This is a genomic window from Dyella humi (genome assembly GCF_044904605.1).
GTDB lineage: Bacteria > Pseudomonadota > Gammaproteobacteria > Xanthomonadales > Rhodanobacteraceae > Dyella_B > Dyella_B humi.
The window spans coordinates 1,596,981-1,712,323 of record NZ_JADIKI010000023.1 but is presented as its reverse complement, the minus strand read 5'-3'; the positions used below and the strand labels follow the sequence as shown (position 1 = coordinate 1,712,323).

The 115,343-nt window shown below is 60.3% G+C and carries 78 protein-coding genes and 1 riboswitch (2 of these 79 cut by a window edge); of the genes, 39 read left to right on the top strand and 39 right to left on the bottom strand.

Annotated features, from left to right (window positions below; all coding sequences use genetic code 11):
• The 4 genes from ISP18_RS18750 to ISP18_RS18735 form a co-directional block, all read left to right on the top strand.
• On the top strand, positions 1-680 hold the end of the coding sequence (locus ISP18_RS18750) for a hypothetical protein (protein WP_380015720.1). The gene continues 1,306 nt to the left of window position 1, outside the view; the window shows 680 of its 1,986 coding nt (coding positions 1,307-1,986); its start codon lies off the left edge, out of view; its stop codon occupies positions 678-680.
• A gap of 304 nt (positions 681-984) precedes the next feature.
• Complete coding sequence (locus ISP18_RS18745; protein WP_380015718.1) at positions 985-2,721, top strand: S53 family peptidase; 1,737 nt, start codon at positions 985-987, stop codon at positions 2,719-2,721.
• Positions 2,722-3,099: 378 nt separating this feature from the next.
• The gene (locus ISP18_RS18740) at positions 3,100-4,815 is read left to right on the top strand and encodes a S53 family peptidase (protein WP_380015716.1); all 1,716 of its coding nucleotides are present in this window, start codon (positions 3,100-3,102) and stop codon (positions 4,813-4,815) included.
• A 169-nt stretch (positions 4,816-4,984) separates the two neighbouring features.
• The gene (locus tag ISP18_RS18735) at positions 4,985-7,762 is read left to right on the top strand and encodes a TIM-barrel domain-containing protein (RefSeq protein ID WP_380015714.1); all 2,778 of its coding nucleotides are present in this window, start codon (positions 4,985-4,987) and stop codon (positions 7,760-7,762) included.
• Positions 7,763-7,974: 212 nt separating this feature from the next.
• Here ISP18_RS18735 and ISP18_RS18730 read toward each other — a convergent pair whose 3' ends face one another.
• From ISP18_RS18730 to ISP18_RS18710, 5 genes are all read right to left on the bottom strand, one after another.
• Complete coding sequence (locus ISP18_RS18730) at positions 7,975-9,246, bottom strand: MFS transporter (protein ID WP_380015712.1); 1,272 nt, start codon at positions 9,244-9,246, stop codon at positions 7,975-7,977.
• A gap of 5 nt (positions 9,247-9,251) precedes the next feature.
• Complete coding sequence (locus ISP18_RS18725) at positions 9,252-9,569, bottom strand: hypothetical protein (RefSeq protein ID WP_380015710.1); 318 nt, start codon at positions 9,567-9,569, stop codon at positions 9,252-9,254.
• 74 nt (positions 9,570-9,643) lie between these two features.
• The gene (locus ISP18_RS18720) at positions 9,644-10,090 is read right to left on the bottom strand and encodes a MarR family winged helix-turn-helix transcriptional regulator (protein WP_380015708.1); all 447 of its coding nucleotides are present in this window, start codon (positions 10,088-10,090) and stop codon (positions 9,644-9,646) included.
• Between the two features lie 79 nt (positions 10,091-10,169).
• Entirely contained in the window at positions 10,170-11,480 is a 1,311-nt protein-coding gene (locus tag ISP18_RS18715; protein ID WP_380015706.1) for a sensor domain-containing diguanylate cyclase, read from the bottom strand.
• Positions 11,481-11,781: 301 nt separating this feature from the next.
• A complete protein-coding gene (locus tag ISP18_RS18710) occupies positions 11,782-12,447 on the bottom strand; it encodes a response regulator (protein ID WP_380015704.1) in 666 nt (221 codons plus the stop codon).
• Positions 12,448-12,613: 166 nt separating this feature from the next.
• On the opposite strand from ISP18_RS18710, the gene ISP18_RS18705 reads away from it, so the two are divergent.
• The 5 genes from ISP18_RS18705 to ISP18_RS18685 all read left to right on the top strand — a co-directional run bounded on the left by ISP18_RS18705 (position 12,614) and on the right by ISP18_RS18685 (position 22,613).
• Entirely contained in the window at positions 12,614-15,502 is a 2,889-nt protein-coding gene (locus tag ISP18_RS18705) for a hybrid sensor histidine kinase/response regulator (RefSeq protein ID WP_380015702.1), read from the top strand.
• A 272-nt stretch (positions 15,503-15,774) separates the two neighbouring features.
• Positions 15,775-17,427 carry a FecR domain-containing protein gene (locus ISP18_RS18700; RefSeq protein WP_380015700.1) on the top strand — a complete coding sequence of 551 codons (1,653 nt, stop codon included), beginning with the start codon at positions 15,775-15,777 and terminating at the stop codon, positions 17,425-17,427.
• Positions 17,428-17,694: 267 nt separating this feature from the next.
• On the top strand, positions 17,695-18,834 hold the full coding sequence (locus ISP18_RS18695; RefSeq protein WP_380015698.1) for a CHASE2 domain-containing protein: 1,140 nt from the start codon (positions 17,695-17,697) through the stop codon (positions 18,832-18,834).
• 149 nt (positions 18,835-18,983) lie between these two features.
• A complete protein-coding gene (locus ISP18_RS18690) occupies positions 18,984-19,610 on the top strand; it encodes a DUF4142 domain-containing protein (protein ID WP_380015696.1) in 627 nt (208 codons plus the stop codon).
• A 648-nt stretch (positions 19,611-20,258) separates the two neighbouring features.
• Positions 20,259-22,613, top strand: a complete 2,355-nt coding sequence (locus tag ISP18_RS18685) for an alpha-amylase family glycosyl hydrolase (RefSeq protein WP_380015694.1) — start codon at positions 20,259-20,261, stop codon at positions 22,611-22,613.
• A gap of 500 nt (positions 22,614-23,113) precedes the next feature.
• On the opposite strand, the gene ISP18_RS18680 is transcribed toward ISP18_RS18685, so the two are convergent.
• From ISP18_RS18680 to ISP18_RS18610, 15 genes are all read right to left on the bottom strand, one after another.
• Entirely contained in the window at positions 23,114-24,121 is a 1,008-nt protein-coding gene (locus ISP18_RS18680; RefSeq protein ID WP_380015691.1) for a beta-propeller fold lactonase family protein, read from the bottom strand.
• A gap of 610 nt (positions 24,122-24,731) precedes the next feature.
• Positions 24,732-25,742: a beta-propeller fold lactonase family protein gene (locus tag ISP18_RS18675; protein WP_380015688.1), complete on the bottom strand. Its 1,011-nt coding sequence runs from the start codon at positions 25,740-25,742 to the stop codon at positions 24,732-24,734.
• A gap of 547 nt (positions 25,743-26,289) precedes the next feature.
• A complete protein-coding gene (locus ISP18_RS18670; RefSeq protein WP_380015685.1) occupies positions 26,290-27,696 on the bottom strand; it encodes a substrate-binding domain-containing protein in 1,407 nt (468 codons plus the stop codon).
• 1,123 nt (positions 27,697-28,819) lie between these two features.
• Entirely contained in the window at positions 28,820-30,247 is a 1,428-nt protein-coding gene (locus tag ISP18_RS18665) for a substrate-binding domain-containing protein (RefSeq protein ID WP_380015683.1), read from the bottom strand.
• A 296-nt stretch (positions 30,248-30,543) separates the two neighbouring features.
• Complete coding sequence (locus ISP18_RS18660) at positions 30,544-32,049, bottom strand: substrate-binding domain-containing protein (protein WP_380015680.1); 1,506 nt, start codon at positions 32,047-32,049, stop codon at positions 30,544-30,546.
• An 845-nt stretch (positions 32,050-32,894) separates the two neighbouring features.
• Positions 32,895-33,386: a hypothetical protein gene (locus tag ISP18_RS18655; protein ID WP_380015677.1), complete on the bottom strand. Its 492-nt coding sequence runs from the start codon at positions 33,384-33,386 to the stop codon at positions 32,895-32,897.
• A gap of 77 nt (positions 33,387-33,463) precedes the next feature.
• Positions 33,464-46,006, bottom strand: coding sequence for a filamentous haemagglutinin family protein (locus ISP18_RS18650; protein ID WP_380015674.1), 12,543 nt, complete (start codon positions 46,004-46,006; stop codon positions 33,464-33,466).
• 317 nt (positions 46,007-46,323) lie between these two features.
• Positions 46,324-46,692: a hypothetical protein gene (locus tag ISP18_RS18645; protein WP_380015671.1), complete on the bottom strand. Its 369-nt coding sequence runs from the start codon at positions 46,690-46,692 to the stop codon at positions 46,324-46,326.
• A 15-nt stretch (positions 46,693-46,707) separates the two neighbouring features.
• Positions 46,708-47,328, bottom strand: coding sequence for an OmpH family outer membrane protein (locus ISP18_RS18640; protein WP_380015668.1), 621 nt, complete (start codon positions 47,326-47,328; stop codon positions 46,708-46,710).
• A 228-nt stretch (positions 47,329-47,556) separates the two neighbouring features.
• Positions 47,557-48,177: a hypothetical protein gene (locus ISP18_RS18635; protein ID WP_380015665.1), complete on the bottom strand. Its 621-nt coding sequence runs from the start codon at positions 48,175-48,177 to the stop codon at positions 47,557-47,559.
• Positions 48,178-48,187: 10 nt separating this feature from the next.
• A complete protein-coding gene (locus tag ISP18_RS18630; protein ID WP_380015662.1) occupies positions 48,188-49,909 on the bottom strand; it encodes a putative porin in 1,722 nt (573 codons plus the stop codon).
• A gap of 98 nt (positions 49,910-50,007) precedes the next feature.
• Complete coding sequence (locus tag ISP18_RS18625) at positions 50,008-50,682, bottom strand: energy transducer TonB family protein (RefSeq protein ID WP_380015659.1); 675 nt, start codon at positions 50,680-50,682, stop codon at positions 50,008-50,010.
• Between the two features lie 10 nt (positions 50,683-50,692).
• Positions 50,693-51,097 (bottom strand): ExbD/TolR family protein, encoded by a 405-nt coding sequence (locus ISP18_RS18620; RefSeq protein WP_380015656.1) that lies wholly within the window; start codon positions 51,095-51,097, stop codon positions 50,693-50,695.
• 10 nt (positions 51,098-51,107) lie between these two features.
• Positions 51,108-52,883, bottom strand: coding sequence for a DUF2341 domain-containing protein (locus ISP18_RS18615; RefSeq protein WP_380015653.1), 1,776 nt, complete (start codon positions 52,881-52,883; stop codon positions 51,108-51,110).
• Between the two features lie 92 nt (positions 52,884-52,975).
• Positions 52,976-54,601 (bottom strand): ShlB/FhaC/HecB family hemolysin secretion/activation protein, encoded by a 1,626-nt coding sequence (locus tag ISP18_RS18610; RefSeq protein ID WP_380015650.1) that lies wholly within the window; start codon positions 54,599-54,601, stop codon positions 52,976-52,978.
• Positions 54,602-55,434: 833 nt separating this feature from the next.
• On the opposite strand from ISP18_RS18610, the gene ISP18_RS18605 reads away from it, so the two are divergent.
• The 3 genes from ISP18_RS18605 to ISP18_RS18595 are packed head-to-tail and all read left to right on the top strand — an operon-like array spanning position 55,435 to position 57,628.
• On the top strand, positions 55,435-56,076 hold the full coding sequence (locus ISP18_RS18605; RefSeq protein ID WP_380015647.1) for an STN domain-containing protein: 642 nt from the start codon (positions 55,435-55,437) through the stop codon (positions 56,074-56,076).
• An 11-nt stretch (positions 56,077-56,087) separates the two neighbouring features.
• Entirely contained in the window at positions 56,088-56,633 is a 546-nt protein-coding gene (locus ISP18_RS18600) for an RNA polymerase sigma factor (protein ID WP_380015644.1), read from the top strand.
• A 5-nt stretch (positions 56,634-56,638) separates the two neighbouring features.
• Positions 56,639-57,628 (top strand): FecR family protein, encoded by a 990-nt coding sequence (locus tag ISP18_RS18595; RefSeq protein ID WP_380015641.1) that lies wholly within the window; start codon positions 56,639-56,641, stop codon positions 57,626-57,628.
• 7 nt (positions 57,629-57,635) lie between these two features.
• Here the strand turns inward: ISP18_RS18595 and ISP18_RS18590 are convergent, their stop codons facing one another.
• Positions 57,636-57,869, bottom strand: coding sequence for a hypothetical protein (locus tag ISP18_RS18590; protein ID WP_380015638.1), 234 nt, complete (start codon positions 57,867-57,869; stop codon positions 57,636-57,638).
• Between the two features lie 180 nt (positions 57,870-58,049).
• Between ISP18_RS18590 and ISP18_RS18585 the strand changes: the two genes are divergently transcribed.
• The 5 genes from ISP18_RS18585 (at position 58,050) to ISP18_RS18565 (ending at position 66,884) form a co-directional block, all read left to right on the top strand.
• On the top strand, positions 58,050-58,631 hold the full coding sequence (locus ISP18_RS18585) for an RNA polymerase sigma factor (RefSeq protein WP_380015635.1): 582 nt from the start codon (positions 58,050-58,052) through the stop codon (positions 58,629-58,631).
• Between the two features lie 5 nt (positions 58,632-58,636).
• A complete protein-coding gene (locus ISP18_RS18580; RefSeq protein ID WP_380015632.1) occupies positions 58,637-59,632 on the top strand; it encodes a FecR family protein in 996 nt (331 codons plus the stop codon).
• 376 nt (positions 59,633-60,008) lie between these two features.
• Complete coding sequence (locus ISP18_RS18575; RefSeq protein ID WP_380015629.1) at positions 60,009-62,486, top strand: protease pro-enzyme activation domain-containing protein; 2,478 nt, start codon at positions 60,009-60,011, stop codon at positions 62,484-62,486.
• 235 nt (positions 62,487-62,721) lie between these two features.
• Complete coding sequence (locus ISP18_RS18570) at positions 62,722-65,796, top strand: TonB-dependent receptor domain-containing protein (protein ID WP_380015626.1); 3,075 nt, start codon at positions 62,722-62,724, stop codon at positions 65,794-65,796.
• Between the two features lie 317 nt (positions 65,797-66,113).
• On the top strand, positions 66,114-66,884 hold the full coding sequence (locus ISP18_RS18565; protein WP_380015623.1) for a polysaccharide deacetylase family protein: 771 nt from the start codon (positions 66,114-66,116) through the stop codon (positions 66,882-66,884).
• A 101-nt stretch (positions 66,885-66,985) separates the two neighbouring features.
• On the opposite strand, the gene ISP18_RS18560 is transcribed toward ISP18_RS18565, so the two are convergent.
• From ISP18_RS18560 to ISP18_RS18545, 4 genes are all read right to left on the bottom strand, one after another.
• Positions 66,986-67,168, bottom strand: coding sequence for a hypothetical protein (locus ISP18_RS18560; RefSeq protein WP_380015620.1), 183 nt, complete (start codon positions 67,166-67,168; stop codon positions 66,986-66,988).
• Positions 67,169-67,209: 41 nt separating this feature from the next.
• Positions 67,210-68,637, bottom strand: a complete 1,428-nt coding sequence (locus tag ISP18_RS18555) for an efflux transporter outer membrane subunit (protein WP_380015617.1) — start codon at positions 68,635-68,637, stop codon at positions 67,210-67,212.
• On the bottom strand, positions 68,624-69,814 hold the full coding sequence (locus ISP18_RS18550; RefSeq protein WP_380015614.1) for an efflux RND transporter periplasmic adaptor subunit: 1,191 nt from the start codon (positions 69,812-69,814) through the stop codon (positions 68,624-68,626). The genes ISP18_RS18555 and ISP18_RS18550 overlap by 14 nt, the downstream gene beginning before the upstream one ends.
• A 273-nt stretch (positions 69,815-70,087) precedes the next feature.
• Positions 70,088-73,270, bottom strand: coding sequence for an efflux RND transporter permease subunit (locus ISP18_RS18545; protein WP_380015611.1), 3,183 nt, complete (start codon positions 73,268-73,270; stop codon positions 70,088-70,090).
• Between the two features lie 236 nt (positions 73,271-73,506).
• Here ISP18_RS18545 and ISP18_RS18540 point away from each other — a divergent pair, with 236 nt between their 5' ends.
• The gene (locus ISP18_RS18540; protein WP_380015608.1) at positions 73,507-74,433 is read left to right on the top strand and encodes a LysR substrate-binding domain-containing protein; all 927 of its coding nucleotides are present in this window, start codon (positions 73,507-73,509) and stop codon (positions 74,431-74,433) included.
• 213 nt (positions 74,434-74,646) lie between these two features.
• Positions 74,647-75,183, top strand: a complete 537-nt coding sequence (locus ISP18_RS18535) for an acyloxyacyl hydrolase (protein WP_380015605.1) — start codon at positions 74,647-74,649, stop codon at positions 75,181-75,183.
• 212 nt (positions 75,184-75,395) lie between these two features.
• On the opposite strand, the gene ISP18_RS18530 is transcribed toward ISP18_RS18535, so the two are convergent.
• The 5 genes from ISP18_RS18530 to ISP18_RS18510 form a co-directional block, all read right to left on the bottom strand.
• Positions 75,396-76,919: a DHA2 family efflux MFS transporter permease subunit gene (locus ISP18_RS18530; protein ID WP_380015602.1), complete on the bottom strand. Its 1,524-nt coding sequence runs from the start codon at positions 76,917-76,919 to the stop codon at positions 75,396-75,398.
• A gap of 153 nt (positions 76,920-77,072) precedes the next feature.
• Entirely contained in the window at positions 77,073-78,260 is a 1,188-nt protein-coding gene (locus ISP18_RS18525) for an efflux RND transporter periplasmic adaptor subunit (protein ID WP_380015599.1), read from the bottom strand.
• Positions 78,261-78,287: 27 nt separating this feature from the next.
• The gene (locus ISP18_RS18520; RefSeq protein WP_380015596.1) at positions 78,288-79,727 is read right to left on the bottom strand and encodes an efflux transporter outer membrane subunit; all 1,440 of its coding nucleotides are present in this window, start codon (positions 79,725-79,727) and stop codon (positions 78,288-78,290) included.
• A 152-nt stretch (positions 79,728-79,879) separates the two neighbouring features.
• Positions 79,880-80,344, bottom strand: coding sequence for a MarR family winged helix-turn-helix transcriptional regulator (locus tag ISP18_RS18515; protein ID WP_380015593.1), 465 nt, complete (start codon positions 80,342-80,344; stop codon positions 79,880-79,882).
• An 87-nt stretch (positions 80,345-80,431) separates the two neighbouring features.
• The gene (locus ISP18_RS18510) at positions 80,432-80,689 is read right to left on the bottom strand and encodes a hypothetical protein (RefSeq protein WP_380015590.1); all 258 of its coding nucleotides are present in this window, start codon (positions 80,687-80,689) and stop codon (positions 80,432-80,434) included.
• A gap of 244 nt (positions 80,690-80,933) precedes the next feature.
• Between ISP18_RS18510 and ISP18_RS18505 the strand changes: the two genes are divergently transcribed.
• From ISP18_RS18505 to ISP18_RS18445, 13 genes are all read left to right on the top strand, one after another.
• Entirely contained in the window at positions 80,934-81,746 is an 813-nt protein-coding gene (locus tag ISP18_RS18505; RefSeq protein ID WP_380015587.1) for an AraC family transcriptional regulator, read from the top strand.
• A gap of 148 nt (positions 81,747-81,894) precedes the next feature.
• The gene (locus tag ISP18_RS18500; RefSeq protein ID WP_380015584.1) at positions 81,895-86,457 is read left to right on the top strand and encodes a DEAD/DEAH box helicase; all 4,563 of its coding nucleotides are present in this window, start codon (positions 81,895-81,897) and stop codon (positions 86,455-86,457) included.
• Between the two features lie 74 nt (positions 86,458-86,531).
• Positions 86,532-86,912, top strand: coding sequence for a VOC family protein (locus tag ISP18_RS18495; protein WP_380015581.1), 381 nt, complete (start codon positions 86,532-86,534; stop codon positions 86,910-86,912).
• 225 nt (positions 86,913-87,137) lie between these two features.
• Positions 87,138-87,623, top strand: a complete 486-nt coding sequence (locus tag ISP18_RS18490) for a hypothetical protein (RefSeq protein WP_380015578.1) — start codon at positions 87,138-87,140, stop codon at positions 87,621-87,623.
• A 432-nt stretch (positions 87,624-88,055) separates the two neighbouring features.
• A complete protein-coding gene (locus ISP18_RS18485; RefSeq protein ID WP_380015575.1) occupies positions 88,056-88,370 on the top strand; it encodes an antibiotic biosynthesis monooxygenase family protein in 315 nt (104 codons plus the stop codon).
• 78 nt (positions 88,371-88,448) lie between these two features.
• Positions 88,449-88,676, top strand: coding sequence for a hypothetical protein (locus tag ISP18_RS18480; protein ID WP_380015572.1), 228 nt, complete (start codon positions 88,449-88,451; stop codon positions 88,674-88,676).
• A gap of 157 nt (positions 88,677-88,833) precedes the next feature.
• Positions 88,834-89,229, top strand: a complete 396-nt coding sequence (locus ISP18_RS18475; RefSeq protein ID WP_380015569.1) for a cupin domain-containing protein — start codon at positions 88,834-88,836, stop codon at positions 89,227-89,229.
• A 58-nt stretch (positions 89,230-89,287) separates the two neighbouring features.
• A complete protein-coding gene (locus tag ISP18_RS18470; RefSeq protein WP_380015566.1) occupies positions 89,288-89,863 on the top strand; it encodes a hypothetical protein in 576 nt (191 codons plus the stop codon).
• Positions 89,864-89,949: 86 nt separating this feature from the next.
• Entirely contained in the window at positions 89,950-90,345 is a 396-nt protein-coding gene (locus ISP18_RS18465; RefSeq protein ID WP_380015563.1) for a hypothetical protein, read from the top strand.
• Positions 90,346-90,529: 184 nt separating this feature from the next.
• A complete protein-coding gene (locus ISP18_RS18460; protein WP_380015897.1) occupies positions 90,530-90,853 on the top strand; it encodes a DHCW motif cupin fold protein in 324 nt (107 codons plus the stop codon).
• Between the two features lie 105 nt (positions 90,854-90,958).
• Positions 90,959-91,297 (top strand): hypothetical protein, encoded by a 339-nt coding sequence (locus tag ISP18_RS18455; RefSeq protein ID WP_380015560.1) that lies wholly within the window; start codon positions 90,959-90,961, stop codon positions 91,295-91,297.
• Between the two features lie 67 nt (positions 91,298-91,364).
• Positions 91,365-91,697 carry a low molecular weight protein tyrosine phosphatase family protein gene (locus tag ISP18_RS18450; RefSeq protein WP_380015557.1) on the top strand — a complete coding sequence of 111 codons (333 nt, stop codon included), beginning with the start codon at positions 91,365-91,367 and terminating at the stop codon, positions 91,695-91,697.
• An 812-nt stretch (positions 91,698-92,509) separates the two neighbouring features.
• Positions 92,510-92,971, top strand: coding sequence for an RDD family protein (locus tag ISP18_RS18445; protein ID WP_380015554.1), 462 nt, complete (start codon positions 92,510-92,512; stop codon positions 92,969-92,971).
• 44 nt (positions 92,972-93,015) lie between these two features.
• Here ISP18_RS18445 and ISP18_RS18440 read toward each other — a convergent pair whose 3' ends face one another.
• On the bottom strand, positions 93,016-93,387 hold the full coding sequence (locus ISP18_RS18440; protein WP_380015551.1) for a nuclear transport factor 2 family protein: 372 nt from the start codon (positions 93,385-93,387) through the stop codon (positions 93,016-93,018).
• Positions 93,388-93,502: 115 nt separating this feature from the next.
• Here ISP18_RS18440 and ISP18_RS18435 point away from each other — a divergent pair, with 115 nt between their 5' ends.
• Complete coding sequence (locus tag ISP18_RS18435; RefSeq protein WP_380015548.1) at positions 93,503-94,024, top strand: dihydrofolate reductase family protein; 522 nt, start codon at positions 93,503-93,505, stop codon at positions 94,022-94,024.
• A 323-nt stretch (positions 94,025-94,347) separates the two neighbouring features.
• Here ISP18_RS18435 and ISP18_RS18430 read toward each other — a convergent pair whose 3' ends face one another.
• Positions 94,348-95,931, bottom strand: coding sequence for a S10 family peptidase (locus ISP18_RS18430; protein WP_380015545.1), 1,584 nt, complete (start codon positions 95,929-95,931; stop codon positions 94,348-94,350).
• Positions 95,932-96,003: 72 nt separating this feature from the next.
• Complete coding sequence (gene ftrA / locus ISP18_RS18425; RefSeq protein WP_380015542.1) at positions 96,004-97,014, bottom strand: transcriptional regulator FtrA; 1,011 nt, start codon at positions 97,012-97,014, stop codon at positions 96,004-96,006.
• Positions 97,015-97,093: 79 nt separating this feature from the next.
• On the opposite strand from ftrA, the gene ISP18_RS18420 reads away from it, so the two are divergent.
• On the top strand, positions 97,094-97,489 hold the full coding sequence (locus ISP18_RS18420) for a rhodanese-like domain-containing protein (RefSeq protein WP_380015539.1): 396 nt from the start codon (positions 97,094-97,096) through the stop codon (positions 97,487-97,489).
• 110 nt (positions 97,490-97,599) lie between these two features.
• Here the strand turns inward: ISP18_RS18420 and eda are convergent, their stop codons facing one another.
• The 4 genes from eda to zwf all read right to left on the bottom strand — a co-directional run bounded on the left by eda (position 97,600) and on the right by zwf (position 102,445).
• Positions 97,600-98,250, bottom strand: a complete 651-nt coding sequence (eda, locus tag ISP18_RS18415) for a bifunctional 4-hydroxy-2-oxoglutarate aldolase/2-dehydro-3-deoxy-phosphogluconate aldolase (protein WP_380015536.1) — start codon at positions 98,248-98,250, stop codon at positions 97,600-97,602.
• A gap of 69 nt (positions 98,251-98,319) precedes the next feature.
• On the bottom strand, positions 98,320-100,131 hold the full coding sequence (edd, locus tag ISP18_RS18410; protein WP_380015533.1) for a phosphogluconate dehydratase: 1,812 nt from the start codon (positions 100,129-100,131) through the stop codon (positions 98,320-98,322).
• A gap of 131 nt (positions 100,132-100,262) precedes the next feature.
• Positions 100,263-100,958, bottom strand: coding sequence for a 6-phosphogluconolactonase (pgl, locus tag ISP18_RS18405; RefSeq protein WP_380015530.1), 696 nt, complete (start codon positions 100,956-100,958; stop codon positions 100,263-100,265).
• Positions 100,955-102,445 (bottom strand): glucose-6-phosphate dehydrogenase, encoded by a 1,491-nt coding sequence (gene zwf / locus ISP18_RS18400; RefSeq protein WP_380015527.1) that lies wholly within the window; start codon positions 102,443-102,445, stop codon positions 100,955-100,957. The genes pgl and zwf overlap by 4 nt, the downstream gene beginning before the upstream one ends.
• A gap of 285 nt (positions 102,446-102,730) precedes the next feature.
• Between zwf and ISP18_RS18395 the strand changes: the two genes are divergently transcribed.
• The 5 genes from ISP18_RS18395 (at position 102,731) to ISP18_RS18375 (ending at position 114,405) form a co-directional block, all read left to right on the top strand.
• A complete protein-coding gene (locus ISP18_RS18395; protein WP_380015524.1) occupies positions 102,731-103,483 on the top strand; it encodes a GntR family transcriptional regulator in 753 nt (250 codons plus the stop codon).
• An 82-nt stretch (positions 103,484-103,565) separates the two neighbouring features.
• Positions 103,566-104,996: a hypothetical protein gene (locus ISP18_RS18390; RefSeq protein WP_380015521.1), complete on the top strand. Its 1,431-nt coding sequence runs from the start codon at positions 103,566-103,568 to the stop codon at positions 104,994-104,996.
• Positions 104,997-105,102: 106 nt separating this feature from the next.
• A riboswitch (cobalamin riboswitch) is annotated at positions 105,103-105,330 on the top strand.
• Between the two features lie 131 nt (positions 105,331-105,461).
• Positions 105,462-107,363, top strand: coding sequence for a TonB-dependent receptor domain-containing protein (locus tag ISP18_RS18385; RefSeq protein ID WP_380015518.1), 1,902 nt, complete (start codon positions 105,462-105,464; stop codon positions 107,361-107,363).
• Between the two features lie 415 nt (positions 107,364-107,778).
• Entirely contained in the window at positions 107,779-110,961 is a 3,183-nt protein-coding gene (locus tag ISP18_RS18380) for an efflux RND transporter permease subunit (protein ID WP_380015515.1), read from the top strand.
• A 252-nt stretch (positions 110,962-111,213) separates the two neighbouring features.
• On the top strand, positions 111,214-114,405 hold the full coding sequence (locus tag ISP18_RS18375; RefSeq protein ID WP_380015512.1) for an efflux RND transporter permease subunit: 3,192 nt from the start codon (positions 111,214-111,216) through the stop codon (positions 114,403-114,405).
• 14 nt (positions 114,406-114,419) lie between these two features.
• On the opposite strand, the gene ISP18_RS18370 is transcribed toward ISP18_RS18375, so the two are convergent.
• Positions 114,420-115,250 (bottom strand): sulfotransferase family protein, encoded by an 831-nt coding sequence (locus tag ISP18_RS18370; protein ID WP_380015509.1) that lies wholly within the window; start codon positions 115,248-115,250, stop codon positions 114,420-114,422.
• A gap of 1 nt (position 115,251) precedes the next feature.
• Positions 115,252-115,343, bottom strand: the 3' portion of a protein-coding gene (locus tag ISP18_RS18365) for a ShlB/FhaC/HecB family hemolysin secretion/activation protein (RefSeq protein WP_380015506.1). The gene runs 1,585 nt beyond the window's last position; only the last 92 of its 1,677 coding nucleotides appear in the window; the start codon falls outside the window, past its right edge — the gene reads right to left on this strand; the stop codon is at positions 115,252-115,254.

Here is a 115,343-nt window from a genome sequence, read left to right as displayed (position 1 = left end):
GTAGCAAGGATAACCGCACGTTCTACTTGTACGGCTACGCGTTCTCGATCGACAGTACCAAGACTGTCAAGAGCGTGCTGCTGCCGAGCAATCGCAACGTGGCGGTGCTGTCTTATGCGTTGAGCAACCCGACCACGAGTGCCACGCAGGTCAGTCTTGCGTCGTCCTTCAACAAGAGCGCCATCAGCAATGATGGAACCACCTTCGCCGCCGCCGGCGGCGTGGATGGCAAGGGCGATGCATATCCGGCGCAGTTACTGGGATCGTCGCTGGAATTCAATGATGTGCTGTATCGCTTCGGCAAGGCCAATGCCGCCAATGCTGTACGCACATCAGGACAGACGATCGCCCTGCCATCAGGCCAGTTCTCCGGCCTGCAGTTGCTGGCAGCCGCCGTGAATGGCCACCAGACCTCGCAAACCTTCACGGTTACCTACACCGATGGCACCAAGTCGACCTTTACACAAAGCCTCAGCGACTGGCTCAGTCCGCAGAGCTATGCCGGTGAATTGCAGGCCGCCAAGCTGCCGTATCGGGATACCCACTCTGGTGGCCGCAGCGGCAGCACGTCCTATCTCTACAACTACAAATTCAATTTGAACCATATCAAGACGGTTAAGAACATCCAGCTGCCGAACAATGCCAATGTGCAGATCATGGCCATGACGCTGGTGCAGTAGTCCAACGGCCATACGCGGGAGGCGTCCGCCTCGATCCAAACATTGATTTCCCGCGTATTGCCGTTTAGATCGTGATGAAAATTCCCGGTAATCACCCATTGGTGAGCCAGCGAAGATCCCTTCGCTGGTTTTTTTTATGCGGTCGGCGAGAACTCAACGTCAAGCGTCACGGCGCCTAATCGTTTCACCCGAAAACCACGGACGCCGTCCTACGCTCCCCCGGCCATTCGGCACTGGGGAGGGGAACATTCATCTTGTTCCTCGATTCGCCACCGTCACTGACTACTTACGGGAGTAGCTTCCGATGACCAGAACAGATTCGACGGGAACACAGCGCTCAAACGCACCTTCCGCCCTGACGCGCAGGGCATGCGGCCTTTCCGTGGCTATCGCGATGGTGCTTGGCGCGAGCACGGCAGCACATGCCGCGCAGGTTTATACCCATCACGTGCGTGACGTCGTGCACAGCAATGTCGCACAGCAAATAAGCAGCCTTCCTGCCACGCAGTTGATGCAATTGGATGTGGTGCTGCCTTTGCGCGATCAAGCGGGTCTGGATACGTTCGTAGCGCAAGTCGCCGATCCTTCCAGCCTGAACTACCAGCATTACCTCACGCCGCAGGAGTTCACTGCGCGGTTCGGGCCCACGCAGAACGACTACGACACGGTGGTGCAGTACCTGAAGAGCTATGGTTTCACAGTAATGGGCGGCAGCCGCGACGGCATGGACATCCAGATCGTGGGGCCGGTCTCCGCAGTGGAGGCAGCGTTCAACGTGAAGATGCGCATGTACAAGCATCCCACCGAGAACCGCATGTTCTATAGCCCCGATCGCGAACCGACCACGGCGATGGCGATTCCGCTGTGGCACGTCTCGGGTCTGGACAACTATTCGATTCCGAAGCCGCTGTATGTGAAGAAGAGCGATTATGCAGCTGCACACGGCATCAGCCCGGAAGCGGTCGTGTCGCACGCAACCACCGGCTCGGGTCCCTCGGCATCTTTCCTTGGTAGCGACATGCGCGCTGCTTATTACGGCGGCACCGCGCTGACCGGCAAAGGCCAGAATCTCGGCCTGCTCGAATACTACGGTACCGATCTCGCCGATTTGACCAAGTACTACAAGAACGCGGGCCAGACCAACAAGGTTCCGGTCACGTTGTATTCGACGGATGGCACCAGTACTTCTTGCCTTGCTTCGCAAGGCTGCGACGACACCGAGCAGACGCTGGACATGACGCAGGCCCTCGGCATGGCGCCCGGCCTGTCGAGTCTGGTGATGTATGTGGGTTCCACCGATACCGCGATGATCAGCAAGATGACCACACACAGTCCGCTACCGACGACGATCGGCTGCTCGTGGGGTTGGACGCCAGCGGATCCGTCCACGCTCGATCCGTATTTCAAGAAGATGGCCGCGCAAGGCCAGACTTTCTTCGCCGCGTCAGGCGACAGTTCAACCTGGTCGGCGAGCAACGAAGCCTGGCCGGCAGACGATGCCTATGTGATCTCCGTCGGCGGCACTGATCTGACGACCACCAAAGCCGCGGGGCCGTGGAAGTCGGAAACCGCGTGGGTGGATAGTGGTGGCGGTGTTTCGCCCGATGGCGTTGCCATTCCTTCGTGGCAAAAGATTGCCGGCGTGATCAACTCGAGCAACAAAGGCTCGACGACGCATCGCAACGGCCCTGATGTATCGGCCAATGCGAACTTCACCTTCTACGTATGCGCCGACCAAACTACCTGCACGGCGAACTCATACGGCGGTACCAGCTTTGCCGCGCCGATGTGGGCGGGCTTCGTGGCGTTGATCAATCAGCAGCGCGTGGCCGATGGCAAGAAACGCATCGGCAGCTTCAACGCGACGGTCTATCCGGAGAACGAGTCCGGCGGCAAACTGACCAGCACCTACACCACGGACTTCCATGACATCACCAGCGGTAAGTCCGGAAGTTATTCTGCCGTGACCGGCTATGACTTGGTGACCGGCTGGGGCAGTCCGAAAGCTGGATTGATCACTACGTTGACGAACTCGCCGTAAGGTAACGCTCGACGATAACGAAGGTGGAGGCACTCTCGCCTCCACCTTCGTTTATTTGCTTGCAGAAGGGAATCAGGGGTAGGCCCGCATGGGAGATGCATTGACACCTGACGCTCTCAATGCGTCGGGACGGGTTTGTATGTGCCCATTCCATCTCGACCCTATGTGATGGCCGACACAGAATAATCATGCTTAACGTTTCGCAACGATTTTCATCGTGTAAACGTCATTCCCTTCACTTGGAAAGCACAACTTCAACCCTACGCTCCGCCGGCCATTGGCGCCCCTGGGGAGGGGAGTACAGGGAAAAGTACGTCTTCTAGTTTCCTCGATTCTTTTCTTTCGCAGTCACTGACTACTTAACTGAGGAGTAGCTTCATGACCAGACAAGATTCGATTGGAACGCGTAAGACAAAGGGAATTCTTTCGACGCGCAAGGTTTGCGCACTTTCACTGGCTGTTGCGATGGCATTCGGCGCAAGTGCAGCGGCGAATGCCGGACAGGTGTATACGCATCACGTGCGTGATGCGGTGACCAGCAATATTGCGCAACAAGTGGGCAGCCTTCCTGCCAGCCAGCTCATGAGTATTGATGTGGTGCTTCCGCTCCGCGATCAGTCGGGCCTGGATACGTTTGTGGCGCAAATTGCCAACCCGAATAGCTTGAACTATCACAACTACATTACGCCGAAGGAATTCACCGCGCGCTTCGGCCCGACGCAAAACGATTACGACACCGTCGTTCAGTACCTCAAACAGCACGGACTGGTGGTAGCGGGCGGTAGCCGCGATCGCATGGACATCCAGGTGATCGGTCCGGTTTCTGCAATCGAAGCGGCATTCAACGTGAAGATGCGCACATACAAGCATCCTACCGAGAACCGCACGTTCTACAGCCCGGATCGCGAACCCACCACGTCGCTGGCGATTCCGTTGTGGCATGTTTCGGGCCTGGATAATTACTCGCTTCCGCATCCGCTGTACGTCAAGAAGAGCGAATACGCGGCGGCCCATGGCATCAGCCCGGACGCCGTTGTGAGCCACGCAACCACGGGTTCGGGGCCCAGTGCTTCGTTCCTGGGCAGCGATATGCGCGCGGCCTATTATCACGGTGCCACGCTGACCGGCGCTGGGGAGAGTGTGGGTCTGTGGGAATTTTATGGCATCAATACTTCGGACGTAGCGCTTTACTACTCGACAGCAAAGCAGACCAATCCCAACAACCTGCGTTTGATTTCCACGGACGGTACTTCGACTGGCTGCAGCGGTAGCTGCTCCGACATCGAGCAGACGCTCGATACGACGCAAGCCCAAGGCATGGCGCCGGGTCTGAGCAACGTGCTGATGTATGTCGGTTCCACCGATACCGCCATCATCAGTGCGATGACCGTGACGACGGACGGCTATGCGCCTCCTGCAACCATCGGTTGTTCGTGGGGCTGGACGCCAGCCGATCCGTCGACGCTCAATCCCTATTGGCAGAAGATGGCCGCTCAGGGCCAGAGCTTCTTCGCCGCATCGGGTGATAGCTCGACCTGGTCGTCACGCAATGAAGCATGGCCGGCTGATGCTGCGTATGTGATTGGTGTCGGCGGAACCGACCTGACCACCAGTGGTGCAGCAGGCCCCTGGGCAACCGAAACGGCGTGGGTGGACAGCGGAGGCGGCATCTCGCCTGACAAGATCGCTATTCCTTCCTGGCAGACGGGTGCGATCAATACCAGCAACAAGGGTTCGAAGACATACCGCAACGGACCGGACGTGTCGGCCAATGCCAACTTCACCTTCATGGCGTGCGGCAACGGCAGCTGTACTTATAACCAGTACGGCGGCACCAGCTTCGCAGCGCCGATGTGGGCTGCCTACGTTGCTTTGGTCGACCAGTCACTGGCCAGCCACAGCGCTTCGGCAATGGGCTTCTTCCTGCCCACCATCTATAGCAACAACATAAACAGTCCCACCATCTATGCTGCTACGTTCCATGACATCACCAGCGGCAAGTCCGGCAGCTATTCGGCTGTGAAGGGCTATGACCTGGTGACGGGCTGGGGCAGCATGATCGGTTCGGGCTTCATGGCGCAATACGGCCAATAAGCACTTAGCAGATCGTAAGCAGCTCATGGAACGGAGGTCATACGTGACCTCCGTTCTTTTTTGCAAAAACATGCATGGGTCTTGGTCAATAGAGGCCAGGCAAAGAGAACTCCAAGCGCCGCTGCAAGGCGAGTATAAAGGCCGGGGTATTACCTCAAGAGACCCTCGCATGAACGTGTTCCGCAACATGCTCGTCATAGCACTGGTCGGATTCGTATCGACCCCGCTCGTTTCTTATGCACGGACGCAGAACACCTCGATCATCGTCGCCGGCAACGCGCGCTTCGAATTTCTCACGCCCTCACTGGTGCGCATGGAATATGCGCCAAACGGCCACTTCGTGGACGCACCCACGGCCGTGGTGCTGAAGCGGGACTGGCCGGACGTGGATGCCCAATCCTCCAAAGAAAACGGCTGGTTGGTGGTGCATACCCGCAGCGTGACGTTGCGCTATCAGCTGGATTCCGGTCCCTTCACCGCGAACAACCTGCAGGTGACGTGGAACCATCCCGATAGCGCGCCACATTCGTGGCATCCCGGCCAGATCGATACGCAAAATCTTGGCGGTCTCACCTACTCGCTCGATCATGTCAGCGAGGCGAATCTGCCCAAGGGCAAGCAGGATCTGGACAGCCCGATCGACGACATCATTCCCGGCATCGAGATTCCGTTGGAGCCCGCCAAGCCAGGCCTGCTCAGCCGCAGCGGCTATGCGCTCATCGACGACAGCCAGACGCCGCTGTGGGATGAAAAGATGCAGTGGATCACGCCACGCACAAAACCCTACGGCCAGGACTGGTACCTGTTCACTTACAACCACGACTACCCGTATGTGCTGCAGGAATACGCACAGCTGTGCGGCGGCATTCCGATGATTCCACGCTACGTGCTGGGCAACTGGGTGACCGATTTCAATTTCGAATACTTTCCCAACACGGCGGATGCGCACGATCCTCAATTCGAGCGCTACAACCAACAGTATCTGGAAGACGAACTGTCTCGTCTGCGCGAGAACCACATTCCCTTCGACACACTGGTGCTGGATTTCGCATGGCATAACTTTGGCTGGCAGGGCGGATACGACTGGAGCCCACTGATTCCGCAGTCCACGCAATTCCTGCAGTGGTTGCGCGATCGCGGCATCAAGCTTAGCCTCAATGATCATCCGGGTTATGCGGGTACCCAGGAGGAAATTCTTTCCTACGACGACAGCCATGCGCCGGAAGTGTTGAAGGCATTGGGACAGCCGCTGCCGCCGAAGCCTTCATTCGATCTGGATATCTCAGGCGATTGGAGATTCGCACCTGATCCGAAAGACCAGGGCCTGAACCAGCGCTGGTTCGCCGGCGATTACGACGACCATGCGTGGAAGCCGATCCGCACCGATCAATCATGGCAGAAGCAGGGTTATCCAGATGATCAGGGCATAGGCTGGTATCGCACGTCGGTATCGTTGCCGGCCAAACTGCCAGATGCGCTCTACCTCTACATCGGCGAAGCGGCTCAATCGTATCGCCTGTTCGTCAACGGCAAGGAGGTGGAGCACACGCACGTGCCCTGGCCGCAACGTCTTACCTATGCCGATATCAAGTCTTATGTTCAGCCCGGGCAGCCCAATGCGATCGCCCTGCGTATCGTGCCCGGCGAACATGGCGGCGGGTTTTTTCGCGGGCCGGTGGCGATCCGTAATGTGCAACCACCCGAGCGTATCTACTTCAATCTAGCCGACAAGCGGCAGGCCGACGTCTTCATGCGCGATCTGCATGCGCCGCTGATGCAAGCTGGCGTGTCTTCGTGGTGGGTGGACGGTGGCGGTGGCGCGGCCGATATGCCGGGGCTCAACCCGCAGTTCTGGACTAACAAGGTCTTCTACGATTCCACGCAGCAGCTCACCGGCCAGCGCGGCTTCATCCTTGGCCGTTACGGCGACTGGGGCAGCGAACGTTATCCGGGTTTCTTCACCGGCGACACGTATTCGGAATGGCCGGTGCTGGCCTATGAAGTGGCGTTTACCGCGCGTGGCGGCAACGTGCTGGTGCCGTACATCAGCCACGACATCGGTGGCTTCCATGGCGCGAAGATTGATTTCGATCTGTACGCGCGCTGGATCGAGTTCGGCGCCTTCAGCCCTATCCTTCGCATGCACAGCGCGCACGCCAACCCGAAGGAAGGCAACGTGCGCATGCCATGGGTGTATGGCGACAAAGGCATCGCGCTGATGCGCAAGTACTTCACCTTGCGCACGCAGCTTATTCCCTACATCTATACGTATACCTGGCAGGCGCACACGCTGTCGTTGCCGCTGCTACGACCGTTGTATTTGCAGTATCCGGATCTGGAAGAGGCCTACCAGCACTCTCACGAATACTTCTTCGGTGACGAAATGCTGGTCGCGCCCGTGCTCGATGCCAGTGGTAACCGTACGGTCTACTTGCCGCCGGGTTCGTGGATCGATTTCTTTACTGGCAAGCATTATGGGGGCGGCCACTCTTTCACCGCGCATTACGATGTCGACGAAATGCCCGTGTTCGTGCGCGAGGGATCGATCATTCCGGAGCAGGAGCGCAGCGACTACTCCGATGCCAAGCCACTCGATGCGCTGATCCTCAATGTCTATGGCGATGGCAAAGGGCATTTCGAGCTGTACGAGGACGATGGTCTTTCGCTGGACTATGCCAAAGGCAGTCATGCCGTGACATCGATGAGTTATGTCACTAAGCCAGATGGTTCGCATGAGCTGACTGTGGCACCGGCCAAGGGCACGTATAAGGCGCAGCCATCATTGCGCTCGTATGTTGTGCGCATCCATGCGCAAGGCAAGCCGCAATCGGTCAGCGTCAACGGTAAAGCGACGACGCAGTGGAGTTGGGATGACAAGGAGGCAGCGGCAGTCGTTATGGTGCCGCAGCAGAGTATTCGTGATGGTTTGAGTGTGATCTGGCGCTAAGAGGCAACTTGTCCTGTTTTGCTCCCTCCCCTGCTTGCAGGGGAACATACCTTCTTCTCTCCTCCTGCAAGCAGGAGAAGGCGGGGTGGGGTGGACACTTGCCTCAGACTTTCCCGCAAGACTTCACCCCCTCCTAACCTCCCCCTGCAAGCAGGGGGAGGAACCATTTAGGAAGCTGCACGCGAGTCATCATAACGATGACGGCTTTTTTCCTAACCTTCACCCTGCAACGGAGAGGAAACATGCCGCTCCATGCTGAACCGCAAACGCCCCGCATCGAAGCGCACCTGCAAAGCGTGATACCTGACGAGATAGCGCACGCCAACCAGCACAGCGGCAAGCCCTGCCGCCGCGCCAACACCCAGCGACCAGCGCGCACCGAACGTATCGGCCACCCAACCGACCACCGGCGCGCCGAGCGGCGTACCGCCCAAGGCGATCGCAAGCAGGATCGCCACCACGCGGCCCCGCATGGCCGGCTCTGTGGAGAGCTGCACCAGACTGTTGGTCGAGGTGGTGAAGGTCTGCGCGGAAACACCGATGAGCAACAGCATCGCGGCAAACAACCAGGCATTGGGCGATATCGCCGCCAACGTCAGGCCGATGCCAAACCAGGCCGCGGCGATGATCAGCAATGGAATGCTCGGCGTTGCCCGTCGCGCCGCAAGCAGCGCGCCTGCCACCGTGCCTACCGCCAGACTGGAACTCAGCAGGCCGTAGCGCCCCGCGTCGGCGTGGAACACGCTCACCGCCATGGTGGAAATGAAAATCGCAAAATTGAGCCCGAACGTGCCGAACAGGAACAGCATCAGCAACACCGCGCGCAGATCCGGCCTGCGCCAGACGTAGCGGAACCCTTCGGTAAGGCTGCTGCGTGTGTGTCGCGCCCAATGTTTGTCATGCAGCTCCTCGCGCCGCAGCAGGCCCAGCGAACCAAACACCGCGCCAAAGGAAACGGCATTGAACACGAACACCCAGCCGGTGCCGATGACGGCAATCAGCAAACCTGCCACGGCTGGGCCGATCATCCGCCCGGCATTGAACGAGGTGGAATTCAACGCCACAGCGTTCGAAAGGTCCTCCTCGGTGACCAGCTCCGATATGAAGGTCTGCCGCGCCGGCGAATCGAACGCCGTGACACAGCCCAACGCCAGCGCGAAGGCATACACCTCCCACAGCTTCACCAACCCGGTCACTGTGAGCACGCCGAGGCCAAGTGCGAGCACGCCCATCAAAGCCTGGGTGGTGAACAGCAGTCTGCGCCGATTGAAATGGTCGGCCGCGTAGCCAGTCAGCGGCAGCAGCAACACCTGCGGTCCGAATTGCAACGCCATCACCACGCCCACTGCGGACGCGTTGTGATGCGTGAGCTGTGTAAGCACCAGCCAGTCTTGCCCGATGCGCTGCATCCACGTGCCCACGTTGGACACCAATGCGCCGATCGCCCAGACGCGGTAGTTGTAGCCGCGCAGCGAGCGGAACATGCCTCTCACAGCTTGCCGCCGTTGAAACGGCCAAACAGGCGGGCCAGCAGCAACCCCATCAGCAGTGCGCCGAGCCCGGCCTCGATCACGTCGATGACGTTGCTCATATCGAAACCACCCACGCGACAGATCAGCAGATAAGCGATCACCGCGTTGAGAAAACCCCACCGCACATTCACGGTGGAAGACGAAAGCCCCTGGCCACGCGGCTTGGCGAACGGACTCTGAAAAGGCCGGCCCATGGTGCCGCTGACGAAATGCGGAATCGCGTTGACCAGGAACGCGCCGCCAAAGAAATAAGCCAAAAAGTGGTGCCATTGCATGACCGAAACTCCGTGATGCGTTATTGCGCCGGCTACCGTACGCGCGAAACCGTCACCGGCATGCAGGGAAATCGTCAGGGCTCGACCAGCCGTTTCAGCAAGTCGACCGCTACAGCGAGCTTCTTCTGTTCCGCCGGCGACAATCGGGTCTGGATGGTGTGGAACAGCCAGTCTTCGCGCGCCGCACGACTGGCTTTGATCCACGCGCGCGCGGTGGGTGTAAGTGAAAGCACGGTACGACGACCATCGGTGGGATGCGGCGCGCCCTTCACTAATCCGGCTTCTTCCAGTGAAGCCACCGTCGCACCCATGGATTGCGGTCGCACACCCTCGACCTGCGCAAGTTCAGTGACGGTGGTAGGTCCCGTGCGCTCCAGATAGCCAAGCACGGCAATCTGCGACCAGGTCAGGCCGTGCGAGCCGGTTTCTTCGCGCAAGCGGCGCTTCAGCTTGCCAACGAGCACGCGCAGCTCGCCGGCCACTGTCATGGCAAGGGCTGTATCGGAGGGAACGGTGTTCATGGCGCGCAGTCTAGCGCCTTTGAAGGTAAACTACAAAGGTTACCTTACTATTTTTTTGGCAAGGCGATCGCCTGGCAGCTCAGTCCTGATCGCGCGCCAGATTGTCGAGCTCGCCCGTCGACAACCCGTAAACGGTGTTGCGGCCGGACAGCTTCGCCTTGTATAGCGCCCGATCGGCGGTCTGCAGCAAGGCATCGCACATGGTTTCGGTGTCCTGCACGTGAGGCACGCTGTCCAGGCTAGCCACGCCGATGCTCAGCGTGACCTTGCCGTAGCGGCTCTGCGCGTGCTGCATGTCGAGCGCGTTGATCGCGTTCAGCAGTGCGCCCGAAACTTTCAATGCGCCGATCGCATCGGTGCCGGGCAAGATGGCGACGAATTCCTCACCGCCATAACGGCCCACAACGTCTCCATAGCGATGCAGGGATTTCTTCAATTCCGCCGCCACGATGCGCAGGCAATCGTCGCCGCGCAGGTGGCCGTAGTGATCGTTGTATTTCTTGAAGAAATCCACATCGATCATCAGCACCGACAGCGAATGCTCGGTGCGCATCGCGCGCCGCACTTCGTCGGCCAACACTTCGTCCACGTGGCGGCGATTGGGCAAGCCGGTGAGATGATCGTTGTTGGCGTAGTACTCGAGCTGACGATTGATGTCGGCGAGCTTCTGCTCTGCCTGCTTGCGGTCGGTGATGTCAGTGAGCGCGGCAGTGATGCCGATTACCTGCCCCATCAAGTTGCGCACCGGGTTGGCCAGCACCTGATAGAACTTGCCGAGGTGTTCGATCTCCTGCACGGGCACGTCCTGCCCCTCATCCAGCAATCGCAGGCTTCGGCGTATGCCCGGACCGGCTGCGGGCATCAGTTCGGCCACCTTTCGTCCCACCAGAGCATCGGACCGAAGACCGTGGATCGCGGCGTAGGCGGCGTTGGCTGCCAGATAGCGGCCGTCACGACCGATCAAGCACAGCGCACTCGGCGCGGTGTTGTAGATAGCCATCATGCGGTACACGTTTTCGCTGCGCGTAAGATCCATCACCGCGTGCGCAACGCCGCGGTAGCCCTTGAACTCGCCGTCTTCATCCTCCAACGCGACAGCGTCGGACTCGATCGCCACCGTGCTGCCGTCCGCACGCTGATGACGGGTGATGGCGCAGGTGAAGGCGCTGGGTTTGGCGGCCAGGAAGCGCGCCACGCGCGCAGCTTCCTGCGGTTCCATGAAAGCGTGCACCGGCGCGCCGAGCACGGCATCGCGCTCGCGGCCCACTAAGTCGAGCAGGCTTTCGGCTACTTTGGTGAAGCGATGGCGCTGGTCGATTTCCCACTGCCATTGCGGATGCTCGTGAATCACCGCATGCAGCCGATCGAGCGCCTCTCCTTGCATGTCCATGAACATTGCCGACACCTCGTGCCCTTTTCCCTGCAGCAACAGAAGATCCCGGCAGGCACAACTCACAGGGGGTAATGCATGCCTGCCGCCGGCGTAGACTCGCCGACACACGCGCATCCGTGCACGTGCGGGAAATCTCGAACGCCATGGAAGGCGTTGCCTTATGGCTGGGAAGCATGCGGTTTGGGGGTGGGTGGGCTGTATCGGACGATTCCTAAAAACTTGTCCGCGCCCATGCTCTAGCTCCCTCTCCCCAGAGAGGAGAGGGGACTAGAGCGCTGCGCTTCGAAGTGAAAGGGAACTACAACAACCCATACGTCCGCGCATACTCAAACAACTGCGTATTGCTGGTAAGGCCCAGCTTGCGCATCGCATCGTTCTTCTGCTGGCTGACGGTCTTCACGCTGCGATGCAGCTGCTCGGCGATCTGCGTGACTGACAGGCCTTGGGCGTAAAGGCGAACGACTTCAGCCTCCCGCTGCGACAACACGGCCGGGTCGGTGCTGCCGTCCGGTTCGATAGACGGGGACCAGTCGATCACGTGCTCGCGCATCGCCTCACATATATATGTGCGACCGTTCATGACGGCGCCGACGGCGAGCTGCAGTTCCTTGGTCATCGCCGCCTTGGCGACCAAGCCATTGACACCGGCCGCCAGCATGCCGCGGGTAAGGGCCGCGTTGTGCACCATGGTGAGCACGATCACCGGCAGCTTGGGGTGATCGCGGCGCACGCGCCGCAGCAAAGGCAGGCCGTCGCCGGAGCCGTCCTCATAAGGCATCGAGAAATCCGTAATCAAGAGATCGCACGGCTCGCCGGCCAACAGGGGCAGCAACTCGCGGCCATTGCTGGCCTCGCCGACCACCTTCAGGCCGCTGTGTTCTTTCAGCAGCGCGCGGATGCCAAGCATCACGACGGGATGGTCGTCAGCGATGACGATCCGGGTTATCTCGCCATTCGGGGGCATAGCCAGGGACTGATTTCCGACGGCTTGTCCAGCCGCCCTGTGTAGGATTCTACCGAAAGAACGCATCAGGTCCCGCTAGCCGAGCTTGCGCCAACTTGGGCATGATGGCGCCACAGCCGCCACCGAGGCCGGCTACCGGGGACCTACCTTTTCTCAGCACGCCGCCGTGACCCTAGCTCTCTTCCTCAGCGACACGGCCGCCGGCTGGTTCGACGCCAGCCCTTTGTCCATGGCGGTTGTGGTGCTCGCTGTCCTGCTCAGCCTTACCGCCTTGCTCGCCCTGGCGGTGCTGCGCATGGTGTTCATGCAGCGGCAGAAACTGGCGGAAGCTGAGCAAACCTTGCAACAGCAGGCTGCGCTCGCACAGGCGCAGCTGGACGCCGTGCCTTTTCCCGTTCTGATCAAGGATGCGTCTGGCACCTACCGGGCACTCAACAACGCCTGTCTGCAGCGGCTGGGCGTCGACCCCTCGCAAGCCGTCGGACAGACCAGCCTCGAGCTGACCGAACACCGCTGGCTTGCGCTCGCCGATGGCACGCCGGTTACGCAGCGACTGCAGCAGTTGGGCATGGATGCGCTGCGCGAAGACAAAGTGCAGCGCTGCGAGCTGGATTACGTGAGCCACGACGGCCGCCAGCGCACCGGCCTGTTTCTGGAAGCGCCCACGCATGCACCGGACGGCAGCGCGAACGGCACGATCGGCGTGCTGCTGGATATCACCGAATACCGCCAGATCGAACTGAGCGCTCGCGCCACCGAACAAAGCCTGCGCGACATCACCCAGCGCATTCCGGTAGTGGTGTTCGCCGTGCGCCGCGGCCACGATCGTCAGCAGCGGCTAGCCTTCATGGCCGGCAACCTGCATGCGCTGTTCGGCCTGTCTCCATCCGATCTCCTGGAGCAGGACGATGTGCTGCGCGACTGGCCGTTCCACGATCGCATCCACCCGGAAGACGCGCCCGCTCTGCGCCGCCTGTTGCAACGCGCGACGCGGCATCGCGGCACCGCCACGCTGGATTTTCGAGCCTACGGCGCGGAAGGCCTGCGCTGGATTCACCTGGTGATGGGCACGCGCCGCCTGCCCGATCACAAGGTTGAATGGATCGGCTATGTCATCGACACCACCAGCATCAACGCGCACAACCAGACACTGCTGGCCGCGCGCGACGCCGCCGAGCGCGCGTCGAAAGCCAAGGCGGACTTCCTCGCCACCATGAGCCACGAGATCCGCACGCCGATGAATGGCGTGATCGGCATGCTCGAGCTGCTCGGCCACACATCGCTCGACCAAGAACAGCGCGAGCTGGTGCACGCGGTGGAGGATTCGGCCGGCGTGCTGCTGCAGGTGCTCAACGACGTGCTGGATTTCTCCAAGCTGGAAGCCGGCAACGTGCGCCTGGACGACGCGCCGTTCGACCTGCGCACGCTGATCGACAACGTCGCCGGCATGATGGCCGGCTCGGCGCACAAGAAGAGCCTGCAGATCGACGTGGGCGCGGACGCTACGCTGGCCGGCAAGCTGCTCGGCGACAGCGTGCGCATTCGGCAGATTCTGTTGAACCTGCTCAACAACGCGGTGAAGTTCACCGAGCACGGCAGCGTTTCCGTGGGCTTGCGCGTGATCGGCGACGACGGCCACGTGCAACGCGTGCGCATCAGCGTCACCGATACCGGCATCGGCATCGCCGCCGACAAACAGGCCAATCTGTTCACGCCGTTCTCGCAGGCCGAATCGTGGACCACGCGCCGCTACGGCGGCACCGGGCTGGGCCTGGCGATCTGCCGGCACCTGGTGCAGTTGATGGGCGGAAGCATCGACCTCAGCAGCCGGCTCGGCGAAGGTACCAAGGTCACGCTGGAACTGCGCTTAGGCATAGCGCAGCGCGAGATCGAACGTGCGCCGGAACTGGCCGGCCGGCACGCGATCGTGCGGCTTGCATCGATCGGCACCGCTAACGCCCTGACCGCGCATCTCACCACGCTCGGTCTGACGGTGGAACAGATCCCGCCCGCGCAGCCGATGCGCCGCGGCGCGGCGGCCAACCTGCTGTTCATCGATGCCGGTGATCAGGAAAGCGCCGCGATGATCGCCGCGCAAGCGATTCTGATCGACACCCATGCGAATGGCAGCAGCGGCGCGCGCGATCACGACGAACGCATCTGGCTGCACGCGAATCCACTGAAGTGGCAGGCGGTTGCGCGTGTTTGCGCGCAGGCTTTGCAACCGCTCGCGCAGCCTTCGCGCCATGCAAACGCGTCTGCTGCGGCAACGCCGGCCGCCATGTCGCAAGCCCATGGCCGCATCCTGGTCGCGGAAGATCATCCGATCAGCCAGTCGCTGATCCGGCGCCAGCTCGATCTGCTGGGCTGGAGCTGCGATGTGGTGGGCGATGGTCGTGCCGCGTTCGACGCGTTGCGCCAGCACGACTACGCCATGCTGCTCACCGACTGCCAGATGCCGTTGATGAACGGCTACGAATTGGCGACCGCATGGCGCCAGCACGAAGCACAATCATCCAAGCGCGCGCGCCTGCCTGTGATTGCCATGACCGCCAACGTACTCGATGGCGAAGTGGAACGTTGTCGCGACGCCGGCATGGACGATTACCTGAGCAAGCCCATGCAGCTGCGTCAGCTGGAAGAGAAGTTGCGCACTTGGACGCCACGCGCCGTGTCTACCCATGCGCCCGAAACGAAAGCCGGCTTCTTCGAGGACGTGTTCGCCGAACCAGGCATGGAAGACCTGCGCGCGGAGATGCTGCAGGCCATGCTCAGAACCAGCGAGCCGGATCTGCAGAAACTCGAACAGGCCATCGCACAAGACGACAGCGCGCTGGCGCAGCGTACGCTGCACCGCATGCTGGGGGCGTTGCAGCTTTTTACGAATGGGGCAGTGATGGCCGAAGGGCGTGAGTTGATGGCGGCATTGGGCGGTGCCGATGCTGATCGCGCGCTGCGGCAGTTGCCGGGTTATCTCGAGAACTTGCGCAGCGTGCTGGATGATCTTGAGCGACAAACTCATCGCGCCGATAACTCCCTCTCCCCTCTGGAGTGAGGGGCCGCCCTCGCGACAGGCTCAATCATCACTACGCATGCACGCCTGCGTTGGGGTTCGCATGCGCTCACCCCAACTTACAAACTCTTTCGCAAGATTGTCCCCTCAACCTAACTCTCTCGCCGAAAGGGACAGGGAACTGGTGCGCAACACGCGCATACCGCACAATGCTTACCAGCCATTCGGCATTCGCATGCAACCCCGGGACCCAAGGTTGTCTGCCGCTTGCCAGCCCGTGACGAAGGGGGGCGTCCTATTGGTTTCCAGGGGGAATGATGCATCCCACCCGTAACAGGCTGCTGCCCGCACTCGCGGGTCTGCTCCTCGCTTTCTCGATTGTACCGACCCTTTCCGCCGCCGACTGGACCTACCGCGTCCGGCCGCAAGACAACATCTGGGATCTCTCCAGCCGCTACCTCAAGCCCGACGTGTCCTGGCAGAAACTGCAGGCGTACAACAAGGTGGCCGATCCGTATCATTTGCCGCCGGGCATGACGCTGCACGTACCCATCGCCTGGTTGCGCGTGCAACCCGCCAACGCAACCGTGATGGCAGTGATGGGCAGCGCGCATGTGCAACTACTCGGTGAAACACAGACGGAAACCGTGACGCCCGGCATGACGCTCGGCATCGGCACGCACCTCACCACCGATGCCAACGCCAGCCTCACCCTGCAGTTCGCCGACGGTTCGCGCCTGCTGATGGAACAGGACAGCACGTTGGACCTGGACCAGATGAGCGCCTATGGCCGCACCGGCATGGTCGACACGCGCCTGCGTCTACAGCGCGGGCACGTGGTCAACGCGGTGACGCCGATGAACGGCGTGGGTGCGCATTTCAGCGTGGAAACGCCGGGCACCATTTCCAGTGTGCGCGGCACACACTTCCGCGTGACCGCCGATGAAGGCCAGTCGCGCACCGAAGTGCTGACCGGTCGCGTGGACGTGGCGGGCGACCGTGCCCACGTGCTGGTGCCCAAGGAACACGGCGTGGCGGTAGCCGATGGCACTAAGCCCACTCAAGCGCAGCCGTTGCTGCCGGCCCCTGCCCTGCACTGCCCGACGCAACCGGTCGGCAAGCTTCCTTACGTATTCGCGTGGACACCGCTCGATGGCGCTACCGGCTATCGCGTGCAGATGGCCGCCAATGACCGCTTCGAAGCGCTGCTGCTCGATCACGTCACCTCTTCCTCGCAACTGAGCTTGCCGGATGTGCCCGATGGCGACTACGCCGTGCGCGTGCATGGCATCGACGCGCAAAAACTCGAAGGCGAAGATGGCGTGTGCACGCTGCACATCAACGGCCACCCACAACCACCGCTGGTGATGGAGCCACTACCCGGCAGCAAAGCACGCGACACGCGCCCGCGTTTCCGTTGGACGGAAAGCCTGGAGGCCGCCTCGTACGTGTGGCAGCTCGCCGCGGATGAATCCTTTACGCAACCGTTGGCCAGCGAAACGCAACTCACCGGCGACAGCGCGCGCGCGCCCAATGCACTGTCTTACGGCCGCTATTACTGGCGCATCGCCACCCGCGACAAGAGCGGCAAGGTCGGCCCGTTCACCGACCCGCTGCCGTTCGATCTGGTGCCGCAACCGCCCGCGCCGGAAGTGGGCAAGCCAAAGTCATCGAAGAGCGACGTGAGCTTCGGCTGGCCAGCCGGCACGCCGGGACAGCGCTACCACATCCAGATGGACCACCACCCGGATTTCGCGCATCCGCAAATCGACCAGACGCTGGATCAGCCGATGCTGCAGATCAAGAAACCCGGCTCCGGCACCTGGTACGTGCGCGTGCAGACCATAGATAGTGATGGTTACGCGGGGCTATGGGGTGCGGTGCAGAAGATCCGACTGGGCTGCCTTGCCTGCCGGATTGGAGCGATTGCCGGTGGTGGTGGGTTGGTGTTGTGGTTGTTGCTATGAGAACGACCTGAAACTTCGAACCCAAATCGGAGCGCTCGTCATTCCGGCGTAGGCCGGAATCCAGTACAAACATGCTGTGCGAAGCACTCAACTTAAATGGTTTGGTGTCCTTCGGACCAGTATTCGACTGGACTCCGGCCTACGCCGGAATGACGGCAAGGTAAGTCCCTCCATCAAGCCAGGTTGAAAGTTCCGACGCATGCCCTGCCCGACCTTACCGGCAAGATTGACCCCTCATCTCATCCCTCTTCTTAGAGGGAAGCACTAATGCCCACCACCGCCTTCACCTGGCTCGTACGCGGCATGCTCTGGATGGCGGGCATCGGCCTTTTGGTGTTGCTGATCGTCAGCGACCTCACCGTGCCGCTGGACAACGCACTTTACGACCTGCACGCCCGTTACTGGCGCTACACGCCGGATGATCGCGTGGTGATCGTCGCGATCGATCCCAAGAGCCTGGATGAGATCGGCCGCTTCCCCTGGCCGCGATCGATCCACGCGCAACTGATCGATCGCCTTACCACCGATGGCGCACGCGGCATCGGCATGGACGTCACCATGTCCGCGCCTTCCAACGATCCGAAAAACGACGAAGAGGTCGCCGCCGCCATCCACAGCAACGGCAAGGTGGTGCTGCCGGTGTTCGCTGAGGCCGTAACGCTGGGCGGGTCGCTACAGGAAGCGCTACCGGTACCGCCCATTGCGCAAAGCGTGGCGGCACTCGGTCAGGTGGACGCCGCCAAGGACAACGACGAGCAGGTGCGCGGCGCCTATCTCAAGGCCGGACTCGGCAGCCCCTACTGGCCGTCGCTGGCGCTGGCCCTGCTGCAGCTCGAGCACGCTGCGCCAAACAACACTCTGCTACCCGGTTTGCACGACCCCATCCACGGCGACGCCTCGCCTTATCTCTGGATGCGCGACAACTACGTGCTGCTGCGCTACGCCGGCCCGGCCGGTACGTTCGGGCGGCTTTCCTACGTCGACGTGCTCAATAATCGCGTGCCCACCAACCTGCTCAAGGACCGCTGGGTGCTAGTTGGCGCTACTGCCGAGGGCCTGGGCGACATTCTGCAGACGCCCGACTCGCCCATGCCCGGCGTGGAGTACCAGGCGAATGTGCTCGAATCGCTGGAGCGCGGCATGCTCGTCACGCCGCTCGATTTTCTTCGCCAGTTCGCGCTCGCGGCCGTGCTGCTGGCGCTGCCGCTGCTTTTATACGGGCTACCCGGCATCGGGCGGAACTGGGTGCTGCTGCTGATCAGCGCGCTGCTGGTGCTGGCCACATGCCTTGCCCTGCTGCGCGGATGGTACGTATGGTGGCCGCCAATGACCTGCCTGGCGGTGATCGTGGTCGAATTCGTCGCCTGGCAACTGTTAATGCGCGATCGCCGTCCGGCGCACGGATGATGACGCAAAGCTCAGCTTGCTGAAGAAAACCCGCGTTCGCTAACGCATTCGTATATTCGTCTGACGAATTCTAAACACTCTTTGAACTTATGTAAGTCCACATTGGGGTCATGAAGGGGCGATGGGCTCTGCCATACAGGCGATACGTCATGCGCGTTGCAAGTTACTCCCGGCTCGTTCCGGTCTCGCTGGTGCTGATGTGGCTTACGCTGGCGGCAGGACTCGCACAGGCCGCTGACACCAACTCGCAGCCGCTGAACGCCGATGAGCAAGCATTCTTGGCACGCGCCATGTCGGACAACGCCAGCCAGATCGCCATGGCAAAGATGGCGCTGGCCAAATCCGCCAATCCGCGGGTGATCGAACTGGCCAATACGATCATTCAGGAGCGCAGCGACCTCGACACGCGTCTGGCGCAGCTCGCCAGCAACAACAAACCCGAGCAGCCCACCACCAACGCCGCGATGGATCACTTGCAGAGCTTGAACGGCGGTGCGTTCGACCGGACTTTCGCCAGCTCGGTGGTGCGCAGCCACTGCCGGCTCATCTCGGCCTATGAAGCCATGAAGATGACTTCCTCCAACCCCTTACTCAGCGATGTTGCTCATCAAGCCATTCCCGCGCTGCGCGGCAACCTGACGGTTGCGCTATCGGTGCTGCGTTCCTCCGGCTTGAATTCGGCGCGCCCTCAGGAAGCCTTGGCGTCGGCGGATGCGCGCGCATCGAAGGCGTCGGTGTTCTGGGAACCTATTTCGCTGGTAGCTGCACCATGGTGATGCGCACCTAATTGTTCGATGTAAACAAAGCCGCCGCGATGGAAGCATCGCGGCGGCTTTGTTTTGCGGGTCTGCTTGGAAGCTTTGTAACCCTATCATTGGGGTTACCAACTGCCCACAACGTATTCGTTGCGTGAAACCACGCACCCTTCTTTCAATGAATACGTATGCAAGCCCTGGTTGCTGCACCGCGATGCTACCTACCATCCGCCGCACCAGCTTCTCGCATAGCCAACCAATGCACTAGCACCGCAATCGATGGGGAGATCGATTCGGCCTTCGGCAAGCTGCGGCAACGCAGGTAATTGCGCCTGCATGCATAAGGATGCGCTGACCCATTCTGCGTGGGCGTCACTGGCCCTGTCTGTCCGCAGATCATAGGGCCATCGGCGAAGGCAGACTGGCCGTCTGTCGAGACGATGGACCGAAGAGATGTGGACAGACAGGGCCAGCCCGGAGGGTGATGTCCAGACGGCCCGCATGCTGCACCGCGCGGCTTGGCAAGACGGCCAGTCTTACCTGCGCCACGCAGCACACCCTGCGGGCCGTCTGGACATCATGCCGCCTACGCAGAATGGGTCAGCGCATCCTTAGGGAATACACGACAAAGAACAGCCTGTTCAACCACGAAGCAGGAGGCACGCCCGTATGAAGTGTTCGAAGATTCTCGCCGCCTTGTTGGCCTGCGCCAGCCTTGCAGCGATACCCGCCATGCCCGCGCACGCGGCGATCAACAGCATGAGCCTGGGTGCAAGTTACAACACGCAGAAGACGCAGATCACCTTCCGTGTTTATTCCTCGCAAGCCACGCGCATCGTGCTGTATCTCTATGCGAGCGGCTATGGCGCGCAGGAAGCGACGACCTATCTGATGTCCAATCAAGGCGGCGGTGTTTGGCAGGTCGTCGTGCCGGTGTCTTCCCTTCAAACGGCCGGCATCACCGGTTCGGTGTACTACGGCTATCGCGCATGGGGACCGAACTGGCCGTATAACGCGAGCTGGACCAAAGGTTCGTCAGCTGGCTTCATCTCCGACGTCGACAGCAACGGCAACCGCTTCAATCCGAACAAGCTGCTGTTCGATCCTTACGCGCAGGAAATCAGCCAGGATCCGCTCAACACGAGCAATCAGAACGGCCATATCTTCGCCACCGGCGCAACGGTGGACTCGTCTTTCGGCGCGGCGTATCGCCTGATCGACAGCGGCACGTACGCGCCCAAAGGCATCGTGCTCGCACCCAGCAGCCAGAGCACCGGCACCAAGCCGACGCGCGCGCAGAAAGACGACGTGATCTATGAAGTGAACGTACGCGGCTTCACAAAGCAAGATTCCAGCGTTCCTTCGCAATACCAGGGCACCTATTACGGTGCGGGACTCAAGGCGAGTTACCTGGCGAGCCTGGGCGTAACCGCGGTGGAATTCCTGCCGATCCAGGAAACACAGAACGACGCGAACGACGTGGTTCCCAACTCGGATGCCAACCAGAACTACTGGGGCTACATGACCGAAGATTACTTCGCGCCGGATCGCCACTACGCCTACAACAAATCGGCGGGCGGCCCCACCGCCGAATTCCAGGCCATGGTGCAGGCGTTCCACAACGCGGGTATCAAGGTGTACATGGACGTGGTCTACAACCACACCTCCGAAGGTGGTACGTGGAGCAGCACCGATCCCACTACTGCCACCGTGTATTCATGGCGCGGCCTGGACAACGCGACGTACTACGAACTCGACTCCAGCAATCAATACTTCTACGACAACACCGGCATAGGTGCGAACTACAACACCTACAACACCGTCGCGCAGAACCTGATCGTCGATTCGCTCAACTATTGGTCCAACACCATGGGCGTCGATGGCTTCCGTTTCGATCTCGCTTCGGTGCTGGGCAACAGTTGCTTGAACGGCGCGGCCAAGTCAGGCGCACCGAACTGCCCGAACGGCGGCTACAACTTCGATGCAGCCGATTCGAACGTCGCCATCAACCGCATCCTGCACGAATTCACCGTGCGCCCAGCCGGCGGCGGCAGCGGTCTGGATCTGTTCGCCGAACCTTGGGCGATCGGTGGCAATTCGTATCAGCTCGGCGGATTCCCGCAAGGCTGGTCGGAGTGGAACGGCCTGTTCCGCGACAGCCTGCGCCAGGCACAGAACGAACTCGGCAGCATGACCATTTACATCACGCAGGATGCGAATGATTTCTCCGGTTCGTCCAACCTGTTTCAGGGCAACGGCCGCTCGCCGTGGAACTCCACCAACTTCATCGACGTGCATGACGGCATGACGCTGAAGAACGTGTATTCCTGCAACGGCTCCAACAACAACCAGGCATGGCCTTACGGCCCGTCGGACGGCGGCACAAGTACCAACTACAGCTGGGATCAAGGCATGTCCGCCGGCACCGGCACCGCCGTCGACCAACGCCGCGCCGCACGCACCGGCCTTGCGTTCGTGATGCTCTCTGCCGGCACGCCGCTGATGCAAGGCGGCGACGAATACATGCGCAGCCTCCAGTGCAACAACAACGCCTACAACCTCGACTCCACCGCCAACTGGCTCAACTACAGCTGGACGACAGATCAGTCGAACTTCTACAACTTCGCACAACGCATTATCGCGTTCCGCAAAGCCCACCCCGCGCTACGCCCGTCCACATGGTATTCGTCCAGCCAAGTCGTATGGTACGAACCCAGCGGCGCCGTCGCCGACAGCACCTACTGGAACAACACCAGCAACTACGCCCTCGCGTACACGGTCAACGGCTCCTCGTTCAGCGACAGCAATTCCATGTACATCGCCTACAACGGCTGGTCCGGCAGCGTCACCTTCACGCTACCGCCACCGCCTACCGGCACCAACTGGTATCGAGTTACTGACACCTGCGACTGGAACGATGGCGCCAACACCTTCGTCACACCGGGCAATGAAGCGCTGATCGGCGGTAGCGGCACGACCTATAGCCAGTGCGGACAATCGCTGCTGCTGCTTATTTCCAAATAGCCGTCCATAGTCAGATAAAAAAATAGGGAGGGGCTGCATCCCCTCCCTTTTCTGCTTCCTGCAGAACAAACCCGTAATTCAATTGACTAAGCAGGCATTGATTTGCTGCGCCATGCGGCGAGCAAATCCGTTGGGTCTGTTACGCACGATGGCAGCTCTTGGCGCACGCCTCCGTAGCGGGACTTGATCGTTGTAGGCGCTTGCAATGACGTGCTTATGAAGACTTGGCGTCGGTCAACATGTCGATAACATGACCGGGCCTGTGTCCTGCACAAGATCGATGCATTGGTAAGCTTTGCTAACTTGCCATTACCCCCTCAATAAGGCTGCTTTTTGCTCACAAAAAACGGCCATCTCGCGAGAGATGGCCGTCTGCTTTTGCTTCTGCAGCAGATGAAGTTTGCGGAGCCTGCCAGAGAATGGAGCTTAGACAGCAGCGGTCAAAGAAACGGTGTTGGAACCACCATTGACTCCATCACGCGAACGCCATCACTTCCTCATCAGTATGTCGGCTGAGTCGCCACGGCCGCAGGAACGTTACCCACGTTAACCGTGGCGACAACGGCTTGGGTGGACGGATTGATCACGGAAACGGTGTTGGAATTCGCATTGGCCACATACACGAGACCGCAATTGTGGGCGACCGCGATGGCGTCCGGAGAAACACCCACCAGCACCGTAGCGATCAGACTGTTGCTGGCCGCGCTGAGGATCGAGACGGAGTTAGCATTGTAGTTGGCCACATACACGCGAGCTCCATCGCTGTTGATCGCTACAGCATAGGAACCGCTCCCTGCCGGCACCGTGGCGGTCACGGTATTGCTGCCCGTGCTGATGATCGAGACAGTGCCGTCACCAAAATTGGCCGCATATACACGAGCGCCGGTGGCACTTACTACCACGCTGAAAGGACTGTTTCCGACCGGCACCGTGGCAGTCACAGTGTTGGTGGCCGTAGCGATCACAGAGACCGTGTTGTCACTGGTATTGGCCACGTACACATGAGTGCCGTCGGGGCTGATCGCTACGCTATTGGGGCTGTTTCCCACCGGCACCGTGGCAACCACCGCGTTGCTGGCCGTGTCGATCACGGAAACGGTGTTGGCGTTGGAATTGGCCACATACACATCAGCGCCATTGGGGCTGACCGCTACGCTATCAGGACTGCTCCCCACCGCCACCGTGGCAGCCACAGTGTTGGTAGCCGCGTTGATCACGGAAATGTTGTTCGAACTGAAATTGGCCACGTACACACTGGCGCCGTTGGGGCTGACCGCGATGCCCGAAGGATTGGTGCCCACCGGCACCGTAGCGGTGATAGCGTTGGTGACCGTGTTGATCACCGAGACCGTGTTGTCGACTTCATTGGCTACGTAAGCATTGTTGTTGTGGGCTGAGGCGGGTAGCGCCACCCACGCCATCAGCAAAGGAAGGACACAGCGAACTGCGCCAACAAACCATTTCCGCCCTGCCGGGCGTGTCTTGAAGCTCAGTTGATCAGTCGTCATGGAACACCTCAGTAGAAGATTATGGGCACCACGATGCGCCCCTCATGAAATCATCTCGTTGCGTCGGCATTCGAACCGTTGGGATGTTTTTCAACGCTCGAATCGGATGGTTTGATACCTCTTGCCACCTTGCAGTGCTTTCCCCAGGCGATGACTGGAACGCGGAACATCCCTTATGCGCGCGCGCATGCCGCCGCTCAACCTGTCCCACTTGTAATGCGGTGATCGCTTTCAAGTGCCGAAGCTTGCGAGCCTCGTCCTGTCGCAATGCGGCACCACTTGAGCATGCGCTTGGGCCATGAAGAGCATATGACTTAAAAAACAGCGGCCAGCAGCGATTTGTCATATTTTTGTCATCGCGGTTGCTTTGAGTGAATGAAGTGATTCACGCATTCGACGCGAATTACTGCGTTGAACAACTGGCTTGATTCTCAGGTCATTGAACAAGATAAAGTAGGAAGCGGCAGCACCCTCAAATGGGACTGCATTCAGCGCGCAAAGAAAACGGCCATCTCGCATGAGATGGCCGTCTGCTTTTGCTTCTGCAGTGGGCGTGGTGTGTCAGGACATATGTCCCATTACCAGAGTGCCACCAAGACTTACCGCTTCCTCACCATTCTTGTGGCTGGGTCGCCACAGCTGTAGGAACGCTACCCACGCTTACCGTGGCGATCACTTTGTTGGTGAACGGATTGATCACGGAAACGCTGTTGGAATTGGCATTCGCCACATAGATACGAGCGCAATTGCGGCTGATCGCTATGGATTCCGGACTGCTCCCCACCGGGACCGTGGCAAACACGGTCTTGTTGATCGGGTCGATCACGGAAACGGTGTTATCGTTGAAATTGGCTGCATACACAGGAGCGCCAATGGGGCTGATCGCTAGGCCAAGGGCACCATTCCCCGCCGGCAGCGTGGCAGTCACAGCGTTGGTGGACGTGTCAATCACGGAAACGGTGTTGTCACCGAAATTGGCCACGTAGACACGCGCGCCAAAGGGACCGGCCGCTACGCCGAAAGGACTGTTCCCGACCGGCACCGTAGCGGTCACGGTGTTGGTGGCCGTGGCGATCACAGAGACCGTATTGTCATTCGTATTGGCCACGTATACATGGGCGCCATCCGGGCTGACCGCTACGCTGTTAGGGTTGTTTCCCACCGGCACCGTGGCTATCACGGCGTCGCTGGCCGCGGCGATCACGGAAACAGTGTTGGCATTGGAGTTGGCTACATACACATCAGCGCCATTGGGGCTGACTGCTACGCTGTCAGGACTGCTCCCCACCGCCACTGTGGCAGTCACGGCGTTGCTGGCCGCGTTGATTACCGAGACGTTGTTGGAGCTCAAATTAGCCACATACACACTGGCGCCGTTGGGGCTGACCGCGATGCCCGAAGGATTGGTGCCCACCGGCACCGTGGCGGTGACGGCGTTGGTGGTCGTGTTGATTACCGAGACCGTGTTGTCAACTTCATTGGCCACGTAAGCATTGTTGTTGTGGGCCGCGGCCGGTAGCGCCACCCACGCCATCAGCAAAGGAAGGGCGCAACGAGCCGCGCCAGCGAACCATTTGCGCCCCGTCGGACGCGCCTTGAAGCTCAGTTGATCAGTGAACATGGAATACTCCCGTAGCAGATGATGGGCGCTACGACGCGCCCGGCATGAAACCATCTCGTTGCGTCGGCATTCGAACCATTGGGGGTGCTTTTCAGGGCCCCAGACAGGATGGTTTGATATCCCTTGCCAACCCAGCCCTGCCGGACGTTCTCCGGCCGAGGACTGGAACGCGGAACATCCCCTTTGCGCGCATGCCGGCGCTCAATTTGTCCCACTGCAGTGCAGTGATACTTTCCAAGTACCGATGCTTGCGAACCTAGTCTTTTCGCAGTCCAGTACCGCTCAAGCATGCGCTTGGGCTATGACGATACCTTTAAGTATTGGCGTCCATGAAAATGTCTCTTCTGTTACCTCAAATAAAAAGAGATCATTCAATTTTCATATTCGCAGTCATAAACCACGACTTAGCCGTCAAGTCGTCCTGATCGCCGCCATAGCGGTCATAGCAGTAACTGTTACGACGTCACGCTGTTGCAGTGCGCTAACAAAGAGGGGATGCGTAGGCATCCCCTCTTTGTTCTGCTTCCTGCAATGTGAAACGTAGAACTTAGTTGACCACGCAGCCGCTGACCTGAGCGGCGGTGAAAGCACCGCTGCCAAGGGTCAAGAACGCCAAGCCCTTGCCAGGCCCGATGGTGGTGACCTTGCTGGTAATGGCAGGGGTGTAGGGCGATGTCAGCACACCCTTCACGAAGTTCAGGTCCGTTCCATTGTCATTGTTGTTGCCCAACAGATACGAAACGGCCACGATCGGATACGTCCCCGTCGGCACGAGGCCGCCCGGGACGCCCGCTCTGGCGTAGAGTGCCGGTTTCACCAGCGCGATACATGACGTGGTAGGAGGATTCACCACGCCCGGGACGGCGCTGATCGCCTCGAGCTGAGCGGTACCGTTCGTGTTGTTGGTGGTGTTGATCACTTCGTTGTAGACAAACGCGGTGCCGGTGATGGTAAGCGGACTGCCGAAGTTGGCGGTCGGGCTCGTGCCGTTCACTTTGGCAAACTGCAGGCCGGGGTTTGTTGCCAAGGCATTAGCCGTTTCCACATAGCCAAAGCTGTTGGCGGTATTGCCAATCGCAGCGGCTACCGACTCGTTGCCACTGGAACCGGTCCAGTTGGCCGGAGGCGGGCTGACGAAATTGGCAACCACGCTGGTGAAGGCCTGATTGGTTTCAAAGACGTGGCTGTTGATGGTGCCGCAGACATTTGCTAGATGGTTGCTGAGACTGAAGGTGGTGCCACTGCCGTCCGAGCGGTATTGCACGTTGATCGGATTGGCAGGAATCGAATGGCCCGCGGGCAGGGTGAACGCGCTGGCCAGCCTGGAATCGTTCCAGACGGTGATTTGATGGGAGTAAACCAAGCAGATCTGCGCGTCGCTGAGGTTCACTTCCGAAGAAGTCACCTGAGTGCCGGTGTTGTCCTTCAGGTTGAAGGCCATCGCCACCGCACCCGCCACGGCCGGGAACTGCACGGGGTAATCAAGGGAATCGTGGTTGTTCTGGTAATTGAGGTAATCACTACCGTTCAGCGGCGAATCCGCACCGGCAAAGTCAGGCTGGAGCAGGTCCGTGCGGCCTACAGCCGGTGCACCGAAGCCAGTGACGGTACCAGCGGCATTCTTCGTGCAGGGATTCTGCACATTGAACTTGATACCGCCTACGGTAGCGCCGGCGAGGATGTTCTTGCCCGCGCCACTACCGGTCAGGCAGTAGGAGACACCGGGGTTGCCCGACTGGGCGCTATACACACCGAACAGTGAAGTCGGAGCGACGTTGGCTCCAAATACTTGCAGTACGGTGGCTGCCTTGCTACCGACATAGCCGATTGACGGCAGTGTCGCACCACCGCCTACTTGCGTGCCCGAAGCATGCGAAAATCCAGCCATAACCAACGCGAGAGCGCCAGCCATCAGCTTGGTGCGAGTGCTCAACTTACTAAGCTCGTAACTCATGGTTTTTCCCCATAGAGTATATACCTCCGGAATTGGAGGCCATGGCTTTTTACGCTCTCGCAGTGACATTGCAATTAAATATTAATGTCGTTGATTATGCTAATAAAATTACAATAACGAAGCGTTGAATAATATTTAACACCGTATTTTATGGCGATTATTCTTTCATCACATTAAAAGTCGTTCGCTTCAGATAATGCACAGTATTTTCATCGCATTTTGACGCTTTATAGGCATAATATTTTTCAGGCTTCACAAATATTATGCATATCTCACGTGTGATTGAATTTCGTTTACAAGATAAGTTATGCCTCCTGTTTTCGTCATATCTGCGAAAGCGTCCTGCTATGCGATAAAAACGTCCACGGCTGGCGCGAGTGCATTGGACAATCAATATTTCTTGTCGTTGATCGACGCACTACTTAGCTTCCCGTGAAGCTTCATTTTTCCTTGACACTAGTCCCGCGAAAGCGAAGGCACTTTTCCGCAGCAAGGTGGATCAACCCATCCCGCTCTTGAGTGAAACGGATAGGTGTCGAATCTCAACCGGAAGTCGCGAAGTAGGCAACGTACTGGCGAAAGCATGCACCCAACGAACGACGGCGATGGGCCGTGGGGATCTCAAGTACACGTTTCAAGGGAACTACTGATTAGCCTCGTGTCTGAGCTGCGCTACGCGCAGTTCCCTCTCCTGCGGGCACAGGAGAGGGTTAGGATGAGGTGACGCGAGCGAAGCTCGCGTCCGGTAATAGCCAGAATGATGGTGCATGCATGGTGGGACATCATCGCGAGATTCGCTTCACCTCCCCAAACCTCCCCTACTACACGTAGGGGGAGCAGATATCCGCCAGCTGAGACAAAACGCTAATCATGAAGGGACTTGTCAATCGTGGAATTCATGCGACTTCATGGCATCGAGATCCAACGCAGGAGGGCTCTGTACCAGTTGCGATGGTCCAAAAGTTATCGCTATCCAACATACACGATTCAACGTCATCACTTCGATCATTGCCACTTTGGTCAAATCAGCGCGGTTACGCCGTTACGCGTACGCATGCAGAAAGAGGGATGCATAAACATCCCCTCCTCTGCATGCTTTTCCCGCTGCGTGAAGCACGGAACTTCAGTTGACCAGGCAGCCGCTTACCTGACTGATGGTGAAAGCGTTGGTGCCAAGAGTCAGGAACGCCAAGCCAGTACCGGGTCCAATGGTGGTGACCCTACTGGTGAAGTTGAAGCCATACGGCGCGATCAGCAGACGCTTCATGTGAAGCAGGTCCGCTCCATTGCCTTCGGCATTGGCCAGCAGATAGGAAATGGCCACGATCGGATAGGTGCCCGTCGGCACGACGCCGCCCGAAACGCCCGGTTTGGCATAGAGTGCCGGTTTCACCAGCGCGATACATGACGTGGTAGGAGGATTCACCACGCCCGGGATGGAACTGATCGCCTCGAGCTGAGCGGTGCCATTTGTGTTGTTGGTGGTGTTCATCACTTCGTTGTAGACAAAGGCGGTGTCGGTAATGGTGAACGGGCCGCCGAAGTCATTGACTGGGTTAGTGCCGTTCACGTCTGCGATCTGCAGAGGCGTATTCGTTGCCAAGGCATTGGCTGTGGATACATAAGCTATGCTATTGGCCGTATTCCCCAAAGCCTCGGCTAAGCTCTCGTCACCACTGGAGCCGGTCCAGTTGGTCGGAACCGGGTTGATGAAATTGGCGACCACGCTAGTGAAGGCTTGGCTGGTTTCAAAAACACTGCTGTTAATGGTGCCGCAGACATTCGCCAGATGGTTGCTGAGGCTGAAGGTGGTACCGCTGCCGTCCGAGCGGTACTGCACGTTGATCGGATTGGCAGGAATCGAATGGCCCGCGGGCAGGGTGAACGCGCTGGCCAGCCTCGTATCATTCCAGGAGGTGATTTGATCAGAGAAGATCAAGCAGACCTGCGTGTCGCTGAGGTTCACTTCCGAAGAAGTCACCTGCGCACCGGTGTTGTCCCTCAAGTTGAAAGCAATTGCCACCGCGCCTGCCACGGCCGGGAACTGCACGGGGTAGTCACCGGAAGTGTGGTTGTTCTGGTAATTGAGATAATCACTAGCGTTCAGCGGCGAATCCACCGCGGCAAAGTCTGGCTGGGCCAGGTCCGTGCGATTCACCCCGGAAAGAGCAGCTCCGAAACCAGTGATGGTACCAGTGGCATTCTTCGTGCAGGAATTCTGCACGTTATATGGAGTAGTGAGTCCACTTGAATATGTAGTAACCCCGGCAAAGATATTCTTGCTGGCGTCGTCGCCAGTCTCGCAGTAGGAGAAAGCAGGAGCACCTATTGGCGTTGTTGAGCTGTCCACGCCGAACAATGAACCTGATGCGACGTTGGTCCCGAATACTTGCAGTTGCGTGGCTGCATTGCTGCCGACATAGCCGAGCGCGGGCAGCGTCGTGCCACCGCCCACTAGAGTGGTAGCGTGAACCGAGCCAGCGATGACCAGTGCGAGGGCACCCCATGCCATCTTGGCACAGGTGATTCTCCTAATACGTCCGTTAATCATGGTATATCCTCATAGCGCATATGCCTCCGGACTGGAGGGTCTTCATGTGTATACGTGCGCAGTGACGATACGTTGAAGTATTGGCGTCACTCAAAACGTCTTTTTTATTACGGTAAATAAAGAAAATTACCCAAGCTTCATATTCGCAATCATAAGCCGCGGCTTTCGACATCAACTTGTCCTGATCACCGCCACCGTGGTTAAACGGTACCCGTTACGGCGTTGCGCGCTACGGCGCGCGCAAAAAAGGGGATGCCGAGGCATCCCCTCCTTTTCTGCTTCCTGCAACGTGAAACTTATTGGCCGCTGTTGACGCAATCGCCAGGTGCGTTGACGCCGTTGGTGCCGAAAGCAGCGCCGTTGGTGCCGAGGTTCAGGAACGCAAGACCCGTACCCGATCCGATGGTGTTTACGCTGCCCGTGATGGTGGAGTTATACGCAGCATTCACCAGACCCTGCGTGCTGGCAAGGTCACCCGACGAGACACCCTGAGCGTGGGAGAGCAGATACGAAATGGCCACGATCGGATACGTGGTCGACGTGATCAGACTGCCCGGGATACCCGGTTTGGCATACAGGGACGGCTTCACCAGCGCGATGCACGTCGAGTTGGCGGGCGGGGCCGTCACAGTTGGGTTTGTGATGGAGCTGATTCCTTCGAGGGCAGGGGTGCCATTGGTATTATTGGTGGCGCTGATCACTTGGTTGTAGACGATGGCGGCGGAGGTGATGGCAAGCGGGGTGCCGAAGTTCGCCGTCGGGCTCAAGCTATTAACATTGGCAAACTTCATGCCGGGGTTCGTTGCCAGGGCGTTGGCCGTTTCCACATAACCGATGCTGTTAGCCGTGGTTACGATGGCACTGGCTACGCCAGGGTTGCCGCTGGCACCAGTCCACTTGGCCGTGCTCGTGCCGTTACCATTGGGCAAGCCGCTGGTGAAGAAGCCAGCGACTACACTGGTGAAGGCCTGGTTGGCTTGGAAATCGACGCTGTTGATGGCGCCGCAGACAGCCGTCAGGTGGTTGCTGAGGCTGAAGGTGGTGCCGCTGCCATCCGAGCGGTACTGCACGTTGATCGGTGCGTTCGGCAGCGAGGCGCCACTGGACACCGTGAACGCGCTGGTCAACCTGGTATCGTCCCAATTGGTGATTTGACCGGAGAGGATGTTGCAGATCATGGAGTCGGAAAGGCCCGTGGCCGAAGTCGTCACCTGGACGCCCTTGGTATCAACTACATTGAAGCCAATCGCCACCGCACCCGCCACAGCCGGGAATTGCGTGGGGAAAGCGCTGGAGCCATGGCCGGTCTGGTAGTGCTGGTAATCTGCGGCAGCCAGCGGGGAATCCGAACCCGCAAAGTTCGGCTGAGTCAGATCCGTGCGGCCCACGCCCGTAAGACCGGCGCCGAAACCGGGGACGGTACCCACGCTGTTCTTCACGCAGGTATTCTGCACGCTGAACGAGGTCGACACACCGTTGACGACCAAGGTAATCGGTGCTGCGAGAGTGTCCTTGCCCGCGCCGCTGCCGGTCAGGCAGTAGGAGACATTCGGGTTGCCCGTCTGCGCCTGATACACGCCGAACAGCGAATTCGGATCGATGGGATCGACGGTGTTGTTCGCGGAGGTTCCCCACACTTGCAGATTCGAAGCGGCATTGGTACCGACATAGCCGATCGACGGCAGCGTCGCGCCACCGCCTACTTGCGTCGTCTGGGCATGAGAAACGCCAGCCAGAGCCAACGCGAGAGCAGCGGCTACCAGCTTGGTGCGGGTGCTCAACCTAGTAAGTCCATAATTCATGGTTTTTCCCCATAGCGCATATACCTCCGGAATTGGAGGCCATGACTTTTTACGCCCGCGCAATGACTGTCTAATTAAGTATTGGTGTCGTTGAATATGCCAATAAAATTACAGCATCGACGTATTGAAATAATATTTAACGTCATATTTTGCCATTATGAAATTACGTGTGAGGCAACGCACATTCTATGCAGTGATGGGTATTTTTAAAGGCGATTTTCACGTTTTGTAGGCATTTGGATTTCTACAATCTGTTGCGCGGTTGTGTATTTCCTTTCAGGAGTGCCTACTCTGTTTGCAAGCTACATGAGTAAGTGCACAACTTCTTTGGGATGCTTAGGGGCTCCCGCCATTTCCAACCTTAGCGCTCTGCTTTCCGGGGAAATTTTCGCCTCGACGCAGAGGCGAAGGCGAAGCACGGAACAGGCATCCCCCTTGCTTGCACCTGATGGGTGTCGAATCTCAGCTATGCCGCATCGTCATTCCAGCGAAGGCTGGGATGACGAGCAAAGAGCAGGGATGGTTGAGCTAATCAGGCTGCATGCAGGCGGAGGTTGAGAGGGGTGAATACTTGCGGGAAAGTCTCAGGCAAGTACTCACCCCACCCCAACCCTCTCCTGCAAGCAGGGGAGGGAGCCGATTGCGGCACAAATGGAGATACTCGCGCAGCAGAGGCGTTTTGTGAGTCGCCCATCGAACAGCAGAGGAAAATACGAGTCATGCGCCGCATTTGCGTCAGTCGGCGAAAATTTTCCCGAACAACGGTGTTCGTTTACGGCAATGACGGCATCAAGGTCAAATCGTCATCAGGCTTAGTGCTGTCCGAAAAGACAAACTCATCGGCACTAACATGGCGACGATTCATACGGAAACCCATATTCGTGCAACATGGAATACACCTCCCTGTCTAATTCATGCATGTGCGCAAGCGCTGTGAGTTCTCCCAATGTCAACTCCATGAGCACACAGCGAATCGCACTGCGATGCCCTTCCATGCACCACGTGTTGAAAATCTTCATCAATTCGGCGAGCAGGACGCCTTTCACTTTGTCCGTTGAATCGCCGATACGCTTGAGCTGTTTCTCTAACGAATAGGTAAGTCGCTTGCTGAAAGCACGCTCCGCCACATCGAGCAACGCCTGCAATTGTTCGCGTGTGCAGGCCCGTAGCAGGGATTCGGCCATGGTGTATTGACGGAAGTTGGAAAGCTGGATCAGTGTTTCGACGAGCGCACCCTGATTCACTGTAATTCGCCTCAATCCCTTGTCGTGGGCTTCATAGGGGAAAAACCCAGCCTGTCCCTGGGACGGATTCCGCAAGGAGGATGTTCGATTCATGTTGTGGGTCTCAGGCCGGCGCCTGCCCCGCCGGCCTTGCTGTTTTCCCAGTTCTGCGCTGGTTATCGGTTATGTCGTTATTCGCTGAGTTGCCTGCGTTCGGCTTCGGTCAGCGAGCGCTTGCGCGCATCGCTTAGCGGTCCGGCACCGAGCACCTGCACAGGGCTGTTCGGGTCGTAACCACTACCGCTGCCTTGAATGCTGGTGCTACCGTCGCCGAAGCCGAGCACCTGCACCGAGATGATCGATGGTTGCTTGCCGAGCGCATCGTTCTGCTGTTGCTTGGCCATGTCCTGCGCCACTTTGCTTACCGCGCCTGCCGCGGCGCCTGCCGCAGTGAGTGCGCCGACGTTCACCGTTTGCGCCACCGGTACACCGATCTTCTGACCCTGCACCTGGATATTGTCGGCATTCAGCACTTGCGCAGCGGCCACCACCAGGTTGCCGGAGACGCGAATGCCGGCATCGCCTGCATCCACCGTGCCGCGCGGTGCGACCAGATAGACGTTGCCGGTCGGCGCACCGGGTATCGTCTGCAACGTAGCGATACCGGCGCCGCTGACTTCGCCCTTCGCATCGAGCAAGCAGAAGGCGTCCAGATCACATAGATATGTGGGCGGCGGGATCACGGCTACAGTTTTCGCACCCTGACCCGCGTTGATGTCGCCGTTGGAACTCCAGATCACCATGTTGCCGCCCTGCTCGGTGAAGATGCGGCTTTGCGCCAGTAGCAGGCTGCGGTCGGTGAAGATGTCGACATTGCCCTGCTCCAGAGTAAGCACACCCATGCTGTTGGGGCCGGCGACGACCTGACCTTGGTTGTTGGTGATCACCGGCGGCGCGTCGACGCTACCGATCAATGCTTGGCCGCCCGGACCCAGGATGCTGATATTGCCGCCCTGCTGGGTCTGGATGGTGGAACTGCGGATATCCAGGTCACCCGTATCGATAGTCTTGGCTTCGCCGTTGATGCCACCGGCGCCGCTACCGTTATTGGTATAGCCCAGCGCGGCGGGGAATAGGCTTTCGATCGCCGCATAGCCGCGTGCGTACTGGTTGTAATACGGACTATTCGGATCGTTGTAATCCGCACCCACCTGCGCCAGCAGCTTGAAGAGCTCCTGCTGCGCAAATAATTGCTGCTTGTAGGAAGGTAATTGCTGGAAGGCGGCTTCGGCCTGCTTCGTGGTCAACACCACGTTGAGCTGATCCTTGGCGAAACCGGTATCGACTACCTGGCCGTCTTCCTGCTGCTCCATGAAGGTGACCAGATCCGGCAGCAGGCTGCCGAAACCATCCACGCCATTGGGATTGCTCAGGTATTGCGTAAGGAAGTTGGTGGTGTCGATGCCAGGGCCTACGCCGAACAGTACATCGATATTGGCGCCATCATGCGGCAGGTAAGGGTTGAGCGAGTTGCCAATGGTTTCAATGCCAGTCGGATTGCCCTCGTTGGCATTTGCGTTAAGAAGATCGGTCTGGCTGGTGAGCGGGCCGATATTGTGCCCCGCCTGCACCTCCAATGTTCCTACACCGCTCAGTTCCATCAGGGGCAATAGCTGGTAATTCAGGCCCAGCGGAGTGAACGCACTCAACACATTGGGGTTGTACTGGGTATCGTAGATACTGCCGCCCGCCGCGATGCGGGTGATATCCGCCGCATGCGTCTGCTGGCCGATAAACGAAAGATTGACGATATCCTGGCCCGCGTAGATCAACGCCGGCTTGTCCGGCTCGATCAGCATTTCATCCATCTGGATGCCGTTGGGCGCAGCCGTGCCGTTGATGATGCTGCCGCTGAGCGCGTAGATGCGCATCGGCGTGGTGTCGGCATCATGAAGCCCCGCCTGATGCAATTCGCTTGTATAAGGACCAACGCTGCCCTGATCCAGATAGTTCTGCTCGGATAAATATGTGTAGTAAGTGCTATCGGAACCTTGTGGCTGCAAGGGCGACGGCAGCAGCGAGGCAGCCGCATCGATCAGGCCAAAAGTGGTTGAGTTGGCATTTCCGTTTTCAAGGTCGTAGTTCTGCTGCGCGAGGCGGATCGAATCGGCAGCAAGCAGGCTTAAATTGCCCGTGACCGAGGGATACAGCCCACCCGAGGTGAGTATGTTGATATTTCCGTTCAGCGCGCCGAACCCGAGCGTTGACGGCAATACGCCGAGGTCGTAGCTGCCGGTAGCGTCACCAAGCAGCTGGGTTTCCCAAGCGAGGCTACCCAGCGTGAGGTCGCCCGAGGCAGTTGTAGCGTTGACCGCCGAGTTGCTGCTGTAGCTTTGCCCATCCGTGCTAAGCCATGAGGGAGAGGCATAAGACGGATCGAGAATGTCCGCGATATTCAAACCATTGTGCGCTTGCACAGTCCATTGCGCATTCTGCAAGGCGAGCAGCGTGGAAACCGGCGTGGTGAAGCCGCCAATTGGAGCCCCGTTCGGTCCAATGCTGCCATTCGGTATGACATAAGTGAAATCGGAACCGATCGAGCCGCCTGCCGAAAGGCTGCCCGTTCCATTCGCGACGAAATAACTGCCGCTGAAAATATTACCTCCCGCGCTGACGCTCATATTGCCGCCACCCACGGTGGTGGCGGCGGTATCCGTGGCGTTGGCATACCAGGTTGTCGGCAGGGATACCGAGAGGTCGCTGATATTGCCGCCCGCCGTGACGGTGATATTACCGCCTGCGCTCATCAGGCCCTGATCGAAATTGGCGAAATTGATCGAGGTGCGGGTGGTGATGCCGTTGGTGACGCTGTTACCGGTTTCCATCCACGGCCACCAGTACTGCCCGATAAACGCGCCTGCTGTGCCGGTGATGCTGCCAGTGCTGTCGTAGACCTGTTCTATGCCGTTGATATTGCCGCCGGCGCTGAGCAGAACATTGCCCGCATTGACGGGATTGACCAGGCCGTTTTGCAGCAGATCGGGGGTTGGACCAATCCCGGGCTGGATCGATGAAGGAACAACCACATACACCCCGGTACCCGCCGTAGTGCCCGCGGCAGGCTCACCTGCGGTATAGACCGTGGCCGGTGCAGTCGAATCCTGCCAATCGATATCGCCAGCTGCCACGATGTCGATGGAGCCCGTACCTGTGCGCACCACGGTGGGGAACTCCAGCGTTTTGCCATCGCCGACGCTGGCGGTGTATTGCACGGCGAAATTGCCGTTGAGGTTGACATTACCCGCGCTGGTATTCGCGACGACAGAGAGCGGATTGGCACTGGCGAAATTGGCGCCAGCCACCAGCTGATAGGTGCTGCTCGATCCACCCAACAAAGTGGCCGACGCTAGCGAAACCGGATTGCCTAGGCTTGGCATGTTCGACGGCGAGTTATTCGCTGCCTGTGGTATGACTGCGGCTCCGGGTACGGGCGCGGAGGGCGCATAGAAGAACTGCGAACCGTAAGCCGTGGCATTAGTGATGCCCGAAGCAGGGATGAAATTCAAGTTCTGACCGACAACGTTGCCCAGACTGTAGGCGACGTAGTTGTAGTAGGCGTTGAATCCAGTGATGTAGGTGTTGTAATCCGTCGAATACTGCGTGTAGTTGCTGGTTGCTTCCAATTGCTGGGGTGCCTGAATAGGCGGTGGCGTCAGTGAAAGCGCCCCTGGAATGAAATTGGCATTGTCATTGCTGCTGTTGAATGTGCTCTGCAACCACTGCAGATAGGCTTGCTCATACGCGATGTAACTGGCACCGATATTTGGCGCGCCCGTAGTCGTCAAGTTGTAGGGGAGGAACGCCGAGACGTCCCCCAAGTTGTAGGCGTACGACCAGGTTCCCTGCTGACCCGCTCCCACTGCGCCGATGTACGACAGGTAGTTGTTGTAGTACGCCGAGGATTGACCTGGCTGCGGAGGTGTTATCGGCTCATAAAATTGGAAGCCGGTTATAGAATAAGCAGGCGCACCGAAGCCATTGTCCGGCAAACCTGAGCTATCCCAGAAATTGGTGTAACCGCCGTTCCACAGCACATACGGCGTACCTGTCGGCGTGCTGTAGAACCCTTGCGATTGAAAATAAAGACTATAGGAGTCGTTTTCCAAAAAATTGATGGTGGCGGTGTAGTCGTTGTATGCCTCGTTGTACAGCGAAGTTCCGCCTCCGGATGGCTGATAAACAGGCGCCGTGAGCGTTGCTCCGGCGTTCTGCTGGTAGAAACCGTCGGTAACGCTGGCATCCACATTCACGTTGTGCAGCGCCAATACCGTCAGCGTGGGCGCGGTGCCTGAAGCGGAGACGGAAGGATTGGCGCCGTAGCGATACGCCAGCTGGATCGTGCCGTCGGCCGCAGTAACGCCGGCACCCAGGTTCCAGTTGGTGAGCACCGAGATATCGCCGCCATTGATGTTGGCATTCGGATTGATCAGCTCGATACCGGGGCTGATCGCCAGATTGGCAATGCCCGCATAGCGACTGCCGAAGCTGTAGCCTGGCTGCTCCACGTAGCTCATCAAGGTTCCCGGATTGCCAGCAGTGCCTCCGACATAGCCGTAGAAATCCTGGTGCGCGGCATTGGCCGCATCCGGAACGAAATAATCGTTGCTGAGATAGGTTTGCAGCATGGCGGCTGTGGTCGGCGCGGCCAGAGTTACGCCTGCCTCGTTGTACCAGGTGCCGGAAACCAGTTGCGGCGTGCCGCCGGGACCGGCGTTGGTGTACCAGCCAGCGGGATCAATCAGGCCATCGAAATGTTGCGCAAGGTTGGTGCTGGTGTCGTCCGTGCTCCACACCGCATACGGCACGATGCTGACTTTGCTGGCGCCGGTGATCGATGCATTGTTGGCGAAGGAAATCGGCACATCGCCATTGGCCAGCAACGGCGCGCGCAGACTGACTATGCCGTCCACGTTGGCAGAGCCACCAGCGACATTGATGATGGCGTTGGGTCCGAACACGATGCTGCCGGCACTGCCGGGCTGCACGTTTTCGTAGCCGTACGTGGTGTTGAGCGTACCGTCCGGCGTGCCGACGGTACCGATCTCCACGATGCCGCCAAATTGCCCCGGTACGCTGCTGGTGGCCAGCAAGCTGCCGTTGACGGTGACACCGTTGCGACCATAGAGCTGGATGGTGCCAGCGGCCGCGCCGGAGATATTCACTGTACCTTCGATATCCACCACGCCCGCATTGGCGTTGACTGCACCGCTGCCGCCACTAGCAGTGAGGTACACATCCTGTGCCACCAGGCTTTGTCCGGCGGAAAGCACCAAGTTGCCGGCGCCTGTGGTGATGAAGATGCCGCCGGTGGTGCCTGCGCTGCGAGTCAATTGCGCCAGTTGATCGAGATCCTGCGCACCACCGCTGCTCAAGCTGAAGTAGCCGCCCTTGTAACCACTGGCGGCACCGCCGTCGAAGCTGCCATCCAACGTGGCTAAATTGTTCGCGGCAATGGTGAGGGTGCCTGCCGTGCCGCCCAGCGGTGCGCCGGCGAAGTTCACTACCGCGCCGGAGTCCACGTTCACCGAACCCTGGTTCGATATGAGAGAGAGGTTACCGCCCGTCGCATAGGTGGTGACGTCATAGAAAGTTCTGTTGGCGCCGGCAGCGTCGACATTGGCGCCACCGGCAAGGGTGAGATCGCCACTGGTGGCAGTGAGCTTGAGCTGGCCAGCCAGCGCATCCACTTGCGTGCCAACCGTGACCGTGCCGCCACTGAGCGTCAACGTACCGCCCAGATTGTTATCCGTGAGCGCAGTGCCGCTGGCATGGTTGACTGCGAAGCTGCCAGTGGTGGTCAGTGTGGTATCGGCACCGCTTTCTGCGAGCAGGATCGGTGTATTGAAGCTGACGTTAGCCGCACCGAAATCCATGCCGCTGGTGCCCTGGCCAGTGATGCCCTGGCTGGCATTTGCGGTAACACTGGCAAAGCCCTGGGTAACGCTGCTGCCTGGGGTGAAATCCAGCTCGTTGGCGTTGAGTATCCATTGGCCCGTGCCCGCCACCGCCGTAGCGGTGCTGGTGCCGACCGCATTGCCCAGGCCCAAGGTACCTGCCTTGATACTGACCGTGCCGCCATCGCTGACATAGGCATTGGCGTTGAGATCCAGGGTTTGCGGCAGGTCGATGCTGACATTGCCCAGGAAGTCGATGGCACCACGGCTGTTGAGCGTGACCTGGCTGGCATTGTTGAACAGGCTCAAGGTACCGGGGCCGATCACCAAGCCGCCGGTGCCGGCGCCAGCCGACGCACTGTTGCCTACGAAGCTGATCTGGTTGGCGATGGCCCGGATGTTCTGGGCAGTGAAGACCGCGTTCGGATCGACACTGGTGGCGCCAGTGGTATCCATGGTGAGCGAACCACCACCTTGCACGGTGGCGCCGGTATCGACAGTGAGATTGCCCAGGGTTGTGCCAGACACGTCGTAGCGGGTGACCGGGGCAAGGCCATCCTGCGAAACGCGCAACAGCGCGCCATTGCCGCTGACTGCAGCGCTGCCACCACTGACCGCATTACTGCCGAACAGCAACGGCGTGGTATTGGGTTCACCGTTCCCGGTGGCGGCAAGATAGCTGCCCGGCTGCAGCACGATGCCTTGCGCGCCCGCATTGCCGTCGGCGACTAGCAGGATCTCCTGCCCTTGCAGCGGGTCGGCGCTGTCGTTGGACAGCACCACGCTGTCGGCGATGCCGGTGACCTGGTAGCCGTTGCTGGTGAGCTGGCGGGTGCCGCCCAGTAGCAGGCTGCCTGCGCCGAAAGCCGTCAACTGGTCGGCGGATATCTGCAGATAACCCGTCAGAGGCGTGGAGTCGCCCCCCACCACCTGGATCGCCTGCGCTGCGATATCCACCAGGCCAGGGCGCCCGCCGCTGGCGGGTGCGTTATTCAGGGCGGCGCCCAGTTGCAGTTGCTGGGCCGCACTGAGTATCAGATGACCGCCATCGGCGGGCAGCGACGGCGCGACCATGCCGTTACTGGCGGCCTGAGCGGTGAAGTAGCTGTTCGCGTCGGTGAACTTGTATTGCGAATACTGCTGCCATACCGGCGCCGACTGCACCAGGAAGGTGGTATTGGTGGATTGGTGCGCGCCGTCCAGGGCGTTGGCAAAATAACCCGTGATGCTGAGCGTGCCGTCGGGCAGCACCGCGTTCTGGCCTAGCACGACGTTCTGCGCGCTGGTGTTCTGCACCACGCGATAGGCGCCGGGCAGGGTCGCGTAGCCGGCAGGCAGTAAGGTGTAGTAGCCGGCAGGCAGTCCGGCTATGCCGGACAGATAAACCGATTCGCCCACGGCAGGGCCGGCGCCAGCGTCGTTGGCATTGGTCATGGCCGCATCTTGCGCACTGACCGGCGCGGTATATCCCGGCAGAATGGCGTAGATGGCGCGTCCATCGCTGTATTGCGGCACCTGCACGCCAGAGGTGCTATTGGCGTAGCTGGTTTCGTATTGGGTGAGCACGTTGACGGTGCCGCCCGTACCCGGCACCCATTCCGAGGCCTGCAAACTGCCGCCGCCACGGATATCGATGGTGGCACCGCTGTTCAGCGACACGTTGTTGCCGGCGATAGTGATGGACTTGGCCGGTGGCGCAGTCAGGGGCGAAACGGTGACGTTGGCAGCGCCGGCATAGTTCCACTCCAGGCCATCGGTGGTGCTGCCATAGGGCACCGTTTCGCCAGCGAGCGACACTGAAGTGAGGCTTCCGGCGCCGAGCGTGACACTCTGCGTGCCGACCAGCGCTGGATAGAGGGTACCGGCACCAACGAGGCCAAAAGCGGTGGTCGCAGCGCCAAGATTCTGATTCTGCGCACCGATGACGAGATCGCCGGAAGGCACCCATACCGTGCCGTCCTGCACGATGTTGTCGGCGTCCAACAACAGGCCCCCGCCCGCCGACAGCGGCGCGCTGGCGGTGCCGTTGCCCAGGATGGTCAACGTGGTGCTGAGGGCCTGGCCTTGCGCATTCTTCAGCCCCGAAGGATTGGCATCGATCGCGAAGTAGTAGTTCGAGACTGGGTAAAGCTCAGCCGCCTGCATGGTGATATTGCCGGTGCTGAACAGCATTCCGGGAACCATGTTGCCGTTGACGTATTCGATATCCGCGGGTTCGTAAAAACGGATGGCGTTGCTGGCGGAGAGATGGGTGTTGGCCCAACCCTGCAAATTGATGAAATCGCCGCCAAGGTCCATGAAATCGGCACTGATATCCAATGTGCCACTGCCAGCTACCGGACTAATTTGTGCCGTGGTGATACCGCTAGTCCCGGTAATTTCCACATAGGGCGCGCTGATCTGCACCGTACCATCGCCCACGTTGTAGGTGGTGGTACTGACGCTGGACAGGTCCTTGCTGCCCACCGGCAAGGCGGTGAAGGTGGACGCATACGCCGCGAAGCTTTTGCCTAGCGAAAGATCGATATTGCCGGCGAAGCCGATCGGCACAATGCCGTAGTTATTGCCGCTGGTGCCGCCACCACTGGCCGAAGCATCGGGACCGAGGATGAGGCTGGTGATGCCCGAGTCGTTCAGCTGATTCAGCGCGAAATACAACACCCCCGTAGGGGCGTTAGGCGCCACCTTGCCACCTGGTTGCAAGCCGGAGCCAGGTAACAGCAAGCCGGATTGCTGCAATACGAGGGCAGTGGCTTTGGGGGCGAAATAATTGTTGGTGCTCATGCCGACGATCTGCAAGCTGCCGCCTTCAGCCTGGGAACTGCCTGCCCGCGCCAGCAGATTGCCATCCGCATACAGACCCGCAGCGGCCCCCAGCGTGATCGATCCGGCATTGCTCCATACCGGGGTGGGCACATAGCTGGTTTCTGCGCCGTTGAGCACACCGTTGGCGACCGGCAGATCGTAGACATCGGAGCTGCCCGATACATCAATCAGGCTGCCCTGCTCGGTGAGCACGTAGCCTTGTGCGGAAGTCAGGCTAACGCTGCCACCATCCAGCACCACACCGGTACGGGGGATGTGGCGCTCAGCCAAGCCCAGGCTCACGCTGTTGCCAGGTACGGCAGCAGCCAAAGGATTGATCAATGACACGCCAGAGGCATTCAGGACCGCCTGCGGCCCGAGCCACAGCTCCGCTGTAGTCACGATACCGGTGTCCTCACCGGCCACTGGCGGATTGCTGATATTGATAGTGCCGCCTGGCGCGTTGATGGTGCCGTCCACGGTGGTGGATCCAACGCCTGCCAACGTGATTGCAGCACCCGCGTCGGCGGAAATCATGGCCCCCGCACCCAGCACTACCGAGCCCGTAACACCGGGATACCTGGGTGGGCCCTCATAGGCAGCGAGGGGATTTAGTGGCCAGCTCAGGTACATGCCCGCGTTCAGCAAGAAGCCCGGGCCATTTGCACCTCGGGAGATATAACGCAGGTAGGGCGCCAACTGACCCACGTTGACATACGCGCTATCGGTCAGCGGGCTCCCACCATAGATGTTTGTACCGGTGGGCGCGGCCTGCAGCGCAGCGACATTAGGTATCAGGTTATCGCGGCTGATCTGCACCCGTGTGCCCGGCGCAATAGTGGCGTCGGTGACCGACGTAAGTGCGTAGTTGTCAAACCCCTGCCCTGCAAAGAAGGAGGGGGAAAGGTAGAGGCCGTTACTCACTGCCAAGTCGCTGGCGCTACCGCCGATCTGGATATCGACCGCTTGCAAGGTAAGTGTGCCGCCACCGCTGAAACCGTAAGCACGCAGGGTGCCATCCAGTACGAGCTTGCCCGGTCCGAGGGAGGTGGGCGCGTCCGCCTGTAGATTGTCGAATTTATACGCACCCTGATCCGCGTAATCGATCAGGCTGATACTGCCGCCACTGCCAACCGGCACGCCGTTGGTCAACTGCAACTGACCGTCGCTATTAACATAACCACCACTGGATACGTCCAGCAGGCTGCCGGATTGCAACACGATGGAACCGGTTTGGTCGGTAGTCGCGCTGGTAGCTCCCTGCGCCTCAGCCTGATTCGCGACAAGGCTGATGGTGCCGCCGTTGATGTAACGATCGCCGATGTAGTTGTCGGCCGAAGCACCCGTATCGTTGATCCATAACCCGCGGGTGCTCAACACCGCGCCACTGCCGATGGTGATGCCTTCCGGCATCACCGCGCCGGTAAAACTGGTCGGGTCGGGAAAGTCGCCGTTGCCCGCTGCGGTCACGGTGATCGCACCAGACGGCGCACTGAGTTCACCGAGGATATTGATGGCGCCGGCCGTAAGCTGAATCGAACCGCCCGGCTGCACGCTGAGCACAGTGCCGGCCTTCTCCAGGATCTCCCCGCCAGCGATGTTCAGGTTGAGCACGCTGAAGCCACCTTGCTGCACCAGATTGGCCGAGACCGGCACCCAGCGCGTCAAGTCATACGGGTTGGTGCCGGTGGGGTCCTGGTTGCCGAGCACGATGGACCAGGGCGTATCGGCCTGAAAGCTGGGATAGAGCTGCTCAAGCGGCGTAACCGATTGCTGCAACAGGAAGCTAGGCAACGTGGTAACGCCAGCTGCATTGGTCACACCGGCCACGCTGATATCCAGCGTACCGCCGCTGGGTTGGGTGCCCTGTGCCACCTGGTTGCGGCCGGCAAAGGCCTGCGCGCTGATCTGGCCGTCCAGCACCACCGCATTGCCCGTCGCGATACTGAGCGTGCCGGCATTGCCACCCACGGCAAAGCCGCTGTCCCAGCGCGTGCTGCCAGCCAGTAGCGGATTGCTGTAGTTGGTGGTCACGCCCCAGCGGTTATCGACCACGTCGTATTGGCCGGCGAAGCCCACATAGGTGAGATTCGGATCGGCATTGGCAATGTTGTAGATGCGGCCGTTGGACGCCAGCAGGTTGGGCGTGGTGATCCAGCCGGCCTGATAGGCGATATAGCCGCCATCCAGATTAACTTGCGCGCCGCTGCGCACGATGACCTGTTGCGCGCCGTTGAAGTTGATGGTGCCGCCGTTGGTCATCAGTTGATTGACCGTGCGCGGCACGTTATCGACGTAGCCAGAAACATTGAGAATGGGACTGCCTACCCAGGCAAGACCATCGGCCGTGATGCCGCTCTGACTGCTGTCGACCACCACGTTCTTATCGGTGTACAGAAAGCTGTCGCGCAACAGTGGCGAATTCGCCAGTTCGTTCTGGCCGATGCGCGGAATCGCCACCAGCAGCGCCGACATGGGAAGTTCCACGTCGGCCAGGCCCGACACATCGATCACTGCGCCATTGTCGACATAGATGCGGCCGGCCGGGTCAGGATAGACCTTGCCGACATAAGAATTGTAGGCATTGATGCTGAGCGTGGCACTGGGCGCCTCCAGCAACGAACCGGACTGGAAGTCGACTGTTTCGCCGCTGAGTGTGAGGCTTCCGGGAGTGAAGGCAGCGGTGGCCGCTGCGGTAGACGTGGTGGTCGCCCCATCTTCTTCCGGCAGTACGGTGGTGACGGAGTTAGGGCCGAGTGTCAGTGTGCCGCCGGCCGAGTAGACCCCACCGTTCCCTCCGGCCTGCGCATTCAGCACGATGCTGCCCGGATAGCTGATGCTGGTGGAGGCCAGCGCCACGCCATCCTGGATGACGTTATAGCCATCCATTTCCACGTGACCCCGGCGCGATTGCAGCAAGCCGGTATTCGTGGCAGTGCCGTCAAACCCCGCATTCAACACGGACAGCGGCTGGGTGTTCGAGCCCGAGCTTTGGTTATCGAGTTGCGTGCCCGCTGCCAGTATTACCTGGCCTTCGTCGTCCACAATGCTGCCGGCATTGGAGACATTGGGCGCGGCCAGCAGCACAAAGCCTTGCGTGCTCCCGGTAATGGAGGCGCCGTTCTGCACCACCACATCGTGGTTCTTACCATCCGCGAAAACGCCGTTGACCAAGAACGGTAAATCGGAATTGCCGGAGGCGATGCCGCCATTGAGGAACTCACTGTTGCTGGTCGCAATGTCGCTGCTGAAAAGATCCAGCGAACTGGCGATCAGCGACTGCGTATTCACCTGACTGCCGGCGCCGAACAGAATGCCGTTGTGGTTGAGCAGATAGACCGTGCCTTCGGCCTTGATCTGGCCGAAGATCTGGCTGGGCACGCCGCTCGGATCGACAATGCGGTTGAGCGCGATCCAATTGTTGTTGCTGCCGTTGGTCTGATTGCCGCCGCTTTGATTGAAATAGAGCGTGGTATTGCTGCCGACGTTGAAGCTGTTCCACGTGAGGATGGCTTTTTGCGCTGTCTGCTTCACCTGGACGGTGGTTTGTCCGTTGGATGTGGATTGCGTGGGCAGATTGGCGTTCTGCCACAGCGATGGATTGCTCGATATGCCAGGGGCGACGACCAGGCCGCCTGGCGTCAGGCCATTCGGCACCGACGAGATCTGCTGCTGCGCGGCCTGCTGCGCCGATTTCTGTGCGGCCATCTGCGCGGCAACTGCTTGCACGGCGTTGCTGAGGTTGGCTAGCGACTGCTGTACTTGCTGTTGCTGCAGCAATTGTTGCGGTGTCTGCGCGGCAAGGCCGCTGTTAGCCGAACCGGGTGTGCCGACAGCCTGCGTTGCTGTGCGGTTTTGCGTAAGCCACGCTTGGCTCAGTGCCTGTGGACCGCCTGCGTAAACAGGCATGGCCGCCATTGCCAGTACGGAGGCAATGGCATAGGCCAGAGGATGTCTGGCCGCAGCTGCGCGCATGGAACGGGAATGTTTGCCTGAACCGACCGGTGTAATCACGAAACTCTTCCCCTGAACATTTTTTCGCTAGGCCTTCGGCTAAGTAGACCGCTGCGTGGATGACGGACTGAACCGTGTCATCAAAATTTCATGGGGGATGTCGTGAGGATTTCACGCGAAGTAAATGTTTTGACCCCCTGTATTCGAAGGTGAGATGCCTACCCTTCTTCGCAAGGTAGTGAATCGTGCCTCGGCGTCATTCCGGCCTTCGCCGGAATGACGCCGAGGCACGATCGAGCATCTCTGAAAGGTGCAGTTTGCCCAGGCGAGATCGAGTTTCAATGCGTCCCGATCGGCACACCCAACAACGGTAGCGGCACGAGAGGCGGTGGGCGTTGCGGTGTCACGGATTTACCGAGATTGCTGCCCATTTGGTGGCTAAAGGCCGAAAAATTGAATTGTCCAACCTGCTGGTTGCTAGGCGAGCGTGCGACTCCATCGAGCTGTACCTGAGGCGCCGACGCCTGATTAGCGGACGACGCCAGGCGTTGATTCAAGCAGGCATAGGACAAAGCCGGACGATCGTTGACGCTGACGTCAACACACGAGGACGCAGGCGCTTGCGCGGGTGCAACCGCCTGCGCCATGGCGTAGGTGGACGCCAGGCACAGCGTGCCTAGCAGCAGTACGGGCGGTTGCACGCGCATAACAACATGGCCGGATTACTGTGATGCGCCGTTCAAGGCGCCGCTGCCGGCGGGAAGTTGCTCCAGGTTGAATGAAATGGTCGTGATCTTGGTGTCCAGGCCCTGCACTACCAGCGGAGTCAGGTCGTTGGCCATGTTGCCGCCGAGCACCGCGTTGCGATCCAGCAGCACGCCACAGCTCTTGTTGCGATATGTTTCGGTGATCACCGGCTGCGCGTATTGCGCGATCTGTCCCATCGCCTTGACGCGAGTGGCTTCCAACTCCCGGCCGCGCAGGGCCTGGTCTTCCTGCACTTTCTGCATACGCTGGCTCAGCCCCTGTTCGCGCGACTGGCGCTGATCAGCGGACAGCGAGGCCGCCTGCGCGCGATACGCCTGCACGTCAGCATCGAGCGGCTTGCGCTGGGCATCGATCTCGCTCTGCGCCTGATCGGCCAGCTGCTTCAGGCGCGCGGATGCGGCCTTGCCCACCTTGGCATTGGCGAAGATCGCTTCGCGCGACAGGAAGCAGACGCCGGAGATAACCGGGCCGCCCAGCGGCGGGTTGCTGTCGCTCGACTGGGCGTATGCGGCGGCAGCCGGAATACCGGCGAGCAGGATGGCGGCAAGGGCGGAGAGCGTTCGATCAATGCGCATGGTTGATCCTTCAAGGTTAGAACGGGCGGTTGAAAGGGCTTCAACCTACGCCAATTGCGTTGCGATTGCAGCTATGCGGAAACGAAGCTTTGAACATGCCCCTCCCCCTGCTTGAAGGGGGAGGTTGGGAGGGGGTGAACACTTGCGGGAAAGTTCATAGCAAGTACTCACCCCACCCCAACCCTCCCCTGCAAGCAGGGGAGGGAGCCGTTTCCCGCGTTGTGTAGATTACGGCTTCTTACCCGTCGCACGCGGGTCGTAGCGCTGCTCGTACAACTTATCCCCGTAAGCCTGTGCCGCGTTTTCCAGCTTCACCCGCTCCGAAGCGGCGAACGGTTCGCGGCCGGCGATGACGCGACCGATGCTCATGTGGCTGTACGCATCCAGGATCTCGTTGCCGATCTTGTAGAGCTGCTGATTCTTGGCCGTGCAGGTGGTGACTTGCGTCTGCGCTTCGCTCAATTGCGTAGAGAGATCCGTACCGTGTTGCTCCTGGGCATGTTCTTTAGTGTTGGCGTCGGCAACTACTTTCTGTAGCCGCTGCACTTCCGCCTCGGCCTGTTCGTGCGCGGTGCGCTCAGAGGCCAACGCCGCGGTGTCCTGTGTCGACACCGAGCTGCGCTTGCCCAACTCCGATTTGGCTGCATCAGCCTCCTTGCGCGCCGCATCGCGTTCCTGCTCCAGCTTGGTTTTCTCCGCCTGCCACTGCGCCTGCTGACCTTGCAGATCCTGCAATTGGTTGCGGGCATCAGCGAGCTGCGAGCGCAATTGCTCTTCCAGCGTTTGCGCGTGCAGGCCCATGGTGAGCCCGATAGAGAGGATGAGGGCGATCATTGCTGCGCGTTTCATCGGTCATCCCTCAGAATTTCGTGCTGATTTCAAACTGCACGACATCAAGCGTGAACGGCGGGCCGTACACCTGCTTGGCGCCGAAGTAACGCGCCGACAACCAGGTGCGCGGCGCAATGCCGTAATCGGCGGTGAGGATGAAACCCTTGGCATTGGTACCGCCGAGATGGAAGTTCTGGTCGGTGAGGCCGTCGAGCGTCGCATCGGGCTGCAGATACTTGTAGCCCAGCGCGATATTCCACTCGTTCAACGCCATTGGCTGCGGCGTGCCGATGATGCCGCGCACCAGCCAACCCACTGGGCCGCTCTTGTAGGGGCCGTTGGTACCGGAGGTAGCGCTGCCTTGATAGTTGTTGACCGGCTGGCCCAGGCCGTTCGCATAGCGGTCGAAGGCATCGCGCGCGTGATAGGCCATGTTGCGTTCGTACTCGGCCTGGATCTCGATCGGCGTCTCGCCCACCTTGAAGTCAACCTTATTGGTGAGGTCGGCGACGTGGTAGTTGTACGACAGACCGACAAACTGCGGCTGCGCGTAGTTGGTCGGCGACGATGGATTGGGAATGATGTCGCGCAGAAGGAAGACTGTGTTGCCCCACTGCATGTACTGCGGCGCGGTACTGTCTGTGCTGCAGTAGTTGATGCCGGTGTAGATCGCGCAGGGCGCGGAGAGCTGGCCTTGCATGCCATTGAAGAAGTAATAGGCCAGCGCCGCTTTCCAGGTTGCATCGCTGGCGAAGTTCCACTTGAAGCCCACCTGAGCGGCCCATAGCCACTTGTCGCCGTTGTCGGCTTTTTGGTTGCTGAAAGCCTGCGTCGGAGTGTTGTTGCTGGTGTTGCTGGTGTACTGAATCGGAATCGCGCCCGCGGTAACGAAGGCCCCTATGTCGTCGTTGAACGGGAACTCGCCGTGACCGATCACGCCGTCGAAATTAAGCTCGGGCGAAAAGATCAGATCGGTCTGCAGGAATGGCGAGGGCATGCGGCCGGCCGTAACCGAGTAATAGGCGTTCGGCTGCCAGCGTATCCAGGCCTGGTCCAGCCACAGGTTCTTCTTGACCAGACCACCGCCGAGCGTCTGCGTGGTGGATACCGGGTTGTTGTCGTTGCCTGAGCCGATGCGCACGCCCGCGGTCACCGTATCGCCCAGCTTTATCTTCATGCCGATGTGTGCCTGCAGGCGCAGCATGTTCAAGCGGTTCTGGGTGGAGTTGAGGATCGGCGGCGTCACGCCCTGGGTGATGCTGTTGATGTCGTACGGGCCGGTCTGGTTGAGCGCAGCGTAATTGATGAAATCAGGGGAGTTCTTGCGACTGTAGTACCAGGACTCGTCACGCACACGCACGTCGCCATACCAGCTGATGCGATCGAGCCATTCCGGCAGCGCATTCGGCTCGGCCCAATGCTCAGACTTGGCCTGCGCGATCACTTCCTGTTTCACCTGCTCGCGAATTTCGTTGCGCACGTTCTGCGGCACGTAAACCGCGCGTACGTCGCCCGGCTGCGCGCCATCCGCGGGCACGGCCGTGGGAGCCGCAGCGGTCGCTTTGCGCGCTTGCATCGCTTCGTCGTTGGCTTCACTGATCAGGCCATCGGCTTCGGTCTGCGTGATCAGGCCTTTTTTCACCATCAGGCGGATCAGGTTGATGGTGGCGTTCGTCGAGGGCGCGGCGTCCTGCGCGAGTCCCGCGACGGCCTGTCCGCCCAGCAGCAGACCGACGGCAAGGCACAGCATCCTTCTGCGGGGACGCCGGGCATGATGTGGGGCGATTCGGGACGTCATTACATTCTCCAATACGGTTGCAGTGCTTGCTGGCAATACATGTCGATAACTCAGCCGGGTCGATAGCCGCGCATGGCCACGCGTACCGGCATGCTCAAATTCGGGGGCGGCGGCGTATCGATGTGCACGCCACGCAATACGTCGAGCAAGGCGCGATCGGTGGTCTGCACGCCGCTGGGCTTCATCAGTTCCGCGCGCGTCACGCTGCCGTCGGGCGAAAGCCACAGATTCACGCGCACCTCAAACACCAGGCGTCGCGTGCGGTCGTCGTGCTGGATGGCTTCCTGCAGCGCGTAGCTCAGGTATTGCTCGTAGGAAGAGCCGCCAGCGCCGCTGCCGCCGCCACTGCCCACCATGCCGCCGCCTTCGCCCGCGCCGATGTTGAACGCGTCGTTGCCGGCTTGGGCTGGGCCGTTGATGGTGATCTGCTTCGCCAAATCCGGCGCCTTCGGCGCCTGCACCGGCTTCAGCGGTTCGGCCGGTTTCGGAATGTCCTGCTTGGTTTCCTCGACCTTCTTCGGTTCCGGCGGCTTTTCTTTCGGCGGCGGAGGTGGCGGCGGCAATGGCGTGATCGTGGCAATGCGCGGCGCCGAGCGGCGTACGCCCACTTCGTGTCCTGCGAACATCCACACCAGCCACGCCGCGGCAAGCAGCAGCACGACGGCGATGATGCGTCTGCGCCATCGACGCCATCCTGTCTGCTCTGGGTAACCGGGCTCGACCATCGTTATGCACTCAGCTCGATTGTTTGCCGGTGACGAGACCGACTTGGGTGAGTTCAAGACGGCGCAGCAGGTCGAGGATGTCGACCACTTTTTGATACTGCACGTTGGAATCGCCCTTCACGATGATCGGGAAATCGGGCGTCAACGCCTTTTGTTCGCGCAACCGCTGTTCCAGTTCGCCGATGCTCACCGGATATGCATCAAGGAAGATCTGTCCTGTATCGGAAACGGTGATCGCTTTGGTCTGCGGCTTGGCCAGGCTGATCGACGCGCTGGCCTTCGGCAGGTTCACCTTGATGCCCTGCACCGCCGCGGTGGTCATGATGATGAAGATCACCAGCAGCACGTACGCCAGGTCGAGCATCGGCGTGATGTTGATGTCGTCGTAGGGCTTGTCTTCGTCCTGGACTTGCATGGCGTTCTCCTCAGCTTTCCACTGTGGAGAGATCGGCGGCGCGATGCAGCTCCGCCAGCCGCGTCACGAACTCATCGACGAACACCTGCATGTTCGCGGTGACTGCCTTGTTGCGCGTCAGTAGATAGTTGTAGCCAAACAGTGCGGGAATCGCGACGGCCAGACCAGCCACCGTAGCGAGCAGCGCGGCAGAGATACCCGGCGCGATCGCATTGATGTTCACGTCGCCTGCCGCGGCGATCGCGGCGAAGGTGATCATCACACCCACCACGGTGCCAAGCAGCCCCAGGAACGGACCGCCGGAGATCGCGATGGTGAGCATCACCATCGAGCGCGACAGCGCCTGGTTCTCGCGCACTAGGGTGGAATCCATTACCGCGCGGATCGCTGCGATTGATTCGGAAGCGATCACCAGATGGCCTTCGCCGTCACGGCGACGCCATACTTCCTTCGCGCCGGTTTCGTAGAGGCGATACAGGGACGAGCCGGCGAGTTCTTTCTTTGTCGCCGGCGAAACATCCTTGTTCGCAAGGCCAAGCAGATTGCTGCCGAGTTCACGATAGCGATGCAGGAAACGCTCGTTCGCGTTCGTCACCTGCGATACATAACTGCCGCGCTGCCACATCACCAGCCAGGAGATGAGCGCCATGACCATGAGTAGCCCGATCACCACCCACGCGTCCACCGTCACCGACTTGACGATGATGCCGAAGTAGCCGAAGCCGAGGCCGGATTTCTTTTCATCCTCACCGTAGGCCACCAGCTTGGATTCCGCACCCTGGGTCAGCACGTTGGCCGCAATCTCCGCAGCCGGCCGTGCCACGCGCGACAGGCGCAGTTCGTCCATCTGGCCGACGAAGGCCGCGAACGGTACCGGCGTGTTGCCCGCGCTCGCAGCGTCGCCGCCCACGGTGGCGCTGCCGCTCAATGCAGGTAATGTTGCGGCGAGATTTGCATACGGCTGGCCATTTACGTACAGCGCGATCTGGCCGTTGCCGGCGGTCACCGCGATATGCGTCCACTGACCGGGTTTCAGGGGCGTGCCCACGGCACTGCGTTGCGGCACGCTGCTGCCGCCATTCACTGCCACGCCATCCACTTCAACAAATGGCGCGCCGCCGTCGATGCCGATCAGCAGCGCCCGGTTATCCTGGCGATGGCCGTAGAGCAGCGTCGCGGTGGTCGGTAGCGCATCCAGCTTGATCCAGGCGCTGAAGGTGAAGGCGCCGCCGTCCTTGATGTCCAGCGAAGAAGCGGTCGGCAGCGTAATGACGGTGGAACCGTCGAAGCGTGCCGCGTTGCCGGCAATGCCGCCATCCACCGTGCGCAGGGCACCGTTCGCGGCATTGTTGCCGTATGCCGTGGCGTCCTTCGGCGGCTGGCCGCTCTGTTCGTCGAAGTGGTACACCAGGGTGTAGTCCGCATCGAAGGTTGCCGCGCCATTGCTCATGGCGGGCGCCTTGCTGTTGCCGTAGTACATCCAGATGGTCTGCTGGCCGTTGGCCGGCAGGTCCTGCACGTCGAGCCAGATCTGCGCCACGCCCATCACCGGATCGAAGCTTTCGATCTGATAATTCAGCGGCGTTTTGCCGTCGCTGCCGACAAAGCGCACATCAGCACCGTTCTTGGCCACGCCGTCGAACTGGAAGTTACCCGGATGCAGGCGGATCAGCAGCGGCATGCGGCCGGCAGGCTGGGCGATGTTTCCACCCTTTGGAGTGGTATCTAGCGTGATGGGTTTGCGGTACGACCAATCGTCGTTCCACCACGAAGCCTCACTGGCCATGCTCGATCGCGGCAATAGCAGCAGGCACATTGCGCATAGAAGAATGAAGTACCGCATTGTCGTTGAGCCCCTATCCGGATGATGCAAAATGGTCAAAGTCCCGCTTTCACGCTGAAAAGCAGATGCCCGTCGTGCGCCCTGGTCTGCACGCCGTCTCTCAGCGGGTAGGCGTATTCGAGATCGCCGTTCAAGACATGGAACACGGTGAACGACGTGCCGACGCCGGTGCTGAGCAAGGTGAAGCGTCCGCGCTGTTCGGCCAGCGGATCGATCAGCATCAGGCGCGCACTGTCGACGAACACATGGAAGCGCCAGTCGTTGGCGAACGATCCCAACCACGCATGGATGGACGGCGTACGCAGCTCCACCGAGGCGATGGCGCCGTTGTCGGCGGTGTCTTCCGCCGACAGATAGCCGCGCACGGTGCTCATGCCGCCGGCCGCGAACTGTTCGCTGGAAATCAGTGGCTGATCGCTGGCTTGCGCGCTGGCGCGCGTCGCCACGGCGAAGTCGCCGGCAAAGCTGCGCACGTAGCCGAAATCCAGGTGCAGGTCGGCGAAGTTGTCGCGCGCGTTGTAGCGCTGGTTGTCGAACGCCTGGTTGCTGCTGCCTACGCCGCGCCAGCCGAAGTTGCCGGTGAGCGTGAAGTTGGTGGTGGATTTGTCGCCGGTGCGCTGGCCGGTGTAGGACGCCGACAGCGGGTAATACGTGAGTGGCGCCTGTAGCGTCTGGCCACCCAATGTGATGTTCTGCTCGAAATGCTTACGGCTGATGCCGAACGACACCATCTGCGTGTAATCGCCGCCGAGCACAGGCAGTTGTTTCGTCGCCTGCAGGCTGACAGCGTTGCCTTTGCCGAGCACGGTGGTACCGCCCAGCGTGTTGGCATTGCTGTTGGATTTGTACGCGGAACCGAGCAGGCTCCAGTCGGTGTTCAAGGGTGCAAGATACGAAAGCGCATACACTTCCGTCGCATGCCGATCCGCCGGCGCGACAATATAAGTGGCCGAGATGGTATGCCCTAGTTGCCACAAGTTGTCGTAGCGAACATTGGCGATAGTGCGCAGGTCCGGCGTGTAGGCGCTGTGGTCGTTGTTCACTTCCACGCTGCCGTGCAGCGGATAGGTGTCGTCCACCTTGAGCGTGACGTCCATCGTCTGCGGCATGCTGCCCGGGCTCAGCAGTGGCACGACCTGCCGTCCTGGTTGGCGATTGAGATCGGTCAGTTCCTTTTGCACCTGATTGAAATTGGGCACGCTGCCTTGCGTGAGTGACGGCACCGCGTCGCGAATGGCCTGTGGCGAGTGGTATTTCGCGCCTTCCACGCGCACGCGGCCGATGCTGTTTTCGGTGACCTGCAGCAGGACAACGCCGTTTTTCACCTGCTGCGGTGGTATCTCCACCACTACCGACTGATAGCCCTTGGATTGATAGAGCTTTTGCAAGGCATCGCGTGCGGCGTGCACGTCGTTCATGCTGCGGCCGGGGCCCAGGTACGGATCCATCGAGCCTTCGATGTCCACTGGCTGCAGCAGCGTATTGCCGCGCACCAGGTATTCGTTCACCTGAAAGCTGGAGGGCGCCTGCGACGGTGCGGGTGCGGGTGCGGCTTGATTCTGTGCCTGCACGGCGAGCGGCATGGCAAGCACCAGGCCGATCAGTGCCGCCAGCGGGCGCCTCAGGCGCACCGGAGTGCCCTCTCCTTGCCGCATGCTCATTCGCCGCCTCGCGCTTGCGTCGATAACCCGGCTTTCCGTGGTCGATATGTCCCCTGTCGACCCGGCGACACTACCGTGCCGCATATAACCGAATCACGACAGCGGCGTGTCGGCTCCACAACACGCGCCGCTTGCATGCTTTCCGCCCCCCTGCCACGTCCTTGTGGCACTCGCGTTCCTTGCAGTCGATGTCTCTTTTGCCTGATCACGCAATGCGTATCCCGATCACGACGGCTTTTGGCCGTCCATTTGCAAGAGTCAAAAAGTCCCCGCACGCGAACGCCTGGCGCCGCGCGTGACGCAAAAATCCAGAAAGGGCGTCCTTGCCCGTCCACGACATCCCTGCCCGTTTAGACCGGCCTCTCACTTCGCGACTGAACCATGTCACGAAAATTTCATGTATCTGGCGTAGACAGGGGTTTCGGACATGCAAGTGTCATGTGTCTGGACACACGACATCGCGCACTTTCAGCTTCCTCTCTCTTCTAGGGAGAGGTTGGATGAGGGGTATCGCTCACGGAAAAAGTTTTCGAATGCGAGGGTCGATGCTTTGAAGATTTGCGTGAGGAAACAAAAGTCTTCGCAAGATTTACCCCTCGCTTCAGCCTCGTCCCCGGAGGAGAGGGAGTAAAGCAGTTGGCACGCGATTCACTGTCATATTGCCGGCATAGTCTTCAATGCTTGTCCAAGGAGGCCATTCAACGTGTGGCGCTTTCGTAACAACGGGTTTTGACGGGTTCGTATTCCGGTTTGCATGTGCGGTTTTATGTTTGATGCTGCCTTGGCCATCTTCTGCGGGACCGGTTTTCGCGCCGTACCAGGCGACTTCGCCTATGGACACGCAAATCGGCTACTCCCGCACCGACGACACCATCGCGTTCGACATATCACCGCAGCCGCTGCTGGCGGCCTTGCGAACGTATAGCGAGATCACCGGACAGGCGGTGCTCGTGGATAACACGCTGGCGGCGGGAAAGAACTCGCCCGGCGTGCACGGGAATTACGACAAGACCGAGGCGTTACGGCAGTTGCTTGCAGGAACCGGGCTGGTCGCCAGCTATTCCAGCGACCAAGCCTTCACGCTGAAGCTCGCCGAGCCGGGCAAAGCCGCCGACAAGGCGGCGCCCGAAAGATCTGAAAGCCTTGGGGTTGAGGGAATCGAAACCGTGATCGAACGCTACGCCGGAAAGATCCAGAAACCCATCGAGGCTGCACTGTGCCAGTTTGACGAAACCCGCCCGGGCACGTATCGCCTCGCCTTGCAGCTATGGATCGGCCAATCGGGGCGCGTCGAACGAACGAAGCTGTTGAGCCCCAGCAACCCGCGGCGCGATGAACAAGTGCATCGCGCCTTGGACGAACTGGTGCTCGATCCGCCGCCGCCTGGCATGCCGCAGCCGATCACTTTGCTGCTATTGCCCGGGCATAAAGCGGAAATGTCGGCTTGTGCCACCGCTCCCCTGTTGCTGCACTGAGGCTCCCGGCAATGGAAACGACGTCATTGCCGTTGCTTCGCCTGTTCATGGAGCGCCGTCACGAACTGCGCCGGCGCCTGAAAAACCGCTTGGGCTCGGACGAACTCGCCAACGATGCCTTGCAGGAAACCTACCTGCGCATCGAACGCATGGGAAACAGTTCGTGCGTGTCGAGCAATCCGGCGGGCTATCTGTTCCGCATGGCCATCAACGCCGCGACGGATCAGCGCCAGGCCGATGCACGCTACCTCACCGGCAGCGAAGTGGACGACCTGCTGAACTTCGGCGCGGATACGCTGGATCCAGCCAGGGTCGTGCATGCCCAGTTGGAAGTACAGGTGCTGGAACAGGCTTTGGGCGAACTGACCGAACGGCAGCGCGCGATCCTGATAGCGGCCCGCGTCAATGACGTGCCCCAGGAGGACATCGCCGGCCGTTTCGGCATTTCTGTGCGCATGGTGGGCAAGGAATTGAAGAAGGCGCTCGAACATTGTGGCAAGCGTCTCGATCGCAAAGTCATCCAGCGGTTCGGTCCCGGTGCGGGAAAAGAGTCTTAAGGGGTATGCGTATTCCCGATCACATGGCCCATCGTCGTGCCGCGCTGCACAAAGAAGCGCAGCGGTGGTTGCTGCGCCTGACTTCGGGCACAGCCACTCCGCATGACGCGCGCGCCTTCGAGCACTGGTGCGGACAGAGCCCTGCGCACGTAGAGGCGTTCGCCGAAACGCGCCGCATGTGGGAAAGCCTCGGGCCCGCCGCGCAAGCATTCATGGCCGGCGAACGGACGCGTGCCGCCGCGCAATCCAACCGCGATACCACTATGCGCATGAGCCGGCGCGCCTTTCTCGGCGCGGCCGTTACCGCCGCCGTGGCGGTGGCCGTGGTCCATCCGCCGCTGCAATTGTGGCCGTCGCTATCGGACATGGCAGCCGACTACCGCACGGCGACCGGTGAACAGCGCGAGGTGGATCTAGGCCAAGGTGTCATGGTGCAGATGAATACGCAGACCACGATAAACCTGCGCAAGGCGCAAGGCCGGGTGACCGGTATCGAGCTGTTGAGCGGTGAAATACAGGTGAAGTCCACCGCTGCTGCCGACGGCCCGGTCAGCGTGTTCGCGGGCGGCGGTCGCGTCGACGTCGGTGTGATGGGCAAATGCAACGTGCGGTGCGAGGATGCCGGCGTGCAGGTGACGGGTCTCGACGGCGCGACCACCCTGCGTTATCAAGGTCAGACTGCAGTACTCAAGACGGCGCAGCGTGCTGATTACGGCAACGGCCGTGTCGGCGAAGTGACGCTCGCGGATATCGAAGTCACGATGGCGTGGCGGCGTCGCGTGTTGATTTTCGATGGCCAGCCACTGGCCGACGTGGTGCGTGAAATCAACCGCTATCGCCCGGGCAAGATCATTCTGGCCAATGATGGTCTAGCGGAACGCAAGGTGCAGGCGCGGTTCTCGCTCAATCAACTGGCCGATGTGGCGGCGCTGATCCAGGATGCCTACGGCGCGAAAGTAACGTCGTTGCCCGGTGGAATCGTGATACTGAGTTGAGCGGCGCTCACTGATCGCTGGAGCGGATGAAGGACAACCCTTTCGGTGTGAGCTGCAGCGTTACGCCACGCTCGGCTTCGTCGTACTGCTGTACCAAGCCCATCTCGAGCAGACGAGAGGTAACGTGCTCGGGCACGGCTGTTGCGCGACCTTCCGCGACGCATTCCAATCCAGCCACTTCGTACTTTTCGAGTTGCACCGACACGTTCACGGATACCTGCTCCAAATGTCTTGATTGCACGTCAAGCTTGCACTGGCATGTGTGACAAATTCCTGCTGGGTATGTCAACCCGTTGCGTTGGGTGCGGGCCGATTCGCTGATGCCTTCCCGATCCTAGGGCCGGAAAACTACCGATTTGCATACGCCCCCGTTTTGCGTCACATTCGGCCGACGCTGGGTGGGGTAGGTACGAATCCGGGGATGAAGAACAAGCGGGAGAGTGCGTCGATGGGGCCGATGCCGGATGTCCCGGTCATCGACGTGCATGCCAATACGCATGGTTTCGAAACGTTCCTGCGCAGCCAGTTTCGTGGCCTGCTGCAGTTTCTGCGCGCGCGAACGGCTTCCGAGCAGGACGCCGAGGATGCTGCGCAGGAAAGCATGACCAAGCTGATGCGCTATCGCGAATCGGAGCCGCCTTCGGCCTGGAAACAGCTGCTATACCGTATCGCGGTGAACGTGGCGCACGACCAGTACCGCGTCGCGCTTAGCCATCACAGCAAGGACCACGTCGCGCTAGATAGCCTGGAAATCGCCACCGGCGAGCACACGCCGGAACAACGCGCGCTCTACGATCAACAGGTGGCGCGCCTGTCCCGGGCGATCATGGAACTGCCGCCCAAGTGCCAGCGTGTCTACCTGCTCAAGCGCGTACACGGCTTGAGTCATGCGCAGATCGCCCAACGCTGCGGCATCTCGGTGAAGATGGTCGAAAAACACCTTGCCACCGCGCTTAGTCAGCTGCGGCGCAAGGTAGGCGATTCATCGACGGAAACGTTGTAATGGGCATGGACAGGGAAAATGCAAACGGTGGGACGCGACCCGGCTCGCAGGATGAGGCGGAGCAGTGGTTCGCGCGCCTGCTCGACGCAAACTGTCCACCCGAGGAACGCGCCGCGTTCGAGCGCTGGCGCAATGCCGATCCGAACCATGCGGCGGCCTATCGCGAGCTGGAGCTGATCTGGAAACGCAGCGAGGCGGCGGTGAGAGATCCTGCGATCGCCGCCGCCGCACAGCGCGCCTTGCGTGGTGAGCCGGCAGCGCCGCGGCGCTGGTTGTTCCCGGCATTGGCGGCCGGCTTGGCCCTACTCGTAGCCGTGGTCGCCCTGCCCCGATGGCTTGCAACGCCCGCCGATCCCGTCGGTAGCGCGTATGCGACGAGGGCCGGTCAGCAACGCACGGTGCAACTCGCGGACGGCTCGTCCGTACTGCTGGATACAGACACCGAAATGGTCATTCGCTACAGCTCGCACACGCGCCGCGTAGATCTGTTGCATGGACAGGCGCAATTCGCCGTGCAGGGTAATCACGCATGGCCATTCGTGGTGTACGCCGGCAACGGAACGGTAACCGCTGTTGGCACGGAGTTTCAGGTGCGCGTCAATGAAAGCGCCACGGACGTGGCGCTGCTGAAGGGCAAGTTGGCGATCGCCACGCAATCGCCAGACGGCGCGCCACAAAGCGCATCGTTGACGAGCGGACAAAGCCTGAGCTTCGACCAGACTGGGCGCATCACACCAGTGCAGCCGATCGATCTGCAACAAACGCAGGGCTGGACGCAAGGCAAGCTGTTCGTGCACGACTGGCGCCTGCCACAACTGCTGGCCGAGATGAATCGCTACAACAGCGCGAAAATCGGGATCGGCGATTCGTCGCTGCAGAACATCCGCATCAGCGGTGTCTTCCGTACGAATGATCAGCAAACGTTCTTGCAGATGCTGCAGCAAGGCTGGGCGATTCGCGCCAGGCGCGTGAGCGACAAGCAGATTGTGCTGTCGCGCTGACACGCCGCTTCGTGACCTTGTGGTCGTCATTCCCGCTTTCCCGGGAATGACGTCCATGAGAGAAACAGCTTTCGCGAAAATAACGAAACGAGATTTATCTCGTTCCAATTCGCATATGACGTTTCTTACGTTGCAATCGACAACGTTTCCTAACACCTGCCAGGTAGGGTTGTCCTCACTGCACCCGTCTTATTCTTCGGCGACGCTAACGCGGACTGCGTAGAGGGATCGAGGGGACGCAGCCGTCGGAAGGACTTACTTCAGCGGCGCCGGCATCGCTGTGAATCGATGTGCCGCACGCGCGGCCATAACTAACGTATGGGGCTTGCGAGCCGCATCGGCTTCGTTCGCCCTGAAAATTTGAGGGAGTTCATACATGTCGAAACATTCTGGGCTTTTGGGGATTCGTCCATTGCTTTTGCCGGCGGCGTTAACGCTGGCGTTGATGTCGATATCGGCGCACGCAGCCGACACACGCGTGGCCACGCGCACGCACGCCGGCATCCAAGACAACGGCGGCAAGTTTTCCACGTTGGTGATGACGGGGCACCCTTCGATCGATGCCGCGCAGATCGCGCCGCTGGAACAGAGCAAGCCGCTGCATGTGGAAGTCAGCCTTAATCTGCGCAACGTCGATCAGCTGCAGAGTTTTCTCGCCGCCGTCAATCAGCCCGGCGACGCGAACTATCACCACTTCCTGACACCTACGCAGTTCAAGGCGCAATACGCGCCTACCGATGCTCAAGTGCAGGCTGTGGTGGCGCATCTGAAGGCATCGGGCTTCAGCAACATCAAGGTCGCACCGAACAACTTGCTGATATCGGCGAACGGCACAGCAGCCGGCGCGAATGCGGCATTCGGCGCCAACATGAAAACTTTCCGCTTCAAGGGTGAGCAGCATTTCGCCAACGGCGCCGACCTGACGGTGCCGCAATCGTTGGGCAGCGTGGTGGATGGAGTGCTCGGCTTGCAGGATTACGCGAAGCCGCACGTGATGTCGCATCGCATCGGCAACGATGCGGTGAAGACGCAGGCCGCCAGTGGCGTGGTCGGCCACAATCCCACCGATTTTCCGAAGATTTACGATGCCGGCAGCACACCGACCGCTTCCAACACCGTGGTCGGCATCATCACCTGGGGCGACATGACCCAGACCGTCAGCGATCTGAACACCTTCACCAAGAACGCAGGCCTGGCGACGGTGAACACGGCTACCGTGGCGGGCGGCAGCGGCACGCTGGCTAGCGACGGCGATCCGTCGGAATGGGATCTGGACAGCCAGGACATCGTCGCGATGTCCGGCGGCGTGAAGCAGCTCATCTTCTACGCGGCGATCAACGGCGACAGCCAGGACAGCCAGTTGACCGATGCGAACATCACTGCCGCGTACAACAAGGCGGTGACCGACAATGTGGCCAAGGTGATCAACGTTTCGCTGGGCGAAGACGAAACGGCGGCGAATAATTCCGGCACGCAGGCGGCGGACGACAAGGTGTTCGCGCAGGCGGTTGCGCAAGGACAGACCTTTTCCATCGCAGCGGGCGACGCGGGCGTGTATCAATGGTCGAGCGACCCCACCGAAGGCGCGCCCGGCTATATCGCCAATTCCAGTGGAACGGTGCAGATCGACCTCAGCCATTACGGTGTGAGCGAACCGGCCACGTCGCCAAACGTGGTGGCGGTAGGCGGTACGACGCTGAGCACCAGCGGCACCACCACCTGGACGGGTGAAACGGTGTGGAACGAAGGCCTTGCCGCCGTCGATCCGAACAACAACGACAACAATGAACGCCTGTGGGCCACCGGCGGTGGCGTCAGCCTGTTCGAAAGTGCTCCTTCATGGCAGACCTCCGCACTGGGCTCGTCGGTAACCAAGCGCCAGCTTCCGGATGTGGCGTTCGATGCTGCCTCCAGCTCCGGCGCGCTGATCGTGATCAACGGCCAGGCCAACCAGCAGGTCGGCGGCACCAGTCTGGCTTCGCCGTTGTTCGTCGGCCTGTGGGCACGTATCGAATCGGCCAACAACAACTCGCTGGGTTTGCCGACGCAGAACATGTACACCTACTTTTCGAAGGACGCCACGCCGCTGCATGACGTGACCTCGGGCAATAACGGTTACAACGGCTATGGCTATAACGCCGCCGCCGGTTACGACAACACCACCGGCTGGGGCAGCCTCGACATCGCCAAATTCAATACCTACGTCACCAAGTATTGGGGCGGCTCCAGCGGTGGCGGCACCACGGGCAAGCCGGCGGCGAACTTCACCGACACGGTGAACGCGCTCACGGTGAGCTTCAGCAACAGCTCCACCGATACCGGCGGCACGATCAGTTCGTACGCGTGGAACTTCGGTGACAACAGCAGCTCCACCTCGGCCAGCCCCAGCCACACTTACGCGGCTGCTGGCACGTATACCGTCACGCTCACCGTCACGGACAACACTGGTGCCACCAGCACCAAGTCCGCGTCTGTCACCGTGAGCAGCAGCAGTGGCGGCACGAGCCACGTGTTCAGCAACACCAAACAGGTGGTGATCAACGACAACGCCACCATCACCAGCAGCATCGCGGTGAGCGGGTTGTCGGGTAACGCGTCGACGACGCTGAAGGTGCACGCCAGCGTCACGCACAACTGGTCGGGCGACCTGACCATCGAGCTGATCGCCCCGAACGGCGCCTACGCCGTGCTGCAAAACCCGGACTACGGCAATGACGGCAACATCAACACCACTTGGACGGTGAATGCCTCGTCGGTGCCGGCCAATGGCACGTGGAAGCTCAAGGTCATCGACAACGACCCGCAGTACTACGGGGACTACGGCACACTCAATAGTTGGAACCTGACGTTCTGAAACGGTTTTCGGCGCGCAGGGAGGCGTGCCATGGAATGCGGCCTAAGAGCCTGCCCGCACGATGCGGGCAGGCTCTTAGGTTATGAACATTTGACAGCACGCCTGCCCTTCCTTGCCCTATTATCGAATCACCTGCCGCAGAGCGGGCGAAGCATATTTCCTTCGCGGGAATGGGACGGGGAGGCACAAGAGCGGAATGCACCGACGTTGTGGGGGACGGACGCCGCGGATTCGCATGCCGCGCATCCTGGGCGACGCCGGAAGACCGGCATCCCTGCTTCGCTGCATCATCGCGTGCGTGCGTCTTCTGCTGTGTATAGCCGTTGCAGCATGGGCGGCGCTCCCTGCACTGGCCGCCGAATCGGCCGCCACGGCGCAAAACTACTCGGTGGTGGCCGGCGAGCTGCGCAACGCGTTGGACTCACTCGCCACGCAAGGCGATATCCAGATCGTGTATGACCCCGCGTTGGTTGCCGGCAAACGCACGAACGGTGTGTCCGGACGCTTTACCGCTGCCGAAGCGTTGAAACAGCTGCTGGCTGGCACAGACCTGAACTGGAAAACCATCAACGCGGCCACGTTCGTACTGGAGCCGGCGCCGGTTTTTCATCCGCCGCCAAGCAAGACGATCGACAACGCCGTCGACGACAAGCCCCGAACGCTTAACGCCGTGACCGTCAGCGGCTCGTTGATCGACAACGCCAACATCCAGACCGCCACGCCAACCTACACCATCACTGCCTCGGACATCCGCACGCGCGGCTTCAACAACCTGGCCGAGGTGCTGCAGAACTCGGTGCTCGCGACCGGTTCGGTGCAAGGACCGCAAGCAGCACGCACGTTCACGCAGGGCGCCCAACCGGTGAGCCTGTTCGGCCTGGGACCACAGTTGACCCTGATACTGCTCGACGGCAAGCCGGTGGCCAATTTCGGCCGGTTGTACAACGGCACCATCAATTTCACCAGCGTGGCGAATTTTCCGCTGGCCATGATCGATCATATCGACGTGATGCCGGGCGGCGCGTCATCGATCTACGGCTCGCAAGCGATCGGCGGTGTGATCAATATCGTCACCCGCACGCACATGCAAGGCGGCGAGGTGTCGGTACGCACGGGAGGTTATGTGGGCGGCGCCGGAGCCAACCAGCGCATCAGCGGCGTGTATGGCCGAGATGTCGGTAAATGGCAACTGCTGATGGCGGCCGAGTTCGACAACGCATCGCCGATCTGGGGCTATCAACGCGAACTGACAGCACATGACACGCCCCCTGCCGTACAGGCTGGGATTCTCGATTACGGTACGGCCAGCAGCTTCACCGGCAACCCCCTGACCTATCTCTCGCCACTGCACGGCTGCGCCAACCAGCTTTTCGGCGGCAGTACGACGCTAGTTGCAAGCCATGCGCCACCCGGCTTGTATTGCGGTTCACCCAATCTGGATGGCTATACCACGTACAGCAACCAACTGCGCAATCTGGACGGTATGCTGAAATTGGCCTATCGGCTCACCGATCAGGTACGGCTGTATGGCGATGCGATGGTGAACTCGCAACAGCAACGCTGGTTTTCCGGTGTTTCCAGCTGGTTTCCCGATGACCTGCCGCATGGCCTGATCGAAGATGCAAGCACCGGCCACTATCTTTATCTTGAGCGCTTTTTCGCGCCCGAGGAAATGCCCGGCGGCGCGGCCGGCCAGATGGATCAACAGAACGATCTACTGTACCAGGCCGATATCGGCGCTAACGGCCGCTGGGGCGATTCGGGCTGGAACTGGGATATTTACTACCTGCGCAGCGGCGATCGCACCAAGGTGACTGAGGACTTGTTGATCAAGCCGAAGGTTGACGCATTCTTCAATACCATCCTCGGCCCGGTGGTCAGCGTGGATCCGCACACCGGCGTGAAAATGTACAACCCCGCTTATTCAGCCTTCTTCCAGGCAATCACACCGGCGCAGTATGCAAGCTTCTCGCAGAGCGTCGACGAGCCCAGCAACACCTGGATCAACGATACGCGCGCAACGCTCAGCAACGCCTCGCTGTTTGCCCTTCCCGGCGGCGATGCAGGATTTGCTGCGCTGATCGAAGGCGGCAGCGAAGCCTGGCACGAGCCGGTGAATCCGCTTTTCACACAGAACGATATCTTCGAACACGCGGCCACGGGCGGCGGCGGACGCAGATTCCATGCGGCATCGGCCTTTGAACTGAATCTACCGCTGCTGAAGATGCTTACGCTGGATCTGTCGGGCCGTTACGACTATTACGCGCTCGACGAAGGCAGCGACAATCGCAAATTCACTTACAAGATCGGCCTGGAATACCGTCCGCTGAATACGCTGCTGATACGCGGCAATTACACCACTTCATTCAAGGCACCCGATCTTTCGTCGATCTTCTTAGGCCCCACCGACTACTACACTCTCATCACCGATTACTACCAGTGCGCGCAGGCACATAGCAGTGCTTGCGGCACGGATTATCAATACAGCGTCCAGGGCACCACGCGAGCCAATCCGCACCTGCAACCGACCTCGGCACAGAGCTGGGACTTCGGCACGGTGTGGTCGCCCATCGACCAAGTCGAGCTCAGCCTCGATTACCTGCACATCGCGATTCAGAATGAGGTGGTGCAGCAGGATATCCCGCTACTGATGCAAACCGACGCCCAATGCCTGCTCGGCCAGCGCGATCCCAACTCGTCCGAGTGCCGTGGAGCGACCAGCCAGGTCATGCGTGCGGGCAGCGGAGGACCGGTGACCGGCATCACCACCTATTACGCCAATCTCTCCAACGAGGTGACCAAATCCATCATGGGCAGCGCGCGCTATCGCTTCGCGCTGTTTAATTTGGGCACACTCGATCTTCGGCTCGATTACAACGACATGCTCAAACATGACTATCAGATCGCGCCCGGCCAGCCGCCGATCAACAACCTTGCCAACGCGCAGTACAGCACCGAGTTCAAGAGCATCGCCAACGGCAGCATTACCTGGACCAGCCCCGGCGGACACTGGACAGGCACGCTGTATGGACATCGCTACGGACCTTCGCCTAACTTCCTCGCCACCAACAATGGCATCGGCTATCCCGGCGCGGGCCGCCTGCCACCGTGGATCACCTTCAACGCCAGCGCCACCTATCGGCCCACGCGCAGGCTTGCGGTGTCCCTGCTGATCAACAACATCGCCAACAAGATGCCGCCACGCGACGCAAGCTACGTGCTCTATCCCTATTTCAACAACGAGAACTACACCATTTACGGACGGGAAATCATGTTGCAGGCGGACGTGCGTCTACACGACGGGCACTAAGCGACGCAGCAGGTCACATTTTTCAGTTCACATTCGTGAAATCGCGAAGCTGCCATCGAAAGCCAGCCGTTTTGATGCGTGAAAATCCGAGTGCTGCATGTGGAAGCAGTCACACTTCTCCCCTCCAACAGCCTGTAATAACCGACTATTGGCACCCTTGGGACAGCGTTGAGTGCTTGGCACATCCTGTGCATCCGACCCAGTGCCAACGACGTACGGCGGTTATCGAGGGGAGTGAGCCGTACGCCCATTGGCAGGGCTCCTGCGTCTGATCCGTTCGGGCGCTCGAAGTGACCGCTTCCCCTTCGAACGAGTGAATGACCATGTTCTGGTATGCGTACCGCAGCTATGTCGCGGTTGGTGGACTACTGCTGACCCTTTTTCTCTACGCGATGCTGCTGACTGCGCACGGCATGGAGCGGCCGCAATTCGTGCTTGATCAGGCGAGCGCTAGCGTCCAGCACGTCAACAGTCGTCCCTGGCGCACGGCAAGTGATTTCCTGGCGGGACGTAAGTACATGGTGCTGACGTTCGACGACGGCCCGTATGGCTACGGCCTGGATGAACAGATCCTCGATATCCTGCGCAAACATCATGCACGTGCCGTGTTCTTTCTCGTATGCAGCCACATCAACGAGGCCAATCGCGATGTGCTCGGCAAGTTCGAACGCGCAGGCAACCTGATTGGCAACCACAGCTACGATCATCTGAAGCTGGACACGCTTGCGCAACCGGAACTCGAGCAACAGATTGGCGGATGCAGCAAACGCCTGGCGGAGCTGACCGGCCGACATCCTTATTACTTCCGCGCGCCCTTCGGCGCCACGTCACCGCTCGTCGCCAAGGTGGCGCAGTCGTACGGGATGAAGCAGATGCTGTGGAACGCCAACAGCCAGGACAGCTGGGTGACCAAACCCGAGCAGATTCTGCAGTGGAGCACCGAGCAGCCGGAGGATCAGTCCATCCTGCTGTTGCATGAAAGGCCAACCACGGTCGCTGTGCTCGACCAGATGCTTACGCAGCTGGAACAACGCGGCTTCCAGTTCGTGCTGCCGGATCAGCTTTCCGACAGCAGCGAGATCAACTAACGCGGCATCCGCTATGAGCAATTACGTAGGCTGGGATGACAATCCCAGCATCAGCAAGCCGTAAGAATGCTGGGATTGTCATCCCAGCCTATGGGGTGAACTCAGCGCGGCACGCGCAGCGATGACTCGCGCAATGCTGCGTCATGCAGCACCTCGTCATGGGCGGCCACGTCCGCCATTTCCTGCGAACCGTGATGCGGGACGTGCATGCTGCCGGACGAACCGGCGGTGTCGGATGTACCTGCTTTGTCGATGGTGGTATCCGCGGCCGGCTTCGTCGTCATGTTCAGCGCTCTAGGTAACTGTCTCTATTTCCGCATGCGCCTCACTTCTGCGCAAGCTGCTCCGTCGACCAGCCGCCGCCCAGCGCGCGGATCAGCTGCACGCTGGCGCGCAGGCGCTGCGTGTCCAATTGCAGCAGGCCGCGGGTTTCCTGCAGGGACGTGGTCTGCGCCTGCACCACGTCCAGGTAGCTCACCGCGCCATGCTTGTACTGGCTCATCGACAGATCCAGCGCGTGTTGCGCGGCGTCGGCGGCATCCTTTTGATTGGCGCTGGCAGTGCCGAGGTGGTCGAGCAGGGCGAGGTTGTCCTGCACCTGCTGGAAGGCGGTCAGCACGACACCCCGATAAGTGGCACCAGCCTCGTCCGTTTTCGCTTTCGCCGCGGCGATGGTGGCCTTGCGATAGCCACCGTCGAACAGGTCCAAAGCGAGCGTGGGGCCTAAGGCCCAGATGCGGTTGCCGGCGGTAAGCAGGTTCGCCCAGCCGGTGCTTTGGTAGCCGCCTTGCGCGTTGAGCGTCAGCGACGGGAACCACGCGGCGCGCGCCACGCCGATGCCTGCGTTCGCGGCGGCCACGCGGCGTTCTGCCGCCGCCACATCGGGGCGACGTTGCAGCAAGGTGGATGGCACGTCGAGTGGAATGACCGGCACTGGGACCGCATCGGTGCGCGCCTGCAGGCTGAAGCTCGCCGCGTTTTCGCCGACCAGTACGGCGATGGCGTCCTGCATCAAGGCGCGCTGGGCAAGCGTTTGCGACCACTGCGAACGCGCATCGGAAAGCTGCGTCTGCGCGCGCGATACATCCAGGCCAGAAACGATGCCGCCACCGTGCAGTGTCTGCGTCAGCTTCAGGGCTCTCTCGTACGCCTGGATGGTCTCCTGTAGCAGTTCGATCTGCTGGTCGAGGCCGCGTAGTTGCATGTAGCTGTCGGCAAGCTGCGCCTGCAGGCTCAATTGTGCCGAAGCAAGATCCGCCGCCGCGGCCAGCGCATTGTCGCGCCCGGCTTCGACCGTGTTGCGTACGCGGCCCCAAAGGTCCACCTCATAGCTGGCCTGTGCACTGACGGTGTAGCTGTTGTAGTCAGCCGGCGCAGCGGCATTGCGCAGCGGTGGCGCGTGATCGGATTCGCGCTGACGCTGCCCGGTGGCACCGAGCCCAATCTGCGGAAACAGCTCGGATCGCGCCTGCATCGCATAGGCCTGCGCCTGCTGGTAGTGCGCCAGTGCCGCGGCCAGATCGGCGTTGTTGGCCAGCAGTTTGATCTGCAACGTATCCAGTTCGGTGTCGTCGTAGAGATGCCACCAGTTCTCGCGCGGCGATTGATCGGACGGCTGCGCCGCCACCCACGGACCGACGTCGCGATAGGCTTGCGCCTGCGGCGTTGCTGGTGGCTGATAGGCCGGTGCCAGCGAGCAGCCGCCCAGCGCCGCAGCGATGGCGACGAAAAGCAGGGACTCAAGCTTTTTCATGAGGCTTGGCCGTCGCGTCTTCGCTTGCGATCTTCACGGCATCGCCGTCCTTGATGCCGTCGGGCGGGCTATCGATCACGCGGTCGCCGCTATCCAGGCCGGAACCAATTTCCACCGTTTTGCCGTAGTCAAAGAGAATGCTCACCTTCTTGAAGGCGACCTTGTCGCCTGTGCCAACGGTGGCCACGCGCAAGCCGGCGTTGTCGAAGATCAGCGAGCTGGCCGGCACGCGCAACGCCGTGGTATCCACCGGCAGGTTGAAGCGCACATGGGCGAAGCTGCCGGGCATAAGCTGGTTGTCAGTGTTGTCCACCTGCAGCTGCACCAGTGTGGTGCCGGACGTCGTGTTGATCGCATTCGACGTCGCTGCTATCTGGGCGTGGAATTCGCGGCCGGGGTATTCGGGTACCGTCAGCACGGCGTTACTGCCGGGGCGGATCGAAGGCCCATAGCGCTGCGGCACCTGCACGTACACGCGCAGCTTGTGGATGTCCGACACCACGAATAATTCCGGACCGGTGCCGCCGCCTGAGTTGATCAACGCGCCGACGTCGGTATCGCGCGCCGTCACTACGCCATCGAACGGCGCCACGATACGCGCAAATGCCTTGGTCGCTTGCAGACGATCGACATTAGCCTGCGCAGCTTTCATCTGCGCCAGCTTGGCAGTGTAGTCGGCGGTGCGCTGGTCCACGTCCTGCTGCGCGACCGAATCGCTGCCCAGCATTGCCTGCCAGCGCTTCGCCGTTACGCCGGCCAGATCCGCGTTTGCTTTGGCGCTGGCCAGGTCAGCACGCGCCTGCTGCAATTGCTGATCGAGTTCCGGCGTGAAAATTTCGCCGAGCAGCTGACCGGCCTTCACCGGCGCACCGATGTCGGTCTTCCACTCTTTCAGGTAACCGCTGACCTGCGCGTAGATCGGTGCGCGCGTATAGGCTTGCAGCTGACCGGGAAGATCCAGCACGGGGCCGGTTTTGCCGGGCTCCGGCACCACCACGCTGACCGTTGGCACGGCCTGTTCCTGCGTCCAGGTTTTCAGGCTGTTGGCCTGCGTGGCGCGCGTGATCAAGCCGATCACTACGATCGCAACCAAGATGGTGGCGACCACGATGCCGGTGAGGCGCAATCCGCGCTTGGACAGCTTCTGCGAAGGATGGATGGTTGCTTCAGACGACATAGCTTGGTTCTCCGGAAGCGTCGACTTTCTTCGCGACATGGGATGCTCTCGTCCTTTCTGCGTAGGCGTCACCGGCCCTGCCTGTTCGCAGATCACAGGGCCATCGGCGATGGCAGACTGGCCGTCTGTCGAGAAGATGGACCGAAGATATGCGGACAGACAGGGCCGGCCCGAAGGGTGATGTCCAGAAGGCCCGCAGGCTGCGCCGCGCGGCTTGGCAAGACGGCCAGTCTTCCCGGCGCCGCGCAACACACCCTGCGAGCCTTCTGGACATCATGCCGCCTGCGCAGAAAGGACGAGAGCATCCCTTCGCGCATGGATGATGCTGAACACCACCGGCACGAACAGCAGCGTCGCGCAGGTGGCGAAAATCAAACCGCCGATCACGGCGCGACCCAGCGGTGCGTTCTGCTCACCGCCCTCGCCCAGGCCCAGCGCCATCGGCGCCATGCCGATGATCATCGCCAGTGCCGTCATGCATACCGGGCGGAAGCGCGTGAAGCCGGCTTCGAGCGCCGCCAGCGTGGCGTCGCCGTGTTCGTCAAGCCGTTCGCGGCAGAAACTCACCACCAGAATCGAGTTGGCAGTGGCCACGCCCATGCACATGATTGCGCCAGTCAGCGCGGGTACCGACAGCGGCGTATGCGTGGCGAACAACATCCACACGATGCCGGACAGCGCCGCAGGTAGCGCGGTGATAATCACAAAGGGATCGCTCCACGATTGGAAATTCACCACGATCAAGAGATAGATCAGCACCACCGCGCCGAGCAGGCCGAAGATCAGGCCGGAGAACGCGCTGTTCATGGTCTGCACCTGGCCCAGCAACACCACGTGCGAACCCTTGGGCTGCTGGCTTGCAGTGCTGTCGATCAGCTTCTGCACGTCGGCGGCGACCGCGCCCAAGTCACGATCCTGCGTGGCGGCATAAATCTGCACCACCGACTGGATGTTGTACTGGTCGACCACCGCATTTGTGTCCTTGCGCTGCAGGGAAATCAGCCCGCCCAGCACCTGCGCCTGTCCGTTGCTGCCGTTGATCGGCAGGTTGCGCAATTGCGCCAGGCTATCGAGTGCGTACTGCGGCGTCTGCATCACGATGGGATACGACACGCCGTTGGCCGGATTCAACCAGAACGTCGGTGCCACCTGGCTGGAGCCGGCGAGGTTCACCACCAGGCTGTTGGTGATGTCGCGTTCGGTGATGCCGAGCAGCTGCGCCTGGGTACGATCCACATTTACGTCGAAGGACGGATTGGCCTGCGACTCCTGGATGCGCGCGTCCACCACACCGGGGATGTGCTTGATCTGCCCGAGCAGCGTATTCGCGTACACGAAGTTCGCAGCCAGGTTCGGCCCGCGAATCTGCAGATCGATCGGCGCAGGCGCACCAAAGTTCAGAATCTGGCTGACGATGTCCGCTGGGGGAAACGAGAAGGTCGTGCCCGGATACGTGTGCGGCAGCAGCTCGCGCAGCCTGCGCACGTATTCGGCGGTTGGGTGATGGCCTTCGTTGAGCGCGATCTGGATGTCGCCATCCTGTTCGCCGACCAGACCGGTGTTGTTGTAGGTGGTGTTGATGCCGCTGTTGGACAGGCCGATGTTGTCTACCACCGTGCCCAGCTCATTAGCGGGAATCACCTGCCGCACCGTCTTTTCGATGCTGTTGAACAGGTTGGCGGTGTCTTCCACGCGCGTGCCGACCTGCGCGCGCACGTGCATCAGGATCTGTCCACCATCCACATCGGGGAAGAAATTGCGACCCAGGAAGGGTACCAGCAGGAACGACACCAGCACGAAGGCCAGGAAGCCGATCACGAACGGCCTGCGATGCCCCAGCGCCAGCTCGAGCATGCCGTGATAGGTGGCGCGGATGCGCTCGAAACGCGCCTCAAACCCGCGCTGGAAGCGCACCAGCGGATTGCGCGAGACCGGCGGCGCAACATGCTCGCCGTGTTCGCCGACATGCGGCGCGTGCGGCTTCAACAGGTACTTCGCCATCGTCGGCACCAGGGTGCGCGAGAGGATGAACGAGCACACCATGGCGAACATCACCGCCTCGGCCATCGGCACGAACAGGAAGCGCGCCACGCCATCGAGGAAGAACATCGGCACGAACACGATGCAGATGCACAGCAGCGACACGAAGGCCGGCGTCACGATCTGCTTGGCGCCGTCGATGATCGCCGTTTCCACGTCCTTGCCGTGTTCGAGATGCCAGTTGATGTTCTCGATGGTCACGGTGGCGTCGTCCACCAGGATACCCACCGCCAGCGCCAAGCCGCCCAGCGTCATGATGTTGAGCGTTTCGCCAAAGGCGGACAGCAAGGCGATGGCACCGAGAATGGCCAGCGGAATCGACACGGCGATGATCACCGTGGAACGCCAGCTGCCCAGGAACAGCAGGATCATCAAACTCGTCAGCGCCGCCGCGATCACGCCTTCACGCGCCACGCCGGTGATGGCAGCGCGCACGAACAGCGATTGATCGCCGATCGGCGACACCTTGAGGTTGTCTGGCAGAATGCCCCGACTGTCGGCCAAGCGCTCTTTGATGCCTGCCACAATCGCTAATGTGGAGGCTGAGCCGTTCTTCAATATGCTGATCAGTACCGAGCGATTGCCATCCACGTGCACGATGTTTGTCTGCGGCGGTGCGCCGTCGCGCACATGGGCCACATCGCGAATGTAGATGGTAGTGCCATTGATCTGCTTGATCGGCAGATTGCCAAGATCATTGATATCCGAGGGCGCGTTGTTGAGATTCAACGTGTATTCGAACGTGCCGATCTTTTGCGTACCAACGGGAATGATCAGGTTCTGTGCCGCCAGCGCGTTGGCGACATCTTGCGCGGAGAGCCCGCGCGCTTGCAGGGCCGCGGAGTCAACGTCGATCTGCACTTGGCGCGTTTTACCCCCATAGGGATAAGGGATGGCCGCACCAGCCACGGACACCAATTGTGGACGCAGAATGTTGAGCGCCAGATCGCCAAGATTCTGTTCGCTCAGACCTTTGCCGGATAATGCGAGCTGCAGGATCGGCACCGTCGACGCGTTGTAATTAAGGATCAGCGGCGGCGTGGTTCCCGGTGGCAGCTGCTTGAGTATGTTCTGAGAAACCGCCGTTACCTGCGCATTGGCGGTCGCGATATTGACGGTAGGTTGAAAGAAGACTTTGACGATGCCGTAGCCGGCGATCGATTTGGCTTCGATATGCTCGACGTCATTCACCGTCGTGGTGAGCACACGTTCGTACGGCGAGGAGATGCGCCCCGCCATTTGATCGGCTGACAGGCCGGTGTACTGCCATACCACGGCGATCACCGGAATCTTGATATCCGGAAAAATATCCGTGGGCGTGCGCAAGGCCGCGAGCGGTCCTACGATCAGAATCAGCAGCGCGAGTACGACGAAGGTATAAGGCCGCTCCAGCGCAAGCCGTACAATCCTCAACATGTGGATGGGCTCCAGGGCTCAAGGAGTAGCGAAGTTCGAACCACGTGCCGCATCCATGGCATTCATGCAGTTGCCTGAGGGTTCGCGGCAGTCGCTCTACGCGGCTGCGTACTCCGCTTACACGCGCACTTCCAGTGGTTAGGGCGGGCATCGCCCGGGGAAAGGCTCTACCGGATGTGAAGGTTAGTTGTAGAGCTTGCTAAGATCGATACAGCATGGCGAATGGCTTGATACGCATGACGAATGATTATCTGGAGCTGCGGCATCTGAAGTACTTCGTCACGGTGGCCGACGAGCTTCATTTCGGCCGCGCGGCCGAACGATTAGGCATTTCGCAACCGCCGCTCAGCCAGCAAATTCATGCGCTGGAGCTGCGCCTGGGCGCCAAGCTGTTCGAGCGCAAGGGCCGTGGCATCGTGCTGAGCGGTGCGGGCACCGCGCTGTTGCCGCGTGCACGCGCCATTCTTACGCAGACCGAACGGGCCGCTGAATCCGTCGCTCGCTCACAGCGTGGAGAATTGGGCGAATTGCATCTTGGCCTGATGTCGTCCGGCCCATTCACGGTGGTAGTGCCGCGGGTGCTGGCGCGGTTTCGCGAACGCCTGCCCGACGTGCGGCTACTGATTCATGAGCTGGCAACGGCGCATCAGATCGACGCCCTGGGACAAGGGCTGATCGACGTCGGCGTGATCCGCCCCGAAGCGTTGCCCACCGGCATCAAGGCCATGGAACTGTTCAAGGATTCGCTCACCGTGGTAATGCATTCCAGCAATCCGCTGGCGGCAAAGAACGGCCCGATCGATATCACCGAACTGGCCAACGAGGATTTCATTTTCTATCAGCGCCACCTCGGCGTGCGGCTCTACGACGAGGTGATCGCGCTGTGCACGCGCGCGGGTTTCAGTCCGCGCATCCTTTATGAAGTGCGCGAGCTGCCCACCATCATCGGGCTGATCTCCGGCGGCTTCGGCGTGGGCGTGCTGCCCGGCTCGGTGCAGCGGATGGTGGTGGAAAACGTGGTTTACCGGCCGCTCGCGAACATGGAAACGGCTACGGCGGTATGGGCGATCTATCGCGACGATGCTAACGATCCGATGGTGCACGCGTTCCTGGACATCGCACAGTGCCTCGCGTCCAAGACATTGAAAGCAGAGCCGAAATAGCGCGCCATCACCGCCGGCATACGGTGCATGGGCATGCGTAGCGAGATGGGGGTGTCCGTGTTCGCTTACACCACGCTGTCGTTTTTGTGCACACATCTTCACGGCAACGATGCGTTTCCAAAAGCGCAGCGATTATGGCTGGAAACATCTCTTAATCATTTGTAAACTTATAAGTACATAAACCAACATTCCTATTCGCATAGGTAACTCGCAATGCGCATGCATCCCCTCACACGCGGCCTAGCTGCCGTGCTGATGTTTGCTCTACCGGCTCTACCCGCTATGGCGGCTCGTTTCGAATTGCAGGGCGGCGTCAGCTACATGGACAGCTACAGCGCACCCGCCGCGTTCGGCGAAGTGATCTTCGATGAACACCAATTCGGTAGCAGCAACTTCACCTGGGCACCCGACATCACCGCCGGCTGGATCGGCGGACGTGACCTCAAACGCTTCGACAACAGCCGTTACAACGGCAGCCGTTACACCACACGCGACGACATCGGCCTGGTAGGCGCCGGTGTGCGCATTCACTACGGTCCCGCCAATGCGTGGTATCGGCGGCTCTTCATCAGCGAGCAGCCCACCGTGCATACCGGGCGCACCTTGGCGCTGAGCAGCACCTATGAATTCATGACCACCGTGGGTTACCAGGGCGATCATTGGAGTGTGGGCTTTCGCCATATTTCCAATGCCGGTATCCATGAACCCAACCGCGGCGAGACGATGGCTGTGGTCGGTATCGCGTTCTGATTCGGCGCTTATTCGCGCTGCATAAAGCAACGGCCCCATTCGGGGCCGTTGTTGTTTTCGAATGGATGTTGTGAGTGTCAGCTCTGACGCGCCTTACATTGCCGTCATTCCCGCGAAAGCGGGAATCCATGGTGCTCTGAGGCTAAAAGCGAAGATGGATTCCCGCTTTCGCGGGAATGACGGCCCTGTGGTTACATGTGAGAGGACGAGCATCAATGCCCACCCGCCCCTGCTCCCGCCGTCTTCGCCGCAAATGGCGGCCTGGCCATCCAGATCACCACGATCAGCGACAGGAAGATCCAGCCCAGTAGGTGGAAGATTTCGTTGAACGAAATCTGCAAGCCCTGCAGCGTGATCGACTGGTTCAACACCGCCGCTGCCGTTTGCGAGTCGCCGGTCTGGCTGATCGCCTGCTGCAGGTTCGGGTTGTATGGCGTGATCTGTTCGGCGAGCTGAGAGTGATGCAGCACGCCGCGCCGTTGCCACATGAAGGTGGTGAGCGATGCCGCGAAACTGGCGCCCATCGTGCGCAAGAAGGTGGCAAGGCCACCGCCCGCGGCGATTTCATGCGGCTGCAGATCCGAAAGCAGGATGGTAGTCACTGGCATGAAGAAGAACGCTACGCCCAAACCCTGTAGCAACTGCACCAGCGCCACGTGGCTGAAATCGACGCCGATGTAGAAGTCCGAACGCAGAAAACACGTCATGCCCATCACCAGGAAGGCACCGCTGGTGAGTAAACGCAGGTCGAAGCGCGTGGCGTACTTGCCCACCATAAAGGTGAGCAGCACCGGCAACACACCCAGCGGTGCAGTGGCGAAGCCTGCCCACGTGGCGGTGTAGCCCAGGTTGATCTGCAGCCACTGCGGTACTAACAGGCCGATCGCGAAGAACGCCGCGTACGCCAGCACCAGCGAGATCGTGCCCATGCGGAAATTGCGATGGCGGAAAAGCTTGAGGTCGACGATCGGATCCTTGTCGGTCAATTCCCAGATCAGGAACACCACGATGGCGATGGCCGAGATGATTGAAGTGACAATGATGAAGTTGGAATTGAACCAGTCTTCGTCGGCGCCCTTGTCCAGCACCACCTGCAGCGCACCCACGCCGATCACCAGCGTGATCAGGCCCACGTAGTCGATCTTCGGCCGCTGCGTGACCACCTCGCGCAGGCGCATCTGATTCGCCACCACGCTGCTGGCGAAAATGCCGATTGGCACGTTGATAAAGAAAATCCACGGCCAGGAATAGTTGTCGGTGATCCAACCGCCCAGGATCGGGCCGGCGATCGGCGCCACCACCGTCACCATCGCCAGCAGCGCCAGCGCCATGCCTCGTTTCGCTGGTGGGTAAATCGAAATGAGCAGCGCCTGCGTGATCGGATACATCGGACCGGCCACCGCACCTTGAAGCGTGCGGAATCCGATCAGCATGCCCATGCTCTGTGCGATGCCGCACAGGAACGAGGCGAGCGAGAACAACAGCGTCGCCCACACGAACAGCTTCACTTCGCCGAAGCGGCGGGTGAGGAAGCCGGTGAGCGGCAGCGCAATGGCATTGCTCACGGCGAAGGATGTGATCACCCACGTGCTCTGGTCCGAGCTCACGCCGAGATTGCCGGCGATGGTCGGCAGCGACACGTTGGCGATGGTGGTGTCCAGCACCTGCATGAACGTGGCCAGCGACAAGCCGATTGTCGCGAGGACCAGGTTGGGTGGACGGAAGTGGGTGTTCATGATGTTCGCTCGTTGAGCTTGGGAACGGGAAACAGGGAACGGGGAACATGTGAAAGCGGGGCGAGATCAATTTCCGTCGCACTCCAGTGGGACGAGGAAACACGAGTCGCGTAATGCTTCATGTTTCCCGTTCCCTGTTCTCCGTTCCCCGCTTCATTTGCCCATATTCGCGTGAATGATCTGCTCGATCTGCGCATTCGCCGCAGCGAGCTGGTTCTGGTACACATCCGTGCTGAAGCGCGGTTCGCTGCGCGCACTCTGCGCCAGCGTCGGGCCATTCTGGTCGTGCAGATTCACTTCGGTGTCCAGCGACATGCCGATGCGCAGCGGATGCTGGTCGAGCTGCGACGGATCGGTGAACACCACGCGCACCGGAATGCGCTGCACGATCTTGATCCAGTTGCCGGTAGCGTTCTGCGCCGGCAGCAGCGAGAACGCGCTGCCCGTGCCCACGCCGAGGCTTTCCACCGTGCCCTTGTACTTCACCGAACCGCCGTACACGTCGGAGGTGATTTCCACCGGCTGGCCGATGCGCATATGGGTGAGCTGCGTTTCCTTGAAGTTGGCATCCACCCACACTTCATGCAGCGGCACCACCGCCATCAAGGCGGCACCCGGCTGCACGCGCTGGCCAACCTGCACGGTACGCTTGGCAACGTAGCCCGTCACCGGTGCCACCATCACGGTACGCACGTCATCGAGATACGCGGCGCGGTATTGCGCAGCGGCGGCCTTCACATCCGGATGCGAAGCGACGACGGTGTCATCCACCAGCACCTGGTTGGTCGCCAACTGCTGCTGGGACGTGGTCAACGCACTCAGCGCCGAGGTGAGCGCATCGCGGGCGTGAGCCAGTTCTTCGGCAGAGATCGCACCGCTCTTGGCCAGATCGCGGCGGCGGTTGTAGTCGGCCTGCGCCTTCTGCAACGCCACTTTCTCCACTGCCACCTGCGCCTGCGCGCCGGATACGGTGCTGTACAAGCCACGCACGCGACGCACGGTGTTAGCGAGGTTGGCGGAGGCGCGCTGCAGTCCGACATCCGAATCGGACTTATCGAGCGTCACCAGCACCTGGCCTTGTTTCACCAGATCACCGTCGTCTGCACCGATGCTGGTGACGGTGCCGGCGATACGCGGCGTGATCTGCACGATGTTGCCGTTGATGTAGGCGTCATCGGTACTTTCGTACCAGCGACCTACGATGAAATACCAGATCGTCCACGCAATGGCGGCGAGCACGAGCAGCGCCATCAGCAGCCGCAGCAGGATGCCGCGCCGGTTGTTGGCCGGCGGTGCCTGCACGGCAGACGTGTCGGCGGTATTGGGATTCGGACTGGACATGGGGGCTGCCTCAGATACGCAAGAAAATTATTTGGAGGAGAGTTCGGCGTCGGACTGCGGACGGAATCCACCGCCGAGCGCCTGGATCAGTTGCACGTTCAAATCAGACTGCTGCGCACGCAGCGCGGCCATGCGCTGTTCGGCGGCGAGCAATTCCTGGCGCACGCTGAGTGCTTCCAGGTAACTGCCGATGCCAGCCTTGTAACGCTGTTCGGCCAGCGTCCATGCATCGTTCGCGGCATCCAGCGCACGTTGCTGCGCGGCGATCTGCTGTTGCATCGAAGCGATGGCGTCGTAGTCGTCAGCCACTTCGTTGACGGCGGATACCAGCGTCTTGTTGTACTGCGCCACGGCGAGGTCGTACTGCGCGTCCTTGCTGTTCAAATTGGCGCGACGGCGGCCACCGTCGAAGATCGGCAGGCTGATCGCCGGTGCCGCTTCATAAAAACGGTTCTGCAGCGAGAACAGATTGCCGCCGCCGAGATTGATCAGTCCCGCCATCGCGCCGATGTTCACGTTCGGCAGGAATTCGGTCTTCGCGGATTGGATGTCCTTGCTCGCCGCTTCCACACGCCAGCGGGCGGCAACCAGATCGGCGCGATGGCCGACCAGTTCCACCGGCAGATTCGCCGGCACGCTCAACGCGGCGGACGGCAGCAACTGCGGCCGGGCAATGTCGAGGCCGCGATCGGGACCTTTGCCGAGCAGCACAGATAGCGCGATGCGTGCCGCATCGACCGCACGATCGGCCTGCGCCTTCTGCCCTTCTCCGCTGGCGACTTCCGAATCGCTCTGCTTGAGCTGCATCTGGTTGTCGATGCCGGCTGCGACACGCTGGCGCGTGAGATCGCGCGCATCGCCGGCACGTTTCAGTTCGGCAGCGGCGACGTCCTGCTGCGTATAGGCGTAACCCAGTTGCACATAAGCGCGCGCGACGTTGGTCGACAGCTCGATGCGTGCGGCTTGCGCGTCGATCTCCGCGGCGCGCTGTTGGCCCAGCGTCGCTTCCCATGCGTCGCGCTGGGCGCCCCACAAGTCGAGGTCCCACTTGAAGCTGCCGTACGCGTACTTGGCAGCGCCCATGTGGCCGTTGCCCAGGGCAGGAATGGAGGTGGGAATGCGCGCTTCGGCGACGCTAGCGCCAACGTTCACGGTGGGCTTGCGCGAAGCATCCGCCGCGCCGGCCGCGGCCTGCGCCTGACGGGCGCGTGCATCGGCTTCGGCCAGGCTCGGGTTGTCCCGCAACGCTTCGGCGATCAGCGAGGTGAGCTGCGGGTCGCCAAGGCCAGTCCACCAGTCGTCCTTGGGCCAGGCCGCGTCGGATACCTGCACGTTCGCGAGGCTGCGTTCCGCCTTCAGCGACGAAGGATCGGTCGGCGCGCCATTGGGGTGCAGGCCGCCGCTGGTCGCGCAACCAGCAAGGGCGAACGTCAATCCGACAGCAGCCGCAAGAGTTTGCAGACGCATGGCTTTCAGTCTCGAAGTTTGAAGTGAATGGAGCTGTGCATCGGGAAGCCTCTCCTGATGCTTTTCCGACTCGCCGAAACCGGCGCGTGCCAGCTGGCGGTCGCGCATTGGGTGCTTTCGTACCCACTACGCGGCAGGTCGTCCCTGGCCTGCTAGTTATTGTTTTTGTCGCGCAACGCGAGCAGTACGCGACTTAGGTAATCGTGCAAGTGTTCGCGCTCCATCTCGCTCAATGATCGCTGCGCGGCTTCCAGCACGCGCTCGTTACAGCCGGTCAGTTGCTGCCATAGCGCGTTGCCTTCTTCGGTGAGCTCGATGCGCAGGGCACGCCGGTCCTGCTCGTGGCGACAACGGCGCAGGTAACCCCTGCCCTCCAACTGGTCGAGCTGGCGCGTCATGGCGCCGCCGTCTAGTTCCACCGAGCGGGCCAGCTCGGTGGCCGTCATCGGCCCCAACACGGCCAGGCGCTTGAGGATCAGGAACTGGATGAAACGAAGATCCATGCCTTTGGCGACAATTTCTGCCTCGATGCTGCGCACCAGCTCGGTGCGGACGAGGCCGATCAGCACGCCCAGGCTTTCCTGGCTGGTGGGGGTAACGAGCGGTCCGGTGTTCATGGGAGCGGTATTTTATTGCTCCCGAAATATTTGTCAAGGCAAATATAAGCTCAGCACCTATTGTTTCTGCAAATGAACAGAAGTGAATTATTGTTCCGCTGGCGCTACCAGTTCGGCCAGCTCGTCCTCGAGCCAGGCCTTGAGTGCGGGGTCGCGCAGTTCGAACAGCTCGAACACGCCCAGCGCCCGCAGCGCCGGCAGTTGCGCCAGCAGGCGCGGTTCCATCGCCCGCCGCACCGCTTCGGGGGTGACGGGGTCGAGCATCTGATGGGCACAAGCAACGAAAGTCTCCAGCGGGGACTTGGAAACCTCGGATCTCACGGAAACGAGTTGAAGCGGTGACATGGCCTTTCCTTTTTGTTTGCAGCGGATCGCTCATAAAGACGAACGAACGAGATCTGCCGTGACCGACATCGTCACGTCTGCGCCGTAAAGCGCAGTCATCGGCAAACCCCTGGGATGGATCGGAAAAGCCGCGAGCGGCGGCGGCGGCGAGAAAACCCGGCATGGCCGGGCAGTAAAGACAGCTTAGGCAAACGCGATGACAAACTGATAACGTCATTTGGTCAAAAAATGTCGAGATTCGGCCATGCAGCGGACTAAAGAAGAACTCTTCGACCTGATCGAACGCCTGGATGGCCCTGCCCTGATCACTTACTGGGACGACGGCGAAGCCTTCAGCGAATACAAGCAGGACACCAAGCAATACGACTGGCACAGCCACGCACGCGGGCAATTCTTCTGCGTGGAAAGCGGGCTGGTGCATATGCACACCGCGCATGGCTCGTGGCTGCTGCCGCCGCATCGCGCCGGCTGGATGCCGTCCGGCGAACTGCACAAAGTGAGCATCAACGGTCCGCTCACGGGCTGGGGCGTGTTCCTGCATCCGAGCCTCGCCCATTGCCTGCCTGAGCGGCCGTGCGTGATTGGCGTGACCGCGCTGATGCGCGAGCTGGTCCATCGCGCCAGCTCCTGGACGTGGAATCCGGAACTCAATGAACGGCAGGAGCGCGTGATGGCCGTGCTGCTGGATGAGATCCGCGACGCCCCGCTCGAACCGCTGCATCTGCCGATGCCGATAGATCGCCGCCTGTTGCGCATCGCCAACGCCGTACTGGAACAACCGGACGACAACCGCAGCCTGGAGGAATGGGCAACCTGGGCCGGCCTTTCCGTGCGCACGTTGAGCCGCCTGTTCCGCGCCGAGACCGCGCTGAGCTTTGCCCAGTGGCGCCAACAGGCGCGGCTCACCAAAGGCTTGGAGCAACTGGCCGAAGGCCTGCCAGTGGCCGCGGTAGCGGACGGCCTGGGCTATGCCAGCACCAGCGCCTTCATCGCCATGTTCCGCCGTTGCTTTGGCCATCCGCCGGCGCGGTATTTCGGACAGCGAGCGGCGGCGTAGCGGTCAGGGCGTCTCATTCCCTGCGACAGCGAACGTCAAGCATGGTCGTCGCGACAGCCCAGGGAAGAGGGGAGTTTTACGCGACGGAATCACCCCTATGTCATGATCGATGAGCCCTCGCCCGCTCTGTGATCGCGGGTTACCTACGATGCCTTTGCAGAATTTCCATCCCGCGGTTGCCGCCTGGTTCGGCAACACGTTCCCGGCGCCAACGTCCGCGCAGGCTGCCGCCTGGCCGGCGATCAGGGCAGGGCGGCACACGCTGGTCGCTGCGCCGACCGGTTCGGGTAAAACGCTCACCGCCTTTCTCGCGGCGATCGATCAACTGGTGCAGGAAAGCGTTGCGCGCGGCGGCACGCTGCCGGATGAAACGCGCGTGGTGTACGTATCGCCGCTGAAGGCGCTGTCGAACGACATCCACATCAACCTGGAAGCGCCGCTGGAAGGCATTGGCGTTGAACTGGAAAAGCTCGGCCTGCCCGGCGCACCAATCCGCACTGCCGTGCGTACCGGCGATACGCCGCAGGCCGAACGCAACCTGATGCGCAAGGCGCCGCCGCACGTCCTGGTGACCACGCCCGAATCGCTGTACGTGCTGATGGGTTCGCTGTCCGGACGCGAGATGCTCAAGAGCGTGCGCAGCGTGATCGTGGATGAAATCCATGCCGTTGCAAGCAGCAAGCGCGGCGCGCATCTGGCGTTGACGCTGGAACGTCTGGAGGCGTTGTGTCAGCGGCCGTTGCAGCGGATTGGTTTGTCAGCGACACAGAAGCCGATTGAGGACGTTGCAAAATTTCTAGTAGGGGAGGGCACCGGCCTTGCTCCGGCGCCCTTGCAGGAAGAACACACTTCTCCCTCTCCCCCTCGGGGAGAGGGCCGGGGTGAGGGGCCAACCTCGCGAGCAGTCGCAAAAGAGCCCCTACTCGTCACCGCAGACCTCTTCGCAAGAGTATCCCCTGTCCCCGAAGGGGAGAGGGTGAAGACCACCCACTGCACCATCATCGACGTCGGCCACACCCGCGCGCGCGATCTCGCCATCGAAGTGCCGCCGGTGCCGCTGGAAGCGGTGATGTCCAACGACACCTGGGAGTTGGTCTACAACCAGCTCGCGCAACTCGTCGAGCAGCACCGCACCACGCTGGTATTCGTCAACACGCGACGCATGGCCGAGCGCTTGGCACGGCATTTGTCCGAACGGCTGGGCCACGAAACCGTCGCCGCGCATCACGGCAGTCTTGCCAAAGAACATCGCCTGGAAGCCGAGCAACGACTGAAGCGCGGCGATCTGAAAGTGTTGGTCGCGACCGCATCGCTGGAACTCGGTATCGATATTGGCGATGTCGATCTCGTCTGCCAGCTTTCCTCGCCACGTTCCATTGCCGCCTTCCTGCAGCGCGCCGGCCGTTCCGGCCACGCGGTGAACGGCACACCAAAGGCGCGGCTATTTCCCACCAGCCGTGATGATCTAGTCGAATGCGCTGCCTTGCTCGACTGTGTGCGCCGCGGCGAACTCGACACGCTCGTTCAACCGCCGCAACCGCTCGACGTGCTGGCCCAGCAGATCGTGGCGGAAGTAGCTTGCGCGGAATGGGACGAGGATGCGCTGTTTGACCTAGTCCGCCGCGCCTATCCGTATCGCACGCTACCGCGCGAAACCTTCAACGCCATCGTGCGCATGCTGGCTGACGGTTTCAGCACGCGACGCGGTGCACGGGCTGCGTATATCCATCGCGATGCCGTGCATCACGCATTGCGCGCGCGACGCGGTGCGCGGCTCACCGCCGTCACCTCCGGCGGCACCATTCCCGACACCGCCGATTACCTGGTGGTGCTGGAACCGCAAGCCACCATTGTCGGCACAGTGAACGAAGATTTCGCCGTCGAAAGCATGGCCGGCGACATCTTCCAGCTCGGCAACACCAGCTATCGCATTCAACGTGTGGAACGCGACCGCCTGCGCGTAGAAGATGCGCAAGGCGCGCCACCAAGCATTCCGTTCTGGCTAGGTGAAGCGCCGGGTCGCAGCAATGAACTCTCCGTTGGCGTATCGCGCTTGCGCGAAGAACTGTCGACGCATATCGATGCCGATGGCGTGCAGGCGGCATTCGACTGGTTGCGCCAAGCGCTCGGCCTGAACGAACCTGCCGCACAGCAGATCGTGGAGTACCTCGCCAAAGCCAAGGCCGCGCTCGGCGTAATGCCTACGCAAGCCACGCTGGTGTTCGAGCGTTTCTTCGACGAATCCGGCGGCACGCAGTTGGTGATTCACACGCCGTGGGGCAGCCGCATCAACAAGGCTTGGGGCTTGGCGCTGCGTAAGCGCTTCTGCCGCCAGTTCAATTTCGAACTGCAGGCAGCCGCCACCGAAAACGCAATCGTGCTGTCGCTTTCCACCAGCCACAGTTTTCCGCTGATCGAAGTGGCACGCTATCTGCACAGCAACACCGCCGAGCACGTGCTGGTGCAGGCGCTGCTGGATGCACCGCTGTTCCCGGTGCGCTGGCGCTGGAACGCGGTGACCGCGCTGGCCTTGCCACGCTATGCCGGCGGCAAGAAAGTACCCGCGCCCTTGCAGCGCATGAAGAGCGAAGACCTGCTCGCCGCCGTGTTCCCCGACCAGGTGGCCTGTCTGGAAAACATCGTCGGCGAACGGCAGATTCCCGATCATCCGCTGGTCAACCAGACTCTACACGATTGTCTGCGCGAAGCGATGGACGTGGAGGGCCTGCTCAGCGTGCTCAAGCGCATCGAATCGGGCGACATCACCGTCGTCGCACGCGACCTCACTGCGCCCAGTCCGCTCGCCAGTGAAGTGCTCAACGCCGCGCCGTATGCCTTCCTCGACGACGCGCCACTGGAAGAACGCCGCACACGCGCTGTGCAAACGCGCCATTGGAACGGCATCGAAGACACCGACGACCTGGCCAAGCTCGATCCGGAAGCGATCGCTGCCGTGCGTGCCGAAGCATGGCCGGAAGTGCGCAGCGCGGATGAAATGCATGAAGCGCTCAACGTGCTGGGGTTCGTGACCGACGAAGATGCTGCATCGAACGAAGGATGGCTCGACTCGCTACACAAGCTCGCAAAGGTTCATCGCGCCACGCTTCTTACTCCCTCTCCCCTCCGGGGAGAGGGCGGGGGTGAGGGGCCAACCTCGCGCGGTCTATGGATCTGCGCCGAAAAACTCCCAATGTGGCAAGCAGTCCACGATCAAGCCGTGCTGCATCCACCTATCGCTGCCCCCGCCGAATACACCGCACAAACCTGGACGCGTGAAGAAGCGCTGCTAGAACTCGTGCGCGGCCGCCTCACCGGCCTCGGCCCCAGCACCGTCGCCGCGCTGGCTGCATCCATGCAAGTCGACGCCACCGACATCGACCTCGCGCTGATCCGCCTGCAAACCGAAGGCTACGTAATGCAGGGCCATTTCACGCCGGATGCGCACGACATCGAATGGTGCGAGCGCCACCTGCTCGCCCGCATCCACCGCTATACCATCGGCCGCCTGCGTCGCGAAATCGAACCGGTCAGCCGCCGCGACCTGATGCGCTTCCTGCTCGAATGGCAGCACACCACGCCAGGCACGAAACTCAGCGGCCCCGATGCGCTCAGCGCCGTGCTCAACCAATTCGAAGGTTTCGAAGCAGCTGCCGGCGCTTGGGAGAACGAACTGCTTGCCTCGCGTATCGAGGACTATTCCAGCCGCTGGCTAGACGAACTCTGCCGCGCCGGACGCATCGGCTGGAACCGCCTACGCAGCGGCGGTGGCAGCGGCGGCCCGGTGCGCGCCACACCGATCGTGCTTTTGCCGCGCCGCCAGTTGGCCATCTGGACGTCCATGGCCGACCGCAGCCAGGACCAGGAACCGCTGCTTTCTTCTCGCGCACAAGCTGTTGCCGACGCATTGACCGCACACGGCGCGCTGTTCTTCGACGAATTGCTCGACGCTGCGCACCTGCTGCGCACCGAACTGGAAGATGCGCTCGGCGAACTGGTTTCCGCCGGTCGCGTAACGTCCGACAGCTTCGCCGGGCTGCGCGCCTTGCTCACGCCAGCCGCCAAACGCGAATCACCGCGGCATCGCCGTGTGCGTCGACATACTTTGAGCGAAATCGAAGATGCAGGACGCTGGTCGCTGGTCCGAAAACCTCCTACCCCCTCTCCCCTCCGGGGAGAGGGCCGGGGTGAGGGGCCAACCTCGCGAGAAACCAACACCGACGAAACCATCGAACACATCGCCCGCACACTGCTCCGCCGCTACGGCGTCGTCTTCTGGAAACTCCTCGAACGCGAAGCCCCCTGGCTCCCTTCGTGGCGCGAACTACTACGCGTCTACCATCGCCTAGAAGCCCGCGGCGAAATCCGCGGCGGCCGTTTCGTGGAAGGCCTGGTCGGCGAACAGTTCGCGCTTCCCGAAGCTATCGCGCACCTGCGCAGCATCCGCCTACGCCCACCGGAACAACAACGCGTCACCCTGAGCGGCAGCGATCCACTCAACCTTGTCGGCACCGTCCTCGCCGGCGACCGCCTGCCCGCCCTGGCCGGCACACGCGTGCTGTACGAAGATGGTGTGCCTGTCGCTGCTTTAGTCGCCAACAAGCCACAATGGCTGATCGAAGGCGATCTCGCCCAACAACGCCGTTGGTACAACGCTTTACTACGACGTCCAGAACCCGACGGCACCAGCGATGTGACCTACGTGCATCGCTGAGTCACGCGCTTTCGCTCAGCGGTGTCTATAGGTTTATCCCGTGAAATGTATCCCGCTATCCGAATGAGGAAGCCATGCACTACTCCCGTCTATGCGCACTGCTCATCGATTGCAACACACCCGATATCGACAAAGCCGCCAGCTTCTGGGCCGAGGCATTGGGGCGGCCCGTAGACCACGATCATCCAGGCACCCGCGGCAATTACCGCATGCTGGAAACGCCGGAGGACGAACCCATCGTTGAAATCCAGCGCGTCGATCATGAGAGCAGAGTCCACATAGATATCGAGACCGACGACATCCCTGCCGAAGTGGCCCGCCTCGAAAAACTAGGCGCTCATGTGGTTGCTCGCCTCGAGCGTTGGGTCGTGATGCAAGCGCCCACCGGGCAGCGATTTTGTGTGGTCCGAATACAACGCCCGGGATTCCCCAAGAATGCCAATCGATGGGGTTGACGGGAACTGCAATGCTTCAACCGCAACCGCACCTGATCGATCAGGTGCGGAGCACCGCCCTCCGTCACCACGGCAATTTTGCCCGCATACTCCGCGCAACACCCGGATATGTCAGGATCGTACTTACTTTTGCGCGAATTTAGCCTAGAGGCTTGATCTAACTATTCATTTCGGCGCACGCCTTTGGCGCCGCTTAACTCAGGCGTTAGCCTAGGAGGAGAAGTCATGCCTACAGCCAAGCCTTTCCGTAATTCTGCGGCATTCGGTAAACGTATTGAGTACTGGATCATTGGGCGTATGCTCAAGGAAGGGCTAGATGTATACATTCCTTTGGTCGACGATCACGCTGTCGATGCAATCATTAAAAGACATGATGGAACGACGGCGCTCATTCAGATCAAGGCTCGCTCAAAAGATGTAATTCCAGGAGATGCGGCCTTATTTTCCGCAATTCCGCACGAAGAAATTCGCCAGAATTATTGGTTTGTCTTCTATTCTGAACGCATGAATATGATGTGGATCATGACATCCAAGGAGTTCGACCGAGAAGCACTAAAGAATAAAACCGGAAAAAATGTTGGCCTGCGATCTATTTGGTTCAATGGCAAGAGAAAAGACAAAGCATCCGGTATTGCGTCTGAGTACTGCAAGCCAAAGTGGGAGAAGTATCTTGCGAATGATTTCAGTCGCATCGCGAAAGACGAAAACTAGCATCTACCTGCGTGCAGTACAGCACTCCCCTAAAGGCGAGGTAGCCTCTAACAAGTGGTCCAAGCGGACGCGCGTACCGCGCGCTGCTCAACTCGGGCGTTAGGCTACAGATAGATGCTTACCTCATTCTGGTTCAACACAAACACAGGTTTAGGCTTTGGTGTAACCGCTGAGTCCCAAGAAGCAGCGGAAGAACTCCTGCGCCAATACGGCTATCTCTCGACTGGCACAGAGGTTACTGGGGTAATTTTCGGCATTGAGTTTGCTGCCCTTGACCAGAAGCATGTGGTTCCAAATGCCGGTCCAATGGTTATAAGGGGTGTTTGGTATCCAAGGCATAACGTGTAACGTTGTGCCTAACTACTCGTCCAAGCGGACGCGCGTACCGCGCGCCACTTAACTTAAGCGTTAGGCCACATAAGGAGAGCCTCTGTGATCTGTCGTATATGGCACGGACGAACCGCTCGAGCTAAAGCCGACGAGTATGCGAGCTTCCTGGAAAAACGTGCCATTCCTGATTACAGATCAATTCCTGGCAACATCAACGTTGCCGTGTTGCGTCGCGACGATGGGGAAACGACTCACTTTCTTACAGTAACGTACTGGGACTCTGAGGATTCCATTCGCTCTTTCGCGGGGAATGATCTCTTAAGAGCCAAGTACTATCCGGAAGATCAAGCCTACCTTCTAGAGTTTGAGCCGTTCGTTCAGCACTATGCTGTGGTGGCACAGGAAAATGTCGCCTGACAAGTCGTCTAGGTGGACGCGCGAAAATGCCGCGCGCCGCTTAACTCAGGCGCTGGGCTTCGTCACAAGGAACCTCGTATGAATGGTCCTAAGATTGTCGTTTTGTCCATCATCGTCTTGTGGCTGACCATTGCAGTCATTGTGATCGGTTACCCGCTAATTGCCGGCCGTATCAAGGTCGGGTTAGATCCTGTCAGTCGAGACAATGACCCTCAGGCGTTCTGGAAGGCATACGTCTTCTCAACCACTTTGTTCATTGCTGTAACCATCGCAGCTGGGTTCTTCGTACATTCGATTCTGCGCTAGAACCCCCCGTGTGAAGGTTTGTGCAAGGTTGCACCCAACTATTCGCTTAAGCGGACCGTTGCGAATCGCTTCCGTAAACTCAAACTCTTTGTAGCCGCCTCCGCTTAGCTCAAGTGTGAGGCGGCCGAATAAGCCTCAGTACGACCGGAGCATCCGTATGGAATCTCAGTTTCCTTCCGCACAGGAATATTCGGCACAGACAGCAAGCTATCCTGCTTTAGTTGTCGTTGACATTCGCGCGGAACAGGCCGCAGTAACCGAGTCCTATCGCAACCAGGTTCTGGTTGATGTCAACACCGACTGCGTTCGGTTAGCGGTGTTCGAGGGTGAATATCGCTGGCATCACCATCCGGATTCTGACGAGCTATTCTTGGTAGTGGCTGGAAAACTGCAAATCGACCTTGCGAGTGGTAGCCACTTAGAACTTACCGAATGGCAAAGCGTTGTCATCCCGGCAGGCACGGTACATCGAACGCGGGCCATCGGGCGGACAGTCAACATTACCTTTGAAAAGAACGGCGCACAGACCGTATTTGTCGAGACCGCCGTATAACAATTCATTCAAGCAGTCGCGCGTTCTGCGCACCGCTTAACTCAGGACTTAGGTGCCAATGGAAGATTCCTTGCCAATTTGGCCGCAGCATGAAGCCTTCTACATACAGAGCATGCTCTTTCACACAAGGCAGGCATGTACATCCATCAACTTCCTAGAGAGCTTAGTAAGCCGCTTGTCTAACGAGCGCAAAGCGGGTTTCGCGTCTGACTTCGATTGCTCGGCCGCACTAGATCATGTTCAAAACCTTGTGTTTCGCGCGGCAGCCGTTTCTCGCTACTTTTGGCCATCCAGGAAACAGTTCGAAGTCCGCGGCGAAAGACTCAGGGCTGCATTTGAGGTCAAAGATGAGTCCGCCCTGCGCAACCGCGATCTCCGAGATGCAGCTGAGCACTTTGACGAGCGTTTAGACAACTACCTAAAAGCCGGAATAGTAGGCTATGTCATCCCTGAGTGGTTCGGCCCGCTACAAAATCAAGAAGTGCCTACTCACTACTTTCGCGCGTACTTCATTAATACCGGATGCCTACGGATTCTAGATCAGGAGTTCTTTGTTCAACCGATTGCAGAAGAGATCGTTCGGGTGCATAACTTACTGACCAGCTTCGACGAGAATGGCGGCCGAATGCCGTGAGATTGGCACCTAGCAATTCATTCAAGAGGACGCGCGAAAAGCCGCGCGCCCCTTAACTCAGGTGTTAAGCCACCGTGAGACTCAGTATGAATTTGTCAAAGCTGTGTCTGGCTCATGCGAGCATCACTTTCGCTGCTGGCGTTGTTCTTGTCGCCGCACCGGCTTTAATCCCGAGCACAGTTGGGATCCATCTCAACCCAAATGAATACCTTCTAGCTTACTTACTGGCGGGCACGGAATTGGGCTTGGCTGCCCTCTCCTACAACGGCCGGAATCTTCGTCATCCGGAAGTGCGTCGAGTCGTTGTCATGCCATGCATCGTTGTCCACGCATCATCCGCCGCTCTTGAGGTCTTAGCATTTGCTCATGGCGTCAGTTCCGTCATTTTGGTCAATGCTTTCGTTCGTATCATTGTCGTTGGGTTATTCGCTTACTATGGTTTCTTCGCTCACAATACGAAATTCTCCGCATCAAACAGCTAACTCATATTTTGAGCGAGTGGGCTAACTATTCGTCCAAGCGGGCGCCTCCGGTGCCACTTAACTCAAGCGTTGGGTACTTCAAAAACACTCGCTGTGGGCCTATGGCGCGCCTGCCTCGAATGCGATCATCGGACTCGAGCAGTTTCAATGTGAGCGTCGCCGGAACTAGGAGCAAATCGTGCAGATGTCAGACATTCAGTTCAGTACGACAGACTGGTCGAAGGTTGAACGGACCGAGCACCAGGGCGAAATCGGGCTCGCGTACTGGCGAACGCAGCATTTCGGGAGCATCCGTGTACGGATGGTTGAGTACACGCCCGGCTACGTCGCAAACCACTGGTGCGTCAAAGGCCACATACTGCTGTGCACCGAAGGCGAGCTTCACACCGAACTCGAAGACGGCCGCAAGTTCACTTTGAGTGCGGGCATGAGCTACCAAGTTGCAGACAACGCAGAACCTCATCGATCATTCACTGAGGTCGGGGCCAAGCTATACATCGTCGATTGAAAGCCTGATGACTAACCTTTCGCTCGAACGGACCGCCACCGGCGTGGCCCCGCGAATTGCGTTGGTCCACTAATTCCAGCATTAGGCAGTGTCAAAGGGGAGGCCATGGAAACGTACTACGCTCTCGGCAAATCAATAGTAGTTCTCGGAGTGGCATTTCAATGCGCACTGCTTTTCATTCAAGGGTGGGCACTCAGCAAGAGCCGCGAACGCTGTTTTGTGCTGCTTTTCTCAGGGGCCGCACTTGGACTTGTGTATTCAATGCTTGCTGGCTTGCCATTTTTCATCCGGCTTAGCCTGCAATCGCATGTAGTCTTGGGAAAGGTAACACTGGGTTTGCTGGCAATCGGGGCAGCTCTTGGGGTGTGGGGCATGGCATTACTCGTGCGCTCCTATTACAACCTGTCTCAAAACGCTCCCTTTGGTTCTTCTGGCAAAACCTAACTATCCGTCCAAGCGGACGCGCGTGCCGCGCACCCCTTAACTCCAGCGTTAGGCATTGAGGCCATCCTTGTCACGCAACGTTCTTTTCATCTGCTCACAAAATCGCCTCCGCAGTCCGACTGCCGAGCAAGTTTTTGCTGATTGGCCAGGCATCGAAACTCAGTCAGCAGGCCTTGGCAATGACGCCAGTACACCGGTTTCTTCGGAGCTTCTCGCTTGGTCAGATGTGATCTTCGTGATGGAGAAGGCTCATCGCAACAAGCTTTCTAAAAAGTTTGGGCATCATTTGGGCGGTAAACGCATCATTTGCCTGGACATTCCAGACGAATACGATTTTATGGACCCAGTCCTCGTCCAATTGCTTCGGCAAAAGGTCACTCGATTCTTGCCAGTCTCCTAGTTCTGGCTCAAGCTGCAGCCAAACATCCAAGCTGACGCCTTCGGTGCTGCTTAATTCAGGCGTTGGATTTTGAATCAGATGGAGGTCATTAAATGAACTTCCGCACCACGATCAAACTGCCAAGCGCGTTTCTTCCGCTAGCCATGTCCGTCGCTGCCACTGTCATGGTCCTTGGCTATGTCACCACGTTTGGAGTCCCTCGTGGGGGCGACGAGGGTGCTGTTGCCCATCTTTGGCAGTTGCTCATGGTCGGACAACTACCCGTCATTGCGTACTTTGCAATCAGATGGCTGCCACGAACTCCACGGTCTGCTTTACCGGCATTGCTACTTCAGGCTGTCGCTTTCCTCGCTGCGGTTGCACCGGTCTATTTTCTCCATCTGTAGCAACTTGCAGAAATGCCCGATCTTGCCTCGTCGTCATTCCGGCGAAGGCCGGAATCCAGTTTCAATACGTTGTGCGAAGCGCTCAACATCAGGTGTTGTGTCCTTCGGACGCGTGTTTGAACTGGATTCCGGCCTTCGCCGGAATGACGGTGAGGGAGTAGCGGACATTTTCGTCAGCGTGTCGCGAATAATGAAAAGCTCAATAGTTCCAAGGCTGGTAGTTTCGCTGGGATGATTACCTTCCTGATGGCGTGGTCAGCCATAGCGATATGTAACAACCTTTGCCCTTGGCGCGGTTATAGTTGAGGCGCCGGCCGGCTTTGGGCCGCCGGCCATTCTGGGGGGATAAATCCAGATCTATATCGACAGGGCAGTATCCATGTCGCCATAGGGCGATGTGTGTCTACATGTGACCACGGAGGATTCATGAACACCGAGTACAACCCTTATTCGCCGCCTACCGGCGCAATCGCTGACTATGTCGACGCTCAGAGCCTGCAGGTGGCAGGCAAGGGCCGTCGCTTTGGCACCTTGATCATCGATTACGTAGGCTACTATTTCATCATGTTCGTCATTGGGATCGTCATAGGCATTGCGCTTGGGCGTCAAGGCGTCCAGACATTGGGCATCGGGTTTTGGTATTTACTGGCATTTGCCGTGCTCCTCGGCTATTACCTTTTCTTCGAAGGTATCTGGCAGCGCACGCCGGGCAAGTTCATTCTCGGGACGGTCGTTGTCGACCTTAAAGGTGGGAAGCCGAGTTTCGGGCAGATCCTGGGACGCACGTTTTCCAGGCTGATTCCGTTCGAAGCTTTTTCGTTCTTCGGACAAGACGGCTGGCACGACTCCTTGCCCAAGACAAAGGTTGTGATGACACGGAAGGGCTGATGGAATACGGCGGACGCCTAGCTGCGTCCGCCATCCGTCTGCAGTCAGTCGCTGTAGTCTGCGATGTAGATCAGCAAGCCATCGCGTTCGCGGTATTCGCTGCGCCCATCCAGCGCAATGCTTTGGCCTGCGCGGATGCCATTGGGCAGATCAACGGCGAAGGTGCCTTGGAAATGGATCTGCGCGTGCGCCGTGCCGTCCGCTTCGTTGTAGCGGGTGATGATCTGGTGCCGAGCGGAGAACAGGTATCGTGAACTCTCCGCAAGATGGCGCAGTTCGTGGGCGCCAACGGTGCGCACGCTGAGCACGCCGGCGGTGTAGTTCTCGAAGATCACTTCGCTATGCATGGTGGCGAGCATGGCATCGACGTCGATGCGGTTGTAGGCGTCGATATAGCGGTCGATGAGAGCGCGCATGGGGTTCTCCTGGAAAACGGGAGCGAGCATACCGGACTTGTGCGGCACCGTGCCGGAACAGCAGCCCGGGCGTAAGATCGGCCCTGCCTTATGGCCATCTTCAGGAGGTATCGCGATGAAAGCATCGGTTTTTGTCGGGGTGAGCGTCGACGGATTTATGGCCAGAGCCAATGGCAATCTCGACTTCCTGCCGGAGGGCGGCGGCGAGCCACATGGCTATGATGAATTCATGAGCACGGTGGATGCGCTCGTCATAGGGCGCAAGACCTACGAAACGGTGCTTGGCTTCGGCGGATGGGCTTATGGTGAAAAGCCCGTTTTTGTACTGAGCTCCCGCGAACTGGCGCCGCCGCCTGCCGGTGCCATCGTGGAACACGTGTCTGGTGAACCGAAGGACATCGTCTCCACGTTGGACCGTCGCGGCATCCGCCATATTTACGTGGATGGTGGCGTGACGATTCAGGGGTTTCTTCGCGCTGGACTCATTCAACGACTTATCGTTACTCGCGTGCCGGTGCTGATCGGCACAGGCATTTCGTTGTTTGGATCAATCGAGAACGACATTCGGCTCAAGCACATCGCTACACGTTCGTATGGCAGTGGATTGGTTCAGAGCGAATATGAAGTTGTTGTGTGATCGGGATACCTTGCAGCCAAACCTGGTCGCGCCTAGACCGTCATTCCTGCCTTCGCCCATTGCTGTCTGTGGAAATGCAATCGACCGAAACGCCGTGCGGTTAAAACTTCCCTGAAAATTCAACACTCCCGAATCCGTCGTCCCGGCGAAAGCCGGGATCCAGTGCCCTTGATGATCTTCAAGTCGCTGGGTCCCGGCTTTCGCCGGGACGACGAACATATAGGCATTTCGGCAAGCCGGGCGAAATTTTCCCCGAACGGCAATGGGCCTTCGCTGGAATGACGACTGGGCATCTTCGAGCCCTATGAAAAGTTGAGCGCACGCTAGCGCTTCTTGACGTTATCCGTCTGCTCAATAAACCGCGCTACGTTGTCATGCAGCAGCTTCAGCGATTCTTCGTGCGCGTACACCATGTGTCCTGAGGGATACCACGCATAGCTGACGTTGTTCATCAGCGCGGGCTGGATCGGCATATGGTGCATTTCGTAGTCGGCGGCGTAGAAGGGCGTGGCGAGATCGTAGTAGCCGCCGTTGAGTAACACTTTCAAAGTTGGATTGGTTTTCATTGCCTTGGCCAAGTCCGGCATCACGTTGACCGCGCCGTCGTGACCGTTGTGCTTGAAACCCCAGTCGCCGACGTCGGCAAATTCGTGATAGACCTGATCCTGGCCGAACTTGAGATCCTTGCGCACGTAGTCGTTGAACGCGGCGATGTATGCGGAGCTGATCGCGGAAGATTGCGGATCGTATTCAGCCTCCTTGCTCAGCGGATCGAGCGACGGACCGGCGAAACGCGAATCCAGACGGCCGGTGGTGTCGCCATTGTCGCCCAGCAGTTCATGCTCGAACATGCCACCGGTGACGCGCAGATCGGCCTTCAGTAGATAATTGACCGAAAGGCCGGTGTACTGATGCAGCTTTTCGGCGATGGCCTGTTTACGCGCATCATCCAAGCGAGAACCTTGCATCAGTGCCTGGGCATACTCACCCAGTGCGAACTGTTCCACTTCTTGCAGTAAGGGTTCCAGTTCGGCCGGTTGTTGCGGCAATTTATGGTGATAGTAGGCGGTGGCGGTGAACGTGGGCAGCGCCAATTCGTATGGCAGGTCGACGCCTGGATTCTGGTCGGAGCCGTCGATGCTGGTATCGAAGTTGAGAATCTGCGAGAGCAGGATCACGCCGTTGAGATCGACGCTGTCATCGTTTTCCAGATCGTTGGCAAGCACGGCCGAACGCGTAGTGCCGTAGCTTTCGCCGAACAAGTATTTCGGCGAATTCCAGCGGCCGTAGCGCGACAGGAACTGCGTGATGAATTGCGCAAAGGCGTGACCGTCGCCGTCGACACTGTAGATATCCTTGCGCCGATCCTTCATTTGCTCGTCGCGCTTGGAGGCATCCGGATCGTTGGCGACGAGGCGGCTGAAGCCGGCACCCGGTGCATCGATAAAGACCAAGTCCGACGCATCGAGCAAGCTGTAGTTATTGTTTATCAGCTGATAGGGCGCGGCCGGTGTATGGCTATCGTCGGCGGTGACGACACGGCGCGGACCGAATGCGCCCATGTGCAGCCATACCGTGGCCGAGCCGGGGCCGCCGTTGTAGATGAAGGTGATGGGCCGCTTGGACGCATCCTCACCTTTCTTGAAGTAGGCCGCGTAAAACATGCTCACGGTGGGCTCGTTTTCCTTGTCGCCCTTGCCGTGCAGCACGATGGTGCCGGCTACCGCTTTGTACGCGATGCGCTTGCCTTCCACGGACACCGAGCCTTCGCTGGCTGATGCTTGCGGATGCAGCAGGATAGCCTCGGGCTTCGCCTCGTCCGACGAGGTTTTGTCTTTCTTATCGGCCGCGTGGGCCGTGCCGAGCGACAGCGCGGCCAGAGCGAGAACGAGCGGAAGCTTGCGCATGGGGAATCCTTGTGCGAGGCGGCGCCACGTGCGCGCCTGGATTCCCAGCTTAGGCATCGAGCACGTCGAGTTTCATACGCCAGAAGTCATTGTTCCGCCTTTATGTGCAAAGCGCTCGCGATAGCGGGCCGGGCTGACCTTCAACGTACGGCGGAAGTGATGACGCAAGGTGTCGGCGCTGCCGAAGCCGCAGGCATCGGCGATGCGCTCCACCGGCCACTGGCTGCCTTCCAACAATTCCCGGGCGCGCGCCAGGCGGTCCTGGGTCAGCCACTGCTTGGGTGAGCAACCGGTGGCTTCCTCGAAGCGTCGCAAGAAGGTGCGTTCGCTCATGCGCGCGCGTTCGGCCAGTTCGTTCAACGGCAGCGGTTGATCCAGATGGCGGCGCATCCATTCCAGCAGTTTGCCCAGCGCCGCGCCTTGTTCGGGCAGCGGCGCAGGAATGAATTGCGCCTGCCCGCCATCGCGATGTGTAGGCACCACCGCGCGGCGCGCCACTTGGTTGGCGATATGCGGGCCGTAGTCGCGGCGGATCAGATGCAAGGAAAGATCGATTGCAGCGGCGCTACCCGCTGACGTCAGCACGTTGCCTTCATCCACATACAGCACATCCGGCTCGATGCAGATATGCGGATAGCGTTCCGCCAGCTTTTCGGCATAACGCCAGTGCGTAGTGGCCGAGCGACCATCCAATACGCCAGCTGCGGCCAGCACGAATACGCCAGAGCAGAACGAGAGCAGCCGCGCGCCACGCTTGTGCGCGGCGCGCAATGCATCGAGCAGAGCCTTGGGCGGTGCGGCATCCACGCCGCGCCAGCCCGGCACGATTACGGTACCGGCTTGCGCGATCAGTTCCAGGCCGCCATCCGCCTGCACGCGCAAACCACCCGCCGCACGCAACGGTCCCCGCTCCACTGCGCAGGAAGCGAAGCTATACCAGCGTTCGAATTCAGGCCGAGGCAGGCCGAACAGCTCTACGGCAATGCCGTATTCGAATGTGCACAAACCGTCGTAGACCAGCGCAACCACGCGTGCGTTGGTTGGCCCCGGGCTCGGGCGGGAGCGTTTTGGCGATTTCTTCATGGTGGCTGGCATTCTTGCCAATGTCGATCGCGCACGCCAGTGCCCACACTGTGTCCATGTTCGTCACGGAGCAACACGCATGAATACCGTCGTCACCCGCATTCCCACCGCTACCAGCCCGCAGGCGCTGGCGCACTTCGAAGCGCGCCTTGCCTATGAAACGGATTGCGCCGATGTCTGGTACGCCACGCAACACGAAACGAAGGACTTCGTTTTGCTGGATGTACGCACACCCACTTTGTATGCGGCAGGACATGTGCCCGGCGCCATCAACATGCCGACACGCACCATCAGCGAACAGCGCCTAGCCGAGTATTCGCCCGATACGGTGTTCGTGGTGTATTGCGCCGGCCCGCATTGCAACGGCGCCAACAAGGCGGCGGTGAAACTGGCGCAGCTCGGCCGTCCGGTGAAGGAGATGATCGGCGGGCTTACCGGATGGATGGATGAAGGCTTCGGGCTGGAGCGTGGGTGATATACAAGTTTCCCTCGCCCGCGTAGCCGATTCAGCATCACGCTTCGCCCGAACCCTCACCCCCGGCCCCGCTCCCGAGGGGAGAGGGGAGTCGTCACAAGCCCTTGGGATTACGCACGCAGCGCAGCTGCTTCGCGCGCGAGTTGCTCAATGCCCGCCCAATCGCCGGCATTCAACTTGTCGCCCGGCGTAAGCCACGAGCCGCCCACGCACAGCACGTTGGAGAGCGAAAGGAAATCCTTCGCAGTGGCGAGCGAGATGCCGCCGGTTGGGCAGAAACGAATCTGCGGCAGCGGACTCGCCCAGGCGCCGAGCAGTTTCGCGCCGCCGGCAGGTACGGCGGGGAAGAACTTCAGGTGGCGGTAGCCGCGTTCGAACAAGGCCATAGCTTCGCTGGCGGTGGCGATACCGGGCAGCAAGGGCAGGGTGCTGTCATCGGCCGCGGCAAGCAATTTCGGCGACATGCCGGGTGACACGGCGAAGCGCGCACCGGCTCTTTCCGCCGCCTGCAGATCGCTCGCGGTAAGCACGGTGCCGACGCCCACCACGGCGCCTTCTACTTCGGCGGCAATCGCGCGAATTGCATCGAGCGCCGCCGGTGTGCGCAGCGTTACTTCGATTGCCGGAATGCCGCCGGCCACCAGCGCGCGCGCCATCGGCACGGCGTGCTTGGCATCTTCGATGATCACCACCGGGATCACCGGCGCCAGGCGCATGGTGGCTTCGACGTGTTGTTGCTTGGTTTCGATGTTCATGGTCATTCCGACTGTTTTTTTGTGGCCGTCATTCCCGCAAAAGCGGGAATGACGGCCATGGGGGTTACGTGAGGTTCAAAGCACTCCGGCACCGAGATCAGCAGTCACCGCACTGCGGCGGAAAATGCCGAACAGCTCGCGCCCCATACCATGCTGATGCCTGGAGAGATCCTCCACCGCCGGCGTGCGTGCAGCGAATTCCGTGGCATCCACTAACACCTCGAGCGTGCCCTTCACTGCATCTAAACGAATGACATCACCGTCGCGCACTTTCGCGATCGGACCACCATCGTCCGCTTCCGGCGTCACGTGAATCGCCGCCGGCACACGACCGCTGGCGCCGGACATGCGACCGTCCGTGACCAATGCGATGCGATGACCGCGATCCTGCAGCACGGCGAGCGTCGGTGTGAGCTTGTGCAGTTCCGGCATGCCGATGGCGCGTGGCCCCTGGAAGCGCACCACCGCGATGAAATCGCGATTGAGCTCGCCGCGATCGAAGGCGCGCTTGATGTCGTCCTGATCGTGGAACACCACCGCAGGCGCTTCGATCACCAGGCGATCGTCCGGCACCGAGGACACCTTGATCACCGAACGGCCCAGATTACCGTTGAGCATGCGCAGTCCGCCGTCGGTGCGGAACGGTTCGCTCGCGCCGCGCAGCACGCCGCGATTGCCACTTTCTTTCGAGACCGGCTTCCAGACGAGCTGGCCCGCTTCGTCCAGCTCCGGCACTTTGGCGTAACCGGAAAGATCGGTGCCGGCGATGGTGCGTGCATCGCCGTGCAGCAAGCCGGCGCTCAGCAGTTGATCGATCAGGAAACTCATGCCGCCGGCTTCGTGGAAATGATTCACGTCGGCATAGCCATTGGGATACACGCGCGCCAGCAGCGGGGCGACGGACGACAACGCGTCGAAATCCTCCCAGCGCAGTGCAATGCCGGCCGCCTGCGCGATTGCCACCAGATGCAGCAAATGATTGGTCGAACCACCGGTGGCGTGCAGGCCGATCACGCCGTTGACGATGGCGCGCTCGTCGACGATGTGGCCGATCGGCAGATGCTCGCCCGCCTTGCCCAGTGCTGCGCAGCGACGTACCGTTTCGGCGGTGAGCGCATCGCGCAGCAGCGTATCCGGCGCCACGAAGCTGGCGCCCGGAAGATGCAGGCCCATGATCTCCATCAACATCTGGTTGGAGTTGGCGGTGCCGTAGAACGTGCAGGTGCCGGCCGAGTGATAGGAAGCCGCTTCCGCTTCCAGCAATTCGTCACGGCTGGCTTTGCCTTCCGTGTAGGCCTGGCGCACTTTCGATTTCTGTTCGTTGCTGATGCCGCTGGGCATCGGGCCGCTGGGCACGAATACGCCCGGCAGATGGCCGAAGCTCAACGCGCCAATCAGCAGGCCCGGCACGATCTTGTCGCAAATACCCAAATACAGCGCGCCATCGAACATGTCATGCGAGAGCGCAATCGCCGTGGTCATGGCAATCAGATCGCGCGAGAACAGCGAGAGCTCCATGCCGGCACGCCCTTGCGTGACGCCGTCGCACATCGCCGGTACGCCGCCAGCCACCTGCGCGGTGAAGCCGGATTGGCGCGCCACTTCGCGAATGAATTCCGGATAGCGCTCATACGGCTGATGCGCCGAGAGCATGTCGTTGTACGAGGTGACGATGGCGAGGTTCGGCGTATGGCCTTCGCGCAGCGCTGCCTTGTCGTGCGTGTTACACGCGGCAAAGCCGTGGGCGAGATTGCCGCAGGAGAGCCGCGCGCGATGCGGACCATCGATGATGGCGTTGTTGATGCGCTCAAGATAGGCGGCGCGCGTGTCGCGGCTGCGTTCGCGCAGGCGTTCGGTAACTTCGGCGACAACAGGGTGCAAACTCATTTCAGACTCCGGCCGAGAGGGCTCGGCGTTGATTCATTCTTGCCGCGATGATTGATCTTGCCCGGACGTCATTCCCGCGAAAGCAGGAATGACGGGCGCACTGAACCAGCCTCGAATTGAACCTGGCTGCTTCAAGGACACCAATAGATATCCAATGGCCGATCTGCCTGCAGCACATGGGCAACCGGCAGCGCGCTGCCCGGCTTCTCGGCTTGCGCCAGCACGTCGCGCTTGTCGTCGCCTTGAACATGCAGATACAGCGACCGCGCCTTCAGTAGTACCGGCAAGGTGAATGTGATGCGCGGCTCACCCGCACCCGGCGCACGCATCGGCAGCACCAGCGCGGTGTTCGAGGCATCGAGTGCTTCGCTCAAACGATCGCCACCGGGAAAGAACGAAGCAGTATGTCCGTCCGGCCCCATGCCGAGCACGATCACGTCGAATGGCTGCCTCATCGCCGCCACTCGCGCACGCGCTTCGCCGATACCCGCTTCCGGCGTGGGTGTTTCCACGTATAGCGGCACGAATTCGGCATCCGCCGCCTTGTGTTGAAGGAGTAACGATGCCACCAGCCGCGCGTTGGAACGTTCGTCGGTATCCGGCACCCAGCGCTCGTCGACCAGGGTAACGGTGACCCGCGACCAATCCAGCGCCTCGTTCGACAGGGCTTCGAACAGGCGCTTGGGCGTGCTGCCACCGGATACCGCGATCAGCGCTTCGCCGCGCGCGTCAATGGCTTCGCGCAGCTTGCTTGCAATGCTGGTCGACAAGGCCTTGGCCAGCGTTTGCCCGTCATCGAACGCATGCAGGGCGTGTTGCTGGCTCACTGTTCGAAATCCTCGTCCCAGGTGCGGCCATCGCGTTCGATCAGCGCCACCGCAGCACTCGGCCCCCAGGTGCCGGAGGTGTACGGACGCGGCGCTTCGCCGCCTGCCGACCACGCGGCCAGGATCGGATCAGCCCAGCGCCATGCGGCTTCGACTTCATCGCGACGCATGAACAACGTGGGATTGCCGCGCACCACGTCAAGCAGCAGGCGCTCATACGCGTCCGGCTGCTGCACGCCGAAGGCTTCGGCGAAGCTCATATCCAGCGGCACATGGCGCAGACGCAAACCGCCCGGACCGGGATGCTTGATGGTGAGCCACAGCTTCACGCCCTCGTCCGGCTGCAGACGCAGCACCAGGCGGTTCTGCGCCAACGGGCCGGCGGATGCGGTGAAGATGGAGTGCGGCACCGGCTTGAATGCCACCACGATTTCCGACACGCGCTCGGCCAGACGCTTGCCCGTACGCAAATAGAACGGCACGCCGGACCAGCGCCAGTTGGCGATTTCCGCTTTGAGCGCTACGAAGGTTTCGGTGTTGGAGTGCTCGACCTTCGACTTGCTGCTGCTGTTCAAGTCTTCGATATAGCCAGGCACGCTCTTCCCTTCGCCTACGCCAGCACGGTATTGGCCGCGCACGGTGAGCTGAGAGGCGTTGGTTTCGTTGATCGGTTTGAGCGCGTGCAGCACTTTCAATTTTTCATCGCGCACCGCATCCGGCGACAGCGAGGACGGCGGCTCCATCGCCACCATGCACAAAAGCTGCAGCATATGGTTCTGCACCATGTCACGCAGCGCGCCAGCGTGGTCGTAATACGGACCACGGCGTTCCACACCCAGCGTTTCGGCCACGGTGATCTGCACGTGGTCAATGTGACCGGCGTTCCATAGCGGCTCGAACAACGCGTTGCCGAAGCGCAGCGCCAGCAGGTTCTGTACGGTTTCTTTGCCGAGGTAATGGTCGATGCGATAGGTCTGCGATTCGGCGAACACGCGGCCGACGTCGTCGTTGATGCGATTGGCGCTGGCCAGATCTTTACCGATCGGCTTTTCCAACACCACGCGCGACTTGCCCTCATTGAGGCCGTAGCCGCCCAGACGCTGGCAGATATCCACAAACAGGTCAGGCGAGGTGGAGAGATAGAACACGCGCACGTGATCGGGGCACTCGCCCATCAGCTTGGCGAAATCGTCCCAGCCGGCGTCTTTGCGGGCGTCGAGGGGACGGTAATGCACCAGTTGGAGGAAGGCATCGAGCTTGCTGCCCTCCTTGGAAGCGGCCCCATTGAGCGCAGTACGGACCTGGGCGCGATAGCCGTCGTCATCCAGGCCTTCGCGGGCCACGCCGATGATGCGGCTGCCGGGCTGGACCTGCCCGTCGACAAAGCGGTGGAAGAGGGCAGGGAGCAATTTGCGTACGGCCAGATCGCCAGTGCCGCCAAAAATCACCAGATCGAACAGATCGACCGGTAGCGCGGGTGCAGTCACAACTCACCTCTATGCAATGCGGGCAGCCGCGACAATGCGGCCGCCGGGGAAGCTCGATGGTACCAATGCCGTACCAGGCAATACCAGTCCCTTGTGCAGTGCAATCGTATGCATTGTTTTCATAAGGGCAAAAATCGTAAATCGGGAACCGTAAATCGTAAAAAGCTGCATGCATGGTCGCATTTGGGGCGCTTCCGGCCGATTGCTCCTCTCTATTCCCGATGGACGATTCCCGATTCACGAACTAGTTGTTCCAGTGGTCACGCATTGGTATGGTTCGCAACTATGCAGAATGCCCTGGCCGAGGAATACCGGCGCCTAAGCCGCGATACCACCACCCACCAGCCGCTGGCCTACCTGCGGCTGCGGCGGGCTATTCGAAACGTCATCCAGCATCGCGACATCGAGCCAGGCCAAACCCTGCCGAGCGAGCGCGATTTATCGCAGGTCTTGGGTTTGTCCCGCGTGACCGTGCGCAAGGCGATTTCAGGTCTGGTTGAGGAAGGTCTGCTCACCCAGCGCCACGGCGCCGGCACCTTCGTGGCCGAGCGCATCATCAAACCGATGTCGCGCCTGACTAGCTTCACCGAAGACCTGCGCGCGCGCGGCTTGCATCCGCGTTCCGAATTCTTCGAACGCAGCGTGGGCGAGGTGACGCCGGAGGAATCGATGGCGCTCAACCTTTCGCCCGGCGTGCTGGTAGCGCGCCTGCACCGCGTGCGTTACGCGGAAGACGAACCGTTGGCGATCGAGCGCAGCGTGGTGCCGGCCAGCGTGCTGCCGGATCCGCATGAGGTGCACGATTCGCTGTACGAGGCGCTGGAGAAATACAACTGCCGCCCGGTGCGCGCATTGCAGCGTTTGCGCGCGGTGTTGCTGGGTGCACGGCAAGCGCGGTTGCTGCACGTGAGTGCAGGCAGTGCGGGCTTGCATATCGAACGCCGCGGCTTTCTCGACGATGGGCGCGTGGTCGAATTCACCACTTCGTGGTATCGCGGGGATATCTACGACTTCGTTGCCGAATTGCAGACTGACTGAAAGCCAACAATTTACCGATGTAGACCAGAACCTTCTCGATAACCGTTTCTAGGTTACATAACTGCTGTAAGGGAGTATGCAGATGTGCTTTTTACGCGTTTTTAGGCGGGTGAGTTTCTTCGCAATTTTCTTATTCGTTTCAATTTCGGCACATAGTGATGAATATCTTCCCGGTGGAGCCATTCTATTCGGTCACTCCGGATATAACTACGCCCCATCAGTCATAGACGACGGCACAACAGAGAAGTTTTGGTGGTGCGGATATGGCACTCCTCCTGGAAGCACCAATAAAACAGACGTTATTTATTACACATCCTACGACTGGGGAAGCAAACAATGGGGAAGCATCGTTCAAGTGCTTGCTCCAAATGCAACAGGATGGGATAGCGGTTTTACCTGCGACCCTTCTGTCATTCAAGGCTCTTTTGTAAATCCAGACGATCATCTTACTTATGGTTATGCCATGTATTACACGGCAACAACCCTGTCAGGTAGCACGATCGGAACCAACAGCATAGGTGTAGCCTTTTCAAATGATGGGATCAATTGGATAAAATATTCACAAAATCCAATTATTAACCAGCAAAATCCTGCAAATACTGCTCCAGGAGTTTATGGCGCAGGTCAGGCGGCAACCTATAACTTCGACGGAAAGGCAGGCATTTATATATTTCACACCGATGATTCAACCAGCAATGGCCATAGAATGTGGCTACGCATTGCCAACGATGGCATCCACTTTGGTGCCCCTCAGCTTTTGAGCAATCAAAGTAGCGACGGATATACGCTCTGCACCAACAACGACATCGCCTATGACTACAAAACGGATTATTTCTACGGCGCTATAGAAACTTGCGGCACGGGCCGCCCCGGGGAGCATGAGACGTATCAATTCGGCCTGTACAGGATCTCGGGCGCAGCACTTCGGGCTGGCCAAGGGCCATGGGAGCCGCTTGGCTACGTCAATTCAGCAATGACAGGGTTCGATCTGAACCATAGCCCAGGTTTAAAACGAGACGGCTGGGGTAATTTGACCTCATGGCTTCCCATGGTTTCGGTCTACTTTGCCGGCGGCACAAATGATCCGAACACTTGGAATCTGACCACGGTAGGCTGGGTTCCTACGCCCAGCACATATGCACTTAATAGATACGCCAAGTATCCGGATGGACACTGGGTTAGCACGGGTTATGTGGGACCTGGATACAACCTTGAATCAACTCTTGGATACCTTTTTATGACACAGGTACCCAACACACGCCCGATTTATAACTGCGAACTTCTGGATGGCATTCATCATTTCATCTCTATAGATTCCGCTTGCGAAAACCAAAAACCCTTAGGCGTTGCAGGTTGGATTTACCTCACCTCGCAGGCTGGTGTATCTACTGCGGCGATTTATCGGTGTAGCGACGGCGGCGGCGATCATTTTGCTTCTCTTGATCCGAACTGCGAGGGAACAACCGTTGAAAATCAAGGGCAGCCGCTGGGATATGCCAAGACAAGCCCATAGGTAACTTTAGAAGTCATCCAGTCAAAGAAGCGGCGACCGGGCAAGGACAGGGTCCACTGCAAGCAGTGGACCCGCGCCAGAATTGCCGTAACCGCCCCCACCCGCTAAAGTTCCGCCCGTTCCAGGTGTCCCCATGGCCAACGCCTAAGGGATGAAACGGGAAGCCGGTGCGCTGTTCGCACAGCAAGGCCGGCGCTGCCCCCGCAACGGTAAGCGAGAAGGTTTCGAACGATCACGCGCCACTGTGCTTTCGCATGGGAAGGCATCGTTCGATGGCATGCATTGATGCGCGCCGCTCGCGAGTCCGGAGACCGGCCCGGAACAGGTTCTGGCACTCGCGGTGGGCGAGGCATGGAAATCGCGCCGCGGCATTCGCCGCCTGCCCGTCTTCCGTTCCTCTGATCCACCCGAGCGTCGGCTTGCTCATTTGCGCCGCGCGGGGACGCTCGGCAGGGGAACATCCTGATGTTGTTGAAGAAAACCACGCTCGCAGCCGCCTTGCTGCTTTCATTGGCCGCACCGGCCGTCTACGCGCAGTCCACCAACGGCCAGAGCGACACGCTGGCGCCGGTGATTGTCACCGCCACACGCACCGCCATTACCGCCAACGAGGCGCTGTCGTCGGTTACCGTGATCACGCGCGAAGACATCGAACGGTTGCAACCGGTGTCGGTGGCCGACCTGCTTACCGGCCTGCCCGGCGTATCGATCGGGCAAACCGGCGGCATCGGTGCGCAAACCTCGCTGTATCTGCGCGGCACCAATGCCACGCACGTGCTGGTGTTGATCGATGGTGTGCGCATAGGCTCGGTCAGCATCGGGCTGCCGGCGCTAGAGCAGATTCCAGTGAACGCGATTGATCGCATCGAGATCGTGCGCGGTCCGCGTGCCAGCCTTTACGGTTCCGATGCGCTTGGCGGCGTGATCCAGATATTTACCAAGCACGGGCAGCCGAACGGTGGCATCACACCCTCCGTGAGCGTGACCGGCGGCAGCCACGATTACGTGAACGGACAGGCCGGCGTTTCCGGCGGCGATGCGCACCTTTGGTACAACGCCAGCCTCGGCGGCACCTATACCGGCGGCATTCCGGGCTGCCGCATGGGCGCGGCCGAAGCGGGCGTGGCGTGTTTTGTGGACGATCCGCGCAACGACGCCTATCGCAACTGGAACGGCTTCGCCAACTTCGGCTATCGCTGGGACAACGGCACCGAGCTGGCCTTCAACTGGTTGCGCAGCAAGAGCAACGCGGAATATGCCGGCAGCCCGTACAGCGGCAACGACGGTATTGAAGAGCAATACGTGGCCGGCGCGCGCTTGAGCTTCTCGCCGCTGTCGATCTGGAAGGTCACACTCAACGCGGGACAGAGCCGCGACGACAACGCCACCTTCTACAACGGTAGTTATTACGGCCAGTACTACCCGCGCATGGCCACAGGTTATTTCAATTCGCGCCGCAACCAGGCGTCGTGGCAGAACGACATCACGCTGGCCGCCAATCAACTGCTCACCGTGGGCGTGGACTACCAGCAGGAGCGCATCGCCAGCGATACCGCTTTCGAGCAGACCACGCGTGGCGACACCGGCACCTTTGCGCAATACCAGGGCACGTTCGGCCGAAACGAAGTGCAGCTTTCGGCACGGCACGACCACAACGACCAGTTCGGCAACCACAACACCGGCGCAGCGGCGTGGGGCTATCACTTCGAGAACGGCCCGGTGCTGTCGGTGAGCTACGGCACCGCCTTCCACGCGCCGACCTTCGACGATCTGTACTTCCCCCCCTTCGGCGGCATACCCACCGCCAATCCCAACTTGCGGCCGGAAACCTCGCATAGCATCGAAGTCGGCCTCACGCAGCAGCTGGATCACTGGAACTGGGGCGTAAACGCGTACCAGACCACCATCAGCAACCTGATCGCCTTCGACAGCAACTACGTGCCGCAAAACCTCAGCCGCGCGCGCATCCGCGGCCTGGAAGGACAATTCGGCTTCAACCTCGACGATTGGCGCGTGCAGAGCTATCTCACGCTGATGCAGCCGAAGGACGACGACGGCAGCGCCAACAACGGCAACCTGCTGCCACGCCGGGCACAGCGCACGGCGCGCGTGGACATCGATCGCAAGCTGGGTCAATTCAATGTCGGCGCCACCTTCTTCGCCGCCAGCAAGCGTTACGACGACACGGCTAACACCCGCCGCATGGGCGGCTACGCCACCACCGACCTACGCGCCAGCTACGCCTTCGCCCCCGGCTGGCAGGTGGAGGCCAAGCTGGCGAACGTGTTCGACCATAACTACGAGACGGCGTACTACTACAACCAGCTGGGCCGCACCTGGTATCTGACGTTGCGTTATAGCCCGTAAACACGACACCTTGCGTTCACTTCCTCTCCCTCAAGGAAAGGGCCTACCCCCGACCGGATCGGGGGTTGAGGTGATGTTTATCGACACCTCGCCGTCATCCCAGCGAACGCTGGGATCCAGTGACTTTGCTCTTTGATGGCTGCCCAGGCGAGGTTGAAAGGCGCTGGATCCCAGCCTTCGCTGGGATGGCCCCATGTTTTGACTGAGGTTCTAGGCAAGCCAGCTACGGCACGTTGTGGAAAAAATACGCGCCATGCCTTTCGGCACGGCTGGACTTCAGGCACATTTGCGGGGCTGGCCCCCAAGGCATAAAGGTGCCCATGAATGTGCCCTTCTTTTTGCTTGCGCCACGGCCTGCGCGGGATGCGCGCGACCGTGGCTTGCGTTTACCTGACGCGGTTGCGTGGGTGACGTCATGAATATCTTCGCACCCATCATTCGCCGCCCCATCGGCACCTCGCTGCTGGCGATCGGGCTGGTGTTGGCCGGCTTCTGCGCCTACCTGATGTTGGGTGTCGCGGCGCTGCCCACGCTGGATTTCCCCGGCGTGTTCGTGACTGTCGCACAGCCAGGCGCCAGTGCGCAGACCATCGCGAACACGGTGCTGGCGCCGCTGGAGCGCCATCTGGGCCGCATTCCGGGCGTGCAGGAGATGTACGGCAACGCCAATCAGGGCAGCGCCACGGTGATGGTGCGCTTCGATTTCGGGCGCAACATCGACAAGATCGCCGAAGACGTGCAGACGGCGATCAATGCCGCGCAACCCGATTTGCCTACCTCGCTGCCGAGTCCGCCGCAGTACTTCAAGTTCGATACCTCGCAGATTCCCATCCTGCACGTGGCGCTGACATCGAGCAGCATGCCGCCGGACAAGCTCTACGATCTCACCGACACGTTGGTAAGCCCCGCCCTCGCGCAGATTCCGGGTGTGGCACGGGTGCAGTTGTTCGGCGGTACGCCGCACGCCGTGCGCGTGGACGTAAACACTGCTGCGCTTTCCGCCAAGGGCCTGACCGCCAACGACATCCGCAACGCCTTGATTGCCGCCAACGTGACCTCGCCGCAGGGCATGCTCAGCGACGGCCAGACGCAGATGACGGTCACCGCCAACGACGCGCTGCATACGCCCGACGATTTCGCCTCGCTGGTGATCGCCAACCGCAAGGGCGTGCCGGTGTATCTGTCTGACGTGGCCACCATCAGCGGCGGCGAACAAGATAAATACCAGGCGGCCTGGTTCAACGGCATGCGCACCGTGGGCCTTGAGATCAACAAGCGGCCGGAGGCCAATGCGGTGGCGACGGCGGAAGCCGTGCGCGCGAAGCTGCCCGAATTACGCCAGCTGTTGCCGGCCGACGTGCAGATGACGCCGATCTTCGACTTCACGGAGAGCACCAAGGGCGCGCTACACGAGGTGGAGGTGGCGCTGCTGATCAGTATCGTGCTGGTAGCGCTGGTGATGCTGGTATTCCTGCGCCGATTGCGTCCTACGCTGATCGCCGCGCTCAGCGTGCCGCTCTCGCTGGCCGGCGCGTTCGTGGTGATGTGGTCGCTGGGTTACACGCTCAACACGTTGTCTTTGGTGGCGCTGGTGCTGTGCATCGGCTTCGTGGTGGACGACGCCATCGTGGTGATCGAAAACATCTTCCGCCACATGGAACACGGCGAACCACCGCTGGATGCCGCAATGCGCGGCGTGAGCGAGATCGGCTTCACCGTCATTTCCATCACCCTCTCGCTGATCGCGGTGTTCGCGCCACTATTGTTCGGCAACAACATGCTGATCATGCTGCTGCGCGAATTCTCGGTGACGCTGACCGCAGCCGTGGTGATCTCCGCGATCGTTTCACTGACGCTTACCCCTGCACTGTGCGGTCATTACCTGCACCCGGAAGCGGCTTCGAACAAACCGCCTTCGCGCATCGAACAGTCGTTGCAGCGCTTCGACCGCTGGCTGCACAGCCATTACGAAAGCGCGCTGAATTGGGCCATGCATCATCGCCGGCTGATGCGCTGGCAGCCGCTGACGCTGCTGATCCTTACCGCCGTGCTGGGTTGGGCGACGGTAAAAACGGCAGGCGGCACCTTCATGCCGGATCAGGACACCGGCCAGCTCGCCGTCAGCCTTCGCGCAGACGCCAACATCTCACCTACCTTGCTGTCCACGCGTGTGCAGCAAGCCAACAAGATCCTGCAGGACGATCCGGCCACGCTCGATGTCTTGACCGTACTCGGTGGGGAAAACAACGGCGGCGGCGCGGTAGGCAATGCTGCTTCGATGTACGCCGACCTCAAGCCGCGCGGCAACAGTGCGGGCGAACGCAAGGACGACATCAAGAAAGTGATCGAGCGGCTGCAGAAGAAGTTCGACCCGCTGCCCGGCGTCAAGGCGTATTTCAATCCCATCCAGTTCTTCAGTGGTGGCGGCGCAGGCGACAACGCGGGGCAGTACGAATTCCAGATACTCGATACCTCCGGCGGCCAGGACCTGCAACCGATCACGCTGCAGATGGTGCGCAAGCTGCGCACCATTTCGCAGCTGACCGACGTGAGCAGCAACTTCGATCTGGTCGGTAAGCAACAGCAGATCAAGATCGATCGCGAAAAAGCCGGACGCCTGTTCGTGAGCATCGGCGACATCGATTCGGTGCTGCTCAATTCGTTCGGGCAGAACCAGGTCTCTGTGATCTACTCGGACATCAACCAGTACCGCGTGGTGCTGACGTCCTCTAGTTCCGAAACGATGAGCGCCGAAGCACTGCTCAATCTGTACGTGCGCAACAGCAAAGGTCAGATGATTCAGCTGTCCGCGCTGGCCACCGTGGTGCCGGACATGAGCCCGCTCGGCATTCGCCATCACGACCAGCAACAAGTGGCCACGATCAACTACAACCTCAAGCCCAAGGTGCAGCAGAGCGAGGGCATCGATCTGGTACAGCAGGCTGCGCTGGCGGTGCACATGCCGGCAGGTGTGCGGCTGGATTTCACCGGCGCCAATCAGCAGTTCCAGCAGGCGCAATCCAATGGCGGCATCCTGCTGCTCGCGTCCATCGTGGCCATGTACATCGTGCTGGGCATTCTCTACGAAAGCCTCGGCCATCCGCTGACCATTCTTTCCACCTTGCCGGCTGCAGGCATGGGCGCGTTCCTGGCGATGCTGGTCACGCACACGCCGCTGTCGCTGATGGTGATCATCGCCATCTTGATGCTGATCGGCATCGTGAAGAAGAACGCGATCCTGATGGTGGACTTCGCACTGGTGGCGCAGCGCCAGCACGGCATGTCGCCGCCGGATGCGATCCGTGAAGCGGCGCTGGTGCGCTTCCGTCCGATCACCATGACCACGCTAGTAGCGATGGGTGCGGCGCTGCCGTTGGCGATCGGCTTCGGCATCGGTTCGGAAATGCGTCAGCCGCTGGGTATCGCGATCGTGGGCGGCCTGCTGGTGTCGCAGATGCTCACTTTGTTGAGCACGCCGGCGATTTACCTGTGGTCGTACGATCGCGGCCTGCGTAAGGCGGCACGCAAGGCACGGCGTGAAGAGAAGCGGCGGTTGCGGGAGCTGGGGCAGCAGACGCCGGCTATTGAGATCGAATGATGTAGCGACGTAGCGGGTAGGCTGGGATGGCAATCCCAGCATGAGAACCCGCGAAATCGCTGGGATTGCCATCCCAGCCTACGATGGGCTTACGCGGTTTGCCATGCCTTCCGGCACGGACCGACTTCAAGCACATTTGCATGAATAGGCATCGGCGTATTAAGTACGTATGGATGCATTCTGCGCGCAAAATACCCGTTCTCGTGACATAAACATCGTCGCCGTCCCTGCGGCGAATGCAGGGATACCTGCATGAATATTTTCGAACCCATCATCCGCCGCCCCATCGGCACCTCCCTGCTGGCAATCGGGCTGGTGTTGGCGGGATTCTGTGCCTATCTGGTGCTGGGCATCGCTGCGTTTCCATCGGTGCAATTTCCTGCCATAGCAGTAGTTGCGCAGTTACCTGGCACCAACGCGCAGACCATAGCATCCACTGTAACGGCGCCGCTGGAGCGCCAGCTCGGGCGCATTCCCGGTATCCAGCAGATGCAATCGGACTCGAACAGCGGCGGCTCGCTGATCCAGATTCAATTCGAGATGTCCCGCAGCGCGGATCAGGCCGCTCGCGACGTACAGGCGGCCATCAACGCCGCCGCACCGGACTTGCCGACCGAAATGGCGCTGTTTCCGCCGCAGATATTCAAGAACGACACGTCGCAGATTCCGGTACTGCTGATCTCGATGACGTCCACCAGCATGCCATCGGACAAGCTCTACGATATCGCCGATACGCTGATGCGACCGGCGATAGCGCAGATTACCGGCGTATCGCAGGCGCAGTTGATCGGCGGTTCGCCGCATGCCGTTCGGATATCTTTGAATGGCGCCGCACTGACGGCCAAAGGCCTGACTGCCAATGACGTAGCGAACGTGCTGCGCGCAGCGAATGTGGCCTCACCGCAAGGCATCATCAACGACGGCATGACGCAGATGACGATAGCTGCCAACGGCGGCCTGCAAACGCCAGCCGACTTTGCTGCGCTGGTGATCGCCAACAACAAGAAGGGCGCTCCCGTACATCTGTCCGACGTTGCAAGCGTCAGCAATGGACAGCAGGATGCCACACAAGCGGCCTGGTTCAACAACCAGCATGCAGCGATCATGCAAGTGCAGAAGCGGCCCGAGGCGAACGCCGTGCAAGTGGTGGAGGAAATCCGCGCCACGCTGCCGAAACTGCAAAAGCTGGTGCCGGCCGACGTACAGATCACGCCGATCTTCGATCTGACGCAGTCCACCAAGTCCGCCCTGCACGAAGTGGAAGTGGCGTTGCTACTCAGCATCGTAATGGTGGCGCTGGTGATGTTGCTGTTCCTGCGCCGCATGCGGCCGACCATCATCGCGATGTTTAGCGTGCCGCTGTCGCTAGCCGGTGCGTTCGTACTGATGTACGCACTCGGTTTCACGCTCAACATGCTATCGCTGATTGCGTTGGTGCTGTGCGTGGGCTTTGTGGTGGATGACGCCATCGTGGTGATCGAGAACATCTTTCGCCATATGGAGAAAGGCGCCAAACCGTTGGATGCCGCGCTCACCGGCGTGCGCGAGATCGGTTTCACCGTCATCTCGATCACGCTGTCGCTGGTGGCGGTATTCGCACCGATGGTCTTCGGCCACAATCAGATGGTGATGCTGATGCGTGAATTTTCGGTCACGCTGATCGCAACCATCGTGATTTCTGCAGTGGTTTCGCTAACGCTGACACCCGCATTGTGCGGCCGGTATCTCACCGAGGAAAAACGCGACAGAGCCGCACCGGGCAAGCTCGAAGCAGCGGTGGAACGCATGGACCGCTGGCTGCTGCGTATTTACGAGCGCGGGCTGGATTGGGCCATGCATCACCGTCGCATCATGCGTTGGCAGCCATTGATCCTGCTTGTGCTGACCGTCGGCGTGGCCATCGCGGTGGTGAAAACGGCAGGTGGCACGGTGATGCCGGAAGGCGATACGGGCATGCTGCAAGCTGATATGGTGGCGGATGCCAACATCTCGCCGGACCTGCTGGGCAAGCGCACACAAGCGGTGGCCAAGGTCATGCTGGCCGACCCGGCCGTTCTGGACGTAGCCGCGTTTCTCGGCGGCAACAACACCAACGGTGCAGTGGGCAACGAAGCCAGCTTCTTCATTGACTTGAAGCCACGCGGTGACGGCGCGGGCCAACGACGCGATCCCGCGGATAAGGTGATCAAACGGCTCAACGAACAGTACAAGAAGCTGACCGATGTGAACGTGGCCGTCACCAGCCTGGGATTTTTCGGCGGCGGCGGTCAAACCAAGGCGAAAGGCCAGTACGCCTTCGAGCTCACCAGCACCACCGCCCAGCCGCTGCAAGGGCCAACGCTGAAACTGGCGCAGGTGATGCGCAAGATGAAGCAGTTCAAGGACGTAAGCTCAACGTTCGACAGCATCGGTAAGCAGCAGTTGCTCGAAATCGATCGCAACGCAGCGGCGCGCCTGCAGGTCAACATCGGCCAGATCGATCAGGCTTTGGCCGATGCCTTCGGGCAAACGCCTGCGTCGGTGATCTACTCCGACATCAGCCAGTACCAGGTGGTGCTCATCGCCGACAACGCGTATTCGCTGAGCCCCGCCACCTTGCTCAACCTGTACGTGCGCAACAGCCACGGCAAGATGGTGCCGTTCTCTGCCGTGGCGCACATCCGGCCACGTATCGAGCCCATCGATATCCAGCACTACAATCAGCTCGAGGCGGCGACGATCAACTACAACCTGGCCGAAGGCGTCACGCAGACGGATGGTCTGAAGCTCATCGACCAAGCCATGTTCGCCGCGCAACTTCCTGCCGGCGTGCTCAAGAAATACACCGGCGACAACCAGCAGTTGGCCGACGCGGCGGCCAATGTGCTCATCATCTTCATCGCCGTGATTCTCGCCATGTACATCGTGCTGGGCATCTTGTACGAAAGCCTGATCCATCCGCTGACCATTCTCTCGACCTTGCCCGCGGCCGGCATGGGCGCCTTTCTCGCCATGCTGATCACGCATACGCAACTCAGCACGATGTCAGTGATCGCGGTGCTGATGCTGATCGGCATCGTGAAGAAGAACGCAATTCTGATGGTGGACTTTGCGCTGGTGGCCGAACGCGAAGGCGGCCTCACACCGCCGGAAGCGATTCGCGAAGCCGCACTAGTGCGCTTCCGCCCCATCACCATGACCACGCTGGTGGCGATGGGTGCGGCATTGCCGCTGGCGATCGGCTTCGGCATTGGCTCGGAAATGCGTCAACCGCTGGGCATCGCCATTCTCGGCGGCCTGTTCGTGTCGCAGCTGCTTACGTTGCTCAGCACGCCGGCGATCTATCTGTGGCAACACGATCGCCACGTGCGTAAAGCGGTACGCAAGGCGCGGCGAGAGGAGAAGCGTCGCTCGCGGCAATTGGGCAAACCGATGGCCACGCCTGAAGTGGGCAGGGCGGGTTGAGATCCGCTTCCTCTTCAGGGCATCTTCTCTCCATAGTAAAGCCGATAGAACCATGCCCACACTGTCTCGATCTGCTTCTGGATCCGTTGCGGCACAGCATGTGGCGTGGATGCCACGATGCGTGTGGACTGCCGGTGTGGGTATTTCATCCGATAGTGGCTGTCGCTTTCCTGTGTCCCCATCGTGAGCTGCTCCGGATCAATCTCGAACGGCGCCAGTCCCAGCCACGCATACAGATGCGACATGCACTTCACCGGCTGCGCGATCAGGTCTTCGAAGCGCACGAAGTACAACCGCTGCTTCACGGCGTCAGGCAAATCCAGCACTGCCTGCAATGAGATAAGCGGTGCGCCGATCACACGATCCTTCGCAAACAGCATGTCCGCGCGGCCAAAGCGGTCGTAGTCCGCCAGATGATCGATAAAGTCCACCAGGATCGTGCGCTGATGCTGCGCCTCGATCGATCCGTAAATCTGCCCGAGCTCCCGCAGGCAGACGATCAGTTTGGCTTCCGGCTCGATATGCAGGAGCAGTTCGACCGCATGCAGCCACGCGCGGTTTTTGTCGATGACCACTCGGTGCGTGCCGCTGTCGTGATACCAGCCATGCAGGAAGCCCCGCATCGCCGATGCCAGATGCGCGTAGCTGGTCTCGAACGATGAATCCAACTGCGACAGAAAAAACTGATCGTCACTGATCATCCGCCGGATGCCGAGCAGCGTGTTGCACAACGGCGAGCTGTGCCCTTCGCACTGGATCTCCGGGTGCTGCGCGAGCAGCTGGCACAGCAGTGTCGAACCTGCACGCGGCAGCCCAGTGACGCCAACGAAAGTAGGTGTTGCCACGTCAGAATCCCTTGCTAAGCTGCACCCATGCTCGCGTGGACGGGCGCTTACCTGCAAGCTCCGGTGTGCTGCCGACCGGCTGGCCTACTTGCA

Coding starts and splice junctions, on each gene's coding strand:
- ISP18_RS18725 (WP_380015710.1), bottom strand. CDS start 9,569: ATGCAATGGCACCACTTTTTGGCTTATTTCTTTGGCGGCGCGTTCCTG.
- ISP18_RS18630 (WP_380015662.1), bottom strand. CDS start 49,909: ATGCTGTGCCTTGCCGTCGGTCTGCTGCTGGGCGGACAGGCCGTCGCG.
- ISP18_RS18445 (WP_380015554.1), top strand. CDS start 92,510: ATGAACACCGAGTACAACCCTTATTCGCCGCCTACCGGCGCAATCGCT.
- ISP18_RS18495 (WP_380015581.1), top strand. CDS start 86,532: ATGCACTACTCCCGTCTATGCGCACTGCTCATCGATTGCAACACACCC.
- ISP18_RS18540 (WP_380015608.1), top strand. CDS start 73,507: ATGACGAATGATTATCTGGAGCTGCGGCATCTGAAGTACTTCGTCACG.
- ISP18_RS18600 (WP_380015644.1), top strand. CDS start 56,088: ATGGAAACGACGTCATTGCCGTTGCTTCGCCTGTTCATGGAGCGCCGT.
- ISP18_RS18685 (WP_380015694.1), top strand. CDS start 20,259: ATGAAGTGTTCGAAGATTCTCGCCGCCTTGTTGGCCTGCGCCAGCCTT.
- ISP18_RS18375 (WP_380015512.1), top strand. CDS start 111,214: ATGAATATTTTCGAACCCATCATCCGCCGCCCCATCGGCACCTCCCTG.
- ISP18_RS18435 (WP_380015548.1), top strand. CDS start 93,503: ATGAAAGCATCGGTTTTTGTCGGGGTGAGCGTCGACGGATTTATGGCC.
- ISP18_RS18385 (WP_380015518.1), top strand. CDS start 105,462: ATGTTGTTGAAGAAAACCACGCTCGCAGCCGCCTTGCTGCTTTCATTG.
- ISP18_RS18490 (WP_380015578.1), top strand. CDS start 87,138: ATGCCTACAGCCAAGCCTTTCCGTAATTCTGCGGCATTCGGTAAACGT.
- ISP18_RS18625 (WP_380015659.1), bottom strand. CDS start 50,682: ATGGTCGAGCCCGGTTACCCAGAGCAGACAGGATGGCGTCGATGGCGC.
- ISP18_RS18580 (WP_380015632.1), top strand. CDS start 58,637: ATGGACAGGGAAAATGCAAACGGTGGGACGCGACCCGGCTCGCAGGAT.
- ISP18_RS18470 (WP_380015566.1), top strand. CDS start 89,288: ATGGAAGATTCCTTGCCAATTTGGCCGCAGCATGAAGCCTTCTACATA.
- ISP18_RS18505 (WP_380015587.1), top strand. CDS start 80,934: ATGCAGCGGACTAAAGAAGAACTCTTCGACCTGATCGAACGCCTGGAT.
- ISP18_RS18640 (WP_380015668.1), bottom strand. CDS start 47,328: ATGCGCATTGATCGAACGCTCTCCGCCCTTGCCGCCATCCTGCTCGCC.
- ISP18_RS18465 (WP_380015563.1), top strand. CDS start 89,950: ATGAATTTGTCAAAGCTGTGTCTGGCTCATGCGAGCATCACTTTCGCT.
- ISP18_RS18635 (WP_380015665.1), bottom strand. CDS start 48,177: ATGAAACGCGCAGCAATGATCGCCCTCATCCTCTCTATCGGGCTCACC.
- ISP18_RS18655 (WP_380015677.1), bottom strand. CDS start 33,386: ATGAATCGAACATCCTCCTTGCGGAATCCGTCCCAGGGACAGGCTGGG.
- ISP18_RS18745 (WP_380015718.1), top strand. CDS start 985: ATGACCAGAACAGATTCGACGGGAACACAGCGCTCAAACGCACCTTCC.
- ISP18_RS18660 (WP_380015680.1), bottom strand. CDS start 32,049: ATGAATTATGGACTTACTAGGTTGAGCACCCGCACCAAGCTGGTAGCC.
- ISP18_RS18460 (WP_380015897.1), top strand. CDS start 90,530: ATGTCAGACATTCAGTTCAGTACGACAGACTGGTCGAAGGTTGAACGG.
- ISP18_RS18560 (WP_380015620.1), bottom strand. CDS start 67,168: ATGACGACGAAGCCGGCCGCGGATACCACCATCGACAAAGCAGGTACA.
- ISP18_RS18555 (WP_380015617.1), bottom strand. CDS start 68,637: ATGAAAAAGCTTGAGTCCCTGCTTTTCGTCGCCATCGCTGCGGCGCTG.
- ISP18_RS18430 (WP_380015545.1), bottom strand. CDS start 95,931: ATGCGCAAGCTTCCGCTCGTTCTCGCTCTGGCCGCGCTGTCGCTCGGC.
- ISP18_RS18570 (WP_380015626.1), top strand. CDS start 62,722: ATGCCGCGCATCCTGGGCGACGCCGGAAGACCGGCATCCCTGCTTCGC.
- ISP18_RS18670 (WP_380015685.1), bottom strand. CDS start 27,696: ATGAGTTACGAGCTTAGTAAGTTGAGCACTCGCACCAAGCTGATGGCT.
- ISP18_RS18675 (WP_380015688.1), bottom strand. CDS start 25,742: ATGTTCACTGATCAACTGAGCTTCAAGGCGCGTCCGACGGGGCGCAAA.
- ISP18_RS18615 (WP_380015653.1), bottom strand. CDS start 52,883: ATGGCCAGTGAGGCTTCGTGGTGGAACGACGATTGGTCGTACCGCAAA.
- ISP18_RS18575 (WP_380015629.1), top strand. CDS start 60,009: ATGTCGAAACATTCTGGGCTTTTGGGGATTCGTCCATTGCTTTTGCCG.
- ISP18_RS18520 (WP_380015596.1), bottom strand. CDS start 79,727: ATGCGTCTGCAAACTCTTGCGGCTGCTGTCGGATTGACGTTCGCCCTT.
- ISP18_RS18620 (WP_380015656.1), bottom strand. CDS start 51,097: ATGCAAGTCCAGGACGAAGACAAGCCCTACGACGACATCAACATCACG.
- ISP18_RS18645 (WP_380015671.1), bottom strand. CDS start 46,692: ATGCGCGTGCAACCGCCCGTACTGCTGCTAGGCACGCTGTGCCTGGCG.
- ISP18_RS18525 (WP_380015599.1), bottom strand. CDS start 78,260: ATGTCCAGTCCGAATCCCAATACCGCCGACACGTCTGCCGTGCAGGCA.
- eda (WP_380015536.1), bottom strand. CDS start 98,250: ATGACCATGAACATCGAAACCAAGCAACAACACGTCGAAGCCACCATG.
- ISP18_RS18710 (WP_380015704.1), bottom strand. CDS start 12,447: ATGCCCCCGAATGGCGAGATAACCCGGATCGTCATCGCTGACGACCAT.
- ISP18_RS18585 (WP_380015635.1), top strand. CDS start 58,050: ATGAAGAACAAGCGGGAGAGTGCGTCGATGGGGCCGATGCCGGATGTC.
- edd (WP_380015533.1), bottom strand. CDS start 100,131: ATGAGTTTGCACCCTGTTGTCGCCGAAGTTACCGAACGCCTGCGCGAA.
- ISP18_RS18610 (WP_380015650.1), bottom strand. CDS start 54,601: ATGAGCATGCGGCAAGGAGAGGGCACTCCGGTGCGCCTGAGGCGCCCG.
- ISP18_RS18720 (WP_380015708.1), bottom strand. CDS start 10,090: ATGAACACCGTTCCCTCCGATACAGCCCTTGCCATGACAGTGGCCGGC.
- ISP18_RS18690 (WP_380015696.1), top strand. CDS start 18,984: ATGCGCGTTGCAAGTTACTCCCGGCTCGTTCCGGTCTCGCTGGTGCTG.
- ISP18_RS18605 (WP_380015647.1), top strand. CDS start 55,435: ATGGACACGCAAATCGGCTACTCCCGCACCGACGACACCATCGCGTTC.
- ftrA (WP_380015542.1), bottom strand. CDS start 97,014: ATGAAGAAATCGCCAAAACGCTCCCGCCCGAGCCCGGGGCCAACCAAC.
- ISP18_RS18480 (WP_380015572.1), top strand. CDS start 88,449: ATGAATGGTCCTAAGATTGTCGTTTTGTCCATCATCGTCTTGTGGCTG.
- ISP18_RS18695 (WP_380015698.1), top strand. CDS start 17,695: ATGCCCACCACCGCCTTCACCTGGCTCGTACGCGGCATGCTCTGGATG.
- ISP18_RS18680 (WP_380015691.1), bottom strand. CDS start 24,121: ATGACGACTGATCAACTGAGCTTCAAGACACGCCCGGCAGGGCGGAAA.
- ISP18_RS18665 (WP_380015683.1), bottom strand. CDS start 30,247: ATGATTAACGGACGTATTAGGAGAATCACCTGTGCCAAGATGGCATGG.
- ISP18_RS18510 (WP_380015590.1), bottom strand. CDS start 80,689: ATGTCACCGCTTCAACTCGTTTCCGTGAGATCCGAGGTTTCCAAGTCC.
- ISP18_RS18530 (WP_380015602.1), bottom strand. CDS start 76,919: ATGAACACCCACTTCCGTCCACCCAACCTGGTCCTCGCGACAATCGGC.
- ISP18_RS18420 (WP_380015539.1), top strand. CDS start 97,094: ATGAATACCGTCGTCACCCGCATTCCCACCGCTACCAGCCCGCAGGCG.
- ISP18_RS18545 (WP_380015611.1), bottom strand. CDS start 73,270: ATGTTGAGGATTGTACGGCTTGCGCTGGAGCGGCCTTATACCTTCGTC.
- ISP18_RS18500 (WP_380015584.1), top strand. CDS start 81,895: ATGCCTTTGCAGAATTTCCATCCCGCGGTTGCCGCCTGGTTCGGCAAC.
- ISP18_RS18455 (WP_380015560.1), top strand. CDS start 90,959: ATGGAAACGTACTACGCTCTCGGCAAATCAATAGTAGTTCTCGGAGTG.
- ISP18_RS18565 (WP_380015623.1), top strand. CDS start 66,114: ATGACCATGTTCTGGTATGCGTACCGCAGCTATGTCGCGGTTGGTGGA.
- ISP18_RS18535 (WP_380015605.1), top strand. CDS start 74,647: ATGCGCATGCATCCCCTCACACGCGGCCTAGCTGCCGTGCTGATGTTT.
- ISP18_RS18740 (WP_380015716.1), top strand. CDS start 3,100: ATGACCAGACAAGATTCGATTGGAACGCGTAAGACAAAGGGAATTCTT.
- ISP18_RS18730 (WP_380015712.1), bottom strand. CDS start 9,246: ATGTTCCGCTCGCTGCGCGGCTACAACTACCGCGTCTGGGCGATCGGC.
- ISP18_RS18715 (WP_380015706.1), bottom strand. CDS start 11,480: ATGGACATGCAAGGAGAGGCGCTCGATCGGCTGCATGCGGTGATTCAC.
- ISP18_RS18440 (WP_380015551.1), bottom strand. CDS start 93,387: ATGCGCGCTCTCATCGACCGCTATATCGACGCCTACAACCGCATCGAC.
- ISP18_RS18395 (WP_380015524.1), top strand. CDS start 102,731: ATGCAGAATGCCCTGGCCGAGGAATACCGGCGCCTAAGCCGCGATACC.
- ISP18_RS18475 (WP_380015569.1), top strand. CDS start 88,834: ATGGAATCTCAGTTTCCTTCCGCACAGGAATATTCGGCACAGACAGCA.
- ISP18_RS18550 (WP_380015614.1), bottom strand. CDS start 69,814: ATGTCGTCTGAAGCAACCATCCATCCTTCGCAGAAGCTGTCCAAGCGC.
- ISP18_RS18735 (WP_380015714.1), top strand. CDS start 4,985: ATGAACGTGTTCCGCAACATGCTCGTCATAGCACTGGTCGGATTCGTA.
- ISP18_RS18650 (WP_380015674.1), bottom strand. CDS start 46,006: ATGCGCGCAGCTGCGGCCAGACATCCTCTGGCCTATGCCATTGCCTCC.
- ISP18_RS18595 (WP_380015641.1), top strand. CDS start 56,639: ATGCGTATTCCCGATCACATGGCCCATCGTCGTGCCGCGCTGCACAAA.
- ISP18_RS18390 (WP_380015521.1), top strand. CDS start 103,566: ATGTGCTTTTTACGCGTTTTTAGGCGGGTGAGTTTCTTCGCAATTTTC.
- ISP18_RS18380 (WP_380015515.1), top strand. CDS start 107,779: ATGAATATCTTCGCACCCATCATTCGCCGCCCCATCGGCACCTCGCTG.
- ISP18_RS18700 (WP_380015700.1), top strand. CDS start 15,775: ATGATGCATCCCACCCGTAACAGGCTGCTGCCCGCACTCGCGGGTCTG.
- ISP18_RS18515 (WP_380015593.1), bottom strand. CDS start 80,344: ATGAACACCGGACCGCTCGTTACCCCCACCAGCCAGGAAAGCCTGGGC.